The organism is Mycobacterium sp. JS623, assembly GCF_000328565.1.
Taxonomy (GTDB): Bacteria; Actinomycetota; Actinomycetes; order Mycobacteriales; family Mycobacteriaceae; genus Mycobacterium.
In genome coordinates this window covers 852663-968005 of the sequence record NC_019966.1, presented here as the reverse complement: position 1 = coordinate 968005, position 115343 = coordinate 852663, and the positions used below count along the sequence as shown (strand labels likewise).

The 115343-nt window shown below is 64.5% G+C and carries 109 protein-coding genes, 3 tRNA genes and 2 pseudogenes (1 of these 114 only partly in view); 63 read left to right on the top strand and 51 right to left on the bottom strand.

All coding sequences use genetic code 11. The annotated features are described in order from the left end of the window. Together MYCSM_RS04575 and MYCSM_RS04570 are read right to left on the bottom strand one after the other, a co-directional pair. Positions 1 to 1053, bottom strand: partial view of an NEW3 domain-containing protein gene (locus MYCSM_RS04575; RefSeq protein WP_015304966.1) — the 5' end (the start) only. Its footprint begins 3144 nt before the window's first position; the window shows 1053 of its 4197 coding nt (coding positions 1–1053); the start codon lies at positions 1051 to 1053; its stop codon lies beyond the left edge, outside the window. A gap of 69 nt (positions 1054 to 1122) precedes the next feature. Further along, positions 1123 to 1890, bottom strand: coding sequence for an endonuclease/exonuclease/phosphatase family protein (locus tag MYCSM_RS04570; protein ID WP_015304965.1), 768 nt, complete (start codon positions 1888 to 1890; stop codon positions 1123 to 1125). Between MYCSM_RS04570 and MYCSM_RS04565 the strand changes: the two genes are divergently transcribed. After that, entirely contained in the window at positions 1889 to 2473 is a 585-nt protein-coding gene (locus MYCSM_RS04565) for a nucleotidyltransferase family protein (RefSeq protein ID WP_232425721.1), read from the top strand. The genes MYCSM_RS04570 and MYCSM_RS04565 overlap by 2 nt on opposite strands. Here the strand turns inward: MYCSM_RS04565 and MYCSM_RS04560 are convergent. After that, complete coding sequence (locus MYCSM_RS04560) at positions 2470 to 3423, bottom strand: helix-turn-helix transcriptional regulator (RefSeq protein ID WP_015304963.1); 954 nt, start codon at positions 3421 to 3423, stop codon at positions 2470 to 2472. The two genes, MYCSM_RS04565 and MYCSM_RS04560, sit on opposite strands and share 4 nt — an antisense overlap. A 61-nt stretch (positions 3424 to 3484) precedes the next feature. Between MYCSM_RS04560 and MYCSM_RS04555 the strand changes: the two genes are divergently transcribed. From MYCSM_RS04555 to MYCSM_RS04520, 8 genes are all read left to right on the top strand, one after another. Further along, a complete protein-coding gene (locus tag MYCSM_RS04555) occupies positions 3485 to 4015 on the top strand; it encodes a DinB family protein (protein ID WP_015304962.1) in 531 nt (176 codons plus the stop codon). Between the two features lie 2 nt (positions 4016 to 4017). Further along, entirely contained in the window at positions 4018 to 4617 is a 600-nt protein-coding gene (locus tag MYCSM_RS04550; protein WP_015304961.1) for a DinB family protein, read from the top strand. Between the two features lie 10 nt (positions 4618 to 4627). Next, positions 4628 to 5554 (top strand): alpha/beta fold hydrolase, encoded by a 927-nt coding sequence (locus MYCSM_RS04545; RefSeq protein WP_015304960.1) that lies wholly within the window; start codon positions 4628 to 4630, stop codon positions 5552 to 5554. Between the two features lie 33 nt (positions 5555 to 5587). Then, positions 5588 to 6934 (top strand): ABC1 kinase family protein, encoded by a 1347-nt coding sequence (locus MYCSM_RS04540; RefSeq protein ID WP_015304959.1) that lies wholly within the window; start codon positions 5588 to 5590, stop codon positions 6932 to 6934. A gap of 23 nt (positions 6935 to 6957) precedes the next feature. Then, the gene (locus MYCSM_RS04535; protein ID WP_041313217.1) at positions 6958 to 7890 is read left to right on the top strand and encodes an alpha/beta fold hydrolase; all 933 of its coding nucleotides are present in this window, start codon (positions 6958 to 6960) and stop codon (positions 7888 to 7890) included. A 132-nt stretch (positions 7891 to 8022) separates the two neighbouring features. Continuing rightward, positions 8023 to 8892: a cyclopropane mycolic acid synthase family methyltransferase gene (locus MYCSM_RS04530; RefSeq protein WP_015304957.1), complete on the top strand. Its 870-nt coding sequence runs from the start codon at positions 8023 to 8025 to the stop codon at positions 8890 to 8892. Between the two features lie 29 nt (positions 8893 to 8921). Further along, complete coding sequence (locus tag MYCSM_RS04525; protein WP_015304956.1) at positions 8922 to 9782, top strand: cyclopropane mycolic acid synthase family methyltransferase; 861 nt, start codon at positions 8922 to 8924, stop codon at positions 9780 to 9782. 124 nt (positions 9783 to 9906) lie between these two features. Next, positions 9907 to 10803, top strand: a complete 897-nt coding sequence (locus MYCSM_RS04520; protein WP_015304955.1) for a cyclopropane mycolic acid synthase family methyltransferase — start codon at positions 9907 to 9909, stop codon at positions 10801 to 10803. A 63-nt stretch (positions 10804 to 10866) separates the two neighbouring features. Here MYCSM_RS04520 and MYCSM_RS04515 read toward each other — a convergent pair whose 3' ends face one another. Next, complete coding sequence (locus tag MYCSM_RS04515) at positions 10867 to 12519, bottom strand: PE-PPE domain-containing protein (RefSeq protein ID WP_015304954.1); 1653 nt, start codon at positions 12517 to 12519, stop codon at positions 10867 to 10869. 155 nt (positions 12520 to 12674) lie between these two features. Here MYCSM_RS04515 and MYCSM_RS04510 point away from each other — a divergent pair, with 155 nt between their 5' ends. The 8 genes from MYCSM_RS04510 to MYCSM_RS04475 all read left to right on the top strand — a co-directional run bounded on the left by MYCSM_RS04510 (position 12675) and on the right by MYCSM_RS04475 (position 23186). After that, positions 12675 to 13379, top strand: a complete 705-nt coding sequence (locus MYCSM_RS04510) for a YciI family protein (protein WP_015304953.1) — start codon at positions 12675 to 12677, stop codon at positions 13377 to 13379. A gap of 8 nt (positions 13380 to 13387) precedes the next feature. Then, positions 13388 to 14605, top strand: a complete 1218-nt coding sequence (locus MYCSM_RS04505) for an RNA polymerase sigma factor (RefSeq protein WP_015304952.1) — start codon at positions 13388 to 13390, stop codon at positions 14603 to 14605. Positions 14606 to 14795: 190 nt separating this feature from the next. Beyond that, entirely contained in the window at positions 14796 to 15119 is a 324-nt protein-coding gene (locus MYCSM_RS04500; RefSeq protein WP_015304951.1) for a hypothetical protein, read from the top strand. Between the two features lie 120 nt (positions 15120 to 15239). Next, positions 15240 to 17975: a helix-turn-helix transcriptional regulator gene (locus MYCSM_RS04495; protein WP_015304950.1), complete on the top strand. Its 2736-nt coding sequence runs from the start codon at positions 15240 to 15242 to the stop codon at positions 17973 to 17975. A gap of 334 nt (positions 17976 to 18309) precedes the next feature. Further along, a complete protein-coding gene (locus MYCSM_RS04490; RefSeq protein ID WP_041311331.1) occupies positions 18310 to 18663 on the top strand; it encodes a hypothetical protein in 354 nt (117 codons plus the stop codon). Between the two features lie 19 nt (positions 18664 to 18682). Then, positions 18683 to 20503: a DUF4012 domain-containing protein gene (locus MYCSM_RS04485; RefSeq protein ID WP_157681275.1), complete on the top strand. Its 1821-nt coding sequence runs from the start codon at positions 18683 to 18685 to the stop codon at positions 20501 to 20503. Positions 20504 to 20829: 326 nt separating this feature from the next. Continuing rightward, positions 20830 to 22272, top strand: coding sequence for a polysaccharide biosynthesis tyrosine autokinase (locus tag MYCSM_RS04480; RefSeq protein ID WP_015304947.1), 1443 nt, complete (start codon positions 20830 to 20832; stop codon positions 22270 to 22272). Positions 22273 to 22283: 11 nt separating this feature from the next. Then, positions 22284 to 23186 (top strand): glycosyltransferase family 2 protein, encoded by a 903-nt coding sequence (locus tag MYCSM_RS04475; protein ID WP_015304946.1) that lies wholly within the window; start codon positions 22284 to 22286, stop codon positions 23184 to 23186. A 31-nt stretch (positions 23187 to 23217) separates the two neighbouring features. Here MYCSM_RS04475 and MYCSM_RS04470 read toward each other — a convergent pair whose 3' ends face one another. Both MYCSM_RS04470 and MYCSM_RS04465 read right to left on the bottom strand, forming a co-directional pair. Beyond that, positions 23218 to 24339, bottom strand: a complete 1122-nt coding sequence (locus MYCSM_RS04470; protein ID WP_041311329.1) for an NAD-dependent epimerase/dehydratase family protein — start codon at positions 24337 to 24339, stop codon at positions 23218 to 23220. After that, positions 24336 to 25331, bottom strand: a complete 996-nt coding sequence (locus MYCSM_RS04465; protein ID WP_015304944.1) for a Gfo/Idh/MocA family protein — start codon at positions 25329 to 25331, stop codon at positions 24336 to 24338. The genes MYCSM_RS04470 and MYCSM_RS04465 overlap by 4 nt, the downstream gene beginning before the upstream one ends. Before the next feature lie 221 nt (positions 25332 to 25552). Between MYCSM_RS04465 and MYCSM_RS04460 the strand changes: the two genes are divergently transcribed. Both MYCSM_RS04460 and MYCSM_RS04455 read left to right on the top strand, forming a co-directional pair. Beyond that, complete coding sequence (locus tag MYCSM_RS04460; protein ID WP_015304943.1) at positions 25553 to 27082, top strand: hypothetical protein; 1530 nt, start codon at positions 25553 to 25555, stop codon at positions 27080 to 27082. A gap of 71 nt (positions 27083 to 27153) precedes the next feature. Then, positions 27154 to 28401: a lipopolysaccharide biosynthesis protein gene (locus tag MYCSM_RS04455; RefSeq protein WP_015304942.1), complete on the top strand. Its 1248-nt coding sequence runs from the start codon at positions 27154 to 27156 to the stop codon at positions 28399 to 28401. 40 nt (positions 28402 to 28441) lie between these two features. On the opposite strand, the gene MYCSM_RS04450 is transcribed toward MYCSM_RS04455, so the two are convergent. Further along, entirely contained in the window at positions 28442 to 29809 is a 1368-nt protein-coding gene (locus tag MYCSM_RS04450; RefSeq protein WP_015304941.1) for an O-antigen ligase family protein, read from the bottom strand. 300 nt (positions 29810 to 30109) lie between these two features. Between MYCSM_RS04450 and MYCSM_RS04440 the strand changes: the two genes are divergently transcribed. From MYCSM_RS04440 to MYCSM_RS04420, 5 genes are all read left to right on the top strand, one after another. Next, on the top strand, positions 30110 to 30622 hold the full coding sequence (locus MYCSM_RS04440; RefSeq protein ID WP_015304940.1) for an arsenate reductase/protein-tyrosine-phosphatase family protein: 513 nt from the start codon (positions 30110 to 30112) through the stop codon (positions 30620 to 30622). A 327-nt stretch (positions 30623 to 30949) separates the two neighbouring features. Then, positions 30950 to 31726 carry a class I SAM-dependent methyltransferase gene (locus MYCSM_RS04435; RefSeq protein WP_157681273.1) on the top strand — a complete coding sequence of 259 codons (777 nt, stop codon included), beginning with the start codon at positions 30950 to 30952 and terminating at the stop codon, positions 31724 to 31726. Positions 31727 to 32427: 701 nt separating this feature from the next. Beyond that, on the top strand, positions 32428 to 33093 hold the full coding sequence (locus tag MYCSM_RS38040) for a glycosyltransferase (RefSeq protein ID WP_232425720.1): 666 nt from the start codon (positions 32428 to 32430) through the stop codon (positions 33091 to 33093). A 19-nt stretch (positions 33094 to 33112) separates the two neighbouring features. Then, positions 33113 to 34219, top strand: a complete 1107-nt coding sequence (locus MYCSM_RS35175) for a glycosyltransferase family 4 protein (RefSeq protein ID WP_015304937.1) — start codon at positions 33113 to 33115, stop codon at positions 34217 to 34219. A gap of 8 nt (positions 34220 to 34227) precedes the next feature. Then, positions 34228 to 35340, top strand: coding sequence for a glycosyltransferase (locus MYCSM_RS04420; RefSeq protein ID WP_015304936.1), 1113 nt, complete (start codon positions 34228 to 34230; stop codon positions 35338 to 35340). Here the strand turns inward: MYCSM_RS04420 and MYCSM_RS04415 are convergent. The 14 genes from MYCSM_RS04415 to MYCSM_RS04350 form a co-directional block, all read right to left on the bottom strand. Then, a complete protein-coding gene (locus MYCSM_RS04415) occupies positions 35337 to 36230 on the bottom strand; it encodes an FkbM family methyltransferase (protein WP_015304935.1) in 894 nt (297 codons plus the stop codon). The genes MYCSM_RS04420 and MYCSM_RS04415 overlap by 4 nt on opposite strands. A 36-nt stretch (positions 36231 to 36266) precedes the next feature. Beyond that, complete coding sequence (locus MYCSM_RS04410; protein WP_041313201.1) at positions 36267 to 37571, bottom strand: sugar transferase; 1305 nt, start codon at positions 37569 to 37571, stop codon at positions 36267 to 36269. A 251-nt stretch (positions 37572 to 37822) separates the two neighbouring features. Further along, positions 37823 to 38215 carry a hypothetical protein gene (locus MYCSM_RS37000; protein WP_015304933.1) on the bottom strand — a complete coding sequence of 131 codons (393 nt, stop codon included), beginning with the start codon at positions 38213 to 38215 and terminating at the stop codon, positions 37823 to 37825. Positions 38216 to 39173: 958 nt separating this feature from the next. Further along, a complete protein-coding gene (gene rplA, locus MYCSM_RS04400; protein WP_015304931.1) occupies positions 39174 to 39881 on the bottom strand; it encodes a 50S ribosomal protein L1 in 708 nt (235 codons plus the stop codon). 62 nt (positions 39882 to 39943) lie between these two features. Continuing rightward, positions 39944 to 40372, bottom strand: a complete 429-nt coding sequence (gene rplK / locus MYCSM_RS04395) for a 50S ribosomal protein L11 (RefSeq protein WP_015304930.1) — start codon at positions 40370 to 40372, stop codon at positions 39944 to 39946. A gap of 82 nt (positions 40373 to 40454) precedes the next feature. Further along, complete coding sequence (nusG, locus tag MYCSM_RS04390; RefSeq protein WP_442928522.1) at positions 40455 to 41174, bottom strand: transcription termination/antitermination protein NusG; 720 nt, start codon at positions 41172 to 41174, stop codon at positions 40455 to 40457. Positions 41175 to 41325: 151 nt separating this feature from the next. Further along, the gene (secE, locus tag MYCSM_RS04385) at positions 41326 to 41769 is read right to left on the bottom strand and encodes a preprotein translocase subunit SecE (protein WP_015304928.1); all 444 of its coding nucleotides are present in this window, start codon (positions 41767 to 41769) and stop codon (positions 41326 to 41328) included. A 67-nt stretch (positions 41770 to 41836) separates the two neighbouring features. Next, a tRNA-Trp gene (locus MYCSM_RS04380) sits at positions 41837 to 41909 on the bottom strand. 144 nt (positions 41910 to 42053) lie between these two features. Beyond that, positions 42054 to 42581, bottom strand: coding sequence for a (3R)-hydroxyacyl-ACP dehydratase subunit HadC (gene hadC / locus MYCSM_RS04375; protein WP_015304927.1), 528 nt, complete (start codon positions 42579 to 42581; stop codon positions 42054 to 42056). Between the two features lie 3 nt (positions 42582 to 42584). Further along, positions 42585 to 43013 (bottom strand): (3R)-hydroxyacyl-ACP dehydratase subunit HadB, encoded by a 429-nt coding sequence (gene hadB / locus MYCSM_RS04370; RefSeq protein ID WP_015304926.1) that lies wholly within the window; start codon positions 43011 to 43013, stop codon positions 42585 to 42587. Next, on the bottom strand, positions 43000 to 43479 hold the full coding sequence (gene hadA, locus MYCSM_RS04365) for a (3R)-hydroxyacyl-ACP dehydratase subunit HadA (protein ID WP_015304925.1): 480 nt from the start codon (positions 43477 to 43479) through the stop codon (positions 43000 to 43002). The genes hadB and hadA overlap by 14 nt, the downstream gene beginning before the upstream one ends. Before the next feature lie 53 nt (positions 43480 to 43532). After that, positions 43533 to 43700 (bottom strand): 50S ribosomal protein L33, encoded by a 168-nt coding sequence (rpmG, locus tag MYCSM_RS04360; RefSeq protein ID WP_003929651.1) that lies wholly within the window; start codon positions 43698 to 43700, stop codon positions 43533 to 43535. A gap of 37 nt (positions 43701 to 43737) precedes the next feature. After that, positions 43738 to 43811 (bottom strand) — tRNA-Met (locus MYCSM_RS04355). 44 nt (positions 43812 to 43855) lie between these two features. Continuing rightward, positions 43856 to 43928, bottom strand: a tRNA-Thr gene (locus MYCSM_RS04350). 151 nt (positions 43929 to 44079) lie between these two features. Between MYCSM_RS04350 and MYCSM_RS04345 the strand changes: the two genes are divergently transcribed. The 9 genes from MYCSM_RS04345 (at position 44080) to MYCSM_RS04305 (ending at position 52426) form a co-directional block, all read left to right on the top strand. Beyond that, positions 44080 to 44943 carry an NYN domain-containing protein gene (locus tag MYCSM_RS04345; RefSeq protein ID WP_015304924.1) on the top strand — a complete coding sequence of 288 codons (864 nt, stop codon included), beginning with the start codon at positions 44080 to 44082 and terminating at the stop codon, positions 44941 to 44943. Positions 44944 to 44952: 9 nt separating this feature from the next. Continuing rightward, positions 44953 to 45663 carry an MBL fold metallo-hydrolase gene (locus tag MYCSM_RS04340; RefSeq protein ID WP_015304923.1) on the top strand — a complete coding sequence of 237 codons (711 nt, stop codon included), beginning with the start codon at positions 44953 to 44955 and terminating at the stop codon, positions 45661 to 45663. Between the two features lie 61 nt (positions 45664 to 45724). After that, on the top strand, positions 45725 to 46852 hold the full coding sequence (locus MYCSM_RS35170) for a DUF4352 domain-containing protein (protein ID WP_015304922.1): 1128 nt from the start codon (positions 45725 to 45727) through the stop codon (positions 46850 to 46852). Positions 46853 to 46871: 19 nt separating this feature from the next. After that, on the top strand, positions 46872 to 47522 hold the full coding sequence (locus MYCSM_RS04330; protein WP_015304921.1) for a hypothetical protein: 651 nt from the start codon (positions 46872 to 46874) through the stop codon (positions 47520 to 47522). 107 nt (positions 47523 to 47629) lie between these two features. Next, complete coding sequence (locus MYCSM_RS04325; RefSeq protein ID WP_015304920.1) at positions 47630 to 48670, top strand: phospholipase effector Tle1 domain-containing protein; 1041 nt, start codon at positions 47630 to 47632, stop codon at positions 48668 to 48670. 153 nt (positions 48671 to 48823) lie between these two features. Then, positions 48824 to 49639, top strand: a complete 816-nt coding sequence (locus tag MYCSM_RS04320) for a hypothetical protein (RefSeq protein ID WP_157681447.1) — start codon at positions 48824 to 48826, stop codon at positions 49637 to 49639. A gap of 43 nt (positions 49640 to 49682) precedes the next feature. Then, positions 49683 to 50384, top strand: coding sequence for a crotonase/enoyl-CoA hydratase family protein (locus tag MYCSM_RS04315; RefSeq protein ID WP_015304918.1), 702 nt, complete (start codon positions 49683 to 49685; stop codon positions 50382 to 50384). 7 nt (positions 50385 to 50391) lie between these two features. After that, positions 50392 to 50976: a TetR/AcrR family transcriptional regulator gene (locus MYCSM_RS04310; RefSeq protein WP_015304917.1), complete on the top strand. Its 585-nt coding sequence runs from the start codon at positions 50392 to 50394 to the stop codon at positions 50974 to 50976. 7 nt (positions 50977 to 50983) lie between these two features. Continuing rightward, on the top strand, positions 50984 to 52426 hold the full coding sequence (locus tag MYCSM_RS04305) for a serine/threonine-protein kinase (protein WP_015304916.1): 1443 nt from the start codon (positions 50984 to 50986) through the stop codon (positions 52424 to 52426). A 28-nt stretch (positions 52427 to 52454) separates the two neighbouring features. On the opposite strand, the gene MYCSM_RS38035 is transcribed toward MYCSM_RS04305, so the two are convergent. Next, on the bottom strand, positions 52455 to 52634 hold the full coding sequence (locus tag MYCSM_RS38035) for a hypothetical protein (RefSeq protein ID WP_232425719.1): 180 nt from the start codon (positions 52632 to 52634) through the stop codon (positions 52455 to 52457). Positions 52635 to 52873: 239 nt separating this feature from the next. Beyond that, complete coding sequence (locus tag MYCSM_RS35165; RefSeq protein ID WP_198344997.1) at positions 52874 to 53269, bottom strand: hypothetical protein; 396 nt, start codon at positions 53267 to 53269, stop codon at positions 52874 to 52876. Positions 53270 to 53516: 247 nt separating this feature from the next. Between MYCSM_RS35165 and MYCSM_RS04285 the strand changes: the two genes are divergently transcribed. From MYCSM_RS04285 to MYCSM_RS04270, 4 genes are read left to right on the top strand one after another with little or no spacing between them, the layout of a single operon-like run. Then, positions 53517 to 54248, top strand: a complete 732-nt coding sequence (locus tag MYCSM_RS04285) for a hypothetical protein (RefSeq protein WP_015304913.1) — start codon at positions 53517 to 53519, stop codon at positions 54246 to 54248. Beyond that, positions 54245 to 55783 (top strand): HD domain-containing phosphohydrolase, encoded by a 1539-nt coding sequence (locus MYCSM_RS04280; RefSeq protein WP_015304912.1) that lies wholly within the window; start codon positions 54245 to 54247, stop codon positions 55781 to 55783. Before MYCSM_RS04285 ends, MYCSM_RS04280 begins: the two co-directional genes overlap by 4 nt. Positions 55784 to 55832: 49 nt before the next feature. Continuing rightward, a complete protein-coding gene (gene mddA, locus MYCSM_RS04275) occupies positions 55833 to 56588 on the top strand; it encodes a methanethiol S-methyltransferase (protein ID WP_015304911.1) in 756 nt (251 codons plus the stop codon). Beyond that, positions 56585 to 57568, top strand: coding sequence for a magnesium transporter CorA family protein (locus MYCSM_RS04270; protein WP_015304910.1), 984 nt, complete (start codon positions 56585 to 56587; stop codon positions 57566 to 57568). Before mddA ends, MYCSM_RS04270 begins: the two co-directional genes overlap by 4 nt. Here MYCSM_RS04270 and MYCSM_RS04265 read toward each other — a convergent pair. After that, positions 57519 to 58676 carry an NAD(P)/FAD-dependent oxidoreductase gene (locus MYCSM_RS04265; RefSeq protein WP_041311310.1) on the bottom strand — a complete coding sequence of 386 codons (1158 nt, stop codon included), beginning with the start codon at positions 58674 to 58676 and terminating at the stop codon, positions 57519 to 57521. The two genes, MYCSM_RS04270 and MYCSM_RS04265, sit on opposite strands and share 50 nt — an antisense overlap. Before the next feature lie 96 nt (positions 58677 to 58772). Between MYCSM_RS04265 and MYCSM_RS04260 the strand changes: the two genes are divergently transcribed. The 6 genes from MYCSM_RS04260 (at position 58773) to recD (ending at position 68561) form a co-directional block, all read left to right on the top strand. Then, positions 58773 to 59456, top strand: a complete 684-nt coding sequence (locus MYCSM_RS04260) for a DUF3060 domain-containing protein (RefSeq protein ID WP_015304908.1) — start codon at positions 58773 to 58775, stop codon at positions 59454 to 59456. 105 nt (positions 59457 to 59561) lie between these two features. After that, entirely contained in the window at positions 59562 to 60236 is a 675-nt protein-coding gene (locus MYCSM_RS04255) for a hypothetical protein (protein WP_157681272.1), read from the top strand. A 62-nt stretch (positions 60237 to 60298) separates the two neighbouring features. Continuing rightward, a complete protein-coding gene (locus tag MYCSM_RS04250; RefSeq protein WP_015304906.1) occupies positions 60299 to 60559 on the top strand; it encodes an HD domain-containing protein in 261 nt (86 codons plus the stop codon). Between the two features lie 6 nt (positions 60560 to 60565). Beyond that, entirely contained in the window at positions 60566 to 63802 is a 3237-nt protein-coding gene (recC, locus tag MYCSM_RS04245; protein ID WP_015304905.1) for an exodeoxyribonuclease V subunit gamma, read from the top strand. Further along, positions 63802 to 66957 (top strand): exodeoxyribonuclease V subunit beta, encoded by a 3156-nt coding sequence (recB, locus tag MYCSM_RS04240; RefSeq protein ID WP_015304904.1) that lies wholly within the window; start codon positions 63802 to 63804, stop codon positions 66955 to 66957. The genes recC and recB overlap by 1 nt, the downstream gene beginning before the upstream one ends. Then, positions 66954 to 68561 carry an exodeoxyribonuclease V subunit alpha gene (gene recD, locus MYCSM_RS04235; protein WP_015304903.1) on the top strand — a complete coding sequence of 536 codons (1608 nt, stop codon included), beginning with the start codon at positions 66954 to 66956 and terminating at the stop codon, positions 68559 to 68561. Before recB ends, recD begins: the two co-directional genes overlap by 4 nt. Here the strand turns inward: recD and MYCSM_RS04230 are convergent. The 4 genes from MYCSM_RS04230 to MYCSM_RS04215 all read right to left on the bottom strand — a co-directional run bounded on the left by MYCSM_RS04230 (position 68550) and on the right by MYCSM_RS04215 (position 72266). Beyond that, positions 68550 to 68894: a hypothetical protein gene (locus MYCSM_RS04230; protein ID WP_041311305.1), complete on the bottom strand. Its 345-nt coding sequence runs from the start codon at positions 68892 to 68894 to the stop codon at positions 68550 to 68552. The genes recD and MYCSM_RS04230 overlap by 12 nt on opposite strands. A gap of 486 nt (positions 68895 to 69380) precedes the next feature. Beyond that, a complete protein-coding gene (locus MYCSM_RS04225; protein ID WP_015304901.1) occupies positions 69381 to 70688 on the bottom strand; it encodes a L,D-transpeptidase in 1308 nt (435 codons plus the stop codon). Between the two features lie 126 nt (positions 70689 to 70814). Then, complete coding sequence (locus MYCSM_RS04220) at positions 70815 to 71252, bottom strand: DUF1942 domain-containing protein (protein WP_015304900.1); 438 nt, start codon at positions 71250 to 71252, stop codon at positions 70815 to 70817. A gap of 420 nt (positions 71253 to 71672) precedes the next feature. After that, positions 71673 to 72266, bottom strand: coding sequence for a DUF1942 domain-containing protein (locus MYCSM_RS04215; protein ID WP_015304899.1), 594 nt, complete (start codon positions 72264 to 72266; stop codon positions 71673 to 71675). 210 nt (positions 72267 to 72476) lie between these two features. Between MYCSM_RS04215 and MYCSM_RS04210 the strand changes: the two genes are divergently transcribed. Both MYCSM_RS04210 and MYCSM_RS04205 read left to right on the top strand, forming a co-directional pair. Then, complete coding sequence (locus tag MYCSM_RS04210) at positions 72477 to 74849, top strand: AAA family ATPase (RefSeq protein ID WP_015304898.1); 2373 nt, start codon at positions 72477 to 72479, stop codon at positions 74847 to 74849. 91 nt (positions 74850 to 74940) lie between these two features. Beyond that, positions 74941 to 75954, top strand: a complete 1014-nt coding sequence (locus MYCSM_RS04205) for a TIGR03617 family F420-dependent LLM class oxidoreductase (protein WP_041311302.1) — start codon at positions 74941 to 74943, stop codon at positions 75952 to 75954. On the opposite strand, the gene MYCSM_RS04200 is transcribed toward MYCSM_RS04205, so the two are convergent. Further along, entirely contained in the window at positions 75951 to 76535 is a 585-nt protein-coding gene (locus MYCSM_RS04200) for a DUF4232 domain-containing protein (RefSeq protein WP_015304896.1), read from the bottom strand. The genes MYCSM_RS04205 and MYCSM_RS04200 overlap by 4 nt on opposite strands. Before the next feature lie 112 nt (positions 76536 to 76647). Here MYCSM_RS04200 and MYCSM_RS04195 point away from each other — a divergent pair, with 112 nt between their 5' ends. Continuing rightward, complete coding sequence (locus MYCSM_RS04195; protein WP_015304895.1) at positions 76648 to 78225, top strand: FMN-binding glutamate synthase family protein; 1578 nt, start codon at positions 76648 to 76650, stop codon at positions 78223 to 78225. Between the two features lie 3 nt (positions 78226 to 78228). On the opposite strand, the gene MYCSM_RS04190 is transcribed toward MYCSM_RS04195, so the two are convergent. Beyond that, on the bottom strand, positions 78229 to 79743 hold the full coding sequence (locus tag MYCSM_RS04190) for an MFS transporter (protein WP_015304894.1): 1515 nt from the start codon (positions 79741 to 79743) through the stop codon (positions 78229 to 78231). 309 nt (positions 79744 to 80052) lie between these two features. On the opposite strand from MYCSM_RS04190, the gene MYCSM_RS04185 reads away from it, so the two are divergent. From MYCSM_RS04185 to MYCSM_RS04170, 4 genes are all read left to right on the top strand, one after another. Next, entirely contained in the window at positions 80053 to 80499 is a 447-nt protein-coding gene (locus MYCSM_RS04185) for an MmpS family transport accessory protein (RefSeq protein WP_015304893.1), read from the top strand. Continuing rightward, positions 80496 to 83351, top strand: a complete 2856-nt coding sequence (locus MYCSM_RS04180) for an MMPL/RND family transporter (protein ID WP_015304892.1) — start codon at positions 80496 to 80498, stop codon at positions 83349 to 83351. Before MYCSM_RS04185 ends, MYCSM_RS04180 begins: the two co-directional genes overlap by 4 nt. A gap of 97 nt (positions 83352 to 83448) precedes the next feature. Beyond that, positions 83449 to 83778, top strand: a complete 330-nt coding sequence (locus MYCSM_RS04175; protein ID WP_015304891.1) for an ArsR/SmtB family transcription factor — start codon at positions 83449 to 83451, stop codon at positions 83776 to 83778. Then, the gene (locus tag MYCSM_RS04170; protein ID WP_015304890.1) at positions 83778 to 84236 is read left to right on the top strand and encodes an SRPBCC family protein; all 459 of its coding nucleotides are present in this window, start codon (positions 83778 to 83780) and stop codon (positions 84234 to 84236) included. Before MYCSM_RS04175 ends, MYCSM_RS04170 begins: the two co-directional genes overlap by 1 nt. A gap of 58 nt (positions 84237 to 84294) precedes the next feature. Here MYCSM_RS04170 and MYCSM_RS04165 read toward each other — a convergent pair whose 3' ends face one another. After that, positions 84295 to 84810: a putative immunity protein gene (locus MYCSM_RS04165; protein ID WP_015304889.1), complete on the bottom strand. Its 516-nt coding sequence runs from the start codon at positions 84808 to 84810 to the stop codon at positions 84295 to 84297. Positions 84811 to 84866: 56 nt separating this feature from the next. Here MYCSM_RS04165 and MYCSM_RS04160 point away from each other — a divergent pair, with 56 nt between their 5' ends. Continuing rightward, positions 84867 to 86492, top strand: coding sequence for a peptide chain release factor 3 (locus MYCSM_RS04160; protein ID WP_015304888.1), 1626 nt, complete (start codon positions 84867 to 84869; stop codon positions 86490 to 86492). 42 nt (positions 86493 to 86534) lie between these two features. Here MYCSM_RS04160 and MYCSM_RS04155 read toward each other — a convergent pair whose 3' ends face one another. Together MYCSM_RS04155 and MYCSM_RS04150 are read right to left on the bottom strand one after the other, a co-directional pair. Beyond that, positions 86535 to 87503: a DMT family transporter gene (locus MYCSM_RS04155; protein WP_015304887.1), complete on the bottom strand. Its 969-nt coding sequence runs from the start codon at positions 87501 to 87503 to the stop codon at positions 86535 to 86537. A gap of 105 nt (positions 87504 to 87608) precedes the next feature. Then, positions 87609 to 88772, bottom strand: coding sequence for a hypothetical protein (locus MYCSM_RS04150; protein ID WP_015304886.1), 1164 nt, complete (start codon positions 88770 to 88772; stop codon positions 87609 to 87611). A gap of 254 nt (positions 88773 to 89026) precedes the next feature. Between MYCSM_RS04150 and MYCSM_RS04145 the strand changes: the two genes are divergently transcribed. Continuing rightward, a complete protein-coding gene (locus MYCSM_RS04145) occupies positions 89027 to 89641 on the top strand; it encodes a dihydrofolate reductase family protein (RefSeq protein ID WP_015304885.1) in 615 nt (204 codons plus the stop codon). A gap of 173 nt (positions 89642 to 89814) precedes the next feature. Here MYCSM_RS04145 and MYCSM_RS38030 read toward each other — a convergent pair whose 3' ends face one another. Continuing rightward, complete coding sequence (locus MYCSM_RS38030; RefSeq protein WP_015304884.1) at positions 89815 to 90534, bottom strand: DUF2510 domain-containing protein; 720 nt, start codon at positions 90532 to 90534, stop codon at positions 89815 to 89817. A gap of 238 nt (positions 90535 to 90772) precedes the next feature. Here MYCSM_RS38030 and asnB point away from each other — a divergent pair, with 238 nt between their 5' ends. Beyond that, a complete protein-coding gene (gene asnB / locus MYCSM_RS04140; protein ID WP_198344996.1) occupies positions 90773 to 92518 on the top strand; it encodes an asparagine synthase (glutamine-hydrolyzing) in 1746 nt (581 codons plus the stop codon). On the opposite strand, the gene MYCSM_RS04135 is transcribed toward asnB, so the two are convergent. Then, entirely contained in the window at positions 92479 to 93825 is a 1347-nt protein-coding gene (locus MYCSM_RS04135) for an MFS transporter (protein WP_015304882.1), read from the bottom strand. The genes asnB and MYCSM_RS04135 overlap by 40 nt on opposite strands. A gap of 642 nt (positions 93826 to 94467) precedes the next feature. Here MYCSM_RS04135 and MYCSM_RS04130 point away from each other — a divergent pair. Together MYCSM_RS04130 and MYCSM_RS04125 are read left to right on the top strand one after the other, a co-directional pair. Next, complete coding sequence (locus MYCSM_RS04130) at positions 94468 to 96102, top strand: fatty acyl-AMP ligase (RefSeq protein WP_015304881.1); 1635 nt, start codon at positions 94468 to 94470, stop codon at positions 96100 to 96102. 37 nt (positions 96103 to 96139) lie between these two features. Further along, a complete protein-coding gene (locus MYCSM_RS04125; protein WP_015304880.1) occupies positions 96140 to 96940 on the top strand; it encodes a GAF and ANTAR domain-containing protein in 801 nt (266 codons plus the stop codon). Here MYCSM_RS04125 and MYCSM_RS04120 read toward each other — a convergent pair. From MYCSM_RS04120 to MYCSM_RS04110, 3 genes are read right to left on the bottom strand one after another with little or no spacing between them, the layout of a single operon-like run. Next, the gene (locus tag MYCSM_RS04120) at positions 96937 to 97695 is read right to left on the bottom strand and encodes a GAF and ANTAR domain-containing protein (protein ID WP_015304879.1); all 759 of its coding nucleotides are present in this window, start codon (positions 97693 to 97695) and stop codon (positions 96937 to 96939) included. The genes MYCSM_RS04125 and MYCSM_RS04120 overlap by 4 nt on opposite strands. Before the next feature lie 49 nt (positions 97696 to 97744). After that, a complete protein-coding gene (locus MYCSM_RS04115; protein WP_015304878.1) occupies positions 97745 to 98452 on the bottom strand; it encodes a GAF and ANTAR domain-containing protein in 708 nt (235 codons plus the stop codon). A gap of 55 nt (positions 98453 to 98507) precedes the next feature. Next, positions 98508 to 99662 carry a glycosyltransferase gene (locus MYCSM_RS04110; RefSeq protein WP_015304877.1) on the bottom strand — a complete coding sequence of 385 codons (1155 nt, stop codon included), beginning with the start codon at positions 99660 to 99662 and terminating at the stop codon, positions 98508 to 98510. Positions 99663 to 99926: 264 nt separating this feature from the next. On the opposite strand from MYCSM_RS04110, the gene MYCSM_RS37720 reads away from it, so the two are divergent. Continuing rightward, positions 99927 to 100067, top strand: a complete 141-nt coding sequence (locus MYCSM_RS37720) for a hypothetical protein (protein ID WP_198344995.1) — start codon at positions 99927 to 99929, stop codon at positions 100065 to 100067. A 103-nt stretch (positions 100068 to 100170) separates the two neighbouring features. Here the strand turns inward: MYCSM_RS37720 and MYCSM_RS04105 are convergent, their stop codons facing one another. The 9 genes from MYCSM_RS04105 to MYCSM_RS04070 form a co-directional block, all read right to left on the bottom strand. Continuing rightward, entirely contained in the window at positions 100171 to 101019 is an 849-nt protein-coding gene (locus MYCSM_RS04105) for a transglutaminase-like domain-containing protein (RefSeq protein WP_198344994.1), read from the bottom strand. A gap of 133 nt (positions 101020 to 101152) precedes the next feature. Next, positions 101153 to 101563: a type II toxin-antitoxin system VapC family toxin gene (locus tag MYCSM_RS04100; RefSeq protein ID WP_015304874.1), complete on the bottom strand. Its 411-nt coding sequence runs from the start codon at positions 101561 to 101563 to the stop codon at positions 101153 to 101155. Further along, the gene (locus MYCSM_RS35720; protein ID WP_015304873.1) at positions 101550 to 101780 is read right to left on the bottom strand and encodes a FitA-like ribbon-helix-helix domain-containing protein; all 231 of its coding nucleotides are present in this window, start codon (positions 101778 to 101780) and stop codon (positions 101550 to 101552) included. Before MYCSM_RS35720 ends, MYCSM_RS04100 begins: the two co-directional genes overlap by 14 nt. Before the next feature lie 318 nt (positions 101781 to 102098). Next, positions 102099 to 102917, bottom strand: a complete 819-nt coding sequence (locus MYCSM_RS04095; protein ID WP_015304872.1) for a CbtA family protein — start codon at positions 102915 to 102917, stop codon at positions 102099 to 102101. Next, positions 102908 to 103132, bottom strand: coding sequence for a CbtB domain-containing protein (locus MYCSM_RS04090; protein ID WP_015304871.1), 225 nt, complete (start codon positions 103130 to 103132; stop codon positions 102908 to 102910). Before MYCSM_RS04090 ends, MYCSM_RS04095 begins: the two co-directional genes overlap by 10 nt. Positions 103133 to 103141: 9 nt before the next feature. Then, positions 103142 to 103465 (bottom strand): nitrile hydratase accessory protein, encoded by a 324-nt coding sequence (locus MYCSM_RS04085; protein WP_015304870.1) that lies wholly within the window; start codon positions 103463 to 103465, stop codon positions 103142 to 103144. Beyond that, the gene (nthA, locus tag MYCSM_RS04080; protein ID WP_015304869.1) at positions 103462 to 104082 is read right to left on the bottom strand and encodes a nitrile hydratase subunit alpha; all 621 of its coding nucleotides are present in this window, start codon (positions 104080 to 104082) and stop codon (positions 103462 to 103464) included. Before nthA ends, MYCSM_RS04085 begins: the two co-directional genes overlap by 4 nt. Continuing rightward, entirely contained in the window at positions 104079 to 104816 is a 738-nt protein-coding gene (gene nthB, locus MYCSM_RS04075) for a nitrile hydratase subunit beta (RefSeq protein ID WP_015304868.1), read from the bottom strand. Before nthB ends, nthA begins: the two co-directional genes overlap by 4 nt. After that, entirely contained in the window at positions 104816 to 105358 is a 543-nt protein-coding gene (locus MYCSM_RS04070) for a DUF1097 domain-containing protein (protein WP_015304867.1), read from the bottom strand. The genes nthB and MYCSM_RS04070 overlap by 1 nt, the downstream gene beginning before the upstream one ends. A gap of 154 nt (positions 105359 to 105512) precedes the next feature. Between MYCSM_RS04070 and MYCSM_RS04065 the strand changes: the two genes are divergently transcribed. The 6 genes from MYCSM_RS04065 to MYCSM_RS04040 all read left to right on the top strand — a co-directional run bounded on the left by MYCSM_RS04065 (position 105513) and on the right by MYCSM_RS04040 (position 110126). Next, positions 105513 to 106583: a GlxA family transcriptional regulator gene (locus MYCSM_RS04065; RefSeq protein ID WP_015304866.1), complete on the top strand. Its 1071-nt coding sequence runs from the start codon at positions 105513 to 105515 to the stop codon at positions 106581 to 106583. A gap of 163 nt (positions 106584 to 106746) precedes the next feature. Then, positions 106747 to 107610, top strand: a complete 864-nt coding sequence (locus MYCSM_RS04060) for a DUF732 domain-containing protein (protein ID WP_015304865.1) — start codon at positions 106747 to 106749, stop codon at positions 107608 to 107610. A gap of 43 nt (positions 107611 to 107653) precedes the next feature. Continuing rightward, a complete protein-coding gene (locus MYCSM_RS04055) occupies positions 107654 to 107860 on the top strand; it encodes a hypothetical protein (protein ID WP_041311294.1) in 207 nt (68 codons plus the stop codon). A gap of 31 nt (positions 107861 to 107891) precedes the next feature. Further along, entirely contained in the window at positions 107892 to 108083 is a 192-nt protein-coding gene (locus MYCSM_RS04050) for a hypothetical protein (RefSeq protein ID WP_041311291.1), read from the top strand. 197 nt (positions 108084 to 108280) lie between these two features. Continuing rightward, positions 108281 to 109249, top strand: coding sequence for a hypothetical protein (locus MYCSM_RS04045; protein WP_015304864.1), 969 nt, complete (start codon positions 108281 to 108283; stop codon positions 109247 to 109249). Positions 109250 to 109364: 115 nt separating this feature from the next. Continuing rightward, positions 109365 to 110126 carry a hypothetical protein gene (locus MYCSM_RS04040; protein ID WP_041313170.1) on the top strand — a complete coding sequence of 254 codons (762 nt, stop codon included), beginning with the start codon at positions 109365 to 109367 and terminating at the stop codon, positions 110124 to 110126. Positions 110127 to 110128: 2 nt separating this feature from the next. Here MYCSM_RS04040 and MYCSM_RS04035 read toward each other — a convergent pair whose 3' ends face one another. Next, complete coding sequence (locus MYCSM_RS04035; protein ID WP_232425718.1) at positions 110129 to 111394, bottom strand: glycosyltransferase; 1266 nt, start codon at positions 111392 to 111394, stop codon at positions 110129 to 110131. A gap of 398 nt (positions 111395 to 111792) precedes the next feature. Next, positions 111793 to 112071 (bottom strand): annotated as a pseudogene (locus tag MYCSM_RS04030) (HNH endonuclease signature motif containing protein); the annotation flags it as partial. Positions 112072 to 112085: 14 nt separating this feature from the next. Here MYCSM_RS04030 and MYCSM_RS38025 point away from each other — a divergent pair. After that, positions 112086 to 112269, top strand: a pseudogene (locus MYCSM_RS38025) (DUF3375 domain-containing protein); the annotation flags it as partial. Here the strand turns inward: MYCSM_RS38025 and MYCSM_RS04025 are convergent. Both MYCSM_RS04025 and MYCSM_RS04020 read right to left on the bottom strand, forming a co-directional pair. Continuing rightward, positions 112269 to 114497: an MDR family MFS transporter gene (locus tag MYCSM_RS04025; protein ID WP_015304861.1), complete on the bottom strand. Its 2229-nt coding sequence runs from the start codon at positions 114495 to 114497 to the stop codon at positions 112269 to 112271. The pseudogene MYCSM_RS38025 and the gene MYCSM_RS04025 overlap by 1 nt on opposite strands. 123 nt (positions 114498 to 114620) lie before the next feature. Beyond that, the gene (locus MYCSM_RS04020; protein ID WP_015304860.1) at positions 114621 to 115289 is read right to left on the bottom strand and encodes a DsbA family protein; all 669 of its coding nucleotides are present in this window, start codon (positions 115287 to 115289) and stop codon (positions 114621 to 114623) included. Between the last annotated feature and the right edge of the window lie 54 nt (positions 115290 to 115343).

Here is a 115343-nt window from a genome sequence, read left to right as displayed (position 1 = left end):
CCAGGTGTAGCGCGCATTCCAATCGCGGTGGATATCGGTGACCCACTTGTTCGGCGGCGTGTAGTCGGTGCCGACGGGCAGCAGCACGTTGCGCGTCAGCGCAACCGTCTTCAGCGTCGCGAACAATTCGTACGTCGCTTGTTCGGCCTCGGCAAGCGTTGCCGACGAGTCCATCCACCAGCCTGCGGAGTAGTGGGCGGGCATGTAGTGCGTCAACAGCCCGCGTCCAGACGGCGCGATCCACTCGAACTCACTGGAGAACTGCATGCGACGCGGATCGCCGCCGCCTGCGACCGGACCCCATTGGTGGTGCGGGCCGCGGGCCCACGAACTCGACGTCAAGCCGGCATCGGCAGCCATCCCCGGGAATTGCGGATCATGCCCGAACACATCCAGCTGCCACGCGGTCCGCGGGTCGGCGCCCATGATGTCACGCTGAAAACCCATGCCAGCCACGAAGTTTCGGATTGTCGTCTCGGCGTTCGTCAGGTTGGTGTTCGGCTCGTTGTATGCCCCGCCCATCACTTCCACGCGACCGTCGGCGATGAACCGGCGCAGGTCGTCGCGGTCCTCGGGATAGGTGTCCCAGTAGGGCTTGAGGTAGTCGACCTCAGCCAGCACGAACTTGTACTCCGGCTCGCGACGGGCCATCTCGAGGTGCGCGCGCACCAGTTCGAGACCGTTGGTCTGGCGACAGCGGCCCGGCGGATCCTCGCTCCACACGCTCGTGTAGCCGGCCTGGGTGTTCCACCAGACCGGGTCGTAGTGGAAGTGGCTGATCATGTACATGGTCCAGCCGGGCTCGGCGACGGTGAACACAAACGACGCGTCGCCGGCGCGGGCCGTCCGCTGCTCTCCCGGCGTTGGCCGCTCGACCCGAACCGGTACCTCGACGGTTCCGTCGCCCGGCCCAGCCTTGGCCGAACCCGCGAGACCGTCGCCCTCAACCTGGATTTCGCCGACGCCGCCGGTGTAGTTGACCCGCACTAGTTGCAGCGGGTCGTCGGCGGGACCGACGAAACGTTCCGTCGACTCCGCGGAGATGACGTGCACGCCAAAACCCTACGGCGATCACAGACCGTTGCGGCGTCCGATGATCAGATCCTGCGGTTGTCGACAGCCTCACACCCGTGAAATGTCGACGACCAACGCACGATGATCCGAGACCGACAGCCGCGGCGACGAGCATTCGTCGACACGCAAGCTCCGGTCGTCGGTCAGGATGTGGTCGAGCTGGTCGCGGGGCGCATCGGCCGGGAACGTCGTCGCGTCCCCCAGCGCCGACATCCCGGTCCAGCGCCGGGGCGTCGGCGCATCCATGTTGAGATCACCCATCAATACCCGCGGGCCGGGAAAACCGCGAAGGTCGCGGATGAGTCGACGCAGTTGCACCCGGTTCCAGCCGGGCACGAACGACAGATGAGTGTTGGCGACAGTCAGCGGCCCGAGCGGTGTATCCAGTCGGGCGACCATCGCCGCCCGCGGCTCCTCATGCACGACCTGGACGCGCCGCGGTCCCGGCAGGTACATCGGGAAACGCATTGGGATGCGGGGCAAGTGCACGACCTGCCAGCTCTCGGCGAGATACCGCGACAGCAGGGCGATGCCGTAGGCCGCGGTGCCCGGCTGCTCGCGACCGGTCGCCGCCATCCACGTCGCTCCTGGAGTACCGGAGATCGCGGCGACGAACCGGTGGCTGACCGCCCCCATCGCCTCCGCCGCGACCGCGGTCAGATCCGCATTGCCCGAGCGCGGCTGTTCCAGGTCGACCTCTTGCAGCGCCAGGATGTCGGGGTCCAGTTGTTTGACGGAGTCCACGAGCCTGTCCAGTTGCACCGCCCCGTCGTGAACACTGCGTCCGTGCAGGATGTTGAAGGTTGCCATCCGCATGGGTACTCAAGTACCCACGATGACGCTTTCCGATGTACCTGCCCGAAACGACGAGTTGCGCGACGCGCTCAAGCGAGCCGCGTCGGCGCTGAAGGCGCAGGGCCCCGAGTTCGCGCTCGCGGGCAGCTACGCCCTGTGGGTTCGTGGCGGGCCTGAGCCAGTGCACGACGTCGACTTCGTTGTCGCCGAGGAGGATGCCGACACCGCCGCCAAGACACTGGAGGAGGCCGGCTTCCGCATCGACCGGCCGCCGGAAGACTGGCTGTTCAAGGCCTGCACCGGCGGCGTGGTGGTGGACGTACTGCACCGCCTCAACGGCGTGCCGGTCGACATAGCGACTATCCGCGGTGCCGACGTGGTCGAGGTGCTCGCGATCGCGATGCCGGTGCTGCCGCCCACTCAGGTGATGTCCGAGAAGCTGTCGTCATTCAGCGAACATCACTGCGACTTCGCGGCCCTGCTGCCCGGCGTGCGCGCCGTGCGCGAACAGGTGAACTGGAATCAGGTCCGCAGCGCCACCGCCGACAACGACTTCGCCGCGGCGTTCCTGTTCCTCACCGACCGCCTCGGTATCACCGCCTAACCCGCCGCGTGGCGTAACCGCTCGGCGAGTGATCCGACCGCCGCGATGACCTCGGGCGGCTCCAGCACCTCGAATTCGCAACCCGGCAGCGCCAGATAGAACACCATGCGCTGCGGATCGTCGGCACCCGCGGTGACGATGCACGCATCGGGACCCTCGGCCTCGATCGTCACAGACGCAGGAGAAAAGTGCTGCGCCACAACGTGTTCAGGGGCTTGATAGCGTACTCGGACAATGTAGCGGTACGGCGACGAGCTGATCGAGCGCCGCACGTACGCCGCCGCCTCGGGCGCTTGTCGGGGCGTAAACGTAGTGCTGAGCGCACGCACATCAGCCATCCGATCCAACCGAAGGCTGCGCCAGTCCTGTCGATCGCGGTCGTAGGCCAGCAGATACCAGCGCCTGCCGGTGGTCACCAGTTGGTAGGGCTCCAGCCGTCGCTGGGTCGCGTCGCCTGCCCGCGAGACGTAATCAAGCGTGACGTGCTCGCGGTCGCGGCACGCCCGCGCCAGCGTCATCAGCACCTCGGGTTCCACGGGTGAGTCCGAATAGTTCGACGGCAGTGTCACCGTCGCGTCGTGTACGGCGGCGACCTGTGACCGCAGCCGCGCCGGCATCACCTGGTCGAGCTTGCTCAGCGCGCGCAACGCCGATTCGCCGACGCCTGCCACGCTGCCACCCGCAGCCAGTCGCAGGCACACCGCCATGGCGACCGCCTCGTCGGGATCGAGCAGCAGCGGCGGCAGCGCGGCGCCCGCGCCCAGTTGGTAGCCCCCGCCGTGGCCCTTGCTGGCGTGCACGGGATAGCCGAGGTCACGCAGCCGCTCCACGTCGCGGCGCACGCTGCGCGTCGTCACCGCCAGCCGCTCGGCCAGCTCCTCCCCCGTCCACACCCGGCGCGCCTGCAGCAACCCGAGCAGCTGCAGCACCCGGCTCGTCGTTTCGGACACCAGACCACCATGGCACAGTCATAGGACAGAACCTGTCCTATATCCCTGTCAGGCTGTACCCATGAGCGAATTGACCACCCAACTGGCCGACCAACTCGACTATCACTGGACCAACCAACTGCGGCCTCGTCTCGAGGGGCTGACCGATGAGGAGTACTTCTGGCAGCCGGTGCCCAACTGCTGGACGGTGCATCCCGACGGCGGCATCGACTTCACGTATCCGCAGCCGGAGCCTGCGCCGTTCACGACGATCGCGTGGCGGCTCGCCCACGTCATCGTCGGCGTCTTCGCGATGCGCAATCATTCTCATTTCGGCGGCCCGCCTGCCGACTACGAATCATGGCACTACGCCACCGATGCGAAGGCAGCCGTGCAGCAGCTCGACGACGCCTACAAGAACTGGCTCGCCGGCGTCCACGGCCTGGATGACCAGGACCTGGCGCGTCCGATCGGCCCGAAAGAAGGTCCGTGGGCAGAGCACTCGATGGCAGAACTTATCCTCCATATCAACCGCGAAGCCATCCACCACGGCGCCGAAATTGCTTGTATTCGCGATCTTTACGCACACACAACCAACAAGAAGGAGAAGTAGGCATGCCAGGACAAGCTCCCGTCGTCGGCGACGAGCGTGACGCGTTGCGGGTGTTCCTCGAATACCACCACAGCTCGTATCCCGCGGTGGCCTTCGGACTGTCCGACGAACAGGCCCGGTCCAAGCCGACAGTGAGCGCGCTGTCGATTGGCGGCCTCATCAAGCACGCCACCGGCGTACAGCGGTCGTGGATGGAGCGCGTCGCGGCGGCGCCGGATTTCCCGCCGAAGGACACCCGCCCGTTCGAGGAAATCGTGGCCAGCTATCAAGACGAGCACGTGATGCGCGAGGACGAGACGCTGTCGGAGCTGCTGGCCAAGTTCAAGGCGCAGAACGCCGAAACGCTGCGGATCTTGGCTTCAGCCGATCTCGATACTGCCGTGCCGGTGCCGCATGACGTGCCGTGGTTTCCCAAGGACGTTGAGAGCTGGTCCGTGCGCTGGGTGATCCACCACTTGATCAACGAACTGGCCCGGCATGCCGGGCACGCCGACATCATCCGCGAATCCATCGACGGTGCAACGCTTTACGAATTGGTGGCCGGCATCGAAGGCTGGGAACCAACAGAATGGATCAAGCCGTGGAAACCGGCGGCGGTGTAAACAGAACGAAGTGCAAACCAGAAGCGGGACCGCGGCGTGCGGCGAGGGCATCGAGATCTTCTATGAAGACCTCGGCGATCCTGCAGCGCCGCCGGTCCTGCTGATCATGGGCGTCGGCGCGCAGCTGCCGATGTGGCCGGACGGCTTCTGCGCGCGCCTGGTCGAGCGCGGGTACCGGGTGATCCGGTTCGACCACCGCGATACCGGCCTGTCGACAAAGATGCATGGCCTGCGCGCCAAGGGTTCGGTCTACCCGCGAGTGCTGAGGTACCTCGTCGGTCGCGGCAGCCCTGTGCCGTACACGCTGGTGGATCTGGCCGAGGACGTCAAAGGCCTTCTCGATCACCTCGGCATCGCGCGTGCACATGTGGTGGGCGCCTCGATGGGCGGGATGATCGCCCAGGTGCTAGCGGGTAGCCATCCCGAACGTGTCCAATCACTTGGCCTGATCATGACGAGCTCGGGCAGTCCGATGTCGTCGATTCCGAAGTGGCGCGTGATCCGGCTGGCATTCGATGCACCGAAGAAGGACGCACCCGCAGAGGACAAGCTCGCCAACGAGGTGCGCAACATCTCGATCATCAACGGCCCGAATTTCCTTCCGCCCGTTGACCAACTGCGCCGCCGAGTCGAGGAGCTGACCGCCCGCGGCGACTACCCGCAGGGCATGCTGCGCCAGTTCGATGCCATCCTCGGCACCGGCAGCCTGATGCGCTATACCCGCCGCATTAGCGCGCCGACGGTCGTCATCCATGGATCCAAGGACCCGATGGTGCGGCCCCGCAACGGTCGCAACGTCGCCAGGGTGATCGAGAACGCACGCTACGTCGTCGTCGACGGGATGGGCCATGATTTGCCCGCGCCGGTATGGCGGCCGATCGTCGAGGCGCTGACGGACAATTTCGGAGCCACCTGTGACCCGGTGCACACGATTTAGACTCGTCAACCCGCCGTTTGAGACACTGCAACCATGAGTACGACTAAACACCGCGAGGTGGCCAAGCTGGACCGGGTGCCGCTGCCGGTCGAGGCCGCCCGCATCGGCGCGACGGGTTGGCAGATAACCCGCACCGGCGCGCGGGTCGTCACCAAGCTCGCCGGTAAGGGATCGTTGCAGCAGAAGATCATCAAGCAGATCCCGCAGACGTTCGCCGACCTTGGCCCCACCTACGTCAAATTCGGCCAGATCATCGCGTCCAGTCCGGGCGCCTTCGGTGAACAAATGAGCCGGGAGTTCCGCAGCCTGCTCGACGCGGTCCCGCCCGCCGACCCCGACGAGGTCCACAAGCTCTTCAAGGAAGAGCTCGGCGACGAACCCTCGAACCTGTTCAAGACGTTCGACGAGACGCCGTTTGCATCGGCCTCGATCGCGCAGGTGCACTACGCGACCCTGCACAGCGGCGAAGAAGTCGTCGTCAAGATCCAGCGACCGGGCATCCGCCGCCGCGTCGCGGCAGACCTGCAGATCCTCAAGCGCGGCGCGCAGATCGTCGAGCTGGCCAAGCTCGGCCGGCGGCTGTCCGCCCAGGACGTCGTCGCCGACTTCGCGGACAACCTGGCCGAGGAGCTCGACTTCCGGCTCGAAGCGCAGTCGATGGATGCCTGGGTGTCGCATATGCACGCCTCGCCGCTCGGCAAGAACATCCGCGTGCCGCAGGTCTACTGGGACCTGACCTGCGCGCGGGTGCTGACGATGGAACGCGTCCAGGGCATCCGCATCGACGACGCCGCGGCCATCCGTAAGGCCGGCTTCGACGGCACTGAGCTGGTGAAGGCGTTGCTGTTCAGCGTCTTCGAGGGCGGGCTGCGGCACGGCCTGTTCCACGGCGACCTGCACGCAGGCAACCTATACGTCGACTCCGACGGCAAGATCGTGTTCTTCGACTTCGGCATCATGGGCCGCATCGACCCCCGGACACGTTGGCTGCTAAGGGAATTGGTGTACGCGCTGCTGGTCAAGAAGGACCATGCCACCGCGGGCAAGATCGTCGTGATGATGGGTGCGGTGGGCAACATCAAACCAGAGGCGCAGGCCGCGAAGGACCTGGAGAAGTTCGCCACGCCACTGACCATGTCGACGCTGGGCGACATGTCCTACGCCGACATCGGCCGCCAGCTGTCGAAGCTGGCCGATGCTTACGACGTCAAGCTGCCGCGTGAGCTGGTGCTGATCGGCAAGCAGTTCCTTTACGTCGAGCGCTACATGAAGCTGCTCGCGCCGAAGTGGCAGATGATGTCCGACCCGCAGTTGACCGGATACTTCGCTAACTTCATGGTCGAAGTCAGCCGCGAGCACTCGGAAGAAGTCGAGGCGTGACCGACGAGCCTCCAGGAGCAGACATCGACATCCGTACCGGCACAGCACGGAGCCACGTGCGTGGCGACATTGGGCCTGAATCGGGCGATCTGGATATCTACTACGAGGACATGGGTGACCCCAACAATCCCGCCGTCCTGCTGATCATGGGTCTTGGCGCGCAGTTGTTGTTGTGGCGCACCGACTTCTGCGAGAAGCTCGTTGACCAGGGCCTGCGCGTCATCCGCTACGACAACCGCGACGTCGGCCTGTCCACCAAGGTGACGGGCGGCCACTCCGGCATGTCGCTGCCCAAGCGGATGGTCCGCTCGTTCCTCGGCCTGAAGAGCCCCGCGGTGTACACGCTGGACGACATGGCCGACGACGCTGCCGCGCTGTTGGACCACCTCGAGATCGACACTGCGCACATCGTCGGCGCCTCGATGGGCGGCATGATCGCGCAGGTGTTCGCGGCCCGCCACCGCCCACGCACCAAGACTCTTGCGATCATCTTCTCGAGCAACAACCAGCCGCTGCTTCCGCCGCCGGGGGCGAAGCAACTGCTCGCGATCCTGCAGAAACCCAAGGACGCGACGCGCGAGGCGCTCGTCGAAAACGCCATCCGGGTCACCAGAATCACCGGCAGCCCGGCGTATCCGGCGCCCGTGGACCGCATCCGCGAGGAGGCGATCGAGGGGCTCGAGCGGTCCTACTACCCGGCGGGCGTCGGCCGCCACTTCGCCGCGATCCTCGGCAGCGGCAGCCTGCTCGACTACGACCGACAGATCAACGTTCCGACCGTCGTGATCCACGGCAAGGCCGACAGGCTGATGCGCCCTTTCGGTGGCCGGGCCATCGCGCGCGCCATCAGGGGCGCCCGGCTGGTGTTGTTCGACGGTATGGGGCATGACCTGCCCCGCGAGCTGTGGGACGACATTGTCGGCGAGCTGAAGACCACCTTTGCTGAGGCATGGTGACCCTCGGCACACCTCTCGATTCGTTAACCGAGTCCCAAGGCGCGTAGCCTCTGGATGGAGTGCGTCAGCACATGACAGTGGTTATCGTCGACACGGGCAAGCTGCTGATCAGCCAGAAAGGCACCTAAACCCATGGCCCAAGCCAACAAGTTGAAGCCGCATTTCGCAGACGTCCAGGCTCACTACGACCTGTCCGACGACTTCTTCCGACTGTGGCTGGATCCCACCCAGACCTACAGCTGCGCGTATTTCGAACGCGATGACATGTCACTGAAAGAGGCGCAGCTCGCGAAGATCGATCTGGCGCTGGGCAAACTCGAATTGCAGCCGGGGATGACCTTGCTCGATGTTGGTTGCGGCTGGGGTTCGACGATGCTGCGGGCGATCGAGCGCTACGACGTCAACGTCGTCGGGCTGACGCTGAGCGAGAACCAAAAAGCCCATGTGGAAAGGGTTCTCGCGCAATCTGACAGTCGACGCAGCAAGCGAGTGCTGCTTCGTGGGTGGGAGCAATTCGACGAACCGGTGGACCGGATCGTGTCGATCGGCGCGTTCGAGCACTTCGGTTTCGACCGCTATGACGACTTCTTCGACTTGGCCTACTCGTTGTTGCCCGACGACGGCGTGATGCTGTTGCACACGATCACCGCGCTGACGCTGCCGCAGATGGCCGACCGGAAGATCCCGCTGACCTTCGAGGTCGCGCGGTTCGTGAAGTTCATCCTCACCGAGATCTTCCCCGGCGGCAGGCTGCCGTCGATCGAAAAGGTCGGAGAACATTCGGCCAAGGCCGGTTTCGAGCTGACCCGCCGCCAGTCGCTTCAACTGCACTACGCGCGCACCCTCGACTGCTGGGCCGAGGCGCTGCAGGCTCACAAGGACGAAGCCATCTCCGTTCAGTCCGAAGAGGTTTACGACCGCTACATGCACTACCTGACCGGCTGCGCCAGAGGTTTTCGCATGGGCTACATCGACGTCAACCAGTTCACGCTGAAAAAGTAGCCAGTTCTGGCCGCGTAGCATTGCCGCTCATGGCCGACTTGAAGCCTCATTTCGAGGACGTGCAGTCGCACTACGACCTGTCCGACGACTTCTACCGGCTGTTTTTGGATCCGACGCTGATGTACAGCTGCGCGTTCTTCGAACGCGACGACATGACGCTCGAACAAGCTCAGCTCGCCAAGATCGACCTGTCGCTCGGCAAGCTCGGTTTGCGGCCGGGGATGACGCTGCTGGACATCGGGTGTGGCTGGGGCGCCACCATTCGTCGGGCCGTCGAAAGCTATGACGTCAACGTGGTCGGGTTGACGCTGTCGCAGAACCAACACGACCACGCCGAGAAGGCCCTCGCCACCGTCGACAGTCCACGCTCCAAGCGCGTGCTGCTCGAAGGGTGGGAGCAGTTCAACGAGCCGGTCGACCGGATCGTGTCGATCGGCGCGTTCGAACACTTCGGGCACGACCGGTGGAAGCAGTTCTTCTCCACGACCTATGACGCGCTGCCCGACGACGGCGTCATGCTGCTGCACACCATCACCCGACTGACGCTGGATGAGGTCAAGGAGCGTGGCATCGCGTTGTCGATGGACGCCGCACGGTTTGCGATGTTCATCGCGAAGGAGATTTTCCCCGGCGGCCAGCTGCCGACGATCGCGGCGGTCGAAGAGCACGCCGCAGCGGCCGGCTTCACGGTGACCCACATCCAGTCGCTGCAGCCCCACTACGCACGCACCCTGGAAACGTGGGCCCAGGCGCTGGGCGCGCGGCGCGACGACGCCGTCGCCGTCCAATCCGAAGAGGTTTACGACCGGTACATGAAGTACCTGGCCGGTTGCGCGGACATGTTCCGCAAGGGCTATATCGACGTCAACCAGTTCACGCTGCGCAAGTAGCGCCGGATTGGAGTCCGCGCCCTGCCAAACGCTAGGGTGTACGCCTTGAGACGCGTGTTCGCACGTCGAAGTACCGTACCGGGGGTACGGTCGCAGCAACACTCACACCTGAAGCAAGGGAAATATGTCTGACAATTCATCCGGCACGAAGGACATGACGCCGCATTTCGAGGACATTCAGGCGCACTACGACCTGTCGGACGACTTCTTCGGGGTGTTCCAGGATCCGACGCGCAAGTACAGCTGTGCGTTCTTCACCGGCCCAAACGTCACGCTGTCTGAGGCGCAGATAGCCAACGTCGATCAGCACCTCGACAAGCTCGATCTCAAGCCGGGGATGACGCTGCTGGAGGTCGGCTGCGGTTGGGGCCTGACGCTGCAGCGGGCGATGGAGAAGTACGACGTCAATGTCATCGGCCTGACGCTGTCCAAGAACCAGAAGGCCTACTGCGACCAGCTGCTGGGCAAGATCGACTCCAAGCGGACGTTCGACGTGCGGCTGGAGGGCTGGGAGCAGTTCCATAGCCCGGTCGACCGCATCGTGTCCATCGAGGCGTTCGAGCACTTCGGCTTCGAGCGCTACGACGACTTCTTCAAGACCTGTTTTGACATCCTGCCCGACGACGGCCGTATGACGATCCAGAGCAGCGTCGGCTACCACCCATACGACCTGGCCGATCGTGGCAAGAAGCTGACCTTCGAGCTGGCCCGGTTCATCAAGTTCATGATCACGGAGATCTTCCCCGGCGGCCGGCTCCCGACCACCCAGATGATGATCGACCATGGCGAGAAGGCCGGCTTCGTGGTGCCGGAGGCAAAGTCGCTCCGCAACCACTACATCAAGACGCTCGGCATCTGGGCCGACCGGCTCGAGAAGAACAAGGATGCGGCAATCGCGGCCACCGACGAGGAGAACTACCACCGCTACATGCGGTACCTGACGGGTTGCCAGTATTACTTCATCGACGAGAGCATCGACGTCAGCCTCGTTACCTACCTGAAGCCGGGCGCAGCCGCGTAAGCAGCGCGCGAAAGGAAAATCCCCCGCCACTGCCTGATGTGACGGGGGATTTTGCTTATCGGGTCAGGCCGCTGCCTTGGCCGTATCCGCATCCTTCTTGTCGGAGTCCGACTTCTTGTCGTTATCAGACTTGGCGTTATCTGACTTGGTGTTGTCTGACTTGGTGTTGTCGGCCTTCTTCTCGTCGACATTCTTCTCGTCGACCTTCTTCTCGTCGACCTTGGTCTCGTCGACCTTCTTCTCGTCGACCTTCTTCTCGTCGACCTTCTTCTCGTCGACCTTGGTCTCGTCGACCTTCGTCTCGTCGACCTTGGTCTCGTCCGCCGTTGACTCCGGCGTGGTGTTGGGGGTGTGGTTCTCGACGGCCGCCTTCTGTGCCGGTGGGTCAGATTCCTCAACGAGCTTTAGCGCCGGAGCCGCGGTCTTGGCATCAGACTCCGAGCCCTGGTCGACGGCGAGCATCGCGGTGTCCTCGGCCGGCGCAGAGCGTGCGGCGAAGGTTGACACCGGGGTCGGGCTCAGCGGGGCGGGAGCCGTTGGCGCGATCATCGTGGTAAGCCCACCGAGGTCACCCAGGAAGGCCTGAACGCCCTGGACCGCTGCGCCGAGCAGATTCACGCCCACCGCAGGCCAGTTCTGAATCGGATTGAACGGCAGCGGAGACAGCGGCCTCACCACACTCGGATCTCCGCTCCAGTCGTAGCCGAGATCGATGAGCACCTTGAGCACCGGCGACACCAGGTCAGCGACCGGCTTGACCACCGGCTGCAGCTGGCTGGGCAACAGACCGGTGACCAAGTCCACGATGGGCAGGCTTCGGGCAGGAATCATCACATAGGTGTTGCCGTACTGGTCTGTACGGCAATTCGCCGGATGCGCCGTGCAGTTCAACTGCTCAGCGAGTGTCGTCGGCGTGTAGCCGTACGCGATGGGGTCGGTGGGACCGTTGCCGTTGGGGGTGAGGTAGTTGCCGTGCACGGTCTGGAACGCGGCCAGCGCATTGAGCATCGTGAACGGGTTGCCCCAGTACAGCGGCGCATAGACCACCGGGTCGTATTCGAACCCCACCGTGTAGAACTTGCCTTGCAGCGCGCCGATGTCGACGGGCATGGCCGGGTGCGGCGTGATGTTCAGAATCGGGACGTACGGAATGAAGCTGAGCCTCGTCCACAGCCCGCCGTCGGGATTCTCGATGCCTCCGATCGTGACAACCTTGTCGATCTTCGCCAGCAACTCGGGGTTGTTGCGGATGTTGCTGAGCTCGGTGGCGACGACGGCTCCGCCCTGCGAATAGCCGAAAACGACGACAGGCCCGCTGGCGGCCGTCAACGCGGTGTTGAGGTTGTTGACCCCTGTGCCCACAGACACGTCCCACGTGTCGCACGTGTATCCGGGACACCAGTTCCCGATGAATCCCAGCGGCCAGAACGATGCGGGGTAGTTGACTCCGAGCAGGCCCGGGTTCGCGGGGTTGCCCGTCACGTTGAGGGGACAATTCGCGTTGTTGGTGCACATCGTGCCCTGCATGTAGTAGTCGCGGGCGTGGATCAGGTAGTTCTCGACGGTGTTCGCATTCGGCGTCCCCGTACCCGGCACGACCAACGCCGTAGCAGCTCCGAGTGCAAAGGCGGCGGTGAATGCCGACATGACGCCGAGGATGGCGGCCGAAAATAGTGAAACGACGACAAGACCGAGGGCGTGTGCCGACTTACGCATGGGTAAACGATCACATAGCGGCGACTTTGCTGTTGGCGGAAAAGAAAAGTTGTCTCCGCAAAGTTCGCTGAGCGTGTCGGATTCGCGCGGCGCCGTTCGTCGGACAGGTAGAGAGTGGAGCAGAAGGTTCCACTCGCGACCGGAAGGTTCCTCCGATGCAATACCTCGCGCTGCTGCGTACCGCCGAATCCAACCGAGCACCCGACCCCGAGACCCTGAACGCAGAAATGGCCGCATACCAGGCCTTCCACGCCAAGGCCGGCGCAGCCATTCGGGCCGGCGACGCGCTGGCCCCGACGGAGGCCGGTGTGCGGATCACCGGCGGCCCCGACGCCCCGACCGTGACCGACGGGCCCTTCGCAGAGAGCGCAGAGGTGGCCTGCGGCTACTACGTGTTCGACGCCGAGAACCTGGACGACGCACTGGCATTGGCTCGCGATGTTCCCGCGGCCAAGCACGGAGCTATTGAGGTTCGGCCGACCTATCACAGTTTCGATCCCGACTGGTCAGGCGCGGGCGCTCAGTGGTTGGCACTGCTGCTCGAGCCACCCGCATCCGCCTATACCCCGGGTACGCCGGAGTGGGAGGCTGAAGCGGCCCGGCACAGCGAGTTCGCCGCCTCGGCAGGCGACCACATTGTGAGCGGCGCGGCGCTGCACGAGCCGGCGTCGGCTACGACGGTGCGCGTTCGCGACAATCAGGTGCTGCTGACCGACGGGCCGTACCCGGAAAGCGCGGAGGTCGCCACCGGCTTCTATCTGCTGACGGCCGCTGACCGGGACGAGGCGATCAAACTGGCGTCGATGATCCCCGCGACCACCGTCGAGCTGCGGCAGCTGATGGGCGTCTCTGGACTCTAGCCGCTTCAATGACCAACCTGGACGGCGTCTTTCGGCGCGAATGGGGACCTGCGGTTGCTGCGCTTGCGCGCTGGTCAGGCGACCTCACCGTCGCCGAGGACGCCGTCCAGGAGGCCTTCGCCGAGGCATTGCGTGCGTGGCCGCTCAACGGCGTGCCCGACAACCCCGGCGGATGGGTCGTGACGGTCGCCCGCAACCGCGCACTGGATCGGTTGCGACGCGAATCCGCGCGCCCTGGAAAGGAACTCGCAGCCGTGGTGGACAACATCCGGGCCCGCACCGACAGCGTCGACGTGCATCCCGTCCGTGACGACGAACTGCGGATGATGTTCACCTGCGCCCATCCCGCGCTCGACCCGACGTCACAGTTGGCGCTCACCCTACGGCTGATCTCGGGGCTCACCGTCGCCGAGATATCACGGGCGCTTCTGCAGTCTCAGTCGGCGGTCGGGCAGCGGATCACCCGCGCCAAGAACAAAATCCGGCACGCCAACATCCCGTTGCGAGTGCCCCCCGCCGAGTTGCTGCCGGAACGCACACCGCACGTGCTGGCGTGCATCTACTCGGTGTTTACCGAGGGCTACTGGTCAACGGCGGGCCCATCGGCGATTCGCGATGAGCTGTGCGACGAAGGTGTGCGACTGGCCGGTGAACTGTGCACGTTGATGCCAGACGATCGCGATGCGCAAGGCTTGGCAGCCCTTGTCCTACTGCATGATTCGCGACGACAGACCCGGGTCGACGCCGACGGCGCGCTGCTACCGCTCGAGGAACAGGACCGCAGCCGTTGGGATCGCGGTCGCATCGCCAGGGGCCTCGATCGGTTGGCGCACGCTGCGGGCGCCTTGGGCCCCTATCTGCCGCAAGCGGTGATCGCGGCACTGCACGCGACGGCGCCGAGTTGGCAGGAGACTGATTGGACCACGATCTGCGCGGCCTATGACCGGTTGATCGAGATCACCGACTCCCCGGTCGCGCGTGCGAATCGGGCGATGGCCATCGGCTTTCGCGACGGGTTCCCGGCCGGCCTTGCCGCCCTCGATGCTGTTTCCGACGATCCCCGGCTAGCAGGATCGAACACCGTCATCACGATCCGCGCAGACCTGCTGCGGCGCGCGGGCCGGCGCGACGAAGCACTCAGGTGGTATCGCGTGGCGCTGGACGGCAACGGTTCAGGCCCGGCGCGAGAGTTCCTGCAGCGCCGCCTCGCGGAGTGCGCGGGCTAGCGGTCGCTAGCCTCGTCCCGTGACCGCTGCTGTCGCAATCTTTAAATCCGGATGTCACGGCCGTCCGGTGGACATTGCACACGTGACCTGCTCGTATCTGATTGATGCGTGCCGTCATGCCCAGGTGACTGACAACCCGTAGGGAAACACCCGATTCCAGGACCGCGGTAACGCACTACCGTTCCGCCTCATGGATGCCACGGTTGATCCGGCGTATTACCTCGCCGAGTGGTATCTGCCGGAGATGACCGCGACGTCGGTCGATGAGGTGGTGGCAAAGCTTGACGCCGCCGCCACCGTTGTCAGCACAGAGGGCACCCCGATAAGACTGGTGGTCACGCTTTCCGTGCCGAGCGATGAAGTGCTGTACGGAGTCTTCGGTGCGCTGTCACCGGACGTGGTGTCGCAGACATGCCTGCGCGCCGGCGTGCCCTTTCAGCGGATTTCCGGCGACGTAGGAGCGCGAATACAGCTCAGCCCGACCTCTGAGGTTGCCGATATCGCACCCGTCTGACCGTTAATCGTTCCCGTGAAAGGGTGCTCTAGCTGCCAACCGCGGTGGTGCAATGCATCGCGGCGGCACCGTCGTTCGATGTACCCTCTGTTTGCTGCAGGCAAATGGGGGTGATCGTGAATGCCTGGCGTGGTCAGCCGTCCGCTGGAGATCCGGGCCATTTCGGAATTCCTGCAGTCAGCAGCACGCCAGCCGTCTGCACTGATCATTGAGGGCGAACCCGGGATCGGCAAGACAACGCTGTGGCTTTCGGCCGTCGAACGGGCACGCGACAACGGATGCCAGGTCTTCCGCGCACAGGCGGGCCGGGCGGAGTCGATGCTCGCTTATGCGGCGGTGACGGATCTGCTCCGCGACGTGGAGGAAACCGTCCTCGCCGACTTGCCGGATGTGCAGCGCCTCGCCGTCGACCGGGTGCTGCTGCGAGCCAGCAGCGAGGATCACACCACAGATCAACGCACTGTTGCCGCGGCCTTCGTTGCGGTTTTCGAACGCCTCACCGCTGAGTCACAAGTGTTGATCGCAATCGACGATGCGCAGTGGCTCGATCGGTCCAGCCAGGACGTGATCTCCTTCGCTGCCAGGCGGTTGAAGGGACCGGTCGGGTTATTGCTCACCGAACGGTCGGATGCAGGCCGCGAGGGCGCGGCGTCGTGGCTACAACTGATCCGACCCGACGGTGTCGAGAGGTTGCGTGTCGGACCATTGAGCCTCGGCGGGTTGCATGTGTTGATCTCCGGTCGCCTCGGCCGCTCGTTCCCACGACCGACGATGGTGCGTATCGCCGAAATCTCAGGGGGGAACCCGTTCTTCGCGCTCGAGCTGGCGCGCGCCGTCGAACTCGGCGCATCGAGTTCCCACAGCAGACTGCCCGCCTCACTGTCGGAGTTGATGCGGCTACGGATAGGGCGACTGGATCGGGATACGCGAAAGCTGTTGTTGGCGGCCGCTTCTGTCGCGGACCCAACGGTGGAATTACTCGCGGAGGTCTCCGGTTCCCCCGTCGACTCGCTCGATGAAGCGGAAGCCAAGGGCATCGTCGGGATCGACGGCAACGTGGTGCGTTTCACCCACCCGTTGCTGGCCCAGAGCGTCTACGCCGATGCAAGCGCGGCCGAACGGCGTGCCATGCACCGGTCCTTGGCGAAAACCGTGACGCTGCCCGAGCTGAGGGCCAGGCATATGGCGCTCGCGGCGTCCAGCGCGGACCCCGAGACATTGGAGGCCTTGGACATCGCAGCCGACGAAGCCGCCGCCCGTGGCGCGCCCGCAGCAGCGGCGGAGTTCGTGGAGCTCGCCATTGGTCTCGGCGGCGACAATGCACAACGCCGAATCAACGGTGCAGTAAACCATTTCAAGGCCGGGGACCCCGAACGGGCGCGGGCCTTGCTCGAACCGACACTGGATGGACTGGCTTCCGGGGCGCGGCGCGGGGCTGCACTCAACCTGCTCGCCGGAATACATTTGTATGACGACAACTGGAGCGAGGCCGTCGCTATTCTCGAGCGCGCATTGTCCGACGTCGAGGACGATCGCGCGCTGCTCGTGCAGACGCTGATCCTGCTGGCGTTCGGCCAACGAATGATCTCGAAGTACGAGGAGTCGTTGGCTACCGCGCGGAGGGCTGTCACCGAGGCTGAGCGAGTTGGCGATGCGGCGTTGGTCAGTAGCGCCCTGGCGATGTCAGTCCAGTTGAATTTCATGTTCGGCAACGGCGTCGACGAATTCACCCTGAGAAAGGCGGTGGAACTGGAGGATCCGGATGCCGACATGCTTATACCGTTCAGCGCCAGCATGATTGAAGGCTTGATACTTGCCTGGACGGGAGACTTGGACGCGGCATATTCCAGAATGGAGGCGCTACAACGCCGATGCACAGAGCGTGGCGCCGAGAACGACCTAACCGCCGTCGTCAGCTCTGAGGCGATGATCGAGAATTGGCGGGGAAACCTCCTAGAGGCCGATCGCCTTGCCGAAGAGGCCGTCCTGCGCGCCGAGCAGGGCAGCGGGTCGTTGGCGATCGCGCTATCCATCCAGGCCATGGTCATGGCTTACGTTGGGCGCGTGCAGGTTTCGCGTGATGCGGCCCGCCACGCATTGAAGATTGCGAGCCGAACTGATTCGCCACGCCTCGCGGAGTGGCCGATGATGACGCTCGGATTTCTGGAAGTATCGCTTGGCCACTATGCCGAAGCCCTGGATGAGCTTGCGGCGATGCAACGCACGTTTGAGGCGACCCCCGGCACGGAGATGATGACGGCGTCGTTCATCCCGGACGCTGTCGAGGCCATGATCTCGCTTGGCCGCAGCGGTGACGCCGAGGGGTTGATCGAGGCGCTCGAAAACAATGGTCGCCGGCTGGACCGGCCATGGATGCTGGCCGTCGGTGCCCGCTGCCGTGCCATGTGGTTGGCAGCCCAGGGGGATGTCGGCGCCGCCGATGCCAAAGCACAAGAAGCCATGGCTGCGCACGATCGACTACCGATGCCGTTCGAGCGGGCCCGTACTCAGTTGCTGCTCGGACAATTGCAGCGGCGTCAACGACAGAAGGAGCGCGCCCGGGCAACGCTGCGAGAGGCGCTGGAATCGTTTGAAGCGACCGGCGCGCCGCTGTGGGCCGGCCGCGTCCGGGCCGAGCTCGCGCGGGCCAAGGTCGTCCCGACAAACGACCTCTCGCTCACGCCGTCTGAGCGGCGCGTCGCCGAATTGGCGGCGTCGGGCATGACGAACAAGGACGTTGCGACGGCGTTGTTCATCAGCCGGAAAACAGTCGAGGCAAACCTCGCGCGCGTCTATCGCAAGCTCGGTATCAAGACGCGTGCCGAACTGGGCCGCGTCATTGGCCACGGACACTAGCGGGGAAACTCACGGCCGAGATCCAGCCGACCCCTCTGAGCAGCGCGCGCCCGTGCGCAGTCGTTGCGTTGCCAAGGAACCTTCCTGTTTGTTGACGCGAGCGACTATTTGTTCGCTACTTCGACCGCCCGTCGAAGCCGTCGAGTATCGATCTCACTTTGCTGAATTGATCTGCAGCTTGTTAAAACTAAAGGTTGACAGGCTGAACAGGAGTCTGCGATGCTAGCAGGAGCTCACTCGGGAGAAGGGCTGGGGGATAATGTCAAACATTGCTACGAAACTTCGATTCGGAGCTGCCGCATGTGCGGTCGCGAGCACTGTCACTTTCGCGCCGATGCCGGTCGCTCAAGCTGCACCTGTTGTGCCGGCGCCAGCGGCCCTTGGCTCGTCGCTCGCGTCGACCGCCTGCGTGCTTGGGGTTTTTAACGCCGCCAACTGCGCAGCCGGGACTGCCACCATTGGCAATTTCTTCTACCTCGGCGATGTCAATCCGAATCCGCCCCCTCGCACCGACATTCTCAGGTTCAATCCGACCCCGCTGTTTCTTCTGATTCCGATCATCGGTGTGCCGTTGGCCAGCTGGTGGAATTCGTTGAATGTCGAGGTTTGCATCGGGGGCCTCGGCGCGAGAATCGGTGGGCCCTACAGCGCCGGGACGCTCTCGGTGTCGGTCGGGTCTGGCTGCTAGCCCGACGCACGTGTTCTGAGTGCAAATTTTCTCGCGAGATCCGTTTGGCCGGGAGCCGGACGGCGACGATGCCGACGGTTCTGCGAGACCTCGGTTTCGGCGGATCGCTGTGGCCGCTGGTCTACTCCTGTTCTTAGCAATAGCGTTTGGATGCTGGCTGGGGTTTGAAGCCGTTCACGCGAGAGCCAACCTCGAAGACGCACGAATCAGCGGTCGGCAGGTCAAGGAAGCGCTGCTGAAAGGCAACTCCGCGGACGCGTCGCAATGGGCAGGCAAAGCACGTACGCAAGCGCAGACGGCTCGCGACTCCACTCATTCGTTGCCTTGGAACGTCGCGTCGTTCGTGCCGTGGCTGGGAGGGCCGTTCAAGACGGGCCAACAGATATCCGATGTCGTACTAGGCCTGACAGCCGATGTATTGCAGCCCTCGGCTCAAGTTGCCGCGGCGATCTCACCGGATCGGTTGCTCAAAGGCGGGAGCGTCGATGTGCGAGCGCTTCGCGACTCTGCCCCCAAATTGGACCAGATATCAGCCGCCGCGAATCATCTTGATGCTGACGCCGAAGCAATCTCACGCCCGACGTATCTTTCTTCTGTCCGCGACGCTCGCACGCAACTACAAGCGCAAACTGCTGAGCTATCGAAGTTGCTGAAAGACACGGCCCTCGCCGGACATTTAGTGCCCTCAATGATGGGCGCAGACGGTCCCCGCACCTACTTCATGGGTTTCCAGACCAACGCTGAAGCCCGGGGAACGGGTGGACTACTGGGCGGATACGGGATTCTTCGGTTCGATCACGGCACGCCGAAGGTGGAAAACCTGGGAGCGAACAGCGAACTCGATAAGCGATTTACTCCTTTCGACCTCGGCCCGGATTACAACACGCTGTACGCGACGGGCAACCCCACCACAGATTCTCGAAACAGCAATTTGAGCTCACACTTCCCGTATGCGGCACAAATCTGGAAATCGATGTGGATGCAGCAATCGGGCATGAACGTGGACGGAGTCATCGCGATCGATCCGGTCGCTCTGAGCTACATCCTCGGTGCTATCGGTTCCATTACGATGCCGGATGGTGTGTCGGTCACAAAGGACAACGTGGTCGAGTTAACGGAATCGGATGTCTACTTCCGCTTCCCGACGGACCAGATCGCGCGCAAGCAATATCTTCAGGATGTCGCTGGCGAAGTCGTAAAGAAAATGACGGGACCAATCGAGTCACCGCGCCAGCTGCTCGACGCACTCGGTAAGGCAGTAAGTGAAGGTCGTATCGCGGTTTGGAGCTCATCGCCTGCTGAGCAGCAGCTACTCGAAAAGACCCCGTTGGCACACATAATTCCAGACGATCCTGCGCCATATGTGGGGCTGGTCGTCAATAACTTTGGCGGAAACAAGCTCGATTATTATCTGAGGAGAAAAATCGAATACTCGGCCGATTCTTGTGATGGCGAAACCAGGAAAACGACCGTAACTGTTCGGTTGACGAATACCGCTCCGGAAGGTCCATTGCCCGACTACGTCGCCGGTCTGGGCCTACCTCCAGATCTTCCTATCCACGTGCCGAGTGGCACCAGCATCTCTTCAGTTGTGCTCATCGCGACCAAGAACGCGAAACTGGACAGTGCGATCGTCGATGGCAGGCGGAGGCCGGTCTTCACGGGCACGGAACGCGGTCACCCGGTCTTCGAAGTACAGGTGTCCATACCTCGCGGAGTCACAGCGGAGTTCAGGTTTCTGCTCACCGAGCCGACGGCTCCTGGCGCGCCGCGCATTCCGATTCAACCCCTTGTGGACAACGTGGTGCCGGTAGTGTCGGCGCCCGAATGCTCGGGATGAGTTGACAATCACTCCGCTCAGGTATACGGCACGCGTCGCCCAACTGGCAGCGCGCAAGCAAACCCTCCGCGGATTTAACGCAAGGTCGGTATCAAGACAAGCGCTGAACCCGCACCATCATGGACGACCTCTAACTCCCGTCTTGCAGCGCAAGTTGCGGCAATGCGCGAGTCAACGCCGCAACTATGCTTCGCGTCGGGTCGCTGCGTTCGCTGCCGCTAGCCGTTTCGAGGCCCTACTGAAAGCAAGAACTGTATACTCCAGCAAACCGCAGCTTCGGGTGACGCAGCGGCAGGGGCGGGCAAGTCAGCGACGAGGGGGCCGCATTGAATATTCACGAATTCCTGCGACTGTTGCGTTCGCGTTGGCTCATCATCTGCGCCACTACGGCCGTCGCCGTCGGGGGAGCCGTCGCGCTCAATGCGCTAACGACCCCGCTCTACGAAGGCTCGACCAGGCTCTTTGTGTCGACCACGTCCGGCGCGTCCGCAAGCGAGGCGTATCAGGGCACTCTTTTTTCCCAACAGCGCGTACTCTCCTACACCAAGCTACTTATGGGCGAGACGCTGGCTCAGCGAACTGTCGACAAGCTGCAGCTCGATATGAGCGCGGACAGCCTACGGGCAAAAGTCAAGGCCACCTCGGCGCCCGATACCGTCCTGATTGACGTGTCGGTCCTTGACCCATCACGTGTCCGGGCACGCGACATCGCGAACGCACTGTCGGACGAGTTTGTCGTAATGGTGAGCGAGTTGGAGACTCCGGCTGGAAGTGAGAAGCCCGATGCACGTGTTGTCGTCGAGCAACACGCGTCGCTTCCCGCCAGCCCGGTAGTCCCAAAAACGACTCGCAACATTTTAATCGCCCTCGCACTGGGTGTGCTGTTGGGAATTGGTCTTGCCGTTCTCCGTGATCGATTTGACAACACCCTCAAGGACAGACAAAGTCTCGAAGAGACTACGGGTGTCGGACTCGTCGCCAGCATTCCACTCGACAGAGACCGCAAGAAGGATCCCGCGATATCGTTCAATAGCGATCGCTCGGCAATAGCTGAAGCATTTCGCGAGCTCCGGACCAACTTGCAGTTTCTCGAGGTCGATGACCCGCCGCGCATCCTCTTAATCACCGGTTCGCTGCCAAGCGAAGGTAAGAGCACTACTGCGATAAACATCGCGCTGGCGTTGGCCGAAGGTGATAACAGTGTGGTGCTAGTCGATGGTGATATGCGACGCCCTACATTGGCCGAGTACCTCGGTCTGATCGGGAATGTCGGCTTCAGCACGGTGCTGGCTGGCCGAGCGACGATTCATGAGGTAGTGCAGAAGACGACATTCCCTGGACTGAGCGTACTGACCTCGGGGGAAATCCCGCCCAACCCCAGCGAACTACTCGGGTCACTGGCAGCCAAGAAGGTACTCAGCGAACTGCGCGCGGACTTCGACTATGTCATCGTGGATTCGTCTCCGCTGCTGGCGGTCACGGATGCGGCGGTTTTGGCGGCCGCTGCCGACGGCGTGCTTCTGATCTGTCGATTCGGTAAGACCAAGCGCGAGCAGCTCGCACACGCTGTTGGAAACCTCAGAAACGTCGGAGCGCGAATCCTCGGCGCGGTATTTACGATGACCCCCGCACGCGGAAATTCGTCGTACAACTACAGTTACTACGGCGGTGTCGACAATTCGCCGGCTATTCTCTCGCGCCCGAAGAACGGGAAACGGCATCGCCGCGAGGTTGGGCCCTCAAACCGCATTTCGGGCGCGACTAGCTAGGTATTGGTGCAATGCCGCGCGTCTCTGTCGTGCTGATCTTCCTGAATGAAGAGCGCTTTCTCGAAGAAGCGGTACAGAGCGTTCGCGACCAGCGGCTGGGGGACTTTGAGCTGATCCTCGTCGACGACGGCTCAACAGATCGGAGCACACTGATAGCTCGCGAGCTAGCGGCGAGCGACGACAAGATCCGCTATGTCGACCATCCTGGCCACGAAAACTGCGGGATGAGCGCGTCGCGCAACCTCGGCGTCGCTCACGCCACCGCGCCCTGCATTGCCTTTCTCGACGCGGATGACGTCTGGATGCCGGATAAGCTGTCCGAACAAGTCGACCTGCTGGACAACATGCCGGACGTGGCAATGGTCGTAGGCGCTATACAGTACTGGTACAGCTGGGCGCCGGGATCAACCAAAGCGGACCGCGACGTGCTGACAGGTGGGATGGCCGACCGGCGCCTCGAACCCCCGGAGGCGTTATTGGCCCTGCACCCGCTGGGTCCTGCCAGCGGGGCAGGGGTGACTGGGGTGGTCAGGCGTAGCGCTTTCGACGCGGTCGGCGGGTTCGAAGTGCCCTTCCGCGGACTGTTCGAGGACCAGGCTTTCCTCGCGAAGATCTTCTTGCGCTATCCCATCTACATCTCTTCGCGATGCTCGTACCGCTACCGACAGCACGACACCTCGTGCGTTGGGCGAACCAGCCGGACCGACCACCTACGTCTGCGCGGCGCCTACCTCGCCTGGTTGGAGAAATTTGTCGGGCCGCACGGGGACGAACGTGTTGTCGCAGCTGTTCGACGCGCACGCCGCGAACTCCCGTACAGGCGGCTCACGGCGCCGGCATACGAAATGTACGACCGCTTTCCCGAGGAACTCAAGGGGCGGTTGCGTGCCCTCACCGGGCGGAGCGTGGAATAGCGCAAACCAAAGCTGGGCTGGCCAGAGGTGGTTATCTGATCGCGAATCCCGCCTCGGACACCCACCGTTCCATCCGGGCGAGCGCCTCGCCATCCGCGACCGGCCGCGACCAATCCGACACCACATGACTGCGGAACTCGTGCTCACTCGACAGAATGGCGAGCAGGTCGCGGTCCTCGGGCACCTCAAACGGATCTACCGAGACGTCCGCGCCGAGCGCTGTCTTGGTTGCGAATATAGCCGCGTCGATCGCCTCGTCTACCTCAACTCGCGCCAGCGATCGCCGTACTAGGCGCCCGATCGGCCCGCCGTAGAGCATCTTGAGGGTTCCGGCGATTGCGGGACGGGCAGTCGCGCGCGTAGGCGCAGCCGTCGGGGCCGCCAGTACCGGCATGACCCCGATCGCCTCGGCAAAGCGTGCGATGAGTGTCGACCAGCGCAGCGCGCTCAGGTCCGCGAAGTGATGGTATCGGCCGATTTCCTGTCCTGAGGACACCGGCGCGGCCACCAAGTGGCCCAGGTAGGACGCGATGTTCTGCGCGAACGCGGCGTTTGAGTACCCGTCTCGCCCCGCTACGCCGACTGGTCGTCCGTCGAGGAGTCGCTGCGCGAGATTGGCCGTCCACCCGGGCGCCCCTTCACCGACGATGTTCCCAAGCCGGACGATGTCGAGCCGATATCGCGCGCGAGACTGCAGCTCCTCGAGCAGCAGCTCCGCATCGACCTTGGACTCGACGTAGGCGTCGCCGGCGCGCCGAACTGCACGCACAGGCCGCGGTCGCTCGCTGAACTCGTAGCCGAAGACCGCCTGCGTGCTTACGTGAACCAGACGGGCGGCGCCAAGCTGCGCCGCAGCGTCGTGGATGCGTTGCATGAGCAGCGCGTTTTGCCGGAAGAGCCGATGGGGCTTCTCTACCTTGATGTAGGCCAGGTTCAAGACAGCCTCCGCCTGACCGGCGGCAGCCAGCTGATCCGGCGCAATGACCGTGATCCGGTCCTTCCACGGGTGAAGCAGGATCTCGCTCACAGCTGGATTGCGCGTCACGGCCAGAACTCGGTAGCTACGCGCGAGCAGATCGTCGAGCACATATTGTCCGAGGTAGCTTGTCGCCCCGAAGAGCACGACCGTTGGCGGTGACATGAGCGGTGTCACGCGCAGGCCAGGGTATCGAGCAGCTGAGTGAGTGTGACAAACCGCGATCCCTCGAGCAGGGCGACGACATCTTGGTGACCAGAGGGATTCGCCAGCGCTTCGTGCTCCAAGCGAAAGCAACCGGCCGCGTCGGCGGGGCGTGGCACGGCGAGCGGCAGGTCGACGCGCATGGCGCGCTTGCCAGCGACGGTCGTTGGCTGCTGCGCAAACCCGCCGCCGACAACGAGCGATGCGTGCTCGCCGTGCAGCATCACGCTCCGAGGCAGCGCCTCTGTGCGACTCACGCGGAAGTCGACGGGAAGCTCACTTCCCTCTCGGCACAGTCGGAAGCGCGCGCGGAAATTGTGCGACGGCTCGGTGTCCCGATCGCGCACGACCGATTCGACGGCTGTGCCAGGCGCCGCTCCAGGATCGTCGAGGTCGAGCAGAAACAGCAGCGTGTCCAGCACGTGCGCGCCCGTGTCGTATAGCACGCCACCTAATGGGCTCCTGACCACGTACGAAGACGCAGCGGGCCACTCCCACCGAGCGCCCTCGCGCGCCTCTGCGGCGCGAATGTTGCCGAGAACGCCCGAGCGCACAATCTCACGAGCCACCTGGATCGCCGGGTAGAGGCGCCTCACGTGCCCAACGAGCACACGAGCGTTGCCCGCGCGCGCGGCGTCGAGCAGCTTCTCGGCGTCTGCGAGTGTCGGGGCGAACGGCTTCTCAATGAGAACGCTTCGCCCGGCCGACAGGTAGGGCAGGGCGAGCTCCGCGTGGAACTCGGGCGGGGTGGCGATTAACGCCACGTCAGCGCCCGAGACCCCGGCTTGGCTGATACTGGCGGCAGCAGTCGCGCGGAGGCGCTTCGCCACCCGCGCGGCTCTGTCGGGCGCGGTGTCGATGCACGCGCGGATGGTGACGAGCCCTTCGATCCGAAGGCGGTTGAGAACCGGGGCATGCTGCTGCGCCACCACCTCTCCACAGCCGACGATGTCATAACGCAGCACGCCAACACCGTACGCCAGCGGCCAGCAACGGACCCGGAGAAACTGTGAACGCGCTGGTCAAAGGTAGACAATCTACGCCGGGCACGGATTTTGGCAACGCCCCCGTCGAAATAATGCGCCTGGTCACGGGACACGGATAGGCATGGTGAGCTACTCTTTTCGTAGCACGATGGGGGGCATACCGCTATTTCGCGTATGCCATAGCGGACAGGGTGGATGATGTGGCTAGCAAGCACAAGATGATCTTGTTCGAAGTAAATGAAATACCGTTCAGAATCCTTGACGATTACGTTGCAGAGCGTCCACGAAGTCACCTCGCAGAATTACTGGCTACGTCAAAGCAGCTGTCCACGGTCTGTGAGGATCAGGTGGAATTGGACCCGTGGATCAGCTGGCCGACGCTACACCGCGGGGTAATCGACGAGGAACATCAGATCTTGCATCTCGGGCAATCGCTCGACGTCGCCGAGCAGCACTACCCACCGATCTGGCGCTTGCTGTCTTCACAGGGAGTCAAGGTCGGCGTAATGGGCTCACTCCACAGCTCCAGCGTTCCCGACGATGTGGACGATTATGCGTTTTACGTCCCAGACTTCTTTGCCCACGAATCATTCGCGCACCCACCGGACCTGGTCGCATTCCAGCAATTCAATCTGCTCATGACCAGAAAATCAGCTCGAAATGTCGACACAGCGTTGCCGCTGAGATCTGCCGGCAAATTTCTCAGGTACTACACGACTCATGGCCTGTCACGAACCTCCGTACAAGCGACGCTCAAAGAGCTCTTGGCGGAATCGTTTCATCGACACCTTCGCTGTCGCAGACGATCCATTCAGCCCCTGATATCGCTCGATGTCTTCCTACACCTAATGCACCGCACCCGACCAGATTTTGCGACTCTCTATACAAATCACGTTGCGGCGGCCATGCACCGATACTGGGCGGCAGCATACCCGGACGATCCGGGCGGAACGGTAATGCCCGACGATTGGCGTCGACTGTATAAGCACGAGATCACGTATGCGATGGATTGCCTCGACCTAATGCTTGGACGCCTCGTGAAGTTCGCGAAAAGGAACGACTACATGCTGCTGGTGTGTGGAAGCATGGGGCAAGCCGCACACAAATCTGAAGCGACGAGCGGTTTCGTGACTATCGTTGATCTCGAGCAGTTCATGACCAGAATGGGGCTGTCGCGATCGCACTGGACTGAGCGTTACACGATGGCTCCTTGTGTGAGTGTGACCGTTGACCCACGCATGGCGGACGCATTTGAAGAGCGGCTCCGTAGCATCTCGTGTGACGGCAAAAACATGGTGTCAGCGAACCGCGAGGTTCCACCGCTGAGCTACGACCGTTCAAGCGAGACTTTCCACTTATTTGTGTATTTTGAACGATACGTTGGACAACGTGCAGCCGAGTTCGCCGGCGCGCCCGTGCCATTTGAATGGCTCGGCTGGGGCTTCCACGAACACCAGGATAATATCGACTGCTCTGCGCGGCACACTCCGCATGGGTTATTGCTGGTCTACAACCCCGGCGTGCGAAAGGCAGAAGGAAATCACCGCGCCCCGATTTCGACGCTCGACATTGCGCCGACCCTACTGGATTATTTTGGTCTCCCCGTTCCGAGCTATATGCACCCTCCAGATCCGAAAATACTCGATCCGGCGGCTATCGGAACCGACGTAGCGGTCACTGCATTAGGAGGCGGCGTCGAAGAACCGGTCAAGCGAGAAGTGCGCAGGTAGCGGAGTGCCCGACGCCCCGGCTCGTATGAGCCAGGTCGCATCTTGGGACGAGCCGGAGGGACCTTGCCGCAATGCCCAGCCATAGGCGTTCTGGCCCCGCTCCCTCCCGGCCAAGGGACGTAAGGGCGGCCATTGAACTCGGATTGGCCACCATGCTCGGGCCGGTTGGCGGCTTTGTCGCAAACATCGTATTTGCGCGGACGCTGGGTGCCAGCGGGCGGGGTGATCTCGCCGCGATCGTTGCTGCGCTGGCGGTATGCGAGGCGATATTGGCTGTCGCGCTATCGGACATCTTGGCCCGCCATATTGCAAAAGGTGACATACCTGTCGGCGCCCAGCGCACCCTGGTCACAGGCGCCGTGGTGGTGTCGCTCATTCCAGGCGTGCTTGTGGCGATTTATTGCCACATCTGGCACTTCTCTTGGCCCGTCGCGGTCGCTGCCGGATTGGTCGTTCCCCTGACAACCGGCACCGTGATCGGGAGGGGCGTCCTGTTGGGCCGTCACGCTTACCGAAAGCTGACTCTGTCCCAAATCGTCGGCGGCGTCATCCGTCTTTTGGCCCCGCTGACGCTGCTTCTGGTCGAACATCCGACCGAGAACCTCGGATTGGTCGTCGTACTCAGTTGGAGTGTGGCAACGGCAATTCCCATTTTGGCGAGTCGACCGTTTGCCGAAAACGCTGCCGCCATTCGTGACGTATGGCCAATCTTGCGGGCGTCGCTGATTATTTGGCCTGTGCACATGGCTTGGTTACTTCATGTGTATTTGGATCAGCTCGTTCTTGCAGCCTTCGTATCGCCCGCAGACCTGGGCTTATACGCTGTCTGCGTAGGTATCGCGCAAGCCCCGGCTGCGCTCGCGAGTGGCCCGCGCCAGGTTCTTCTGGCACGAGCTGCAAAGTCACAAAACTTGGACGAAATTCCGAAGGTCGCGCAGGCCGTCCTCGCGATTGCTGTGGTCAGCGGGGCCATTTCCGCATATTTCGCAGGACCATTACTGGCAGCTGTCTTCGGGCCGGAGTTCGGAGGGACTTCGCTGGTGCTCGGCTTACTACTGGCCGCCACCGGCTTTGACATCGCCCTGGGGCTGTTCAACACAGGTCTCGTCGCGGTTGGCCGCCTGCGGTCTGCGGCGATTAACCAGTCCGTCGGGCTGTTGGTGACTGTCGTGGTCCTTCCTATCGCCGTAGCTTCCGGCGGTGGCATTTTGTCAGCCGCGATCATCAGGTTGGTCTCATCTGCCGCCGCGTGCTTCTCCGCACGTATCGACGTTCTGCGCTTCTGCCGATCTCAACCAATCAAGTCGGAGCAATTGTGATCCGCTCTCGTGCGTGGTCTGGGTTCGTGGCTTGGCCTCTTCAACTCGGTCGGGGAGTGCGCTGTTGCCTCCAGGCCACCATGTGAAACCCTGCCATCTTGAGCGGAACCTGCAGGTCCGCACCATTGTGGGCGTCTGCAACTTGTTTCGCCGCCGGCAAACCGCCTCGTCGGGGGTGAGAAGGTGGCGACTCTGATCCTGGTCGTAGACGAGTGCCGAGCCGACCCGCCAATATGCCGTCCGCCAACCCCATTGGGAGAACCAAAAAAACCATGCCGGGGTAGCTGAGAGTTAGACCGCCCAAGACGATCACCGCGCCCATTATCGCGTATGGCTCCGATCTGCGGCGGAAAAAGCACGCGAGACACGCCAGGATGGTTAGGGCAATAGCCAGCCCAACGATACCGCCCTGACCGAATAATGTCGCGAAGGTATTGTGTGCCGCCTTTGCAACCTCAGTTTGTTCGAATGTTCCAACGCCAACTGGAAAATGCTTCATACCGAGGTTGATCCAAGACTCGAGCAATTGACGACGTTCTCTTGCAACAAAAGCATCGACCGCATGTCCGGTCCGCACACTATTTTGGATGCCAGCTCCGATGAGAAATGCTTGGACTGCCCGATCGCGTTGGCCGCCAACGTTGAATGCAAACAGCGCGACCAAGCAGACCGCTACCAAGATTACGGTCTTGCGTCCTCTGGTCATGGGGCCCGCACTTCTCGTCGACGGACGCATCATTACCGAAACTGCCAGGGCCACAACCGCAAGAAGAATCCCTGCACGCGAATTGGTGGCATAGAGGCCCAACGCAAGAACCACGAGAGCTGGCCCACGTAGCCGCGCGAATCGCCAACTCACAATCAACGGAACAACGCTTGCCAGCAGAATAGCCAAGAAATTGGGGTCGGCCAGAAAACCAGCACCGCGGAGGTCGCCCGAGGCCGTCGTGGAATAGCCCCACCGGTCGCGCCCCACAGGTCCCAGGATGCCAAACCGTTGGAGGGCCGCGACTGCCGAACTTGCAAGCGCGAATATCACCAGCATGTCAGTCAATTTGAGGCGCTGTTCATCGCTGGCGAGGGCACGGGCAAGCAACACCATTCCAGCGAGGGATACCAGCTCGAGGGCCAATCGCTTCCACGGCTCAAATGTGTCGATATTTGGCAAGAAGAATATTGGAAATAGGATGTAGAGGGGAAGAAGCAAATACATTGCGGCACAAAAAGGGGTCCGAACGCCGCCGCGCCCTAAAAGCAGTAAGGGGATGATCAACACCGCGACCAATCGACTCGAATTACCGATTAGTGGCAGAGGAACATCCACGAACAACAACAGGCAGACCGCGACTATGGCGAGGGTTGCATGTTCGACTCTGCGATCCTCTCGCAGTGAGCCGGACTCATCCATCTCGCCCCCTTTGCCCAACTTCCGGATGCAGTTGTCTCACTTTACCGGCCGAGGCCCGCTCAGCGGGCCGAACGGGGACGACCGGACGATTCGCCATGGTTTGCCACGCCGCGAGATGATTCAGGCTCTCGATCTGTGGGTCTCGGTGTGCACCGACTTCTGCGTTCGCCCCGATGGGGACCAGTGCGACTGGCACACGGATACTGAGTGCAAGTCCGATGAAGGATCCCCACGCCGTCTCGCGGACGCCACCGGGAATCCGGACTCGTAAACGTCCAAATTTCATGCGAGGAGTTTGCTCTGCACATCCTGTTCGTCTGCACTGGAAACGTCTGCCGATCCCCTACGGCGGAACGTCTAGCTGTCGCGCACTGCACTCGATCCCAAGAATTCCGAGCGTCGAGTGCGGGTACCCGCGCGGTAACAGGGCAACCGATTCAGCCCTGGGCAGCGCGTGTCCTCGAGCAGTTGGGTGGTGACGCATCGGACTTCGCCGCGCGACAGCTCACGGCGAAGATCGCCGCCGAGGCGGATCTTGTCATCACGATGACGAGGGCACACCGCAACGCTGTTCTCAAGTTTGCCCCGCAACAACTCCACCGCACCTTCACATTGAGCGAGGCTGCCCATCTCGCATCGGAGTGCAACGCGCGAAATATCGAGGATCTCGCCACGCTCCGCCCGCGGCTCCCCGCGGGCGGGTCGCCGGATATTCCGGACCCGATCGGTCAGGATGAGGCATTCTTCGCGATGGTCGGGGCACAGATCGCCGACCTCCTGCCGCCCATACTCGAGCTTTGCCGGCGCGATTGACACTGCTCGATCACCTAGGCTGTTCCGCACCTGTGGTGCGAGGAGGGGCGCTATGCTCGTCATGTTTGCTACGCCATCGAGACTTAGAGCAGCGACCATTCGACCCGTAGGGGAAGCCATGCCGCAATCCCTGACGGACGCTAAGGTCCGTCCGCGACCCAGCGGGGCTCGGCACCGGTGACCGAGGCAGAGCAGGGTCCTGACTCTGCGGTTCCCGCGCACCACGGACGTAGACCCTCCCGTGCGGGCTTCGCACAGGCCCTCAATCATTGGGTGCGCCGATGGGTGCCCTCGACTGCGTTGCTGTCGCGAGGCTGGGTGTTCCGCGTGACCTCGTGGTTGCCCGACCTCTTCGCCCGAGCGATCCTCGGCCTCCTCACCCGCCAGCCGCTGCCGCCGCTGCGCCTCATCGTGCGAACCGGCGTCGGAAACTCGATCTTGTTTCCGCACTACTACTACCTGACGGCATCGGCTCCCATCTGGATGTACTTCTTCGCGAATCGTTACGCGGGCCTCGATTCCACGATCGTGGACATCGGGTCCGGCGTCGGGAAGAGTGCGGTCGGCCTGCGCGACGGCGACTACATGGGCGAACGCTTTCGCGGACGCTACCTTGGCTTCGACGTCGATCCCGAGATGGTCGCCTGGTGCCGGGCCCACTTCCCGGCCGATCGCTTCTCGTTCACGCGGGTAGACGTGGCGAGCACTGTGTACAACCCGGGCGGCTCGGCCTCGCGACCGCCCTTGGATTGTCCCGACGGCACCGCGGACCTGGTGTTCTCGCAATCCCTGTTCTCGCATCTGCTCGAGGAGGATCTGCGCCACTACCTCGCGGAAAGCCACCGCATGTTGAAGCCTGGCGGCTGGATGCTCATGACGTTCTTCTGCCTCGACGACCTCGAACGCCTCGGCCTGATGGAGGGCCGCTGGACGTTCAGTCATTCCGTCGGCCCCGCGCGGGTGGAGAACCCGCGCTATCCCGAAAGCGCGGTCGCGTACACGCGGGCGTGGATGATCGAGGCGGCGCGGTCTGCCGGATTCGCCGAGGCGAATGTAATTCTGCCGAACTACCAGAGCACCATCGCCTGCCGGAAGGGTGCTTAGCGCTGCCGCGGGTGTCACTATGTGCCTCCAGAACTGGTCTTTGCTGCACGACGTGTGGAACTCGTGGGCGGGTCGGGACAGAAGTGAAGGGCGGGAGTCGCTTGTTGACGCCCCGCGGCCTAGGAGTTATCGACAGAACGGCGTCAGTTCAGGCCATCCATAAAGCACGGCTAGCGTTGAACCACATCCTCCGACCGCGCCATGAGAGGGCGCGGATTCCCCGACCATACGCACTACCAAGCACGTATCCTGTTTGCCAGGACCGCGCAGGAGCTGGCAAGAGCACTCACAGTGGGCTGGAAGTAGGGGGACGGACCGCAATGGGTTCTAGAAGGGCTTCGCCGGTGTATGTGGACACCCGCGAGGCCGGTGCCCACATACGCTATGGCGTTAACCACGGTATAGCACGCTACGCGCGAGAGGTCATCCCTCGTCTAACCATTCAATGGGTAGCGTTCGACCGACCCTTTAGGCCGTCCACGCCCATGGATGCGCTCAATCCGAACCGCGCCCGGCTTCCCAGTTCCGCGTTGCTGTACAGCCCCGGGTACAGCGCGGGACTCGCCAGGTGTACTCAGCTGCTGACGATTCATGACCTGACTCACCTGCGGACGCAAGATTCCCGGTTGTCGCACGTAACCCGTGTGTACTACGAGGGAGTGGTGAAACCCGCTGTCAGGCGGGCACGTCATGTTTTGACGGTGTCCGAAACATCTGCCGACGAGATTCGGAACTGGCTCGATGATGACAGCGTGACTGTCCACAACGCTGGAATTGGGTGTTCAAGTGCGTACACGCGCGAGGGGCCCGCGAGCACATTTGACCGCCCCTATTTTCTGTATGTAGGAAATTTCAAGCCTCACAAGAACCCGCGTCCGCTATTCGAAGCGATGACTTCTTTTCAAGATCACCTTCTCGTCGTCGTATCGGCGGACGCGGACGTCGCCGCCGTGAGGGCATTGGCGGGACAGTACGGGCTCAATGACCGCCTGAGGATCCGAACAGCGGTCAGCGACGAAGCGCTTGCGGCGCTGTATCGGGGCTCCGATGCGCTGGTGTTCCCATCCGTATGGGAAGGGTTCGGACTACCTGTACTCGAAGCACTGATGACGGGCACGAAGGTGGTTTACTTCAGCGGAGCGGCCTCCGTGTCCGAGATTTGTCAGCATGGCCAGTTCGCAGTTGAAAACTCCTCCGATGCAAGGGAATTCAGTAGCCAGATGGCATTGGCGATCGATTCCTCATTTACCTGCCCAACCGATCTCACACAGTTCCGCTGGGAAACCGTTGCAGCCAAAGTCGAATCGCTAATCCGTCACTTCCAGCACCGGTCAGGCGTGCCGAAACAAGAGTCTCGCCACCCATGAGCCCAGGATCGACGGCTCCATGATGGAGACCAAAGGGCATCGCCCGGTGCTGGTGACCACGCACTATCCGCCGCTAGTCGGTGGAGCGGCAACATACTTCTCGCTGCTCGCTCAAACGCTGGCGGCACGTGGCGCAGACGTGACGGTGCTAACCACGCGGCAATCGAACCTTCCGGCCGTGGAGCACGGCGCCGTCGACGTCTGGCGCGTGATTCCGAGTCTCAATAGCGCGCCGACAGCGATTCGCCAGTGGGTGCAGGCCGCGGCGACCTTCATCACGCTGGCCCTGCTCAGGCTTTGCGGCCGCGGCCGAATCGCGCACGTCCACGGCAGCAAGTCAGTGACGGTCGGGACGGCGGCGTTCAGCGTGGTGGCTCGCGTGCCCGTGGTGTATGACGTACAGGACTTCTTTTCTCGGCCGACGGTCATTCGCCGCGGCGTCAGGCCGCAGTACACCGCCGCCGGGAATCCAATCGCCGATCGACTCGCGGCGCTCGGGATCGCGCGCGATCGCGTGCTCGTCCTGCCGTCAATCCCCGACGACCAGGCGCGGGCGCCGGTCGCCCCACGCTCGAGCGGCGGTCCGTGCCGATGCCTCTTCGTTGGCGAGCTAAACCACGCGGTCAAGGGGACGGATCTACTCATAAGCGCGTTTGCCCGGGTGCACGAAGTCGAACCGGCAGCACGACTCGATGTCGTGGGCGACGGTCCGGACCGTGCGGTCGACGAGGCGTTCGTCCGCGACCACGGGCTCGACGCGGTCGTGCGGTTTCGTGGCACGATGCCGGCCCAAGGAGTGCTCGACGCGATCGACGCCGCCGACGTGGTCGTGATGGCTTCCCGGTCTGAAGGCATGCCGCGGACCATTCTCGAGGCGTTCGCACGCGGTGTACCAGTGATCGCGCCCAGGGTCGGCGGCATCCCCGAAGCGGTCCGCGATGGCGAGACCGGCCTGCTCGTCACCCCTGACGATCCGGCGGCGCTCGCCGACGCACTCCTGCGATTGATCGGCGATCCGGCTCTGCGCCAGGCGCTCGGCGCGCGCGGACGCGCGTGGGTCGACCACCTCCCGACCTGGGACGGGTTGGGCGCGCTTGTCGAGTCGGTCTACGACCGCGTCCGCTAGGCCAGAGCATGAGAACTCTTGTCGCGCATGAATGGATCGCTGAGATCGGCGGTTCGGAGAATGTGTTCGAGCAGATTCGCCTCGCCGTGCCGCACTCCCGTGCGGTGTGCCTATGGAACGGCGACCCGGTTCGATTCAGTGGTCTCGAGGAGACGTGGTTGGCCCGCTCGCCACTGCGCGGCCGGAAGACCGCGGCCATGCCATTCATGGGGAGCGCATGGAAGAGGGTAGACCTCACCGACGTCGAGAGGGTTGTCGTCAGCTCTCACGCGTTTTCACACCACCTCGCCAGTCGGGCAACAGATTCCGGCATTCCCGCATTCGCCTACGTACATAGCCCAGCGCGGTATGTCTGGGCTCCCGATCTCGACGATCGGGGTAACTCACTGGTTGGGCGTCTGGGACGGTCCTATTTCCGGAGCTGGGATCGGCGTCACACTTCAAACGCTGTCAACTACGCGGCGAACAGCGAGTTTGTCGCGAAGCGGATCGCCGATGCCTGGGGTGTCAACGCCTGCGTGATCTATCCGCCGGTCCATGTCGAGCGCATTCGCAGCTTCGGTGGTGAGCTTTCTGACCTTGACCGCGCGACCCTCCGCGCGCTGCCGCCCCAGTTCGTGTTAGGTGCGTCGCGCTTCATTCCGTACAAGAATCTTGACGCTGCGGTCAGCGCGGGCGAGATTCTGCGCCTACCAGTCGTGCTCGCCGGGGAGGGGCCAGACGAGCCGCGGCTCAGAACTTTGGCAGAGCAAGCGCGAACGCCGGTGATTTTCACCGGCAGGGTAAGCGACAATCTGCTGATCGAGATGTATCGGCGTGCGGCATTGTTCGTTTATATGGCCGTCGAGGACTTCGGGATCATGCCGGTGGAGGCTATGGCCTGCGGAACTCCGGTGCTCGTCAACGCCATTGGCGGCGCCAGAGAGAGTGTTCTAGCAGTGTCCGGCGGACTCACATCAGGGTGGCGGAAATCGCGCTTCGACGACCCGGCTTCGGTCGAAAAGGCCCTGGCGGTCGATATGCAAGCTGCTAAGTCTGCCGTGTCAGAGTTTTCAGTCTCATCTTTTAGGAAGAATCTGCTTGGATGGATGGGAGAAGGATATCCGGGAGGGAATTCCTAGGAGGCGCGCGAAGCCACCCAGTACTTGTCATCGAGCATACGGACTTCGTCTAGTCCCGCAGCTGCAAGATGCTCGAGCAATTCGCCGATTTCGTAAGGTGAGCCGGGCTCGTAGTCGATGTGTACTTCAATTACTGGCGCGAGTACGGCAGCAGTTGCCGCCATAAGGATGGGTCCCGCGGCACCTTCGACATTTGCTTTAATTACAACCGGTTGGCCGGGCCTTTTCTCGAACGCCCGCTCCAGCACCGTCGCCAAGGTAACCATCTCAACCCTCTCGACGGAATGTTGAACGCGCCCGGATTGCTCAAGGTAATTCCTCCACGGTGTCGACCGGGTTTGGCGAGTGGTATCAACCATCTCCTCGTAGATCGAATGCGCCCATGATTCGGTTGAGACGAAAAGCGATACCTCGCCTGATTTAGCACCCACAGCGATGCGCATCACTTCCCAGTCCTCCGAACGGGCATTTTCCGAGCGAGTCCGTTCCAGCATCCGGAAGTTGTTACTCTCTGGTTCACAGCTGATCACGAAAGACGCCCCGTGCCTGAGGGCCCATGCTCCGAAGTAGCCCTTGTGAGCTCCGAGGTCGAGAACCACGCGATCCTGACAAGACGCTTCCCAGACATGGCCATTCCAAAGGTAATCCAAGACCAAAGCATCTATGTAGAAGGAATCGCGGCTAAGGAATACTGGGCCCCCCGGCAGCATTAGCCGGAAATCCGCGGAGCGCGCCGAGGGCATTAGCAGTGTTGGTGCGTGCAACAGCAGCTGAGCGCGCGCGCGAAACGGAAGTTCGCCCGTCAGTGAGGCGATTTTGAGAACTTTTACTGCAGCATGAGCGCGCGGCGGCAGCGCCTCGCTGATCTTCGACCTGATCGCATTACTCATTTGCACCACCTGCGTCTGGCGTGTTCGTAAGAGCGCTCAACATCCGCGGCGAAGCAAAACCTCGCGAAATGTTCTCAGGATGATTTTGATATCCAACCAAAGCGACCAATTTTCGATGTAAAAATTGTCGTATCGGGCGCGGTCGGCAATCGAAGTGTCCCCCCTCAGCCCACTGACCTGGGCGAATCCAGTAAGTCCAACCTGCACGCGGTGCCGGTGGGCATATCTGTCGAACTGCATGGAGAACTGCTCGACAAAGAACGGCCGTTCTGGTCTCGGGCCCACTAGAGTCATATCGCCGCGAATTATGTTCCACAGTTGAGGTAGCTCGTCGATCGAGGTGCAGCGCAGGAGCCGCCCGAGCGGACCGACCCGAGCGTCTGTCGCCACACACCACATGGTCTCCGACTCGAACTCATCGGCCGGCCGCATCGTGCGGAACTTCAGTACTTGGAATTGCTTGCCGTCGCGCCCCACCCTAACCTGCCGGAAGATGACGCCGGGTCCACCCTCGAAACGAACCGCAATCGCGACGAGAACCAACATGGGCAGCAACACGATCAATGCCGTCACCGCAACGGCGATGTCGAACAGTCGCTTGATCAGCCGCGCCGGCCCACGCAGATTGGGATTGCGGATTCGCATGATCGGAATGGATCCGATGTGATCAGCCAGGCCCGTCTGAGTATGGAAGTGATGCAGCCGAGGAACGACGAGCAGGTCTGCTTTCTGGCACACCTCGGTACGCACAGCGTCGATCAAAGCGCGTTCCTCGAAGTTGCCATCGGCGACGAGCAGAGTAGCCGCACCAGTCGCCGCGACCACACTGTCTAGATCAGCGAGATCGCCTAAGCGCGACAGATGGTTCTCCACCGGAAAGAGATCGCCATCATCGACGAACCCGACCACTTTGAGTCCATATGCCGGATGCTCGTCGAGAGTTTTCGCCAACTCAGCTGCCAGTAGCCCACCGCCAATCAGGACGGTGCGGTACGTCGCAATCCCTCGTCGGCGCGCAAACGCAATCAGACGTGTGGTGATCACGCGGCCAACCACAACGAGCGCCATAGCCTGGCAGGCGGTCTCGAGGAAGGTGATTACCGCCTCGCGTTCGTGCAGATAGACGATGATCGAAGCAACCACCGCGGCCGCCGTCAGTAATCGGGAAAGGATTGTGGGCAGCTCGTCCAAGACGCTGAGGTGTAGACGAGCGCGATACCCCACGCCACCCGCCATCAGAATTGTCGATAGAGCGGCCATCGCGAGGACCGCGTGGATCTGGGGCGGCCGCCACGCAAGGGGGCCCACGATCACCGCGAAGTCGACCACCGGGACAAGCATCCAAGCGCGAATGCGGCTCAGGAAGCCCACGCCGATGGCAGCACTTTTCGCGGATGCCGACCTGACCTCCTCGTCGACTTCGAGGACTTCCAGCCGCGCGGTGTGTTCGTTCGCTGACTCCGGCGCAATGTCTACCCGACGGGCGTCGAGCAGTCGAACGTTATCCGGGAGAGCGCTCGCATCAAACGGACGGTCCGTTAGAGCCTCCCAGGGCGCTGTCCGCGGAGGCGAGTCGACGACCTCAGGCCGCGTCATGACAGACCACCAGTTTTGTCGTCGGCCACAGGTTCCGAGGAACTTACCGCGTCGGTGCCGACTATCCAGACGGGATCCGCTCCAGCGATCGAGTAGATGATCCAACGGGCGTTGATCAGACCAAACGTTCCGTTCTTCGCCGGAATGAATTGGGCCAGAACCTCGTCGTCAACCGTGATGCGATTCGCGGTGATCGTCGCTGTCCACCCGGCCGCATTGAGTGCGTTGCGCGCCTCACCGATGACCGACATGCCAGCGACGACTTTTGCGACTCTCTCCACCGTCGACATGGCATCTGGCGATGTCCCGGTAAGAGACGCCGCCGCTAAATCGACTTCGGCAGGCTCCCAGAGTGCATATGGCGCAGTCGGATCGACGGTTTGCGTCATGGCTTCTCGCCCGCTACGAAGCCGACGGAATTTGCGTTCGCGTCGAATAGCAAATGTTGTCGATCATGCTTCATCGTCACTGCAGCTGCATGCAGGCCGCAGTGCGTCCGCTGGGCGCTCGCGCCGGTCGTCGCCAAACAATCGACGTCAACGTCCACTGCGGCCCCACCAATCGACCCCCCCGGCCGACTAGTGCCGTACTCGCGCATCTGCGTGATCCCCCGAAACCACATCTTCCACCCCCCGGTTGCCGCTTGGTGACGGCGTTGCCGCTGAGAAGTAAGGAAGCCGACGCCCCGTCCCCATCCGGTTTGCAAGTGCCACTGCCGAGCCCCCGAGCACGATTCCGAACTTCTCTGCAAACCGTAGCGTATTAACTGGCTAAGCGCCTAGGAATCGGGCGTTTCCCTATGATTTAGGGTTTTTGACCAGAAACTAAGAGGTGAACGGCCGGATCCCACTAACGACCGACGACCTCTCAGATATCTTTCAGAAGTTTGCTGAAATTGACGCGTCCGTCGAAGAAATGCCCGGCCCCGCAGCGAGCTCGAGTCAGGAACGGACGGCCTGTGTTCTCTATTCGCGAAGTTGACCGATAACGTTCGCGCGAGCGGTTTCATCCGCGAGTTACAGGTGCGTCCTAAGTTGGCGCGTTGCCTCTCTCGGGCAGCCGCGGTTGCCGCTCGGCTCGGCCGCCCGCGACACTCCACCCAAGGGTGCTCGCGGCTACGGATCTTGGTGACGGACGAGTAGCCTTCGGAGGCCGGTCACCGCGCCTCGTCAGTCGCCGCTGACACTGATCAGCACGAGGGCTGTTACGACGTGGGATCACGCGTCCAGCAACTAGCTACCTATTAACCTGAATGTCGATTGTTCCGCGGGATCATGTTGATGAAGGTGCTCAAGAGAAGAGCCCCCACACGCTCGGTGTGGAGGACTCTTCGTACTCTATGGAGACTTACGCATCGGCGAAGTTGCGGGTCACCTGCGGGTCGACCGGAATGCCCGGGCCGGTGGTCGTCGAGACCGTGACCTTCTTCAGGTAGCGACCCTTCGACGACGACGGCTTGGCACGCAGGACCTCGTCGAGCGCCGCGCCGTAGTTCTCAGCGAGGGCCTTCTCGTCGAACGACGCCTTGCCGATCACGAAGTGCAGGTTGGCCTGCTTGTCGACGCGGAAGTTGATCTTGCCGCCCTTGATGTCGTTGACCGCCTTGGTGATATCGGGCGTCACGGTGCCGGTCTTCGGGTTCGGCATCAGACCGCGTGGCCCGAGGATGCGGGCGATACGGCCCACCTTGGCCATCTGGTCGGGCGTCGCGATCGCGGCGTCGAAATCCAGGAAGCCGCCCTGAATCTTCTCGATCAGGTCGTCGCTGCCGACGATGTCGGCGCCGGCCGCAGTGGCCTCCTCGGCCTTGTCGCCGACGGCGAACACGGCGACGCGGGCGGTCTTGCCGGTGCCGTGCGGCAGGTTGACCGTGCCGCGCACCATCTGGTCGGCCTTACGCGGGTCGACGCCCAGCCGGATCGCGACCTCGACGGTGGCGTCCTGCTTCTTCGACGACGTCTCCTTGGCCAGCTTCGCGGCCTCGAGCGGGGTGTACAGCCGCTCGCGGTCGATCTTCTCGGCCGCTTCGCGATATGCCTTGCTGGTCTTGCTCATTGGTATCTCCTAATCAGAGTTGTGGTTGACGCGGGCCGATGCCAGCCCTCCCACGGGTCGAACTATTCGACCGTGATTCCCATCGACCGGGCGGTGCCGGCGATGATCTTGGCCGCCTGATCAATGTCGTTGGCGTTCAAGTCTTCCTTCTTGGTCTCGGCGATCTCGCGCACCTGATCCCAAGTCACCTTGGCCACCTTGGTCTTGTGCGGCTCGCCCGAGCCCTTCTGCACACCAGCGGCCTTCAGCAGCAGCTTGGCCGCAGGCGGCGTCTTCAGGTTGAAGGTGAAGCTGCGGTCCTCGTAGACGGTGATCTCCACGGGGATGACGTTGCCGCGCTGGTTCTCCGTCGCGGCGTTGTACGCCTTGCAGAACTCCATGATGTTGACGCCGTGCTGGCCGAGCGCCGGACCGACGGGCGGGGCGGGGTTGGCCTGCCCGGCCTGGATCTGCAGCTTGATCAGCCCGACGACTTTCTTCTTCGGGGCCATGGGTGTTGGTGTTCCTCTCTCGTTCCTCGGTGATTTCGGCGTAGTTCGTCACGGACACCGTGACTAAAGTGCGCCCAAATCGCTAGATCTTGGCGACCTGGTTGAAGGTCAGTTCGACAGGTGTTTCGCGGCCGAAGATGGACACCAGCACCTTGAGCTTCTGTTGTTCGGCGTTGACCTCGCTGATCGAGGCGGGCAACGTCGCAAACGGCCCGTCCATGACGGTGACCGACTCGCCGACCTCGAAGTCGACCAGGATCTCCGGACGCTCGATCGACGCCTCGGAGCTCGCGGCCGCACCGGCCGTGCTCTTGGCCGGCTTCTTGGCGGCGGCGGGCGGCAGCAGGAACTTCACCACGTCATCGAGCGACAGCGGCGAGGGCCGCGACGTCGCACCGACGAAGCCGGTGACGCCCGGCGTGTTGCGCACCGCACCCCACGACTCGTCGTTGAGCTCCATGCGCACCAGGATGTAGCCCGGCAGCACCTTGCGGTTGACCTGCTTGCGCTGGCCGTTCTTGATCTCGGTGACCTCTTCGGTCGGAACCTCGACCTGGAAGATGTAGTCGCCGACGTCAAGGTTCTGCACGCGGGTCTCGAGGTTGGCCTTGACCTTGTTCTCGTAGCCGGCGTAGGAGTGGATGACGTACCAGTCGCCCGGCTTGAGGCGCAGCTCCTTCTTCAGCGCGACGGCGGGATCTTCTTCCTCGTCGGCTTCCTCGACCGGCGCCTCGTCAGCCGCAGCGTCCTCAGCCTCAGCCTCGTCAGCCGCAGCGTCCTCGACCGGCGCAGCGTCTTCCACAGCCTCCGCGGCCGTGCTGTCCTCCAGACGCTCGGCGGCCTCGTCCACGATCACGGTCGCCGGGTCCGCTGCCTCGGCTAGCGCATCCGACACGGCCGAAGGCGTTTCGCCCTCGAAGGAAGTCACTTGTCAGTCCTCTCTAGTTCGCTCGTCAGCCGAATACCAGCATCACGAGCTTGGCCAGGCCCAGGTCGACCAGGCCGATCAACGCCACCATGAACGCCAGGAAGACCAGCACCACGGCGGTGTAGTTGACCATCTGCTTGCGGTTCGGCCAGATCACCTTGCGCAATTCGGCGACGACCTGCAGCAGGTAGTTCCAGACGAACGTGATCGGGTTGCGCGACGGCCGATCGCCGGCCTTCTTGGCCGTCTTCGTCGCGGTGCCCGCGCCATTCTTGGTCGGGGCGGCCTTGGTGCCCGTCCCGAGGTCGACGGCCTCGCTCTCGGCGTCGACCGCGCCGCGCCGCGACCGTTTACCGGTCGGACGCGCCGGACGCGTCACCACCGCAGTCTGCCCGGTGCTGTCAGTGACGCTGTCGGTTACGGTGCCGTCGCCTATCGAGTCACGGCGTGCCGGCTCGGAATCACTCACCGCATGCCTTTCGTCTGGGTTGTGTGGTCACCTTCCAGTGTCCACACTTGTCGAGTATTCAGTTGAGCAGGGGCGACAGGACTTGAACCTGCAACCTGCGGTTTTGGAGACCGCTGCTCTGCCAGTTGAGCTACGCCCCTTCAGGATGGCACTGCGGGCAGGTCCACCCACCGGGGCTCACACAATTTGCGCGCTCCCCGTTCGGCCGTTTGGTAACCGATGGACAGCGCGCTGGACTGGGAAAACCCCGAGGTCCGAGTGTAGCGCGCCACCCGTGCTAGTTACTAATCCGATGACTGGCCATTCGGGGCGACGGCAGTGCGCACAACCTGGCCGGTCTCTGGATCCCACTTCGCCGAAATCGAGTTGTCGCCCTCGTGGCCCATCAGCGTCGTGAAGGCCTCCATCACAACCTCGCCGTCAGCATCGGTGCAGACGTTGCGGGTGGTGACGATGTCGGCGCCGAACCGCTCGTCGACCGATTCGATGTGCATGGTTCCCGTCAACGCGTCACCAACCTTGATCGGCCGGTGGAACTTGAACTTCTGATCCACCTGGACGATCTGCATGGTCTCCAGGCCGACGTCGACGTGCTGAAAGAAATGGTTCTGGATCATCACCGCGAAGATCGAGGCGAAGGTGAGCGGCGCTATGAGTGCGTCGTGACCCAGCGCGGCCGCAGCGTCGTCGTCATGCGTGGCCGGATCGAGCGCCTTGACGGCGCGCGCATACTGACGAACCTGTTCACGTCCAACAACAAAAGTGTCCGGATACTTCCAGACCATCCCCCGAATATCGGTCTTGAGTGCCATCGGTTACGCCAGCTTCGCGGTCGCGACTGCGCGGCCGAAAATCTTTTTTCCCCCGGTGGTGGCCGACAATGCGATAGTTACTGACTTCGTCTCGGGTTCAACAGATTTCACGCGTCCATTGAACACGATCTCGGCGCCGACGCCGTCATTTGGGACGGGCACCACGGCGGTGAAGCGGACGTTGTACTCGATCACCGCCGCGGGATCGCCGACCCACGACGTCACGTAACCGCCGCCAAGGCCCATGGTCAGCATGCCGTGGGCAATCGCGGTGTCCAGGCCGACCTGCTTGGCGATTTCGTCGTCCCAGTGAATGGGGTTCAGGTCGCCGGATACGCCGGCGTAGTTGACCAGATCCTGCCGGGTCAGCGGGATCACCTTCTCGGGAAGCGTGTCACCTACGTTCACCGAATCGAACTCACGCAATGGCATCGGAAAAGCCCTCTTCTCCCTCTTCACCCGAACGACCCGCCAGGGTCGTGTACGTCTCTTGCACGATGTCACCCTCGTCGTTGGTGACGATGTTCTTGGTGACGATGATGTCGGTCCCGTGGGCCTGCTTGACGGAGTCCACGTAGACGTCGCAGTACAGCTTGTCGCCGGCGTGGATGGGCTTGCGGAACTTCAACACTTGATCCACCTGGACGATCTTCGCGTCCTTGATACCGATGTTGGCGTGGTCGAAAAAGGCCGACTGCGCCTGATAGCCGAACACCGAGATGAACGTCAACGGGGCCGGCAGCGCCTCATGCCCGAGTTCGGCTGCGGCCTTCTCGTCGAAGAAAGCCGCGTCGTCATTCTTGACGGCGACGGCGTACTCGCGAAGCTTCTCCCGGCCGACGACGTAATGGTCCGGGTGTCGGTAGTGCATCCCGACGATGCTTTTTGACAAGCCCACGTTCGATGAACCTCTCGGTCAACCCTGGGCAAGGGCCCCCGGGTTGGCGCGCGTTAGCGCGATTCCTTGTGAGCTTGGTGCTTGCCGCAGTTCGGGCAGAACTTCTTGATCTCGAGCCGGTCGGGATCGTTGCGGCGGTTCTTCTTGGTGATGTAATTACGGTGCTTGCACACCTCGCACGCCAAAGTGATCTTCGGCCGTACGTCTGTACTGGACGCCACGTCAAGTGCCTCTTTCTCAAATATCTGCGTTGTCTTGTAGCGGTGGGGGGACTCGATCCCCCGACCTCACGATTATGAGTCGTGCGCTCTAACCAGCTGAGCTACACCGCCATCCGGGTGCCACTTCGCCTTGGTGAAAAGCTCGGCGACTACCGAGCCCCCTAACGGAATCGAACCGTTGACCTTTTCCTTACCATGGAAACGCTCTACCGACTGAGCTAAGGGGGCCTGGCCCGCGCAGTCGTGGCGTGGGCCTTAAAGAGGGTACATTCTCGCGGTTTAACGCGCCAAACTGCTGGTCCTCGCCGCGCTACAGATCGACGGGAATATGCGTCCATGCGTTGCACGCCGCTGCCGACGAGGTGATAGACCTTGAGGCGTGACTGAACCCGGCGCGCCCCGCGTGGCGGTCTACCTCGACTTCGACAACATCGTCATCTCTCGCTACGACCAGGTGCACGGCCGCAACTCATTCCAGAAGGACAGGACGGCGGGCTTTCACAAGCAACCGGGGCGGCTGACGCAAGCGACCGTCGACGTCGGCGCCATCATCGACTTCGCGTCGTCGTTCGGCACGCTGGTGCTGACGAAGGCCTACGCCGACTGGTCGGCCGACGTCAACGCCGACTACCGCGGCCAATTGGTTGGCAGGGCGGTCGACCTCGTCCAGCTGTTTCCCGCCGCCGCATACGCCAAGAACGGGGCGGACATCCGGCTGGCGGTCGATGCGGTCGAGGACATGTTCCGGTTGCCCGACCTGACCCACGTCGTCATCGTCGCCGGCGATTCGGACTACATCGCGCTGGCGCAGCGCTGTAAGCGGCTTGGCCGCTATGTCGTCGGCATCGGCATCACCGGCTCGATCAGCCGGTCGCTGACGGCCGCGTGCGACGAGTTCGTCAGCTACGACGCGCTGCCCGGCGTGCCGACCGTGGTGCCAAAGAGGCCGGCCAAGCGCGCCAAGGCAAAGGAAGCCGACGACGACGCCGAGCAGGCCGATCCGCAGGCCGCCGCGACAGGCCTGCTGGAGCGGGCGCTGCGGATCGGCCACGAGAAGGACGACGCCGACTGGCTGCACAACTCGGCGGTCAAGGCACAGATGAAGCGGATGGATCCGTCGTTCTCCGAAAAGTCGTTGGGCTTCAAGTCGTTCAGCGATTTCCTGCGCTCGCGCACCGACCTGGTCGACCTCGACGAGAGCAGCACCACCCGCTTGGTGCGGCTCAAGACCACCGCCACCTAGTCTGAGCACATGACCGACCGCCTGTACTTTCGGCAGCTGCTCTCGGGGCGCGACTTCGCGGCCGGCGACATGATCGCCGCCCAGATGCGCAACTTCGCCTACCTGATCGGAGACCGCGAGACCGGCGATGCCGTCGTCGTCGACCCGGCCTACGCCGCCGGCGATCTGGTCGACGCGATCGAGGCCGACGGGATGCGGCTCTCCGGTGTGCTGGTCACCCACCACCACCCCGACCACGTCGGCGGGTCGATGATGGGCTTCGAGCTAAAGGGCCTATCCGAGCTGCTGGAGCGAACCAGCGTGCCTGTCCACGTCAATTCGCTTGAGGCGGACTGGGTTTCACGTGTCACCGGCATCGCGCGGTCCGAGTTGACCGCACACGAGCACGGCGATGTGGTCAACGTCGGCGACATCGCCATCGAGTTGCTGCACACCCCCGGCCACACGCCCGGCAGCCAGTGCTTCTTGGTCGACGGACGACTGGTCGCGGGCGACACGCTGTTTCTGGAGGGCTGCGGGCGCACCGACTTCCCCGGGGGCGACGTCGACGCGATCTATCACAGCCTGCAGGCGCTCGCGCAGTTGCCGGGCGATCCCACGGTGTTTCCTGGCCATTGGTATTCGGCGGAGCCCAGCGCGTCGCTGTCGGAGGTCAAGCGGACCAACTACGTGTATCGGGCAAGCAATCTGGATCAGTGGCGCATGCTGATGGGCGCCTGAGGGAATCGTTTGCCTGAGCAAAAGGCGCGCCGCCTTCTGTGAATCGGGTTATCCTCCCGCGGTGACCACACCGCCCACCCCCGCAGGTTGGTATCCGGATCCCGACGGCTCAGGCGGCCAACGGTATTGGGACGGGTCCGCGTGGACGGAGCACCGCGCACCCGCCACCCCCGAACCGGTAGCGCCCGCCGCACCCGCCACCCCCGAACCGGTAGCGCCCGCCGAACCGGTGGTCCCTGGCAGTGAGCAGCCCACCGCAGTCGTCCCGCAGCGCCCGGCCGATGAGCACGTCGGCTCGCACCGAGCGCCCGAGGCGGAAGCTGCGCCAGAGCCGACGCCCGAAGCTGCGCCAGAGCCGACGCCCGAAGCTGAGCCGGGACCGACGGCGGTGATCAACCTGGACGCGGTGCCCAGTGCGCCAAGCGCGCCTAGCGAGCAGGCCACGTCGGTGATCCAGAGGCCGCACGGGGCCTTTGAACCGACGTCGACAGCGTCAGAACCGACGTTGGCCACCGAGCCGCAGTCGCCACCCCCGCCGTCACCGCCTCCGTCGTTCGGTGCCGTCGACGAGCCACCGGCATCGGACCCCCGCCGCGCTCTCGTCATCAAGTTCGCCGCCGCGTGCGCCGCGCTGCTGGCGGTGTTGGTGGCCGTCGTCATCTACGGCCTGTTCTTCAACAAGTCCCACGACACGCAGGCGTCGGCAGGCCCAACCAGCACATCGAAGTCCGCGGCACCGACCACGTCGTCGGGCAACGGCTGGGGCAACGGCACCAAAACTGCCACCGAATCACCCAGTGCCCCTTCGGGTTCCGGGCCTCAGGCGTCCGACGGCGGGCTGACGTTCGCAATCACCGGCGTGGAGAACGCACCGACAGTGAAGTACCAGGACGCACCGGTGGAGAAGAAGGCGCAGGGCGAATTCCTGATCGTCCACATGAACGTGCTGAACTCCGGTAGCTCGAAGGGCACGTTCCTCGCGACGCTGCAGAAGCTCAAGGCCGGCGGCACCACGTACAACATCGACGACGAGGCCACGGCGTATCTCAACGGCACCTGGGCGGACCTGCGCCCAAGCGATAGTGCAGATATAGCAATCGCTTTCGATGTGCCACCGGGGACCACCGGCGAGTCGCTCGAGGTGCACGGCGAGCCGATGAGCGCTGGCGTCGACGTGCCTTTGTCGTAGTTTCACGCAGACTGGAAGCGTGGCTGACACGCTCTACGCCGATGTGTCCGAGTGGCAGGTCGGCGTCAACGACAGTTATCCGTATCCGATGCTGTGCATCCGGTCCAACGACGGCACACATCGAGATCGCCGCTGGGTCAACAACTATGGCTGGTGTCTGCGCAACGCCGATAGCGACCGGCTGGTCCTGTTCATCGTTTACTTTGTCTGGCGGCCCAATTGGGAGCAAACCGTCGACACATTCAAGAACATGGTCGGCACGCCACATCCGAAGATGGCGGTGATGCTCGACATCGAATCGTGGGGCGGACAGATCCGCGGCAACCAGTCGGCGGGCATCAACGCCGCGTATGACGCCGTCGGCGCGTTCGTCGGCTCGACGGCCAAGGTGATCGGGTACGGCAATGTGGGCGACCTGAACAATCTGTGGCCGAACAAGCCGGCGGGCATTCGGCTGGTTGTCGCGGCGTACGGACACAACCCGCCGTACCCGGGGAAGGTCGCCCACCAATACACCGACGGTTCCGGCTATGGCGGCGGTCTACCTGAGGGTGCACCCCCCTTCGGCCGCTGCGACATGAACTCCGCCGATGGGCTGACGGCAGAGGAATTCGCCCGCGGATGCGGCATCACGATCGCGGATTCCGTGCCCAGCGACGTTTCGCTGTAGCGAATCCGCAGTGATTCGCAATTCGAGTAGTGCGATACGCAGGACACGGGCAACTTTGCGGAGCAAACTAATCCCTAACAGCGTAAATACTTCCGTCGGGGGTCGCCGTGAAGAACATCGTGCTGTGCTTTGACCGGGCACCTGACCATCCCGGTCCTCGCGATGCCACTAACGTCGAAACGTTGCTGCGTCTGCTCGATGAGAGCGACCGACAGGTCACGTGGTACCACCCAGGGTCGCGGGTGCCGGCGGCCGACCGCAGCACGATGGCGAAGTTGCGTTGGCGCCAGGCCGCCGCTGACGACGCGCGGGCGACGATCGCCGAGGCATACGAATTTCTGGTCGACAACTGGGACCACGGCGATCGCATCTATCTGTTCGGCGTCGGGCGCGGCGCATGCTGCGGCCACGCCCTGGCCCGACTGCTCGGCACCGTCGGCGTGCTGCCCGACCTGATGGACTATGTGCTCGCCGCCTATGCGGTGCCAAGGACGCGGCGCAGCCCCCAGGATTGGTGCCGGCTTCGGGTGCTCGCCGCGCGGCTGGCCGGCCATCGCGAAATCGGTACTCCCGTAGAGTTTTTGGGGCTCTGGGACATGAGGAGCGTGCCCGGGGTGCACTTGGCGGGCGACCCGCTCAATAGCGTCGTCGCAGGGCGGCACGCGGTCGCCATCGACGGCCGCTACGGGACGCACCACCTGGTGTCGTCGCCGGACTGCGTCGACGAGGTCTGGTTCCGCGGGGCGCACTGCGACGTGGCTGGCGGGCCGGGAGCATGCTGGCCACTGGCGGACATCGCGCTGGACTGGATGCTCGACGGCGCAGTGCAGGCCGGCTTGATGGTGCGCGACGCCGGCCACTGCGAAGCGCCTGCGCCCACCGAATTCGACGCGCTGGCCGAAAGCGCACGCGCGATTTCGCTGCGACGGCTGCCTGCCACCGCGCAGGTGCACGCCAGCGTCGATATGTATCTGCGCGCCAACCCCGACTACTGGCGACGGCTGCCGGGCCTTGTGGTGTGGGCCGACACCGACTGGCTGGCCCGCAGCGAACGGCTGGTGCAAGCGGAGTCGCGGCCCGAGTCCGCCGCCGTCGCGGTTATTGACGTCGACGCCGAGCGAGAAGTATTTGCCAACGTCGCGAGTTAACCCCTGATCCCGTCAGGCACTTCTGTCTCTTTTTACCCACTGTGCTGCGGGTTTTCCGCAACGAGCCGGCCGCCACGCTCGCGAATGCTGTAGTTAGCGGCGGGCCGTGGTTTACTGCGGTGCGTGGATTGGTTCTCAGACCACGTGGTCGGCATGTCGGCCGGCGGCTGGACGGCGCTCGCGGCATGGCTCGCGGTCGTGGTCGGCATTGGCGCGTTGGTGTACGCCTGGCGTCAATACCAGCAGGCCAAGGCACAGACCGCGGAGCTGATGCAGCCCAACGTGGCGATGTACATGGAGCCCGCGGCCAACGACTGGCATCTCGTCGAGCTCGTCGTGAAGAACTTCGGAAAAACTCCGGCGTACGGCGTTAGATTCGAGTTCGCGAATCCGCCGACCGTCGGCAAGTACGAAACTGCCTACGAGGACCGCTACGTCGACATCACCGAATTGAACCTGCCCTCCGAGATCCCATATCTGGCGCCGTCGCAGGAATGGCGCATCGTGTGGGATTCGGCGCTGGACCGACGTGAGCTGGGCGAGGCCATCGCGTCACGCTTCCACGGCGCAGTGACTTACTACGACCAACCCAAGTCCACTACGCGTACCAAGCAGAAACGGGCACAGTTCCGGTCCTCTGCGGTGTTGGACTGGGCGACGCTGCATCCGGTCGAGCGCCTCGAGCTGCTCACCACACACGATCTGGCCCGCCAGGAGAAGCAGAAGCTCGAGCTGCTGCGCCATCTGTTGACCTACTACCACTACGCGGCCAGTGAGAGCCGCGAGGACGTGCTGCGCGTGGAGATCAACCGTGTCCGCGCGGCCGCCGACGACCTGCGCGAGCGCTACCGCGACCAGTACAACCACGACACCAACAACATGGCCGTGGCCAACAATCACAACAACGTCGACACGGCCTTCGAAGAAGCGCACACCACCATCATCAACGGCAGGCATCGCGCGATCTAGCAGCTATTGGCTTTCGTAACGCCGTTACGTAACATCGTTAGCCATGACCGGCACCGTGAATTACGAGCTCAACGAAACCGTCGCGACCATCACCCTGGACGACGGCAAGGTCAACGTGCTTGGGCCGGCAATGCAGTCGGCGATCAACGAAGCGCTCGACAAGGCGGAGAAAGACTCGGCCAAGGCCGTCGTGATCGCGGGCAACCAACGGGTGTTTTCTGGTGGCTTCGACCTGGCGGTGTTTCAGTCCGGCGACCCAAAGGCCGCACTGGGCATGCTCGCGGGCGGCTTCGAACTCTCGGTGCGCTGCCTGACGTTCCCCACGCCGGTGATCATGGCGGCGACGGGCCCGGCGATCGCAATGGGGTCGTTCCTGCTGCTGTCGGGTGATCACCGCGTCGGCCAGCCGAAGTCGCGGTGCCAGGCCATCGAGGTGGCGATCGGCATGACGATCCCGATCTCGGCGATCGAGATCATGCGGGCGCGGCTGACGCCTGCGGCGTTCGAGCGCGGCGCGTCGATGGCGGCTACGTTCGCCGGTGACGAAGCGGTGGCGGGCGGCTGGCTCGACGAGCTCGTCGAGGCCGACCAGGTGCTGGCGCGGGCGCAGGAGGTGGCGCGCGAGGCGGCTTCGACGTTGCACGCGGGTGCGCACCTGGCGACCAAGCTGAAGGCCCGCGACTCCGCGCTGAAGGCGATCAAGGCCGGAATCGACGGGCTCGCAACGGAATTCACGCTCGGTTAGGCGATCGATGCCAAGGGCCAAGCAGCGCACGCCCGAACTTCGGGACCGGCTGCTGGACGTCGCGATCACCACGCTTTCCGAGGAAGGCATCGCGCGGTTCACCACGCGGCGGGTGGCCGAACGGGCGGGCACGTCGGTGCCCGCGGTCTACGAGCTGTTCGACGACAAGGCCGGCCTGGTGCGGGCGATGTTCTTCGAGGGCTTCCGGCTGCTGGGTGCCGAACTGGCGAAGGTGCCCGTCACCGACGATCCGTTGGCCGATGTCGAGCGGCTGGTTCCGGTGTTCCGGTTGTTCTGCCGGGCGTATCCGCGGCTGGCGCAGGTGATGTTCTCGCGGCCGTTCGCCGATTTCGAGCCAGGACCCGAGGAGCTGGCAGCAGGCGCTTCGGTGCGGGAGGTGTTCGTCGGGCGGATCCAACGTTGCCTCGAGACGGGCCTGCTGAGCGGTGACCCGAACGACATTGCGCACGTATTGCTCGCTCTGGCACAGGGTTTGGCGGTACAGGAGGCGGGCCGGTGGCTGGGCGCCGGGACGGTGATCGAGCGACGCTGGACGTTGGGGGTGACGTCGCTGCTGGCCGGGCTGCGATAATTCGTCGATGGCCAGTCGCGTCGGCTCGATGTTCGGGCCGTACGAGCTGCAGGCGCTGCTTGGCGTCGGCGGCATGGGCGAGGTGTATCGCGCATACGACACCGCGAAGGACCGCACAGTGGCGCTCAAGCTGCTGCGTGCCGAGATGGCCGCAGACGCCCGCTTCCAGGAGCGGTTCCGCCGGGAGTCGCGGATCGCGGCCAGACTGCAGGAACCCCACGTCATCCCGGTGCATGACTTCGGCGAGATCAACGGCCTTCTCTACATCGATATGCGACTGGTCGAGGGTGACAACGTGCACAACGTGCTGCAGCAGACCGGCCCGATGGATCCCGCACGGGCTGTGGCGATCGTCGGACAGGTAGCGGCGGCGTTGGATGCCGCGCACGCTAGCGGGCTGGTGCACCGCGACGTCAAACCGGAGAACGTATTGCTCACGTCCAACGACTTCGCATATCTCGTCGACTTCGGCATCGCGCACCTCGGCGGCGACAGCGGACTGACGAGTGCGGGTGCGGCGATCGGGTCGTGCGCGTACATGGCGCCGGAACGGTTCACCGGCGGGCAGGTAGGCCCGGCGACCGACATCTACTCGCTGGCGTGCCTGCTCTACGAATGCCTGACCGGGTCGACGCCATTCCCGACGCGGGAGCTGAGCCAGTTGATGGGCGCGCACATCATGTCGCCGCCGCCGCGACCGAGTGTGACTCGGCCGATCGTCGGGCCGGCTTTCGATGCCGTCGTGACACGCGGAATGGCCAAGCAGCCCGAGCAGCGGTTCGCCTCGGCCGGTGACCTGGCGCGCGCGGCGTCAGTTGCAGCGAGCGCCGCGCAGGTTCGGACGATGGTCAACCCTGCGCCGGTGCAGCCGCCACCCACCTATCGATTCGCGCCGCCCTCTCCGCCCCCTCAAAGTCCGCCCGTGCGAAAAGGTTTCGGGCCTGGCCAGTGGTTGCTCGCGGGTGCCACATTCGGGGTCTTCGCGGGGGTACTGGCGCTGGTGTTGTGGCTTGTGTTCGGGCAGAACAAGTCCGAACCAGCTGCGGCGCCGCCGCCCCCAACGAGCAGCGCCACGCCGACAAGCCAGCCTGTGTCGACGACGACGGCGTCGGCGGCTCCCCTGGCGATGCCCGGCACGGATGCGCAGGGCTTCGTCGACTATCCGGGGGCGCGGTGCGACGTAGGCAATAGTCCTGCGGCGCTGGCGCGGACGCCGAATTCGGTCTTGGTGGTATGCCGCTCCGGGCCGGGCGACTTCTACTACCGCGGTGTGCGGTTGAGCGATGGCGCAGGCATCGAACTGGCCAACGCGGTGCGCTCGTCAGGCGGATTCGACGTCACCAACCCAACCGACGGCACGCGGTACCAGATCCGGCCCGACGGCCTGACGATCATCCCGCCGGGCGGCCAAGCGATCACCGAGCCGATGGTCGCGTACGCCGTGGGTTGAGAGTCAGACGCCCCGGGAAATCAGAACGTCACGCCCTGGGGCAGAAAATTCCGAGAATCTGCGCGCAGTTGTCGCGATTGATCAGCGCCGGCGGTGGCGGCGGGGGCGGTGGCGGCGGGGTATCGCCCTCAAAGATGTTCTGCGCGACGTTGCCTTGACCGAAGTACACGTACCAGTAGGTGTGGCAGACACTTTCGTCCCAAACCACTGGGTTGGTGATGTGATTGCCGGTCTGAACCGGAGGGTCCCCGGGACACCAGCGACACGGCCCCTCCGGGTGGTCGTTCGGACAACCTGGCCACGCATCCAGCGGCAAAGGACCGTGTCGTGGTTGCGCATCGGCGTAAGCCGCGGTCAGGCCCAGGCCAGCCACACTGAGACCAGCAGAGACCAACATCGTCATTGCGAATCGCGAAACTTGTTTCATGCTAATCCCTTTCGCCAGACCTACAGCCCGCCGCACCGCGAGGGCGCGAGGAACGGCGACCACGGTGGGCAATCCGCGGGCAACGGCTGCGGGGGCGGCGGCGTGTACGGCGGCAGCTGCGGTGGTGGCGGTCCCGCGTCGTGCGGAACGCCGTGCCACGGGTAGATGATGTTCGAGTTGACGTCGACGACGCCCTCCGAGTTCCAGTACCAGTCGTGGCAGATGTTCCAGTCCCACGTGATGACCTGGCTGCCCGGGATCAACGGATCCCCCGGACACCAGCGAGTGCACGTCATGCTGCCGGGACAATTCCCGCCGTTGTAGCTCGGACCCCAGGCGGGGTCGGCGTGAGCGGTGGCCGTTCCGGCCAGGCTGACTCCGCCACACACCACAGCAGCGATTGCGAACCGCGACATTCGGCCCATGGTTGGTTCCCTTTCGTAAGGCGCCACCCCGCTGGCGTTGCGGTAACTACGCCCGAACCTGCGACGGGTGCCTTGGAGGATCCTTGGAACCCTGCATATTGAGCGCGGCCCGCCACCACCGCCTCTTGAGGTGACGGACCGGCATCGCGCCAAGTACAGCCAGGGCGACCCGCTACCGATCCCAACTTGAGGCATTTGCCCCATCCCCTGGGCGGCTCAGCCGCCACACCATTGGCCCATGACAAGCACCCCACAAGCTGCCGCAGCCGCTACCAAGGATCTCGAGTTGCCGTCCGGAGACGACGAGCGCGTCGTCGGATTCGGCGTCATGGGCCTGCCGTTCGCCAACGGTCACTACCTGGCGTTCCGCGACTTTCCCGCGACCTCGTTCGCACCCGGCTACCTGTCTGTGTGGCATCGCACTCCGGACGGCGTCTGGACTTTCTACGCCACCACGCCGGGCCCACAGAGCTGCTCGCGCTACTTCAGCTCAGCGACCCTGGTCGAGCCCGCGGTGTGCGATATCCGATCCACCTGGCTGACGCCGTGGTCGCTGCTGATCTCGATCGAGGATGTGCTGCAGTGGCGGGTCGACGTCAAACAGACGTGGGCGACCCGCCTGATGAGTGTCGTCGGCAGCCACCTGCCCACCGCGGCCTGGACCAGCCGCAGCACACTGAAAGCCATGGGCGTTATCGTCGGCCCTCTGCTTGGGGTCGGACGGATGCGGCTGACGGGGAACCTGCCCAACGGCCAGGAATTCCGGATCGCGCCCAAACAAGTGTGGGCCGTGGCTGATTCGACGGCCGTCGTCAAGGGCGAGAACCTCGGCCGCGTCGGCCCGCACGCCGTGCAGGGCAATCTCGCCGACTTCCACCTCCCCCAACGCGGCGTCTGCGCCGTCGCACAGGGCCGCTTCGAGCCGTTCGACATCGCGCGACATCTCGACGGGGACAGAATCGGCATATGACTACCCGAGCTGAGGTGCTGGCCGCGTTGTCGGTGGCCGTCGACCTCGGCCTCGGCCAACCCGCGGAGCACATGCTGCGGTCGGCGCTGATCGCGACGCGGCTCGCCGAACGCATGGGACTGCCGCAGGCGCAACGCGATCACATTTACTACACGACGCTGATCATGTGGATCGGCTGTCACGCCGATTCCCACGAATACGCGCGCTGGTTCGGCGACGACATCTCGGTCCGTCGCAGCTCGTACCTGGTCGACTGGTCTGGACTGCCCTATCAACGCTTCCTACTCACCAACATCCGGCACGGCGAATCGCTTCTGCAGCGGCTGAAGACCATCTCGACGCTGTATCTCAATGCCCGCGGTCACATCTCGGATCTGATCCATTCGCACTGCACGTCGGCAGCACTGCTGGCTGAGCGAATCGCTCTGAGCACCGACGTGCAGACCGCGCTGCGGTACACCTTCGAGCGGTTCGACGGCGGCGGGCTGCCGAACGGCACTACCGGCGAAGCGATCCCGATCGAGATGCGCGTCGCGCAGGTGGCCGACATGGTCGAAGTACATCAACGCGAATACGGCACGGTGGGCGCGGTTGCGATGGCGCGCAACCGCCGTGGCGGGCAGTTCGATCCCGCGGTCGTCGACGCGTTCAACGCGGACGCCGAATCGCTGCTCGCCATCCCGTCGACCGGTGATGTCTGGACGATGGCGCTGCAGCAGGCGCCCGATCGGCACATCGAGCTCGACGAGCAGGCTCTCGACCACCTCATTGTCGCCATCGGTGACTTCGTCGACCTGAAATGTCCCTTCACACTGGGACATTCACGGGCGACCGCGCAGTTGGCCGCCGATGCCGCGGCGGCCGCGGACCTCGACTCCGACGCCGTCACGTCGACCCGCAGGGCCGCACACATTCATGACATCGGCCGCATCGGCGTATCCAACCAAATCTGGTCCAAGCCAGGCGAATTGACGATGGCCGAATTCGAGCGGATGCGGCTGCACCCGTATCTGACGGAGCGCATCTTGCATCGGGTGCCCGGACTGAAAGACGTGGCCGAGATCGCCGCGAATCATCATGAGTGCCTCGACGGCTCGGGATATCCGCGGGGGTTGTCGGCACGGCAGCTGACGATGCCGGATCGACTTGTGGCTGCCGCGGTCAGCTATCAGTCCGCACTCGAGCCACGACCGTACCGCGAGGCGATGTCGCCGGAGAGCGCGGCGCGACGGCTGCGAAACCGGGTGCGCGACGGCGAGCTCGACGAGATTGCCGTCGACGCGGTGCTGCACGCGGCGGGTCAGGCATTCAAATCCAAGCCACGGCCCGACGGGCTGACGGCGCGCGAAGTCGATGTGCTTCGCCTCGTGGCGCAGGGCGCGACCAATAAGGAGATCGCCGCGAAGCTCGTGATCAGCGAGAAGACCGCCCGCAACCACGTCGAACGCACCTACGCCAAGATCGGGGTTTCGAACCGGATCGGCGCCAGCATGTACGCGCTCGAGCGGGGACTGGTCGGCCGCGTCGAGAGTTGAGGCAAATGCCCCATGCGCACGGCGTCCGCCCGGCGCGACGCTGAGAGCCATGAACCGTTACTTCGCAATCACCTACGGCGCGATCAGTTATGCGCTGTTTCTCGTTGTGTTCGTCTATGCGATCGGCTTTGTCGGCGGGCTGACCCCGCGCAGCATCGACAACGCGATCACCGCTCCCGTCGGCCAGGCGATAACAATCGACATCGCGCTCCTCACCCTGTTCGCGGTGCAGCACAGCGTGATGGCGCGCCCGGCGTTCAAGCGATGGTGGACACGCTACGTCCCCCAGCCGGTCGAGCGCAGCACCTACGTGCTGCTCGCGAGTCTTGTTCTTGCCCTGCTGCTTTGGCAGTGGCGGCAGCTGAGCGCCGTCGTGTGGGACTTGAACTCGCAGCCGGCGCGGCTGGTGATATGGACGCTGTTCTGCCTCGGCTGGGCGATCGTGCTGGCGTCGACGTTCATGATCAACCACTTCGAGCTGTTCGGGCTGCGGCAGGTGTTCGCGGTCTGGCGGGCGCGGCCGCAGGCGCAGACAGGCTTCCGCACGACGCTGTTCTATCGCGTGGTGCGCCATCCGCTGAACCTGGGCTTCATCGTCGCGTTCTGGGCGGCGCCGACGATGACCGCGGGACATCTGCTGTTCGCCGGCGTGACGACGGCGTGGATCCTAGTGGCGATGCAGCTGGAGGAACGCGACCTGACCGCCGCGCTGGGTGCGCGCTACGACGCATACCGCCAGACCGTGCCGATGCTGGTGCCGCGGCCACGCACGCGGATGCGCCGCACTGACATGATGAAGGGGTGACGCACGTTCGAGGCCGGGTCTGGCGGGCCGGCAAGCCGCAGGACGATTTCGACTTCCCGTCGATCTCGGACTACCTGGCCGAAGAGGACACGCTGGTGTGGTGCGACATCTACGACCCCGACCACGCGATCCTCAAGGACCTGGCCGAAGAGCTGAGCCTGAACAGTTGGGCGGTCGAGGATGCGATCGCCGAGTCCGAGCGCACCAAGGCGGTCGTCTACCGCAGCCACACCTTCTTCACGGTGTACGGCGTCACCACCCGCGAGCCTGCCCAGGAGACGGAGTCGATGCTCGACGTGCACCGGATCTCTGGGTTCGTGTTGCCGCGGGGGCTGATCACGGTGCGGCTGTCACCACATTTCGACATCGCGGCGGTGTCGCAGCGGTTCGACGAGCTCGGCGGCCAGGAGTACGGCGTCGGCTCGCTGGTACACGGCCTGCTCGACGTGGTGGTCGACGGGCACTTCGACGCGGTGCAGAAGCTCGACGACGGCATTGAGTCCGTCGAAGACGATCTGTTCGAGAACAACCCGCGGAAAGGTTTCCAGCGCAAGACATTTCGAATGCGCAAGGACCTCGTCGAGTTGCGGCGTGTTGTGCTGCCGATGCGGGAGGTCGTCAGCTCCATTCAGCACCGGCGACTGGACGCGAAGACCGCGCCGGAACTCGATCCGCTGTATTCGGATCTCTACGATCACGTGCTGCGCGTCTCGGAGTGGACAGAGTCGTTGCGCGACATGGTGACAACGGTGTTCGAGACCAACTTGTCGCTGCAGGACGCCCGGCTGAACACGGTGATGAAGAAGCTGACCGGTTGGGCGGCGATCATCGCGGTGCCGACCGCGATCACCGGGTTCTACGGGCAGAACGTCGAGTATCCGGGCATCAACACGTTCGGGGGCTTTTTGGTCAGCACATCGGTGATCGTGCTTATTGTGATCGCACTGTACTGGATGTTCCGGCGACGAGATTGGTTGTAGCGCGGCGGTAGTCGTCGTCGGCGTTGAGTGTGAGAACCCCGACGAGATCGTCGCCCGACTCGTAGTAAACCGTGAACCCGTCGCGGTGATCGACGAGCCTGGCGTGGTCGTAGTCGATGCCCCAGCCGCAGTACTTCAGTGTGGATTCACCAATGGTGCAGGCGAATTCGGGCACCTTGCGCCACGCGGCAGGATGGCGGGCCGCGGACAGGCCGGCGATGCGGCCCTGCTGCGCGGCGTCGCGCCAATGCTCGGCACGGATGCGCCGGCCCGCGGTGACGTTGTAGGCCAATGCGACATCGCCCGCGGCATAGACATTCAGCGCTGAGGTGTGCATGTGTTCGTTGACCACGATGCGGCCATCGGAGGTCTCCAGGCCGGCGTTGGCGGCCAGGTGCGGATCGGGGCGCACGCCCGTGGCGGAAACGACGACGTCACCGTCGACGCTGGCACCGGTGTCGAGGTGGACGCGGGTGTCGTCGATTGCGGTCACGGTGGTCGACCCAATGAAGCGAACCCCGTTGTCGGACAGGATCTTTGCGACGCGTTCGCCGACCTGGTCGCCGAACCGACGCTGCAGCGGCACGGGTTCGGCAGCCACCATCGTGGTGGGCACGCCGCGGGCGGCAAGCGTGGCGGCGGCTTCGCAGCCGATCAGCCCGCCGCCGATCACGACCGCGGAGTCGGCGGTACGGGCCGCCATCCGCAGGATGAGCGCGTCGGCGAACGACCGCAGCGGTAGCGCAGCTTCGGCGCCGGGAATGGCGAGCGGGACGGCGTTGGCGCCGCAGCCCAACACCAGATGCCAGTAGGGATAGCGGCGGCCGCCCTCGGTGACGACTTCCTGGTGGGCCAGGTCGATGTGGTCGACAGTGATGCCGCGGATCAGCTCGACGTCGTGGCGGGCGAACCAGCCTGCGCTGTGCAGGTCGAGTTTGGCTTCGCGGCCGCAAAGAAAGGCCTTGCTCAGCGGCGGCTTGGCGTACGGCAGGGCGGGGTCGGTGCTCAGAATTCGCACGGGAATATGGGGGTGCTTGCTGCGGAACGTCTCCGCCGCGCTTAACCCTGCCGGACCACTGCCGATGGCGATGAAACCCGCTGCCACCACACTTCTTGAGTACCACTTCGGAGGGCGTTGCGAACGCCTCGTCAGCAAATTGTCACATTCGTTGAGGTCGCCCACCGCGTGTGGGAACATCTGCGCATGAATCCGCAGGACGACCCCGAGGCCCGAATCAGGGCGCTCGAGCAACCGCTCGCCGATACGGCGCGGGCGACCGAACTGGGGACGGGGACAACGCCGTACACCGCACCAGATCAGGCGTACGCGCCGCCGCCATTGCCGCCGATGCCCCCGCAGGCACAGGGCCCGTACACACCGCCGGGATACGGCGCTCCCTGGGCGCCACCGCCGCAGGCGAAGTCGTCGGCGGGCATTCCGTGGGGGGTGTTCGCAGGCATTGCCATCGTGTTCCTGATCGTGGCCGGGGGCGTGGGCTTCGTTGTCATGAACAAGGCGACGCGCGAGATCCCGAGCTTCCCCGGCATCTCCATCCCAAGCATTCCGAGCATGCCGTCGATGCCCTCGATGCCGAATGCGCCCTCGCAGCCCACTGCGGCGCCGCCCGGTAGCCAGCTCAGCGTCGCTGGCATGGGCGCGAACAAGACGCTCGAATGCAACGACAACCCGGTGAGCATCAGTGGTGTCTCGAACACGGTGACGATCACCGGGCACTGCACGATGGTTTCGGTGTCGGGCATGCAGAACAAGGTCACGCTCGACACATCGGACCGGATAAGCGCGTCAGGCGTCGAGAACACAGTGACGTACCACTCCGGCTCCCCGGACATCAATAACTCCGGAAACAACGTGGTGCAACAGGGCTGAGCGCCTCGCAGTCGGTGCGCTCGTCGGCCGCGCGGTGGTGCATCAGCCGTGCGTATCGATCAGGCCATTCCCGGTTATCAAGTTGCGGAATGAGCCATCCTGGAGGTGGAGGCTCTCGTGCTGCGGCGGCGTGCTCTCGGTTGGCTACGAGCGTCGGTTGGGGTGACGCTCGTCGGGGTTCTCGCGCTGCCCATACCGGGTCACGCGGCGCCGGGCGCGACGGTCACGATCACGGTCGCGGCCGTCGGTGCAAACGGCGAGCCGGTCAATGGGTATCAGGTGGTGAATCGGCAGGGCTCGCCGAACCTGTCAGGCTGCCCGGGACCGTCGCCGGCGGCAGTGGCCTCCAACGTCTATGCGTGCGAGCCGGCGCAGGCCGCGGCGCAAGTGTGTTGGCCGGCACCCGCCTTCGTGTTGTGTCTGGCGGATCCGTGGACCAAGGGGCTGCGTCGATTCGCAAAGCCGGGCGCGCTACCGGCGGTGGATCCGCCCGCGACGCCGATGCCGTTCGCGCTGCAGCTCGACGACGGCACACGGTGCATCCTGCCCGACGGAATCGATTGGGGCGCAAGGGCCGACGACATGGTGCCGGCGTACGGATGCAATCCGGGCAAGACGTCTATGGGTGTGCTCATCGCGGCGGGCGACGATCCGGTGTCGGCGATCGACCGGTCCGGGCCGGCATGGGTGGTACGAGTCGGCGAGCTGGGTCCGCGTGACACGCCGTTCGAGTCGCCGCGACGGCACGCGGTGACGACGGCGTGGTTCGCGGGAAACTGAGCGGCAGATATCCATGTCACCCCCTGCGGCTATGGTCGGACTGAAAGGGGGCAAATCGAACCGTGAGTGAGCAGACCTCGACACCCAAATTGACCGACCTGTTTTCCCACGCGCTCGTCTACGCCGAGCGCAAGCACCACAGCCAGGCGCGTAAGGGTGGCGACATCCCATACGTCGGCCATCTCCTGAGCGTGGCCGCTCTGGTTATCAACGACGGCGGCTCCGAAGCACAGGCCATCGCGGCCCTGTTGCACGACGCCGTCGAGGATCAGGGCGGTCCACCGACGCTGGACGAGATCCGGACCAAGTTCGTCCTAGTCTGACCCTCGATGGGCCTGCACCTCCACCGCGCTGAGCGCACCGATCTCCTCGCCGACTCCCTCGGCCATCTGCTGTCCACTCCCCTACCCGACCCCTTCGCCGACGAGCTGATCATCGTCCCCGCCAAAGGCGTCGAACGGTGGCTGAGCCAGCGGCTGTCCCACATCCTCGGGCGCGGTGCCGGGCACGACGGCATCTGCGCAGGCATCTCGTTCCGCAATCCGCACTCCCTGATCGCCGAGATCACCGGCACCATCGACGACGACCCCTGGTCGCCCGACGCGATGGTCTGGCCGCTGCTCGAGGTCATCGACGCCAGCTGCACCGCGGACTGGTGCAAGACGTTGGCCACGCATCTCGGCCACTTCGAAGCCGGCGAGGAAAAGGAGCTGCGCCAGGGCCGGCGCTACGCCGTCGCCCGTCGACTCGCCGGCCTGTTCGCCTCCTACGCTCGGCAGCGCCCGCAACTGCTGATCGACTGGGAACGTGATGCCGACGGTTACATCGCATCGGATCTCGACTGGCAGCCGCCGCTGTGGCGCGCGCTGCTCGACAAGGTCGACGCCGACCCCCCGCATGTTCGCCACGCGAAAACCCTTGCGCGACTGCAGGAATCACCGCTGGACCTGCCGGAGCGGCTGTCGCTGTTCGGGCACACCCGGCTGCCGTCCACCGAGGTCGAGCTGCTCACCGCCCTGGCCACCCACCACCATCTCCATCTCTGGCTGCCCCACCCGAGCGACGACCTCTGGCAGAAGCTCGACACCGACCGTGGCCCCATCCCCCGCCGCGACGACACCAGCCACCGCAACGTCGCGCACCCGCTGCTGGCCACCCTCGGCCGTGATTTGCGCGAGCTTCAGCGCGGTCTGCCCGTAGACCCGGACACCGACGAATGTCTCGGTGGCTCAACGCATCCCGACACTCTGCTCGGCTGGCTGCAGTCGGACATCGCCGCCAATGCGGTCAGACCCGCCGGCCGCACGCACACGCCAACAGATCGCTCCATCCAAGTGCACAGCTGCCACGGCCCGGCCCGCCAGATCGACGTGCTGCGCGAGGTCCTGCTCGGCCTGCTCTCCGACGACCCCACCCTGGAGCCACGCGACATCCTCGTCATGTGCCCGGACATCGAGACCTACGCGCCGCTGATCGTCGCCGGTTTCGGCCTCGGCGACATGATCCACGGCGTGCACCCCGCGCACCGACTGCGGGTCAGGCTGGCCGACCGGTCGCTGGTCCAAACCAACCCGCTGCTCGGCGTCGCGAGCCAACTACTCAGCCTCGCGGGCAGCCGGGCCACGTCCAGCGAGGTGCTCAACCTCGCGGCCGCGGCGCCGGTGCGGGCGCGCTTCGAGTTCAGTGACGACGACCTCGAGGACATCACCCGCTGGGTACGCGAAGCCAACATCCGCTGGGGTTTCGACAAGGAGGACAGGCAGCCGTTCGGCGTCGACTTCATCCAGAACACTTGGCGATTCGGCATCGACCGTGTCCTCGCGGGCGTCGCGATGTCCGACGATTCGCACGCCTGGCTCGACACCACGCTGCCGCTCGACGACGTCAGTAGTAACCGCGTCGAACTGGCTGGCCGCCTCGCGGAGTACATCGACCGGTTGCACCGCGTCGTCGAATCACTCACCGGCACACGGCCATTGCGCGAGTGGCTGACCGCGCTGGAGCACGGCATCGATCTGCTGGCCAGGGTCAACGATGACGACGCGTGGCAGACCAGTCAGCTGCAACGCGAATTCAACGAGGTGCTGCGCCAAGCCGGCCCGCGCGCCGAGACAGTCATGCGGCTGCCCGACATCAAGGCGCTCCTGGAGCGCCATCTCGCCGGTCGGCCTACCCGCGCCAACTTCCGGACCGGCACGTTGACGGTCTGCACGATGGTGCCGATGCGGTCGGTGCCGCACCGGGTGGTCTGTTTGGTCGGTCTCGATGACGGGGTGTTCCCCCGGCTCGGTGTGGTCGACGGCGACGACGTGCTGGCGCGCAATCCGATGACCGGCGAGCGCGATATCCGTTCTGAGGACCGGCAATTGCTGCTCGACGCTATCCAGGCCACCACCGAGCACCTCGTGATCACGTATACCGGCGCCAACGAATACTCCGGGCACGAACGCCCGCCCGCGGTGCCGCTGGCCGAGCTGCTCGACGCGCTGGACCTGACCACGGCTGAGCCAGTGCGCGACGCGGTTGTCGTCCGACACCCGTTGCAGCCCTTCGATACTCGCAATGTCGTTCCCGGTGACCTGATCCCTGATAAACCATTCACCTTTGACCCGACGGTGCTGAGGGCCGCACGCGTGCGCTCCGCCGGCCGCGCCGAGAAGCCACCCTTCATCTCCGGCCCGTTGCCAGCGCCGCCGACCGAGGACGTGGTGCTCGCTGACCTTGCCGCGTTCTTCCGGGATCCGGTAAAGGGGTTCTTCCGCGCACTGGACTACACGCTGCCGTGGGAGATCGACGGGGTCGAGGACGCCATGCCAGTTGACATCAACGCGCTCGAGGAGTGGACGGTCGGCGACCGCATGCTGCGCGACATGCTCGACGGCATGCAGTCCGATCAAGCTCGGGAGGCCGAATGGCGGCGCGGCACACTGCCGCCCGGTCGGCTGGGCTGGCGCAAGGCCACCGAGATCCGCGACCAGGCGGCGCTGTTGGCGGAAGTCGGGCGGCACTACCGCGGCGTCGCATCGCGGGCCATCGACGTCGACATCGACCTCGACGGTCGACGGTTGACCGGCACTGTGTCACCGGTGTTCAGCGAACGACTCGTAGCGGTGACGTACTCCAAGCTCGATGGTCGCCATCTGCTGCAGTCATGGATTCCGTTGCTGGCGTTGCTCGCTCACGCGCCGCGCACCGACTGGTCGGCGATCGTCATCGGCCGGCCCAAACGCGGCACGACGCCGCGCGAGGAGGTGCTGGGCCGTTCGGCGGACTCGGCCGTCGAACTGCTCGCCGACCTTGTCGCCATCTACGACGCAGGACGGCGTGAGCCGCTGCCGCTTCCGATCAAGACGTCCTACGCGTGGGCGGAGGCCAAACACACGCACGGCGATCCCGAGCGAGCCGCGATGTATCGGTGGCGCTCCGATCGCTACCCCGGCGAAGACGCCGAGAAGGCGCACGAGCGGGCATTCGGCAAGGGCGCCTGGCTGTCTGAGCTCATCAATCGCGGACTCGACGAGTACGCCAGCCGGCTGTGGTTACCGATGTTGAACGCGCTCGGGTGATGGACAGCTTCGATCTGTCGGGTCCGCTTCCCCAGCCGCGGTCGACCACGGTGTTGGAGGCAAGCGCGGGCACCGGCAAGACGTTCGCGCTGGCCAGTTTGGTCACGCGGTATGTCGCCGAAGGTGTCGCGACACTGGACCAGATGCTGCTCATCACGTTCAGCAGGGCGGCGACGCAAGAGTTGCGCGATCGCGTGCGCCGCCAGCTCGTCGATGCCGCAGCCGCGGAGGAGCTACCGGACCGCCGTCGACGGCTGCGAGATGCCTTGGCCGCGTTCGATGCCGCGACGATCGCTACCACGCATCAGTTCTGTCAGCTGGTGCTGCGTTCGTTGGGTGTCGCGGGCGATACCGACGCCGGGGTGACATTGGTGGAGAGCCTCGACGAGCTGGTCACCGAGATCGTCGACGACTTGTACTTGCGGCACTTCGGCCGCGAGCGCGAGGACCCGCTGTTGGCATACCCCGACGCGCTGCGGCTGGCCCGCGAGGTTGTCAACAAGCCGGCGACGGAATTGCGCCCTCAGGGCGCCGACCCCGACTCACGCGCGGCGGTCTGCGTCAGCTTCGCCAAAGATGTTGTGGTTGAGCTGGATAAGCGGAAGCGGCAGCGCGGCATTCTTGGCTACGACGACCTGCTCAGCCGGTTGGCCGATGCACTGGATGCCGACGACTCACCGGCCCAGGTGCGGATGCATCAGCGATGGCCGATCGTATTGGTCGACGAGTTCCAGGACACCGACCCGGTGCAATGGAAGGTGATCGACCGCGCGTTCACGGGCCGCTCAACGCTGATCCTGATCGGTGACCCCAAGCAGGCGATCTATTCGTTTCGCGGCGGCGACATCGTCACGTATCTCGACGCGGCCGCAACGGCGGGTGTGCAGAAGACCCTCAGCACGAACTGGCGCAGCGACGGCGATCTCGTCGGCCGCTTGCAGGTCATGCTGAAAGGCGCCGAACTCGGTGATCCACGCATCATCGTCCACGACGTCGACGCTCACCACGTCGGATCGCGGCTGAAAGGCGCAGGCGAGCCGTTCCGACTTCGCGTCGTGCATCGGGAGACACTGGGCCGCAGTGGGACTCGGGCGCTACTCATCGGCGACCTGCGCTCGCATATTCCCCGCGATATGGCTGCCGACATCGGCAGCCTGCTGACGAGTGGGGCGACATTCGACGGTAATCCGATCTGTGCGGGCGACATCGCGGTGATCGTCGAGAAGCACGTCGACGCCCGCGCCTGCTACCAGGCGTTGTGCGAAGCGGGCATTCCTGCGGTTTACACCGGCGACTCCGACATCTTCGGATCGGATGCCGCCGAGGATTGGCTGTGTCTGCTGGAGGCATTCGACCAGCCGCACCGCCCCGGCATGGTGCGCGCCGCTGCGGCAACGATGTTTTTCGGCGAGACGGCGGAATCGCTGATGTCCGGTGGCGATGCGCTGACCGACCGCGTGGCGGAAACGTTGCGGGAGTGGGCCGGTCACGCCCGCGAGCGTGGTGTCGCCGCGATCTTCGAGGCCGCGCAGCTCAGCGGGATGGGCGACCGGGTGCTGTCGTGGCAGGGCGGCGAACGGTTGATGACGGATCTGTCGCACGTGACCCAATTGCTGCAGGAGGCGGCCCATCGCGAGCACTTCAGCCTGCCCGCGCTGCGCGACTGGCTGCGTGCGCAGCGCGACGAGCGAAGTGGCGCAATGGAACACGCCCGCCGGTTGGACAACGATGCCGCGGCTGTGCAGGTGATGACGGTGTTCGCCGCGAAGGGCCTGGAGTTCCCGGTCGTGTATCTGCCGTTTGCGTTCAACCGCCATGTCAGGGATCCCGAGCTGGTGTTGTACCACGAGGGTGCAACACGGTGCCTGCATATCGGCGGGCCCGACAGCCCTGACTACAACGCTGTCGTGAAGCTGGGCCGGTCCGAGGACGCCAGTGACGACAGCCGGCTGACGTACGTGGCGCTCACCCGCGCGCAGTCTCAGGTGGTCGCGTGGTGGGCGCCGTCCAGTGACGAGCCGAATGGCGGGTTATCGCGATTGTTGCGGGGCCGTAGGCCGGGTGAGGCGGAGGTGCCGAATTCGGCTCAGCCAGCGAAGGTTTCGGATGGCGACGCGATGGCGCGGCTGCGGGAATGGGAAGCCGCGGGCGGTCCGGTGATCGAAGACTCGCTGATTGCGCCGATGCCCGCATTGCCGGGTGAGGTGGCGCCAACGGACCTTGACGTCCGCCACTTCCACCGCGGCATCGACACGACGTGGCGGCGGACGTCCTACTCCGGTCTGATTCGCGACGCCGAGGCGACGCCGGTGAGCAGCGAGCCGGAAGTGGTCGAGCTGGACGACGAGGTCGCCGAGATACCGCTGGTGTCCTCGGCGGCCGGCGATGACGTGCCGTCGCCGATGGCGGACCTGCCGTCGGGCGCGAAGTTCGGCACGCTGGTACACGGGGTGTTGGAGACGGCGGACCCGTTCGCGCCCGATCTCGCGGCGGAGCTCGAGGCGCAGATTCGGGAGCACTCGGTGTGGTGGCCGGTCGACGTCGAGGCTTCGGTGTTGGCTGCGGCGATGGTGCCGATGCATGACACCCCGTTGGGGCCGCTGGCCGACGGGCTGACGTTGCGGCAGATCGGCCTGCAGGATCGGATGCGCGAGATGGACTTCGAATTCCCCTTGGCCGGTGGACATTTGCGCGACGTCGGCAAGCTGGTCCGGGAACGTCTGCCGAAGGACGATCCGTTGGCGTCGTATGCCGATCGGTTGACGGGCGTGGCGCTGGGTGGGCAGCCGCTGAAGGGCTACCTATCGGGCTCGGTGGACGCGGTGCTGCGGATTGGCGACCGGTATGTGGTGGTCGACTACAAGACGAACTGGCTGGGTGATCCGGCGCGCCCGTTGACGGCCGCAGACTACGCGCAGCCGCGTCTGGTCGAGGCGATGCTGCATTCGGATTATCCGCTGCAGGCGCTGCTGTACAGCGTTGTGCTGCATAGATTTCTGCGGTGGCGGCTGCCCGGTTACGATCCCGAGACGCATCTGGGCGGCGTGATGTATCTGTTCCTGCGCGGCATGTGCGGGCCGGATGCGCCGGCAGGCGTGTTCAGTTGGCAGCCGCCGGCGTCGTTGATCACGGCGGTGTCGGAGCTGGTCGCATGACGATCGAACTGGTGGTCGACGATACGGGCTTCTTCGCGCCGGCGGATGTGCATGTTGCGCAACGACTTACCGCGCTTGCCAAGGAGACCGACGAGCGGGTCGCGTTAGCCGTCGCACTGGTGGTGCGGGCGTTGCGAGGCGGCTCGGTATGCGTCGACCTGACGTCGCCGGAGATGGCGGATCTGGCGGCGGCGGTGAAGGCCAGCCCGCTGTTGACCGGCCCGCCGGCGCTGCGGGTCGACGGCGACTTGCTGTACCTCGACAGGTACTGGCTCGAAGAGCAGCAGGTGTGCGATGACATTCGGGCGATGGTCTCGGCGCGACCCGCCGAGGTGTCTTCCAACATCGACCGGTTGTTCCCGGCCGGGTTCGAGGAGCAGCGAGCGGCCGCGGAAATTGCACTGTCGCAAGGCTTGACGGTGCTGACGGGTGGGCCCGGGACGGGCAAGACGACGACGGTGGCTCGGTTGTTGGCGATGCTGGCAAGCGGTAATCGGCTGCGGATCGCGTTGGCCGCCCCGACGGGTAAGGCGGCGGCGCGCCTACAGGAAGCGGTGCAGTTGGAGGTCGGCAAGTTGTCGCCGGCGGATGGCGAGGCGCTGGCAGGCTTGCACGCGACGACGTTGCACCGGCTGCTGGGCAGCAGGCCGGATACGTCGGCGCGGTTCCGGCACAATCGCGGAAATCGGCTGCCACACGACGTGATCGTGGTGGACGAGACGTCGATGGTCTCGCTGACGATGATGGCCCGGCTGCTGGAGGCGGTGCGGCCGGACGCAAGGCTGATACTTGTCGGCGACCCGGATCAGTTGGCGTCGGTGGAGGCGGGCGCGGTGCTTGCGGATCTGGTCGATGGGCTGGGTGAGGCAAGGACCGCGGCGCTGAAGACGTCGCATCGGTTCGGCAAGTCGATCGGGGCGTTGGCTTCGGCCATTCGGGTCGGCGATGCGGATCGGGCGATCGAAGTGCTGCGGGCTGGCGATGAGCACATCGAGTGGATCGACGCCGAGGATCCGCGGCAGAAGTTGCGCAATGTGCTTGTCCGACAGGCAATTGCGCTGCGGACGGCGGCGATCCTTGGCGACGAGCAGGCGGCGTTGAAGGTGCTGGACGAGCATCGGTTGTTGTGCGCGCATCGCCGGGGGCCGTTCGGGGTGACGCAGTGGAACCGGCAGGTCGAGCGGTGGCTGACAGAGGAGACGGGCGACCCGATCTGGTCGTCGTGGTACGCGGGTAGGCCGGTGTTGGTGACGGCGAACGACTATGGGCTGGGCCTGTACAACGGCGATACGGGTGTGACGGTGGTGCGCGACGAGGCGCTGAGGGCGGTCATCGGGGATGCGACGTTCGCGACGAGTCGGCTGGCGGATGTGGAAACGATGCATGCGATGACCATCCACAAGAGTCAGGGCAGCCAGGCCGATGAGGTGACGGTGTTACTGCCGCAAGAGGATTCACGGCTGTTGACGCGGGAGCTGTTCTACACCGCGGTGACGCGCGCGAAGGAGCGGGTTCGGGTGGTGGGGTCGGAGGCGGCGCTCCGCGTGGCGATTGAGCGGCGGGCGGTGCGGGCGTCTGGCCTGGCGCAGCGGTTACGCGAGTAGCGCGTCCCAGAACGCGGCGTCGTTGTCGGCGTGGCTGGCGATGATCGCTGCTTCTTCGCGAAGGTCGAGCACGCGCTGGTGTATCCGATACTCGGTGGAGCGGGGCATCTCGCCGGGGCCGTAGCGGCCGCGTTTGAGGCGGATGACTCGGCCGTGCGCGATCTCGGCGCGCAGTGCGTCGGACACCACCTTCGAGGCTCGGCCGGGAATCTCGAAGCATTGGTAGTCCAGCGCGTCGATGAGCTCTTCGACTGTCTTGGGGCCGTGTTGGAACAAAAACATGGTGAGCGCGTACCGAAGCTCGACACCACGCAGTTGTCGTCTGTGTGTCATGGGTCGACCGTGCCAGGGGCGACTGACAAGTCGGCACTAAGGCGGTGCGCCTGCGGCATGCACGGTGGGTAAATTGCCCGGCTCTTGGCGACAAAGTCGGCACTAGCGACAGTGCGCCCGCCGCCCACACGGGTATGTGAATTGCCCGGCTCCTGGCGACAAAGTCGGCACTAGCGACAAAGTCGCCCAGAGCTGGGCACTTTGGATAGTGGGTCCCCGGAGCCCCGAAAAGGCGTACGCCAGCGGGGCCCCTGACTTCCCCGAACTGCCCCAACGGTTTGAGGGCACTATCTAAATTGCCCGGCTCCTAGCGACACAGTCGGTACTAGCGACAAAGTCGCCCAGAGCTGGGCACTTTGGATAGTGGGTCCCCGGAGTCTCCGAAGCCGTGATCCCCGGACTCGCCGAAGCCGTGATCCCCGGACTCGCCGAAGCCGTGATCCCCGGAGTCGCCGAAGCCGTGGATCCCCGGAGCCGCCGAAGCAGCTACGCCAGCGCGCTGCCCTTGCGCCACTCACTCCACGGCACGGTCCAGTCGCCGTTGTCCCACAGCTTCAACGGCGGCCCGCCGGTGTTGCGCACCTCGACGACGTCGCCGGGCACCGAAAAGTCGTAGAACCAGGCCGCGTTGTCGCCATTGAGGTTCAGGCAGCCGTGACTGGTGTCGGTGTTGCCCTGCGCCCACACCGTCGCATTCAACTGGTGCATGTAGATGCCGTCCTTGCTGATGCGCGTCGCGTACGGAATCGTCTCGCGATAGCCGAGCCGCGAATTGATCGGCAGCCCGAACGTCGACGAATCCATGATCACCGGGTTCGCCTTGTCCATCACCGTGTACACCCCCGGAGGCGTCCAGAAGCTCAGCGTCGTACCACCAATGGTTTCGGTGCCGCCCATCCCCATCGACGTCGGCATGGTGCGAACCAGCTTGCCGTTGTCGTAGACGCTCACCTGCTTGGTGTTGTCGTCGGCGATGGACACGTGCGAGTCACCGATCTTGAAAGACAGGTGCTCGTCTTCTTGGCCATACAGTCCGTCGCCGACCGGTGTGCCATACAGATTCGCCGCGACGGTTACGGTAGTGCCTGGGGCGTAATACTTTTCGGGTCGCCAGTGTGCGGTCTGATCGTCGATCCAATTCCAGGAGCCGACGACCGGCGGGTTGGTCGTGACGACAAGATGACGTTCGGCGTTGGCCTTGTTCTCGATCGGCTCGTCGAATTTCGCGACGACAACCATGCCAACCCCATACGTCGCGCCGTCCTGCAACAGAGAACCCGCGGTGTTTTCGAGGTACACCTCGGTCTGATTGCTTGGCGAAAGCGTGCTGAAGCTCGACGTCTGGCGCGACGGCATGCCGTTCGGCCCGCGCGCGGCAATCGTCAGCGTGTACCTGCGGCCGTAGCCGAGTTGAGCCGTCGGCTTCCACACCGTTCCATCCGGGGTGAGCACCCCAGGGATCACCTTGCCCGAGTCACTGCGCATCTCGACGCCGGTGATCGTCCCCGACGTGGCAGTGACTAGTACCGGCCCCGAGGGACTGACGTGTTCTGCGCCCGAGGCCGGCGCGGTCCACACCGCGGCGGGCTGCGGAGCTGTGGGCTTCGATGCCGCCTGCGGGACCGGAGCAGCCGTCACGGTCGAGCAATGATCGCCACATTCCGGAGTCGTGGAAACGACAACACCACCCAGCACCGCGACGATCGCAAGGACGACCGCCAAACAGGCACGCTGGGCAGGGCGAGTAGACGTCAACTGTTCTCCGTTGGGTTCGGCGAGGGCCGGGACGCACATATCCTAAACGCAGCAGCAGGGCGTCGTCGCAGGACCACCGACCTGCGCACATTCGTAATCGTCTTGTTGCGCGGGCGATTTCCGCCCTTCACAGTCAGGCCAGATTTTCGCCGCGCCCCAGTCCCGCTACGGGCGGGTGCCGCCCTCGGGAGGACCGGGAATCCACGTGAGGAGGTCCTGGACTCCGTCGTTGTAGACGACACTGTTCGGGGCGTCGCCCACCGCGTCGAAGTAGAGCTTCCCGGGAACCGTCCCGCCGATCACGCGGTAGTTAGCACCGCTCTGCGCGCGGGCGTTGAACATCGGAACCATGGGCATGGCTCCGCGTGCCTCGACATTCACCGTCGCTTCATACAACTGGCCGTTGTGGGGCACGGCGTCCGAGCTCGGAGTCAGCCCCAAAACCGTGTACGTGATCGTCGGAAATCCGGTGGCTGGGTCAAGCAGTGTCTCCGGTTCGCCGAACGGCTTGATGTTGCTGGCCGCCGAGGCGGGCGCGATGGTGGCGACCCCCATGCCGAGCGTGATCGCTGCCGCGGCGACGGCTCCCGTTAACTTCTTCATTTCCACCCCTATCTCCCTGGCTAGTGCCCAATAGGCACTGGTACTGCCAGCGTTACCCGGGCAGCAGCGGTCGAAACCCCTAGCGCACGCGCATTGTTAAGGTCCAGCCGCGTTCGGTTCAGCAAACGGGCGTCGGACACCCGTACCGTCGAGGAGGTTCATGTCACCAAGGTTGAAAACGCGATTCCGCCACAGGATTTGAGCGGCATCGTACGTTGTTCGAGCATGTCGGCGCCGACGACGAATTCAGTGATCGACACGGCGCCCGACCAACTCCGGGTCCTACGAATTCACTGCCCCGGTCAAGCGCTGTAGTGCCGCTCCGGAGGCTCGAGGAGGCCGACGACCTCCTCGAGCGCCGGAACAGCTTCCGTCGAACGGCTCACTTGGGTTACGTGATCGTCCGTCGGTGACGAAAGATCAGCGATGTTCGCCGTTGAACCCTGGCTCAGCCACCTCCGCCGGGGTGAGCTCGAAGGGGGCCGGCGCCTCAACCGGAGGAGCGACGTCGTTACCGCTCACTTCGCCGCCAGCAGGGGCCGGTGCACCGCCGATGTCCTCAGTCGACTCCCCTGTTACGTCCGGGGCACCACTGGAGATCGGCTTCGGTGAAACCCACACGAGCAGATCCTGGACACCGTCGTTATAGACGACGCTGTTCGGAGTGTCGCCGACGACGTCGAAATAGAGCTTTCCGGGGATGCCGCCACCGATGACCCGGTAGTTGGCTCCGCTCTGAGCGCGAGCGTTGAACAGCGCGGCGATAGGAATGCCGCCGTCGTTGGTCACCATCGCTTCATACAGCCGGCCGTTGTGGGGCACGGCGTCCGAACTGGGCCTCAGCCCCTGAACCGTGTACGTAATCATCGGGTTGCCATAGACATCGTTCAGCGACTCTGGCACCCCGTATTCCTTGATGTTGTTGGCCGCTTCAGCAGGCGCGGCTGCGACAGCACCAAAGCTCAATGCGATTGCTGTGGCGGCAACAGCTCCCGCCCATTTCGAGACCTTCACGCTGGCTCCCCTCGTGGATCGACGCTTTAACCTGCGCGAACGTTACCCTTCGGCGTCAGAATCGAAACGCAAATTTCTGATCTTGTTCCGTGCGTGTCGCGACACCGACGCCACGATTACACCTTCAGTAACATTGACCTCATTAATCCCAAGCGCCGCGGAGGGCACGTGCCACATTAAGCGGGCTCTGAGCGCGGTTACGTTTGTTGCGTGGGTCCTGCGCCGGGCGAGCTCGTCCTCACCGACGAGTTCAAACACGCGCTGGCAACGCTGGCCGAGGGCCAGCACCTCTTCCTGACGGGCAAGGCGGGCACTGGTAAGTCGACGCTGATCCGTCGGTTCATCGCCGAGACCGAGCGCAACGTCGTGGTGGTCGCACCCACCGGCATCGCCGCTCTCAACGTCGACGGGTACACGATTCATCGGCTGTTCGGGTTCCGCACCACGACAACGCTGCACGACGTCCGCGATGGCGGCTACCGGCCGGGGCGGTTCACCAAGACGCTGGCGTCGCTGGACACGTTGATCATCGACGAGGCGTCGATGGTGCGGGCCGACGTGTTCGACATGCTGGCCGCGGCGCTGGAGCGGTTCGGACCGGCGCAGGGCAAGCCGTTCGGTGGTGTGCAGATCGTGCTCGTCGGCGATCTGTACCAACTTCCGCCGGTGGTCACCGAGGGTGAGGCTGACTTCTTCTCGACCACCTACGAAACGCCGTACTTCTTCTCCGCCAACAGTTTCCGACGTGACGACTTTCCGACCGTGGCGTTGACGACGGTGTTCCGGCAGCTCGGCGACGATCGAATGACCGCCATTCTCAACGAAATTCGCGAAGGCGTGCTGTTGGGTCACGCCCAACAGCAGCTGAACGCACGCACGTATCCCGACTTCGTCCCGCCCGAGGGCGAGTTCTGGCTGACGCTGGCGCCGACCAATCGCCTGGTTACGGCGCGCAACCGTCAGCAGCTAGAACGGTTGCCCGGCGACGAGTTGGTCCACCACGCCCGCATATCGGGCGACCTGTCGTTGTTCGACCCGCCCGTCGAGGAGACGCTGCGGTTCAAGGTCGGCGCACAGGTGATGATGCTCAACAACGATCAGGGCGACCGCTGGGTCAACGGCACCATCGGCCGAGTCGTCGGTGTCGATTACGACCGCTTTGGAGCCATTGTCGAGGTCGAGTTTCCCGACGGCTCCTGCGCGGACGTGACGCCGTACACCTGGGAGGCAACCCGGCCGGTGGTGGCGGGCGGTTCGCTGGCCCGTGAAGTGATCGGCTCGTATACCCAGCTGCCGTTCAAGCTGGCCTGGGCGATCACGATCCACAAGAGCCAGGGCCAGACGTTGGACCGGTTGATGGTGGACCTGACGGGCGGGATGTTCTCGACCGGTCAGCTGTACGTGGCGCTGAGCCGGTGCACGTCGATGAATGGGCTGGTGCTGAAACGCCCTGTGCTGCCGAAGGATTTGAAGGTTGACCGCCGCATCGCACGGTTCCTGCGCAGCGCAGTGCGCGACGATCGGGTGCGGCGGTATTGCGGGATCGGCCTCCTGACGGTCGGCGACGAGGGACGGATGTCGCGGCCGCGGCCAGTGGAGTTGGCGGTGGCCTTCGACGACGGGACGGCGGTGTCGACGGTGGTCAATCCGCAACGCGACTTGGCCGACGCCCGTCAGCCATACGGGATCACGGTGTCCGATGTGCTGTTGGCGCCGAGGCTGCGGGAGGCGTGGGCGGTGATCGCACCGATGCTGGCGGGCTACACGCCGGTCGGGTTCGGCATCGACGAGACGCTCGGGCTGATCGACTTCGAGTTGAAGCGGCTGGGCCACGTGACGCCAATGCCGTTGGGCCTGAATCTGGCTGGAACCGCGAGGGCATCGACGGCGCTGGGACGGGCGCGGACGGCGCTGAACGCGCATACCAGCGCGGACGTTGATGACGGTGGCGCGTCGGCGTTCGAGGAACCGGAATCCGCCGAATCAGTGTCGGGCCTGTTGGTCAGCCGCGACGACGATGCGCCGACGCCGGCGGCCAGCCATCTGCCCGCTTTGTCGGCGCTGCTACGGGTCAGCCGTGATCTCAGCGCGATCCTGCTGCGAGGGTCGTCGGCCGCAGAGGTGCAGGGCGATGACGAGACGCCGTGGATCGCGGCGGCGCGGCAATCGGTGGCCGACCAGCTTTGTGCGGCAGCGTCCCGCGTAGCCCTGACCGATGCGGTGGCCGAACGGCTGCGGGAGGCAGAGGCGTTCCTTGGCGCCGAGATCGTTTCTGGCGCTTGCCTATCGGAGCGTCATGACATCGACTCGGTTCTGGTACCCGGTGCGCGGATCTGCTTCACGGGGACGGCGCAGGACTCGCGCGGGCGGATCGTTGAGCGCGATGAAATGGAGCGGCTGGCGTCGGGGGTCGGCCTGGCGCCGGTGAAGTCCGTGACGAAGACGTGGTGCGAGGTGCTGGTGACCGCGGAAGCCGGCACCCAGTCGGGCAAGGCCCGCAAGGCGCAGGAGTACGGCAAGCCGGTGTTTTCGGCCGACGAGTTCTTCGCGTGGCTCACCGGCAAGCGCGTCAGCATTCAATGACACGCCACAAAAAAGCACAATTGTGCGTCGTCGCCGCTCCTGGGCGGAAAAAGCAGCAAACGGCGCTCACTCGCAGGCATACTGTTCGACCGTGCGCGTCGATGTGATGACGGTCCCGCAACCGTTGGGCAAGATCGGCGATTTGGCGCGGCGGACGCAGGCCGCTGGGTTCGACGGGCTGTTGTTCACCGAAACGGGTCGCACCGCGTATCTGGATGCGGCCGTCGCATCCCAGGCGGCGCCCGGACTGCAGCTGTCCACCGGCGTCGCAGTGGCGTTTCCGCGCAGTCCGTTCGTCTCGGCGGCGACGGCGTGGGAACTGCAAGAAGCGACGAGCGGAAATTTCCGGCTCGGCCTTGGCACACAGGTGCGCACCCATGTCGTGCGGCGCTACGGCGTGGACTTCGAAAAGCCCGGCCCCCGGCTTCGGGATTACGTGCAAGCGGTGAAGGCGTGCTTCGCAGCGTTTCGCACAGGCAAGCTGGATTACCACGGCGAGTTCTACAACCTCGACTTCATCACGCCGCAGTGGAGCGCCGGCCCTATCGACGCGCCAGACCCGAAAGTGGATGTCGCAGCGGTGAATCCGTGGATGCTGCGGATGGCTGGTGAAGTGGCCGACGGCGTGCATGTGCATCCGCTCGGCGAGCCGGGATACCTGGCGCGGCACGTGGTGCCCAATGTGGCTGCGGGAGCAGCCAAGTCGGGACGCTCGACGGAAGACATCGCGGTGATCGTTCCGGTCATGACGATCGTCGGCGACACCGACGAGGAACGCCACAACGAGCGCGAGCTGGTGCGCGCAAGCATGAGCTTCTACGGAAGCACCCCGAACTACGCCTTCATCTGGGACGAGGCCGGGTTCGAGGGAACGACCGCGCGTATACGGGAGAAGCAGAAGGCCGGCGACTACAAGGGCATGGCAGAGCAGATCACCGACGACCACATCGCTACGTTCGCGACCGAATCGACGTGGGACGGCTTAGCTAATGCCCTGACCGACAAGTACGACGGCGTCGCCACCCGCATCGTCTTGTACAACGCGCTCGGCGATCAAGACCGCTTCGAGCGGTATGGCGCTGTCGCGCAACGGATATCGAACTAGCCCACCGAGCTGATGCTCGCGGTGCAGATCGGCATGTCGACGCTCATCGGATGCGAGACGAAGCCGTTAGGCGGAGTGACCACCAGGTTGCCCCAGCGAGGGCACGCGTTTCCGGTCGCGGTGTCGATCGCATACGCCGTGACGTCTGCGGTGGCGACCTCGCCGGGGTCCAGCGTCAGGTGTGGTGCGGCATTGGCCGGACGCCGAGGCACGTTGATCAGCACACCGCCGGCCGGCGTGACCAGGTCTGCGCCGGGATAGCCGACAAGCGTGCAGGAATGCGACGACGTGTTCTTGAACGACAGGATCACGTGCTTCTGGGTGTTGGCTGACTCCAGCGTCCCGTTGGTGACCTCGAGGTCGTCGTCGGTGCACGGCCCGGCCACCTCAGATGCCGGTGCTGGAGGCGTGGTCGTCATGGTGACGGTCACTGGCGCGGCGGGCGTCGGTGCAGCCACAAAAGCCGAGGGGGCCGCGGCCGTTACCGTCACGGTCGAAGCCGGAGCCGCAGGGGTCGTTCGCTCCGCAGAACAGCCTGCGAGCAGAGCAACCGCCAGTATGGGCACCGCGATCAGCTTCATGTCCACTCCTGTATTGAGGCCCCGGGTGGGCCTGACACCGAAATGCTCTGCTGGCGCGCTTGGCGATTTCTTGGAGCGTTTCGGGGCCCGCCCTCACGGAAACCCTGACCCCATGAGCCGGGTCTTTCGCGCTGTCGCGGCCGCGGCTGCTTCGACGTTGGGAGCTGTCGTCGCCCGTGACCTGTTCCAGCGCAACCACGCGCTGCTGCGCAACTTTCCGCTCGTCGGTCACGCTCGATACCTGATCGAAGCCATCGGCCCCGAGCTTCGGCAGTACATCATCGCGGCCAATGACGAGGAGCGACCGTTCACCCGCGACCAGCGTCGCTGGGTGTACGCCTCGGCCAAGAAGGAGAACAACTACTTCGGCTTCGGCACCGACAACGACCTCGAGTTCACGGCCGGCTACCCGGTGATCAAGCACCGCACCTTCGGTCGCGCCGTGCCGCGGTCGGCGCCCACGGCCGGGCACGAGGTGGAGCTGCCGTGCGCCAAGGTGATCGGCGCCGCCCGCAATCGGCCCAAGGCGTTCCGGCCGAAATCCGTCGTCAACGTCTCTGCGATGAGCTTCGGGTCGCTGTCCGGCAACGCCGTCGAGGCGCTCAACCGCGGCGCCGCGCTGGCCGACTGCCTGCACAACACCGGCGAAGGCGGCATCTCCCGCTATCACCGCCACGGCGGCGAGCTCGTCTTCCAGATCGGCACCGCCTACTTCGGCTGCCGCGACGCCGAGGGCCGCTTCAACATCGACAAGCTCAAGGACGTGGTGGCCGGCGCGCCGGTGCGAGCGTTGGAGATCAAGCTGAGCCAGGGCGCCAAGCCCAGCCTCGGCGGGCTGCTGCCCGCACCGAAGGTGTCGGCCGAGATCGCGGAAGCGCGCGGTGTGCCCGAGGGCCGCGACTGCATCAGCCCGTCGCGGCACGCGGAATTCACCGACACCGACAGCCTGCTGGACTGGGTGGAAATGCTCGCCGCCGAGACCGGTCTGCCAGTCGGCATCAAGTCTGCGGTCGGCGATCTCGAATTCTGGTATGAGCTAACCGATCTCATGCGCGAGACAGGCCGCGGGGTCGACTTCGTCACCATCGACGGCGGCGAGGGCGGCACGGGCGCGGCACCGCTGATTTTCACCGACACCGTTTCGCTGCCGTTCCAACTCGGCTTCGCGCAGGTGTATCGGATCTTCGCCGAGCGAAATCTGCATGAGGACATAACATTCATCGGCGGCGGCAAGCTCGGCTTGCCCGACAACGCGGTGGTCGCCTTCGCGCTCGGCTGCGACATGGTCAACGTCGCCCGCGAGGCGATGCTCGCGATCGGCTGTATTCAGGCGCAGAAGTGCCACACCGACACGTGCCCCACGGGCGTCGCCACCCAGAACGCGTGGCTGGCGCGCGGACTCGTGCCGGAGGTCAAGGCCGTGCGAATGGCCAACTACATCAAGACTTTACGACGCGACCTGGTCAAGGTGGCCGAGGCGTGCGGAGTGGAGCACCCCGGTCTGATCACCACCGATTCGGTGGACATCCTTGACGGCCGGACCGCCGCGACGCCCCTGCATGAGGTTTACGGCTATGAGCCCGGCATGGGTCTTCCGTCGTCGGCCGATCGCGAGGAGATCGTCCGATTGATGACAGCCACTGAGCCGCAAGGTGGTTCGGCACCGCCGTCGGCGTCGGCCGTCGGATAGCACTCAGGGCGAGTACGGCTTAGCGGCACCCTCCGCGCGGACGGAACCCCTGCGCCGCTCGACACCGGCGGCGGCCAGCGGGGTGGCGATCTCTTCCAACGACCGACCCTCGGCATCGACCGCGAGGAACCATGCGACCAAGCCGCCGACGATCATCACGCCCGCACCCAGCAGATAGCCAAGGAACAGCAAGAAGGGTTGGGAGCCATCGCCGATGAGCGCGCCGTAGACGACCGGCCCGAGGGCGCCGAAGCACTGAGCGATGGAGAAGAACACCGCGATGGCCTTGGCCCGCACCTCGAGCGGGAAGATCTCACTCACAGTCAGATAGGCGGCGCTGGCGCCGGCCGACGCGAAGTAGAAGATGACACACCAGGCAATGGTCTGGGTGATCGCGTTGAGCACCCCGGCGTTGAACAAGACCGCGCTGACGGCAAGCAGAACACCGGACAACAGATACGTACCGGCGATCATCTTCTTGCGGCCGATGGTGTCGAAGAAGTGCCCAATGGTCAACGGGCCGGTGAGGTTTCCGACGGCGAACGCGATCAGGTACAGCGGCGTCATTTCGGACGCCACGCCATAGAACTTGCCGAGCACCAACGTGTAGGTGAAGAAGATGGCGTTGTACAGGAAGGATTGGCTGATCATCAGAGTCGCGCCGAGGATGGACCGGGACGGGTAATCACGGAACAGGACTCGCGTCAGCGCCAGATAGCCGATCTTCTCAGTCGGTTTGAGCTCGATGGCCTTGCTCTCGTCGACAGGAGGCAACGTAGCGCCGGTGGCCTCGACTTCGCGCTCGATGTAGGAGATCGACTCTTCGGCGGCATCCACACGGCCGTTCATCACCTGCCAGCGCGGGCTCTCCGGCAAGTTGCGCCGCACGAACAAGATCACGAGGCCGAGCACCGGGCCGATGAGGAAGGCCAGCCGCCAACCGAGGCTGAGGTCGATGACTTTGAGGAATACGAACGTGCCGATGGTGCCGAGAATCGCACCACCCCAATAGGTTCCGTTGATGGCGATGTCGACGCGGCCGCGGAAGCGGGCAGGGATCAGCTCGTCGATCGCGGAGTTGATGGCGGCGTACTCGCCGCCGATGCCCATGCCGGCGATGAACCGGGTGATGTAGAGGAACACGATCCACCCTGCGCCGTTGCCGAGAGTCAACGCGGTCAGGCCGCTACCGAGGAGGTAGACGCCCAAGGTGATCATGAAGAGGTTGCGTCGGCCGAGTTTGTCCGACAGTTGCCCGAAGAACAGCGCGCCGACGACCTCGCCGGCCAGGTACACGCTGGCGATGAAGCCAACCGCGGCCGACGACAACCCCAGGGTCTCGGGCTGTGTCAGCGTGTCGGCCACGGCGCTGGCCACGGTGATCTCTAGACCATCGAGGATCCAGGCCACGCCCAGCGCGACGACCATCCTGGTGTGGAACGGCGACCACGGCAATCGGTCGATTCGTGCGGGAATGATGCTGCGGATTACACCTTGCGTCTCGGCCGGCGCTGCCATGGTCGCCTCCTTGCGAACAGGACAAACAATGGGTTTCGCTTTCCCGCCGCTCGGTGTTTGCAAACCTTGGGTTGCCGACGCCTAGCGCTCGAGCACTCGTTCTGGAGTGGCGCGACGGGCCCGCACACCGCTGCACTCCGACAATCCGTCTTGCCCGCCCCGCTCCTGTCCGATCCAGCGGCGATGCTCGTCGGATTGTTGCCCCGCTTGTGCGGTCCGATCTCGTACCGTAATGTCAACCAAGTTGATATCCCACGCCCGGGATGTCGGCCGCCCATCAACGTGTCACCGCTCGTCGAAAGGCCACGGATGCAGCGGGTTTCGCTCGGAAGCCGACTGTTGCGACGCTGGATGCTTCTGGTCGCGATCCTCGTCATCGCGGTCGCGGGATTCGCTGTGTACCGGCTGAACGGCATCTTCGGCTCCAAAGACGTCACCTCCACCCCCAGCGCAGCCGCCAACGAGATCCACCCGTTCAACCCCAAGCACGTCGTCATGGAGGTCTACGGCCCACCGGGCACCACCGCGACCATCACCTACCTCGACGTCAACGCCCAACCCCAGCGTGTCGACGCCGCGACCCTGCCCTGGTCCTATGACACCACCACCACCCAACCGGCCGTCTTCGTCAACGTCTCCGCCCAAGGCGACAGCGACTCCCTCGGCTGCCGAATCAAGATCGACGACGTCGTCAAAGACGAAAGAACGGTCAACACCCTGAACGCCTTCACCTACTGCCTGGACAAATCCGGATGAGCCAACATCTCACCGAACGCCCCACGACGACAGACCGGGTCGCCAAATGGATTCGTCGGCTCTGCGTGCCGATCGTGTTGATCTGGGTGGCCATCGCCGCCCTGACGAACGTACTGGTGCCGCAGCTCGAAAAGGTCGGCGAAGAGCACAACGTGGCGTTGAGCTCCCCGGACTCACCTTCCCTGCAAGCGTTTCAACGAATCGGCAAGGTGTTCGGCGAGTTCAACTCCGACAGCGCGGCGATGGTGGTGCTCGAGGGTGACCAGCCGCTCGGCGCCGACGCGCACCGCTACTACGACGAGCTGGTCAAGCGGTTCAACGAGGACACCAAGCACGTCCAGCATGTGCAGGACTTCTGGGGTGATCCGCTGACAGCCGCGGGCTCGCAGAGCTCGGACGGCAAAGCCGCCTATGTTCAGGTGTTCCTGGCCGGCAATCAGGGTGAGGCGTTGTCGCTGGAGTCGGTCGACGCCCTGCGCCAGATCATCGCCAAAACGCCTGCACCGCCTGGCGTACACGCCTACGTCGCCGGCTCGGCAGCGCAGATCGCCGATCAGTTCGAGGTGGGCAACGAGAGCACCGTGATGGTGACCCTGTTGACCGTCGTGGTGATCGCGCTGATGTTGCTCATCGTCTACCGGTCGCCAGTCACGATGCTGCTGGCGCTCATCACGGTGCTCGTCGAAATGTCCGCAGCGCGCGGGATCGTCTCGTTGCTCGCGAACGTCGGACTCATTGGGCTGTCGACGTATTCGACCAACATCCTCACGCTGTTGGTCATCGCCGCGGGTACCGACTACGTCATCTTCCTGCTCGGCCGCTATCAGGAGAGACGCAACGACGGTTTCGATCGCGAGGCGTCCTTCTACGACATGTATCGCGGCACATCGCACGTGATCTTGGGGTCCGGCTTGACGATCGCCGGCGCGGTGTTCTGCCTGTACTTCACCCGCCTGCCGTATTTCCAGAGCCTCGGAATCCCTGCTGCCATCGGTGTTTTCGTCGCACTGATCGCGTCGTTGACGCTGGCGCCCGCCGTGCTGGTGATCGGTAGCCGCTTCGGTCTGCTGGAACCCAAACGCAAGACGGCCAAGCGGGGTTGGCGGCGAATCGGGACGGCGATCGTCCGGTGGCCCGGGCCGATCCTGATCGCGACGATGGCGCTGGCCTTCGTCGGACTGGCAGCGCTATCCGGCTACAAGGTGAGCTACGACGTCAGCCGGTACATGCCGTCCACTGCCAAGTCCAATGTGGGATACGCGGCCGCGGAGCGGCACTTCTCGAAGGCGCGGCTCAATCCCGAACTGCTGATGATCGAGACCGACCACGATCTCCGCAATCCCACCGACATGATTCTGCTGGAGCGGGTGGCCAAGGCGGTCTTTCACACCGACGGCGTCGCGCAGGTGCAGTCGATCACGCGGCCGTTGGGCACCCCCTTGGATCACACGTCGATCCCGTTCCAGATCAGTGCGAACAGCGCGGCGCAGATCAACAACCTGCCGTTCCAGCAGGACCGCGCCAACGACCTGCAGAAGCAGGTGGGCGTCATCAACGACTCGATCAACATTCTGCGGCAGCAGTATGCGTTGCAGCAGCAGTCCAGCGCGGTGACGCACGAACAGACGGTGGCGTTTCAGCAGACGGTGGTGGTGGCGCAGGAGCTGCGCGACAAGATCGCGAACTTCGACGACTTCTTCCGGCCGATCCGCAACTACTTCTATTGGGAGCCACACTGTTACGACATCCCGATCTGCTGGGCCCTGCGGTCGCTGTTCGACGCGCTCGACGGCATCAACGATTTGACCGATCAGTTGGCCAACGTCTCGGGGAGCATCGCGAAACTGGATGAGCTGCAGCCCAAGCTGCTCGCGCTGATTCCGCCGCAGATCCAAAATCAGCAGACCAACCGCGATCTGACGATGACGAACTACGCGACCACGTCAGGCATCTACGGCCAAAGCGGAGCGGCGCTGCAGAATTCGACCGCGCTGGGCCAGGCGTATGACGCATCGAAGACCGATGACTCGTTCTATCTACCGCCGGAGGCGTTCAGCAACCCGGAGTTCCTGCGCGGGCTGAAGTTGTTCCTATCGCCGAACGGTAAGGCTGCGCGGATGATCATCACGCATGACGTGGATCCGGCTACGCCCGAAGGCATTTCGCATATCGATGGGATCAGACATGCGGCGCAGGAGGCGGTCAAGGGGACGCCGTTGGCGGGGTCGAAGGTGTATATCGGCGGTACGGCGTCCACGTACAAAGACATCGCGGACATGGCGCACTACGACTTGATCATCGCGGGCATCGCGTCGCTCTGCCTCATCTTTCTGATCATGTTGTTCATCACGCGGAGCCTGGTCGCGGCGTTTGTCATCGTGGGCACGGTGGCGTTGTCGTTGGGTGCGTCGTTCGGCCTGTCGGTGTTGGTATGGCAGCACCTGTTTGGCGTCGACTTGTATTGGGTGATATTGCCATTGGCGGTCATCCTGCTGCTGGCGGTGGGGTCGGACTACAACCTTCTCCTGGTGTCGCGGTTCAAGGAAGAGATCCATGCCGGGATCAACACCGGCATCATCCGGTCGATGGCGGGCAGCGGCTCGGTGGTGACGGCGGCAGGGCTGGTGTTCGCGTTCACGATGGCGTCGTTCATCTTCAGCGACCTGCGCGTGCTCGGCCAGATCGGAACGACGATCGCGCTGGGGCTTTTATTCGACACGTTGATCGTCCGGTCGTTCATGACGCCGTCGATCGCGGCGCTGCTGGGTCGATGGTTCTGGTGGCCAGTGCAGGTGCGCCAGCGGCCCGTGCCCGTCAAATTCGGCGAGGATCGGCAGCTGTCGCTGTTCTAGCTCTTCGCCGCAGCTCACGGTCGTTGGGCGGACCTCGGTCCAACAATAGTTAAGTAACTGCTTGACTTTTTCATGGCAGCCGGTGATAGTTAGGTAGATGCCTAACTATTCCGGGTTTGACGAGGTGGGCCGCGTTTTCCACGCGCTCGCCGACCCGACCCGGCGGGCGATCGTCGAGCGGCTCGTCCGAAGTCCTGCGCCGGTCAAGGCGTTGGCCGAGCCACTCGCGATGTCGCTGCCCGCGGTGATGCAGCACCTGAAGGTGCTGGAAGAGGCGGGAGTCATCGTCACCGAGAAGTTGGGCCGGGTCCGCAGCTGCCGGATCGAACCACAGGCGCTGCGCGACGCAGAGCGCTGGCTCAGCGGCCAGCGCACGCAATGGGAACGACAGCTCGACGAGCTCGACGACTACCTGAAAGGAAAGTGATGACGGACGTAACGCACTCGACGTTCACACTCGAGCGCCACTACCCCGCGGCGGTGGAGAGGGTGTTCCAGGCATGGGCGGATCCGGCGGCGCGCAAGCGATGGATGGCCCAAGGAGCTGAGCACACTCAGGACTTTGTGGTCGGCGGCCTCGAGACGGTCAAAGGCTTCGATGGACAGGGCCGGCCGTTGACCTACGAGGCTCGCTACGCCGAAATCGTGGCCAATGAACGCATTCTGACGATGTCGACACTGCACACCGGGGATCAGCTGTCGACCGTCTCGGTCACCAGCGTCGAGTTCCAGTCAGCCGACAACGGCACCCTGCTGGTGTTGACCGAGCACGGCATGTACCTGTCGGGCCAGGAGCAGCCGGCGTGGCGTGAACACGGAACAGCTGCCCAACTCGACACCCTGGCTGCGGAGTTCGCCGCGGCCATCGACACAAAGGAGAAGTAGATGACGCAGGTTGATCATGCGCTGGGTACTCGGTGTGAGCCGCGGCCTCGATCGGGCCTCAGCAGTCAAACACTGACCAGCAGAGGTCATTTCGCAACCGCTGATCGTCGAGAACGAGTTCGCGAATCGGATCAGGAAGCTGGTCGCGCTGCCATCGGCATTCAAGACCCCCCGCGGCCTCGGCTGCATCGTGAGGCGCGGCAGCACGCGCTGCCTTGATTGCGTAGGCGGCCGCGCCGAGCTCGTGCGCGGCGACGTGGGCGACGACGGCGGCCTGGCCGGCAGCGTATGCGGCATACCGTGGTGCCCCACGCAGGTCTCGGGCCGCACCCATGGCATGGCCGCCCGCCGTGCGAGCCTTCATCATCTTCACCTCGCCACTCACCCAAGCAAGGGCGTGCTCGATCGCCTGCCGTGGCCGCTGGTCTCGAGGCCTGGCGGACTCGAAGTAGGGAAGGACGTGCTCAGCGCACTCTGCGGCCCACAGCGCGAGCAGGTGATGGTCTGAATCTGTGAGGGTCCCGCCGCGGCGGATCGTCACCAAGCGAGGATCACGGATTGTCGAAAGGATCATCGCGCACCATTGTCGATTACTGGTTTGCCTCGCGGGCCAATACCATCGCTGACGTTATGACCGACAATGCCCTGGCCGCTCCGCTGACCTCCGACACCTCGCCACCTGGCCGTATCGCCGCTGAGACGAGCCGCCGCAGAACCTTCGCCGTGATCAGCCATCCCGACGCCGGCAAATCCACGTTGACCGAGGCATTGGCGCTGCACGCGCGGGCCATCACCGAGGCCGGCGCGGTCCACGGCAAGGCGGGCCGGCGCTCGACGGTGTCTGACTGGATGGAGATGGAAAAGGCCAGGGGCATCTCGATCACGTCGACAGCGTTGCAGTTCCCGTATCGAACCTGCGTCATCAACCTGCTCGACACCCCCGGCCACGCCGACTTCTCCGAAGACACCTACCGAGTGCTGACGGCCGTCGACTCCGCGGTGATGCTCATCGACGCCGCGAAAGGCCTTGAGCCGCAGACACTGAAGCTGTTCCAGGTGTGCAAGCACCGGGGGATCCCGATCATCACGGTGGTCAACAAGTGGGACCGCCCCGGCCGCCACGCCCTGGAACTGATGGACGAGATCCAGGCTCGAATCGGGCTGCGCCCAACGCCTTTGACGTGGCCGGTCGGCATCGCCGGCGACTTCAAAGGGGTGCTCGACCGCCGGACCGGAAACTTCATCAGGTTCACCCGCACCGCGGGCGGCGCCACCGCTGCCCCCGAAGAGCACATCGCCGCGGCCGACGCTCACGCGGCCGCGGGCGTCGACTGGGAGACCGCTGTCGAGGAGTCCGAACTGCTGTCGGCGGATGGCTCGGACTACGACCGTGAGCAGTTCCTCAGCGGCGCGGCGACACCGACGTTGTTCACGTCGGCAGCGTTGAACTTCGGGGTGAATCAGCTGCTCGATGTGCTGGTCGACGTCGCACCGGCGCCGAGCGGATCGCTCGACGTCGATGGGGGTCGGCGCGCGACCGAATCACCCTTCAGCGCATTCGTTTTCAAGGTGCAGGCGGGGATGGACTCATCCCACCGCGATCGCATCGCCTACGCGCGGGTGGTCTCGGGCACATTCGAGCGCGGAGAGGTTCTCACCCACGCCGCGACCGGCAAGCCGTTCGTCACCAAGTACGCGCAGTCGGTGTTCGGCCAGCAGCGCGCCACGCTGGATACCGCGTGGCCGGGTGATGTGATCGGGCTAGCCAACGCCGCGGCGCTGCGCCCGGGTGACACGTTGTATCGCGATGTGCCCGTGCAGTATCCGCCGATACCCAGCTTCTCCCCCGAGCATTTCGCGGTGGCCCGCGGCACGGATCCCAGTAAGCACAAGCAGTTTCGCCGCGGGATCGAGCAGCTGGAACAGGAGGGCGTTGCTCAGGTGTTGCGATCAGACCGTCGTGGCGAGCAAGCGCCGGTGCTCGCCGCGGTCGGCCCGATGCAGTTCGAGGTGGCCGTGCACCGGATGGCCGCCGAGATCGGCGCCCCGATCTCGCTGGAGTCACTGCCCTACCAGGTGGCGCGGATCGTGGACCCTGCCGACGCCGAGTTCATGAGCAAACAGGTGTCATCGGAAGTCCTGACCCGCACCGACGGAGTCATGCTCGTGCTGTTCTCCACCCGCTGGCGACTGGAGGGCTTCCAACGGGACAACCCCGACGTGAAGCTGGGATCGTTGGTCGCCGCGGAGGGATAGGGCGGAGACGCGGCGGGTCGACGACCTGCCGTTCGGCGTGCGTCACCGAACGCTGCTGGTTGCAGAGCGGCGGTCAAGCGAGGCCGCGGCCGCACCAGCCGCGGGCGGGGCGCTCCGGCTGGAGTTTTTACTCAGCTGGTCTGACCGCCCACGGCTGCCGCAGGCCAACGCGATCGTCGCGGCCGTCATGGCGCCTATCGCGGCGACCAAAGCCGGCGCCGCTAGACCATCCACGGTCAGGCCCTCGCCGAGCACCACCACGCCGATCAACGCGGCGACCACGGGCTCGCCGACCAGCATGATCGGAACCGAGGCCTGCAAGGCCCCCGCGTTGAATGCCGACTGCTGCAGCACGGTGACCGACACCGCCAGCACCACGAACACGTACGGCGCCGGCACCGTCAGCAGACCATCCCATCCGCTCACAGAGACCCTGTGAGCGCAGACCTTGGTCAGGACGGCTGTCAAGCCGAGAAGCACAGCCACAGGAATCGCCAGCAGCGAAGCCCGCAGCCGACCGGTCGTGCGGCGAGCACCGAGCGTGCACGGGATCACCATCGACAGTGCCACCACGAACAACAGCACCCACGCGCGGCTCGAAGCAGCCGGGTGACCATCACCATCGCTCGGCCGCCCGACGAGGATGAACACAGTCAACGCGCCAGTCAGCATCAGCGCCCACCCCCAGTCCGCGGCGCGGACGCGTTGGCGGGAGAAGCGCGCACCCAGGGGCAGCACGAACAGTAGGGCAGACACCAGTAAGGGCTGGACCAATAAAAGTGATCCGTATACCAGCGCGACTGCCTGGAATGCGAATCCCGCCACGGCGACACCAATGCCGATCCACCAAGTGGGGTCGCGAACCCACGATGTCACGATCGTGTCCGGCGGTGGCAGTCGAGACGCTTCGTCTTGAATAGCCCTCTGCCGCACCGTAATTCCAATAGCAGTGCACAACGCTGCCAGCAGCGCGAATCCGACTGCCAACCAGTGCGAAAGTGACGAGTTCATCAGATCAGCGGCAGACGCCCGAGCCGGCCAGGAGAGTCACGGTGGCACGTATTGCCACCGCCGGTAGTCACTAAACGCCAGGTGATGTAGCCGCTGCAGCTCGTATCAACGAGTGGCCCTAAACGTGCCGATGATCACGCTCGAATTTCTTGATGCGTGCCTGAGAACCTCCCGCTTGTAGCTCAACCGCAGTGCATCGACCATAGCGAGCGTTCGCGATGTCAGCTCGTCCCGAATCCCGCTGCGCGCGTGAGCATATGGAATGAATGCACGTAGCAAATCCGGAGCGTCAAGTGCGACTTCCAACGGAATGAAGTCCTCGCCGTAGTAAGCGCCACGAATTGCCCGTTCGACGCGCGCCGCGCTCCATCGAAACGGATCTCCAGAACCAGTCTCGAAGAGCTCAAGCAGCAACTGCCGATGGCCGGGGTCGCCGAACGGCGTCGCGGACGTGGTGGCGAAGAATCTGTCGCACAACTCCCTATTCGACTTCCACCCCTCGACCGGTGACCGATGTTCGCCGCCTTCAGGCAGCCGACTTACCAGCCACTGAACCAGTGCCCTATAAAGCGGCCACGTCTCTGTCTCCGGTGTGAATGTGGGCTCGTCGAGCGCATCCTCGATCCACACCCGGGCATCGGCCAGGTTCATCTCGGAAACGGTTGTGTCGCTGCTCATTTCGGCCAGCTGCGTCAGGACGTCGTCGATCGACTCTGGTACCGCACCCGCATAACCCACGCTCGACCACAGGTTGTGGTCGATTCCGACGGCAATGGTCAGCTCGTGACCGCCGTCGAGTCGCATACCAATTACGAGTTCGTCAACGTCACCGAACACATTGGTTCTGCGCACCGCCCGGTAGACGTCGACCTCCGGCAAAGCGGAGATCCACCGCGGCAGATGCTCGCCTCGCTCGGCCAGCTCGAGTCGACATCGGAGCTGTGTAGCTGGCTCCTCGACCAGAAGTTCGGTGACGACCGCCAAAAGCGCCGTCGTCTCCCGATTCCGCACACCGATCAAACCGGTTAGCACCCGCTCCAGAAGGTCTGGGTCGGGCCGGGCGGAATTAGGCGATAGTAGCGATTCGGGTTTCGCCACGTTGATAATCATGCTGGCCACGCTCAGCAGGCTGAGTGGATGTCCCACCAAAGCACGACGTATCGCGTCGCTGAATGTCGTTTCGACAGAAGCTCCGGCCTTGCGCTTCTTCGCGCGGCGCTCGTCACGTCGGGCCTGTTTGGCCTTGCGTGCGCGTTGTTTGTCCCCCATGTGGCGGACGCTACGCGCGGGCGGTGACAACACCGCGCTGGAACCTTCGGTGAATGGGCCTAGGGCGTGAAGTGGCCGAAGTCCAGACTGCAATCGCGGCTGACTGACCCGGTTCACCACTCGAAGTTGCCCCGTTCGCGGTCGAGGTAGGCGTCAGACTTGGGGCATGAGCGCCGGATGCCGATGAGTTTCTGGCGGCGGGGCGGTCATATTGGGCAGAGGCAACCCAACGACACGACGGAACGGAACTTCACATGGCGCGCACCAACCTCTCGATGTCGATCTCGGCCGACGGCTACGTCGCCGGACCCGATCAGAGTGAAGAGAATCCCCTCGGGGTAGGCGGCCTTGCCGTTCACGATTGGCATATCGGCCCGAACAGGGATCACCCGGTCAACCAGCAGGTGATGTCCGACATGCTGGATGGTATGGGCGCAACCATCATGGGCCGCAACATGTTCGGCCCTATTCGGGGCGATTGGGGCGACTCCGATTGGAGAGGATGGTGGGGCGACACCCCGCCATACCACTGCCCCGTCTTCGTGCTCACCCACTACGCCCACGATCCGATCGAGATGGACGGTGGGACGACGTTCCATTTCGTCACTGACGGCATCGAATCCGCCTATGCACAGGCGCAGGCGGCTGCCGGCGGAAAGGACATCTCGATCGCTGGTGGCGCATCGTGCGGCCGGCAGGCGATCCAGGCGGGCCTGGTCGATGAGATCGATCTGCAGGTGTCGTCAGTGATCCTCGGCTCAGGTGAGCGCTTGTTCGACGGGTTCCAGCCCGGCGTGCCGAAGATGGAGCTGGTTCGCGTGCTGGAAGCTCCCGGCGTGGCTCACCTCCGCTACCGCGTCACGCGGTGAGCGGATCGGGTAAGCCGACTCGCCCGCTTCATATTCATCCGCGACCGCGCACGATGGTCGCCGGCGGCGCCCATACACACCTCGACAGGCACCGGCGTCAGGCGGCATCCTCGTAGCGCAGCCGATACCAAATCGGAGCAGTGATCGATTCCAGGAGTGGCTGCGGCAGACCCTCAAACCACACTTCTACCAGAGGTCTGGGCAGCTGTGTGAGGCGCCGTCCACTGTCGACCATCCCAGTAGCGCTGTCCCGCCACACCAGACGGATCCGGATACCAACCGGCCTGCGGATTGGCCGATGTACTGACCAGTGATGAAAGACGTTGTGCTGCAGTAACTCCGGGCTTAGCGTTTCGATTCTCGACCGAGACTGCCAGTGCCCTAACACCCAAGGCCGCCAACCCGTAGATGATGACGTTATTAGCGCCAAGAGCCACTGCTTCGCCAAAAGTAAAGTCCGGCAACGAGACTTCGAAGAAGGACACCAGCACGCCAGAGAGCATGAAAACCAGCAGCGCGTAGTAAAGAGCCCTCAGAACTTTTGCGGTTCGACGGCGAAGCGGGTACGCCAATAGCAGTCTTCGCGCCACTGAAGGCTCGGTTTTACGCCCCTCCGGCGCCCGCCCAGTCTCCGACATCAGAGAAGTCGCCTGTTCTAGCCACGACTCTGCGGTGGCACGTGCATCTTGATCGTCGGGGGTGCAACCGAGGGCTTGCTTAGCTTTCCACCAGTCTGCTGCGAAATTCACCTGGCGGGTCGCGATTTCCATCGCATATTTCTGACGGCCGATCTCCGAACGTCGGTCGTACAGGTCGCGTGTCACGATTCCAACGGCGCCTGCTGCCGCGCCGACAACCGGGACTAGCAGCTCGAGATAATCCGGTCCAGCCACGATGGTCGTCCTTCCATCATTTGGGCCGCCGCCCGCGGCCCCCTCCGGCCAGCCCAGAATGCTCCCGAGCGGGTATTCGGTATCGAGTAGTCGACTACTCGTTCTTCTCGCGTTCGTGCTAAAACGCCTCGCTGCTTGGTCGGCGTCATGGTGGATTGAGCTGTCGTGCCGACGCTCCGAGGTCGGCGCGCGAGTCTGGGGGATGTCGGAGGACACAAAGTGCGGGATTTTCGCCGCAATGACACGTCGCGGCCTATCGGCTGAACAGTGCAATGCGGCGCTCAAGTTTCTGGAGCATCGCGGACCGGACGGCGCGGGCATCTCGATGTCGAGTGACGGGGAGTGGACGCTCGGACACACGCGCCTCTCGATCATCGGTTTGAACAACGGTAGCCAGCCCATGAGCAGCCCCGATGGCGCGGTGCACATGGTGGTCAACGGCGAGTTTCACGGCTACCGCGAGATTCGCGAGCGGCTGCGCGAGGACGGCTATCGCTTCTCCACCGAGAGTGACAGCGAGATTGCGCTGCACCTCTATCACCAGCGAGGCATGCAGGCGGCAGCTCTGCTACGAGGTGAGTTCGCGGCGGTCATTGCCGACGAACGCCAACGTGCGATGTACGCGATTCGCGATCGCTTCGGGGTCAAGCCGCTGTGTTACACGGTGGTGGACAGCGACGTGTTTACGTCGGAGATAAAGGCCTTGTTGGCGCTGGGTGTGCCGGCCGCATGGGATATCGAGGGCGCTATCGGATGTACTGGCAGATCTCACGAGAAAACCGAGTTCGCCGGGATCAGTACAGTGCCGCCGGGCTGCTATGCGATCGCCAGGGACGGCGACGTCCGCATCTATCCCTATTGGGACTGGGAGATGCCGACCGCGGAGCAGATGCGGGCGGACACGCGAAGCGACGTCGAGATCGTCGACGAATTCCGCGAGACGTTGCGCGATGCAGTGCGGCAACGACTTGTCGCCGACGTCGAGGTCGCGTCATATCTAAGTGGTGGCATCGACTCATGCGCCGTGCTCGGACTCGCGCAGCATGAGATGGACCGACCGATCTGGGCATTCACGCTCACGTTTGAGAACCCGCTCTACGACGAGGCCAGCATCGCTGAGGCTCAGGCTAAGCATGTCGGCGCGACGTACCATCGAGTTCCCATCACCGGTCGGGAGATCGCCGAATCATTCGCGGACGCGATTTGGCATGCCGAGACACAGATGTTCAACGGCCACGGCGTGGCCAAGTTTCTGCTCAGCCGTGCAGTGAGGGCCGCGGGTATCAAGGTGGTGTTCACCGGCGAAGGCTCCGACGAAATGCTGGGCGGCTACGCGTATTACCGCGTAGACGCGCTGAATGACAACGCGGCATTGAGTGCCGCCGAGAAATCGGCGCTGCTCGATGTGATGCTCGGCGCAAACGAGACAACTCGCGTTGCTGATACCGGGGCAAGTCAGCAGCACGGAGATGCAAGCAGTGGAGCGCAGATTCGGCTGGCTGCCAGCTACGCTGAATTCGTTGCCGCACAGTCCAACAGCATGACGCCGTTCTTGCGGGACGACCTGCCTGCGTGCGTGCGCGAGTATCAGCCGCTGATCGCCGCGCTGGATCGCTTGCCGCTTACGCAACGTGTCGAGGGCCGCGACCGCCTGAATCAAATGCTCTACGTGAACGCCAAAACGGTGTTGCCGAACTTCATTTACCGGGACACGTTCGCGTCGCAAGCCGCGAAGGACCAGCCGATCTACGACATGAAGAAGGCCGCCCACGGCGCTCGATCAGTTGCTGGACTGCCCGGACGATCAACGCATCGCGGTGGAAGGTGGTCTGCAGCGCGTTGCGAGTGTGATCGTGATGCAAGAGCTGTTTTCCATGGCGTGAGCCACACACACCGACGAGACTGCTGGATCGGCGCGCAGCCTGACCGCAACCGTGCGTCATATCACCGCTGGAAGGCTGAGCCTCGTTCGCGGTCGAGGTAGGTGTCGGACTTGTTCTTCAGGAAAAACACGTAGACGACCAGAGACACTGCAATACAGATGGTCACATACGTTATGAACAGTGGCACTTGGTCGTTGGCCTTCAGCGCCTGATAGATCAGTGGCGCCGTGCCGCCGAAAATCGAGTTCGCCAAGGCGTAGCCGATGCCGACGCCCAGTGCGCGCACGTGTGCGGGGAACAGTTCGGATTTCACCAGCGCGTTGATCGACGTGTATCCCGTGAGGATCACGTAGCTGCCCGCCACGAGGAAGAACGATGTGAGCGGCGAGCGCAGATCGGGCAGGTAGGTGATCAGGAAGTAGGTGTAGAAGAGGCCGCCGACGCCAAAGAAAACGAGCAGCGGCTTGCGGCCGATCTTGTCGCTGAGCAGACCGCCGACCGGTTGCAGACACATCAGGAAGATGAGGCCGATCAGGTTGATCCACGTCGCGGTCATGGAGTGGCCCTTGTAGGCGGTCTTGACCATGGCCGGGGCGTTGACGCTGTAGGTGTAAAACGCGACGGTGCCGCCGAGGGTGATGAGGAAGCACAGCAGCAGCGGCTTCCAGTAGCGGGCGAACAGTTCGCGCAGCGATCCGGCTTGCGGCTCCTCACCGGCCTTCACGCCGGCGATGACTTCCTCGCTTAGCGACTCGTCCATCGTGCGGCGCAGCCAGAACACGACGACGGCGGCGACGCCACCGACGGCAAAGGCTATGCGCCAACCGAATTCACGCACTTGCTCGGTGGTCAGCACGGATTCGATGATCAGCAGCGTGAATTGAGCCAGCACGTGGCCGCCGATCAGCGTGACGTACTGGAACGACGAGAAGAAGCCACGGCGTTCACGGGTAGCGGCCTCAGACATGTAGGTGGCCGAGGTCCCGTACTCGCCGCCGGTGGCGAAGCCCTGGACAAGCCGGGCGATGATCAAGATGACAGCGGCGGCGGCACCGATGCTGTGCCGCGACGGCACAAGCGCGATGAGCATGGAGCAGGCGGCCATCAGCGAGACGCTGACGGTCAGCGCGGCGCGGCGGCCGCTACGGTCGGCGAAGCGGCCGAAGAACCACGAGCCGACTGGTCGCATGACGAAGGTGATCGCGAAGATCGCGTAGACGTAGACAGTCGAGTTCTTCTCCGACTCGTCGAAGAACTGGCCTTCGAAGTACGGCGCGAAAACCGTGTAGACGTAAACGTCGTACCACTCGACCAGATTGCCGAGCGATCCTCGCACGGTGTTCCAAATGGCTCGGCGCGTCGCCGCGGGGCCCGACTGGGGATATGCGGCTTCAGTCGACGTGGTCATCTTCGGTGACGTTAACGGATGTGGCACGGCCGCGGTTCGTCTTCCCGCTGGGAGAGCGCCTTCCATAAGAACTATCAGCGGATACGGGCCAGCGGCTGAGATGGGCAGGCCTACGACGCGACATACAGGTTGTTTGTCACAAATAGAAGCATCAAATCGGTCAGCCGGAAATGTCGACCCGCGGACGGTCTAGGCGGTACGGTCCAAGCGGGTTGATTCTCCAGCCTCGCGGAAACGTCACGGCGGCGATCTGACGTCCCCGCCGAACAGGGTGCCTGTCCCCTGACGTCAGCCGATTTTCGCGGTTGCGCACGTCGCAAGGGGGGTCCCGTGCCTGCTTATTCGGTGTTTATACCGACTTGGGCCGACCTCGGCGCGCGCCGACGATCAGCAGCGGCCGGGTCTGTACAGTCGGTGTGTCTGAAACGCACGGCACCACGCTTCATCCGGGGCGAGGTGACCATCTGGGGTGTACACAGAGGAGACCCGCACCTCCGCACTCATCGTCGGCCCCAGGCAGGGCTGCACGACGGTCGAACCCCAGCGGCTCGCGCATCATCGCCACGCGCAGCGTCCCCAGCGCGCTCGATGACTCGAACTACCTCCACACGGCGTCAAAACGCCTATGTCTAAAGGATTTTCGTGAGCCAATTTACCGAGACGATGTTCACCAACGCGAAATGGAGTATGCGGAGCTTCATCACCGGAGAGCCACATGCACCGATTCGCCAGAGCTGGACCGAAGTTCACCAGCGCGCAGCGCGAGTCGCGGGCGGATTGGCCGCAGCCGGTGTCGGCCACGGCGACGCCATCGCCGTCCTGGCCGGTGCGCCCGTCGAGATCGCGCCTACCGCCCAAGGGATTTGGATGCGCGGTGCCAGTGTGACGATGCTGCATCAGCCGACGCCCCGCACCGACCTGGCGCGCTGGGCCGAGGAGACCACCGCCGTCATCAACATGATTTCGGCGAAGGCCGTTGTCGTCTCCGATCCGTTCATGGCCGCGGCGCCGGTGCTGGCCGAACTCGGCATGGCGGTGCTCACCATCGATGAACTGCTCGCGAGCACGCCTGTCCGACCGGTCAACAGCCACGACGACGACACCGCGCTGATGCAGCTGACATCCGGCTCGACGGGTTCGCCCAAGGCCGTTCAGATCACCCACGCCAACATCGTCGCCAACGCCGAGGCGATGATGGAAGGCTGCGCCTTCGATCTCGACAACGATGTGATCGTGAGCTGGCTGCCGTGCTTCCATGACATGGGCATGACGGGCTACCTCACGGTGCCGATGTACATCGGCGCCGAACTGGTCAAGATCACCCCCATGGACTTTCTGCGGGATACATTGTTGTGGGCCAAGCTGATTGACAAATACCGCGGCACGATGACGGCGGCCCCGAACTTCGCCTACAACCTGTTCGCGAACCGGTTGCGCAAGCAGGCCAAGCCCGGGGAGTACGACCTGTCGTCGTTGCGTTGGGCGTTGTCGGGAGCCGAGCAGGTGGACCCGCTCGACGTGGAGGACCTCTGCGAGGCGGGCGCCCCGTTCGGGCTGCGACCCGAGGCGATCATCCCCGCATACGGCATGGCCGAGACGACGGTGGCCGTGTCGTTCTCCGAATGTGGCGGCGGCATGAAAGTCGACGAGGTGGACGCCGATCTGCTTGCCGTCTTGCGCCGCGCGATCCCGGCGACTCGCGGAAACACCCGGCGGCTGGTCACCCTGGGCCAGCCGCTGAAGGGCATGGAGCTGCGCATCATCGATGACGACGGCGCGGTGCTGGGGCCGCGCGCCGTCGGTGTCATCGAGGTGCGCGGCGAGCCGGTGACCCGGGGATATACCACGGTGGCCGGATTCATCGCGGCGCAGGACGCGAGGGGCTGGTACGACACCGGCGACCTCGGCTACCTGACCGAGACCGGCGATGTCGTCGTGTGCGGGCGCCTCAAGGACGTCATCATCATGGCCGGGCGCAACATCTACCCGACCGACATCGAACGTGCGGCGGGCCGCGTGACCGGGGTGCGCCCGGGGTGTGCGGTCGCGGTGCGGCTGGATGCCGGACTGTCGAGGGAGACCTTCGCAGTCGCGGTGGAGTGCAAGGAATTCGATGATCATGAACAGGTGCGCCGGGTCGAACGCCAGGTAGCCCACGAGGTTTTCGCCGAAGTCGACGTGCGGCCGCGAAACGTCGTCGTGCTGGCGCCCGGCATGATCCCGAAGACGCCATCGGGCAAGCTGCGACGCGCGCACGCGTTGGCGCTCGTCAACTGACATCGCCCTTGCCCGGGCGGGTAAGTTCCTACGCAGGATGGCTGATTACGACGCGCAGCCAGGTCGGGTAACGGCACCACAGCCCGATCTGTCTGCCGCCCAACTCGAAGCCGAGCAGGTCGATCTGCAGGCCGCGCTCGCCGGTGTGGCCGGGATCGTCGCGGGCGCCCGCAGCCTGATCGCGGTCCTCGGCGAAGTGGCCGAGTTCGCGCAGCAGGCCATTCCGGGGGTCGACGGCGCCGGCGTCACGCTGGTCGATGGCGACGACGAATCGATCGAAACATGGGCTGTCACCGCGGAGTTCGTCGAAGACATCGACAAGGCGCAATATCTCGACGTCCAGGAGGGTCCGTGTCTGACATGCATATCGTCGCGGCGGCCCACCGTCAGCGGGTCGCTGGGAAGTGACAGCCGCTGGCCGCACCTCGGTGGCCGAGTGGCCAGGATGGGCGTGCATTCCGCGCTGGCGCTGCCCCTCATCGTGGACGACAAGGTGATCGGCGCCATCAACACCTACGCCTATCGGCGCGACGCGTTCGGTGAGCACGCCGTGCAGCTGGGCACGCAGTTCGCCGGACCAGCGGCGGTATCGGTGTACAACGGGCAGCTGCTCGACAGGGCCCGGGAGCGCACCAATCAGTTGCAGCGGGCCCTTGGCAACCGAGCCGTGATCGATCAGGCGGTCGGGATCATCCGCAGCCGCTCGGGGGCCGACGCGGAGGAGGCGTTCAGTCGGTTGATGCGGCTGAGCCAGGCGCAGAACATCAAGCTGCACATCGTGGCCCAGCGGCTGGTTGACGAGGCGGTGCGGCGCGCGCAGGCCCGCCGACGCACCTAAGACGTTGGGGGCGTTGCGAATTCGGCGATTGCCGCGACGAGCGCGGGTCGCGCGCGGCGGTCGGTCATCAACCGGCGGGCGACAACCGTGAGGTGTTCCCCGTTGGCCCGCGCGTAGGCCCGCAGCACAGTGAAGGCGTCCTCCACCGGCAGATTGAGGGCTTCGCGCAGGAATCCCTTGGCCTGCTCGACGAGCACCCGGCTGGCCAGCGCGGCGCGCAACTGCGGGACGACGGTCGCCCGGGTTGGCGCGTGCTCCCGCAGCAGCGCGACGCTCGCTACGTGGGCGAGGGTCTGCGCAACGAGGCGGTCGGCGGCGGTGAGTTCGCCGGGGCCGGTGCCGAACAGACCGAGCGCGCCGAGGACGAGGCCGGCCGCGCGCATCGGCACGGCGTGCACAGAGGCGAACCCTGCCTGCAGTGCGGCGGGGACGAACCGGGGCCAGCACGCCACTTCCGCCGTCAGGTCGGCGACCCAGACCGGCTGCCCGGTGGCATAGCAGTCGACACACGGGCCCTCGTCGGCCTGCAACTGGAACAGTTCCAATTCATGGGCCTGCTCGGTGGTGGCGGCCAGCAGACGCAGCTGGCCGAGCGGATCGGCGAGCAGGAATCCGGCGGCGGCGACGTCGAGCAGCTGCGCGCAACGCTCAGTGAGTTCCGTGAGTAGGTCCACGGTGTCGAAGTCCTCGAGCAACGTGTCGACGAGGGAGACCACCGCGTCGAGTACGCCGGTTTGGCGAGGGGGTTCAGTCATGATGCCCTCCAATGTGGTCGTGCAGCGGTGGCGATTTGCGGGCCTGTAATCAATGTTCCTCGAGCCTTAGCCCACGGTCGAGGATGTCGCGTGCCACGTCGGTGGCGCTGCGGCCGGTCGCATATGCGTGGGCGCGCAGCCTGACCAGGGCCTCGGCGGGTTCGACCCCGAGTTGCGCCACCAGCATGCCTGTGGCCTGGCTGACCTCGGCGCGCGACAGGGCGTGCAGTTCGGCCCAGGCGTTGCTGTCGGGGTCGCCGAAGGCGCCCTGCATGTCGGGGTCGAGAAGATCGAGCAGCGGGATGCTGGCCAGTTCGGCGGCGGCGATGGCTCCGGCGAAGTGGTCGTCCTCGAGACGCTTGGGCTGGGCACAGAACAGGTCGAGCGCACCGATGTATTCGCCTGCGACCAGGACGGGCATGGCATAGACGCCGCGCACCTTGAGGTCCAGCATGGCGGGGCCGTAGACGGGCCAGCGCGCTTCGTCGGGGTCGGCGAGGTCGACGACGACGACGGGCGCGCGGCGACTGACAGAGTCCAGGCAGGGTCCCTCGCCGAGCATGAACTGGAGTTCGTCGTACTTGCGCGCCGGTTCGCCGCTGGAGCCCAGCGTGCCGGTGTTGGCGCCGTCGAACACCAGTGAGATCGCCGCGGCGTCGACGTCGAAGAGCGTCACGCATGCCTCACAGAGTCGGTCGGCTGCGTCTACCCCACGCTTGCCGTCAACAGCGGCGAGTAGCTGGTCGAAGATCGCCACGTCTACCCGAATCGGAGCCCGGCGCCAATGCGAGGCGGGTGTGGTGGCTGCGCGGTCATGCTCGCGACCGGCGTTCGGCGAGGAGGTGCTGGGCAAGCCGGATATAGGCAGCGGAGACCAAGGGCCATGCCAGCTCCGCTGCCCGGCTGCGCGCCTCGGCGGCCATGGTCCCGGCAACGCGAGGCTGCCGGATGACGGTGCGCAGCGCCGACGCCAGTGAGTCGGTGTCGTCGGGGTCCACGATGATGCCGGCGCCGCTGTCGAGAAGCTCGACGGCGTGCGGAAATCCGGACGCGACGACGGGTCTGCCGTTCGCGATCGCATCGACCAGCACGCCGCAGCTCGCGTGCTCTTCGTCGAAGGGCAGCACGACGACAGCAGCCTGCTGAATCAACGTGGTGAGCATCGGTCCCGAGTAATAGCCGGAATCGAATTTCACCGAATCGGCCACGTCCAGGCGCCGGGCTTGTTCGATACGTGCACTCCTATACGCCTCGCCCTCGGCGGCCAGGACGCGCGGATGAGTGGGACCGGCGACGAGGTACCGGGGCCGCCCAGGCAAATCCTTGAGCAGGGGCATCGCGTCGATGACCTTTTCGATACCTTTGCCAGGACCCAACAGCCCACACGTCAAGATGGTCGGCCTGCTGGGGACCTTCATGCGAGGGGCGTCGGGGACGGCGGCGCCCAGCGGGATCATCGTGACTCTCTGGCGGTCGACCGTGTAGGTCAGGCATAGACGTTGACGCGCCGCCTCGGAGGTGACGACCATGTGGCTGGCGCTGGCCGCGATCGCCTCGAGAATCGAACGTTGTTGTGCCGTAGGTTCTTTCGGAACCGTGTGCGCGATGACGATCGACGGGACACGCAGTCCTTGGAGAATATCGATCAGGTCGTCGCCGTCGATGCAGTCGACGGCGTTCCCGTATTGGATGACCGCGACGTCGGCCTGGTCGAGCAGGTTTCGGCAGGAATCGACCGATGGCGCGGAGCCGTTGAGCGAGACCCCCATTACTCGAGACAGTGACGACAGTTCTCCGTCGGGCACCCAGATGACGTCTGTGTCCGATCCATGCGTGCGCAGCGCGTCGGACAGGCCCATGCTGAACTTCGCCGCCCCGCAGGGCGGTGTTGTTTGAGCGCTGAGAATCCCGAATCGAGCGGTGCGGGAAAGCCATTGCAGCGCAGCAGGAGTCAGCGACTCGACCATGGTTGGAGCGTTCAAGGTGATCCCGACATTAGGTCGGTACCTGCGTATCCGGCGTGAGCGGTTGCTCGGCGCGATCAGCGGTCAAGACGGCTGACACAGCCCGGAGTGGCTGGGTTCCCAACAGCTTTTACGGTACACCCCGGGACCGCCGCGATGAGGCAGGAGTCGCATGTTTGCCCGCGCGTGCATCCACGCACGCGGGGTCGGTGACGTATGGTCGGGGAATCGGGACCAGCCAGGCCCCCACGAAACAAGGGGCCAGCAGTGTCTGACAAGTCTCCGCGGCAAGCCATGACCAAGAAGTCCGGAAAATCTTTGAAAGAGAAACGGGCCGACAAGCACGCCAAGTCCGCAGCCAAACTCGCGGCCTCGGAGTCGATCACTGATCTCAACAAGCGGCGCTGAGTTTCGCTGGCGCCGTTGGCAATACGGGTCAAGACCGCTGTTTAACGTCGGTTCAGCCGGTAAGCGGCCTCTCAGCCGCGGCGATCACGCGGCCGGGAGGCTCCTAGCCGATCGACACCAGTTGGTCGATCGAGTCGTTCGGAAGATCCCCGTCGACGACCGCCATCACCTCCATTTTGGTGAGTTCGATTGCGCCCTTGTGGTTGTCGAGGAACGCGATGTCGGCGGCGTCACGTCCAGTGGCGATGCGCACCAACGACTGGCGCGGCGCCAGCAAGGTCCCGTCGACCACCCGCCACTGCCCGTCGACGAACGCCTCGGCCACCGCATGGAAGTCCATCGGGGACAGCCCCGGCGCGTACACCGAGACGACTCGGGCCGGTATCTTCACGGCCCGCAACAAGGCGACGACCAGATGGGCGTAGTCGCGGCATACACCGGCGCCGGCAAGCAGAGTGTCGACCGCACCGTCGATCGGGTCGCTAGACCCGGGTACGTAGTTGAGCCGAGTGCCGACCCAGGAGGACACCTTTTCCAGCAATGTCGTCGAGTCGGCGTAGTTGCCGAATTCCGTTGCGGCGAAACCGAAGAACTTGTCCGCCTCGGCGTAGCGGCTGGGGCGCAGGTACATCGACAGGTCGTACTCGGTGACGGGCGCGGGGTCGGCTCGCCCGACGATCGCCGCGGCGTATTGCACATGCAGATTGCCGACTGGCACTTCGAGTTTGTGAATGCGGTTGCCGTGCACACCGCTTACCTCCAACGGCTCGACGGTCGAGCCGTTCAAGTCGAACGACAGGGTCTCCGAAACCGAGGCGCCGGGATGCGGTGCGACGGCAATCTGGAACTCCAATGTCGTCGGCGACGTGATTTCGACCTCGAGCTCGGCGGCGACCTCTCGTCTCACTTCAGTCCCTCTCGTCCATCGCACCGTGACTCGGCACCAAGTCATTGACGTACCGTCGATGGACGCGGCGCACATTGCGTCGAGATCAGTCGGTTCAGCGCCCTGATCGCTGTTCACCCGTCGGTGTGCAATCCATCGTATCCGCCGCCGGGGTGAATGGGGCGACTCCACGAAGCCGTCACCGCGCCCGAACACGCCCGGTGATCACCTCGACCTCACATCTGATGCCGGGGGCGTGCGCGAGCCGTGCGTCAGCCGTCACCAATGCGACGTCGAGGGCTTCGGCAAGCGCGACGTAAGCGGCGTCGTATGGAGTCACGCCTCGCCGCAGCTGCCAGATGCGGTCGAGCAGCGGCCGATGAGGCGATCGCTGGAGCGGCAGATTCCGGAGGTCTGAAACGGCGAGGGCGGCTCGGCGAGCGGTCATCAACTTCGCCGCGACATGACGACGCCAGACCGACGTCGCCTCGAGATCGACGATTTCCGGGGCTGCCAACGCTTCGTCCAACAGGCGGACCCGGGCCTGCTCACCGTCGGCCCCGTCATCGCCGAGCGCGACGGCCACCACGCTCGCGTCAACGACGATCACGTTCTGCCCGAAGGTGACTCACCGCATCGGTAAACGGCACCTTGCCACCGCTTCTCGTCGCGACCCGATCGAAAACCTCCTCCAAAGTCGGCTGATTCGCATCGGCGATCAGGCGACTCCGAAGGTATTCCTGCAGGGATTGGTGCGCGCGGGCCGCTCGCTCGCGCAATACGCGATGGGTGTCCTCTGGGACGTCCTTGATCTGCACACTGGGCATGGCGCCATTTTGGCGCCACTAGCGCCACTTTGCAAGTACGCGCGGATGGTACGGTGGCGACATGGCCGCGGCGGATCTATTGCTAGCCCGCATCACTCGAAAAGCGTATCGGTAATCCAGATAGGGCCTCGACACAAATTTGCGATAGAGACCCTCGATCTGCAAACCCCGTAACCTGTAAATTCGCTTCAAACTAGCTGTGCGGAAATGTCATTCGGGCCCACGAACCATCTGGACCCGCCTTCGCCCAGGCGTTTTCGGGGCCGTCGGCGCATTGCGTGCCGCTACAAATAGCCGTTTTGGCCCCGCCAACAGCCCTTAGAGTTGACGCGTCCCAACCGCGAGAGCGTCCTTAGCCGACCTCCGCGGCACAGCGGCGAGGCAAGCCCACGTCACGCCGATCACCATCCACATCAACGCCTGATTCACCAACGAATACAGCCGGAACTCGGCCAGCACCTCGGCCGGAAAGCCGCCCAGCACAAGGCCGTCGGGTCCGCTCAGCGGGCCTGGCACTTCGTGAAAGCTGGGCAGCAGCGCCATCGTGCACAGCATCACCGCGACGTAACCGCCGCACGCAAGAGCTGTCGCGCGCCAGGGACTCCACCGACGCGACCAGGCCAGCCCGGCACTTACCGCGACATACGCACTCACGACGGAGATCACCGTGATCGCCAGGAACGACGAACTTCGCGCTCCGATAGTGTCTTCCAGCCCGACAGTCGGCGGGTTCGCGGGATACTTGAGGCTCGGCACCAACACGATGGCGACAAACATGCCCGCGGCTAACATCAACGCCAGACCGGTCGGATCCGGTGTGATGCCCCGCCGTTCCAACACGGTTCGAATCATGGTGTAGGCGACCGCGAACAGCACACCCATGACGATGCCGAAGACCACGACGCCGACCGCAGCGCCCACGTTCTCTTGCACCGCGCGAGTGAACACCTCATGACCGTGGTCATGATCGCTCCCGGCAAGTTGCGATTCGGCGTGCTCGCGCGCACCCTCGTAGTCCACCGCGGCGCCAATCAGCGGTTCGATCATCACGCGGCTGAAGGCGTATGACACGATGCCTGCCACAGCGCCGGGAACCAGCAAGCGGATAGCAGACGGCATTTCGAGCGTCAGTGACATGGGAATCCGAGAAGGTGCCGGGCGTCGTGCAGGAACTCGTGGATGTGGGTGTCCGAACCGAACACCGACACTGCGCCTTGGTCGTATCCGACGAAGTAGTAGGCGATCAGGGCGAGCATAGTGATGACGGTCAATCGAGCCGGGGTGGCGAGCACTGCGGCCGCCGCTCGCAGGTTGACCCGGGGGACGTCAAAAGCGGGGTTTGCGTTGTTCATCGGAAATCCTCAGCGGTCGTGGTCGTGGTCGTGTGCGCCGGGCAGCGCGTGGTCGCTGGCGTCGGTCAGCACCGGCGCGGTCAGCAGTTCGTGGCGGTCGACGAGCTTCTCGAGCGTCGCGACCCAGTGGTCGTAGTATTCCCATTGCCCGCGTTCGGATTCTGGGGTGCTCTCCCACTCACCGATCGTCGCGATTAGGGTCTCCTGGAATTCGCTCCACGGGTAGTGGCGGAACTCGGACAGCGCGAGCGCCAATCCGAAAGCCCTGCGCTGCCATTCGTGGTCGAAAACCGGGGCCGCCTGATCCGTGGTGCAGGTCTCGTGCAGCTTCATGACTGCTGCCCTGCCAGCGCCACACCGATCATCGACTCTGTCGTCACCAGATTCATCAACATCTCATCAGTGAAATCGTCGGTGCCCGACGGTCTTTCGGGAATGACGAACCACCGCGAGTGGCCGCTGGAGTCCCACACCTTGATCTCGGTGTCGGCGGGTAGGTCAACGCCGACTTCGGCGAGCACCTTGCGCGGCTCGCGGGCCGCGCGTGACCGGAATGTCGGGTCCTTGTACCAGTACGGCGGCAGCCCGAGCACCGGCCACGGGAAACACGAGCACAGCGTGCAGATCACCAGGTTGTGCACGCCGGCGGTGTTGGCCACCGCCTGCAGGTGCTCGCCTTCGGCGCCGGCCATGCCGTCGGGGAAATCCATTTCGGCGATCGCGGCAGGCGTGTCGACCACGATCTTCTCCGCGAATTCCGGATCGGTCCAAGCCTTTACGACGATCTTCTTGCCGTTCAGCGGTGTCATCTCCGTCTCGAAATACGCGAGCACCTTATCGACGGTCTGCGGCGTGATCACACCCTTCTCGATCAGCAGGGACTCCAGTGCGGCCGCTTTCGCCGCGCTGGCCTCCTCGCGATCCGGCGGGTAGGCGAACTGCCCGGTCATGACTCCTCCTCGATCGGTTCCAAATAGGCCTCGAAAAGCTCGGCGTAGAGCATCAGTGGGCCGTCCTCGGCACGCGGACCCCAGATTTCTGAAGGCTCGAACTCGACGATGTAGATCGGCATCGGGTCGCCGATGCCGTCGCCGGTGTGGCAGAAGTAGGCGTAATCGCCCTCGAAGACGCGTTCCACGGTGCCGGTGCGTCCGCGCAGATAGCCCGGCAACCGGCTGTGCGCGTCGGCAGGCACATTGGTTATCCGGACGGTGGACCCGACCGCGAACTTCGGGTGCGCGACGTCGCGACGGGGGCTGTCGCCTTCACGCAGATAGGCGATCACCTGATCGTCGACCGCAGCCTCACCCGAAACGTCTGGCGCCGAAGGGAGTTCGGCGGCGCGTGCGGTGAGTTCCTCTTCGGTCACGTAGCCCTTGTCGATGAAGAACTGCGTGATGCCGCCCAGCCACTTCTCGTAGTAGCGGAATTTGAAGTAGTCGAAGGGGTTCATCGCCTCGGCGCCGGTGCGCAGATCGGCCCACGTCCATTCGTCTTTGAAGGCCGTCGGCACCTCGTCGATCGGATAGGCCGGCAGGGCCGAGCCGAGATGATTCGATAACCCCATCATCGCGACGTGGATGCCGAAGATGCGTTTCTCCCACTCCGCGACGAAGACACGCTTTTCCATCGTCAGCGGTTCGGGTAGGCCTTCCAGGCCGCCGAGATAGTGCTGCAGTTTCATCAGGCAGGGCTTCCTTCCGTCGGCGCGGTCTCGGTTTGGCTAACGCGCTCACCGGCCGTTTTCTTCGTCATGACGGTGGCCAAGTATTCCGAGAGCAGTCCGAAGGACGCCCCGAGCACACAGGCGACGGCGGCGACGAGGCCGGGGTGCGAAATGGTCGTGACGGTGATGTCGTTGCCGGTGCCCGCCACCGTCGACACGGTGGAAGCGAATCCGACGACGACAGCCGGGGTGGTGGACAGCAGCGGCACCCATGACGCCTGCACCATCACCGCGCTGCCCACGCCCACCGCGATGGCGGTGACCAGCAGGCTGCCGCCCATCAGGTAGGCGGCGTACAGGCTGGCCGAGGCGATCACCACGCCGACGAGGTTCGACGACACCGATCGAATCCAGCCCGCGGTCCCGCCGCCGACGAAAAAGAACGACGCCCAAGCCAAGAACACCACCCAGATGGGCACCGTGATGACTTCTGCGGTCAGTGCGACCGCCAGTCCGCCGAGGACGCCGATGCTCAGCGTCGAGGCTGTCCGAGAATCCATGAAAGGAGCTTCAGCTCAGCAGGTTTCGCCGATGTTACGGTTGGAATTCTCGGGCCGTCAGGACCGGACACGATTCGGGCAAATCCGGACGTGCCATCGGCAACGTCGTCGTAACACATGGCCGTTAGCTTGTTTGCACCTTTTAGATGGGGGTGTGACGGTGCCCGACGAGAACAGGCCGCAGCGGCCGGGACAGGCACACAAGACTGTCGTCTTCGCGCTGTATGACAAGGTGACGCTGCAGGACGTGGCCGCGCCACTGGAAATCTTCGCCCGTGCCAACGACTTTGGCGCGCGATACGACGTGATTCTGGCCTCGCTGACCGGTGAAGCCGTCCAGACGACGTCATACGTCACGCTCAATGTCGACACGTGTCTGGCAGAGGTGCCCGACCGGATCGACACGCTGATCGTGCCGGGCGGTGTGCCAGCCGACTTCAATTTCACGCCGGGTGAGCACGACATTCCAGAGGAGCAGACGCCGGACGTGGTCGAGTCGGCGCTGGAGATGGTGCGCGAACTGGCGCCGCGGGCACGCAGGGTGGCGTCGGTGTGCACGGGCGCGTTTGTGCTTGCCGCACTCGGGTTGCTCGACGGGCGCCGCGCGACCACGCATTGGGCGCATTGTCAGGAGTTGGCTCGCGCGTATCCGCACGTGTCGGTGGATCCCGATTCACTGTTCGTTCAGGACGGGCCGTTCATCACGGGCGCGGGCATCAGCGCCGGCATCGACCTCGGCCTGGCGCTGGTGGAAAGCGACTACGGCCCCGACGTGGCAAGACGCGTCGCGCGGTGGATGGTGGTGTTCCTGCAGCGGCCGGGCGGTCAGGCGCAGTTCAGTGTCTGGACCGAGGCGGCTCTGCCGGTATCCAGAGGACTGCGCGAAATCCTGGACTCGGTGGTCTCCGATCCCGGCGCGGACCACTCCATCGCGACCATGGCCGATCGCGCAGCGGTCAGCGAGCGGCATCTGGTGCGCATGTTCCGGGTCCAGGTGGGGATGACGCCGGCACGGTTTGTCGAGCGGGCGCGACTGGAGGCGGCGAAGGTGCTGTTGGCCACCGGAGACAACAGCCAGGAAGCGGTCGCGCGACGGGCTGGCTTCGGCTCTGCGGACACGATGCGACGCACCTTCCGCCGCGCGCTCGGCGTCTCGCCCAGCATGTACCGGAGTCGGTTCCGGACGACGGGTGTGCGGTCGACCGCGCCCGTCGGCGCACGTTGAGACTCGAGTTCTAGTCGCGAACGGGCGCCAAAAAGCAGGGCGAACGGGCGACAATGGCGGTGATGCTCCGCCGCGACGCAAAGGCAGATTCGCTCCAGTCGCCCGACTACCGGTCAGAGGCTGGGGTACTGCCGTGACGGCATGTCCATTTTGCGGTTCAGCTGTGGACAGCAGCGGAGTCTGCGAAAAATGCGGCGCCCCAGGCAAAGACGTCGCCCTGACCGGATGGCGTCCCGACCCGACTGCACGGCACGAAGGCCGGTACTACGTCGCCGGACGTCCCACCAGGCGGGTCCGCAACGGCAGAGCCCAGGCCGACGATCCCGACGGTGGCGCCATGCTGCCCGACTACGTCGATGTGCCCGCGCGAGGCAGGACCAGTATCCGGTCAACCTGGCTGGGCACCGGCGCGGCGGCCGTGGTCATCGTGATGGCGGCCCTGGTGTTTTGGGCGCTGCACGTTCCCCAACGCCGTCATTCACCGCCGCCGGAGGACGTCTACCTGTCCACGCTGCACGATGCCGGACTGGCCGGCCAGTTCAACTCCGACGCCAACGCGGTTGCGCACGGCAAGCAGGTCTGCCGACAACTCGACGACGGTGGCCCGCAACAGGGTCAGGCCGCCGACAAGATCGCCGTCGACATTTTCTGCCCGCGCTTCGCCACCGGCTTCCATGTCCTCGAAAGTGCCACTGTGACAGGTACATTCGTGCTGACCGGTGGCGGCCCAGATGCGGTTGTCAGTTCGATCGCATCAGACAACGGGGCATGTCACGGAGTCAACGGCTACGCCGATATCACCCCCGCCACGCAAGTCGTCGTCCGCAACGGCAAAGGCGAAATTCTGACCGCCACGTCACTTGGGGAGGGCAAGGGCGACGAGACGACATGCACGTTCCTGTTCACCTTCCCCATAACAGAGGGTCAGGACCGATACGTCGTTTCCGTGAGCCACCGCGGGGACTTCATCTACACGTTCGACCAACTCGCCAGTCACGGGATCCATGTCCGCCTCGGCAACCCGTAGCCGCCGCCCACGCCATGTGTGCCGCAAACATAGCCGTGAGGTGATGGACGATGTCATCGGCGGCGACGACGAAGACATCCCTTTTCTCGAGCGCGAGGGACCGCAGACCGTCCGGCAAAGCACCGACCAACGAGAGCAGTTGCGGCGCTTCGCCGTTGGTGTCACCGCGCAGTTGCGCCGCGTCGGCCCCGACAATGCGCTGCTGCGGGACGCGGCCGCGGTCGAACCCCGAAATCGCTTCGCTACGTGACGATCTGAACTTGCGGCAGCGGCGGCAGGCCATGACGACCGTCGCGGAATGGGTGGCCGCCAACGGTCCGTTGCTTGACTCGATGACCGTCGAGGACGCGGCGGCCATCCTGTGGGCGCTCACGAGCAGCGAGGTGTACGCCATGTTCACCGGGCAGTGGCAGTGGAGCAGCGACCAGTACCAGGACTGGCTTCGGCATACCCTCCAGGCGACGCTGCTGTAGCGCTAGGGGGTATCGGCGACTAACGGGATGAAGATCGGCATGGCGTGTCGTTGAAGAAGCCCTGCCAAACGCATTACGGGCGTGACTCATGTCACAGCAGCTGCGGCGTAATTCTGATGCGGGTAGTGGGTAGCCGCATGGGTGAGTGCGGAAAGCACAGTCGTCACACACAACACACTTGAGAGGGCTCATCCACCATGTCTGCACCAGACACCGAAACCAGGCTGCTCGCGCAGCTGCGCACCATGCTCGATCTCACCCATACAGAAATCCAGGTCGCGGAGACGCGCGTCGCGCAGGCCCGCACCGAGGCGGTGCGCAAGGAGCTGTCGCAGAACGCCAACAACGGCCGCATCCGCGCCGAGGCCATTCAGAAGGCGATCAGGAACCTCGGCGGTTTTCCCGACACGATCGGGCCCTTCCTCGGGCGCGCCGCGGCTGCGGTCAAGGCGCTGACCGAGCAGGCGCAGCCGTTCGACGAGGCGCTGCTCGGCGACCTCGCGCTGGAGGACCAGCTGCTCGACCGTGCCCGCTACATCAAGGCGCTCGCCGTCGCGGGCAAGCACACCGACGTGCAGGACCTCGCCGACCGGCTGATCACCGCGCATTCGGCCACGGTCAATTGGCTGACGACTGTGCTGGCCGAAGACGCGCTCGGTGGCCCGGCCGCCCTGCGGCGCACGCCGCTGCAGGCCACCGCGGGCACCGCGATCAAGCTGTTCAATCTGCCGATGTCGTGGTCGGCGCAGTCGGTCGACCGGGCTGTCGAAGCGCTGCGCTCGACCGGCCCGGCGGTCGAGGAGCTGCGGCGTCGCGCCCAGCGGGCCAGTGAAGTGACGCTCAAGGCACTGGGCGCTTCGCGCGATGCGGCGCTACAGCGTGCGGAAGAGGTCGTCCGCGACGAAGGCGCAGGCAAGGCCGCCGACGCGCTGCACTCCGCCCGTGCCGCCGGCGGGGTGCTCGACGCCTCCGAGTTGCCGATCCCGGACTACGACGAACTGACGGTCGCCGACGCGGTCGCGGAGGTCAAGGAGCTCACCGATCCGAGCGACGTCCGCGCGATCGTGGCCTACGAGGAGGCGCACAAGAATCGTGCGCGCGTCGTGTCGGCCGCCCAGACGCGGCTTGCTGATATCGCTCAAGAAGTGGTCGGTATCAGCACCTAGCCGCCCGGATGCCCGCCTGTGAGCGAATGTCGCTGACAGGCGGGCATTTTCATGTCCCATCCAAAGGCGTCGCTGCTCCGAATCCCTGTAGACCGTGGGTCCGAAGGGAGACGAGTTGGCCAACACAACGAGCATCGAGCCAAGAGCAGTGGTGAGGTGGCGATGGATCGCTGCGGTGCTGGCGCTGAGCCAGTTGCCCGCGCCGTTCGTCGCCGAAGCGCTCGCCGGTAATTTCCTCGAGACGGGCGCCACGAACGAGGCTCTGATCACGCCGGCCGGGTACGCGTTCGGCCTGTGGGGTTTGATCACTGCGCTGAGTGCGGCGACGGCGGTGGCGGTCCTGCGCTACGGGCTCGGCGCGTGGTGGGAGACGAGCCTGCTCATCGACGCCAGCGTGGTGTTCGTCGGGTTCAGCGTGTGGCTGGTGGTGGCCGCGCAGGATTGGCTGTGGGTCAGCGTGGTGGTCTTCGCGGTGATGGTGTCGGCGTTGATCCACATCATGCGGCTGCTGGTCCGACGGTCACACGATATGACGTGTCCGCGGTGGCTGGCCGTGTTGGCGACGGTGACGTTCGGCGTCTACCTGGGGTGGAGCAGCATTGCGGTGTTCGCGAATGTTGCTGCGGCGCTGATCAATTCTGGCCTGTCTGCGTCGGCGCCGTGGTGGCAGTTCGCAGTGTTGGTGATCGCCTCGGTGTTCGCGTTGGGGATGACGGCGATGTTGCGCGGCTCTCCCAGTTACGTGGCTGGCACGTTATGGGCGCTGGTGGCGATCGCAATCGGCGCCGCGGACCGGGGCAGCGTGACGTTGTCGGCAACGGCGGCCGTGGCGGCAGTGGTCGTGGTGGGTGCGGCGATCGCGGTTCGCCGCCGATGAATTCATTGCTCTAGTCGCAGCGGAACTGGCCGGTGTTCTGGCGTGAAGCCCGTGAGCGTGTCGGCGATCGTGTCGAAGGCATTCGTTTCGGCGATGTCGGCGGCCAGCACGCGAGCGGCGGCGCGATAGCGCGCATTCGAGAGGATGTCGTCGACGGCTATGGAGATGCGCGACGGTGAAAGTCGTTTGGCGTCAAGGGTGATGCCTGCTCCGGTGGCGCGCACGCGCGCAGCCACCTCGGGCTTGTCGGCGCTGCCCCCCGCGATGATCAACGGGATGCCATGAGAGAGCGCCTCATGCACCCCGCCGTAACCGCCGTTGGTGATCATCACGTCGACGTAGGGCAGCAGCTCGCTGTAGGGCAGATAGTCGGTGATGTAGGTGTTCGACGGGACCCGGCCGGGCACCGTCGTCTGCCCTGGCCGGCCGGTAGTCACGACGAGCAGCAGGTCGCTGCGCTGCCCGAGTGCGTCGAGCGTCGGCCGGATCAGGTCAGCCGGGTCGTCGTTGTTCCAGGTGCCCTGTGTCACGTGTACCACCGTCGAGGCGGGGCGGTCGGTGAGCCAACCGGGCGTCGGGGACTCGGTCGACTCTGCACGAGGGAGGACCGGGCCGGTGAAAACCACGGAGGGCGGCAAGTCGCGGCGCGGGAATTCGAGCGCGGGAATGGTCAGCTGCAGCAGCCGATCGGCGAGCACCGGCCAGTCGGTGAGAAACACCGGCGACGGTGGGGACCCGAGATCGCTTACACAGCGGTTGAACTCGGCTTGAATGTCGGCGAACAGGACATGGTGCACGAACCGGTTCATCATCCGGTAGTCGGTGTTCGGGCGTGGCTGCCAGGCCATTCCGAACGGCGGCGTGTCGGCACTGGACAAGGTCAGCGGGCCCACGCCGCACACGACAATCGGCGGACGGCGCAGCTTGCTCAAGATCAACGGCACTGCGCCGGTGAACGCGACGTCGCACAACACCGCATCGACGTCTGCAGAGTGCAGTGCGCCAAGAAGCGCCTCGTATTGCGCTGTCATGGGATCGATGAACACCGAGCGCATTTCGCTGCGGCCGGCCAACAACCGGTTCATCAGCGTGGGAAGCCACGTGCTGACAACGCTTCTACCGCATTGCGCAGAAGGCTGCCCCGCTAGAGGCAGGTCAATGGTGTGAATACCGCAGCGGCTAATCCGATCGCGGTATTGCGCACCGGTGAGCATGGTGACGTGGTGGCCGCGCCCCTGCAGATCCGCGGCGATGCGCAGCATAGGCATGACATGACCGGCAAGCGGGCTTGCGGCTAAGAGATATCGGGCCATGGCACCTTTCGTTGCGTTGCCATCAGTTGCATCGACGCCATCGTAACCATTCGATGCGCAATCGATGCATGCGGCCTTTCCGAGATACCCCCTTGAGTTCCTCTCATTACGGGACAGCTTCCGTGCTGCGGGCACGCGATAACGGGAGGGGTCCGCCTCTCAACGTGTTCTGCTCATGGCTGCTCGAAACAGACCACATACGAGATCGACTGCTTCGCATCAGGAGGCGTGAGCGATCTGTAGGACACCGGCCTTCAAAACACCGACGAACGAGAACAGTTGCGCCGCACGTCACCAGTGCGCGCAACGCGAACGAAGCCAGTTACGCGCCAACACGTTTGGTGTACCACGCGTCAGTTGTCTGTTGGTGGTGGTTGTGGTTGGAAGGGTTCATACCACCACCAGTCGGCGCGCTCGCCCAGGGGCCCGTTCCAGGGTGGGACATCGGGTGGGGGTTGGGTCGGTGGACGCGCGAGCGATGCTGCGCTGAGTGGTTGGCCGTCGCTGTCGGTGACGATCAGATGGTCGGCGGGTCCGGTGATGGTGATGACGCCGCGGTGATGTAGCCGATGGTGATACGGGCACAGCAGTACCAGGTTGAACAGTTCGGTGGGGCCGCCATCTTCCCAGTACGGCACCATGATCAGCCACCACCGCCCCCGACGAACCCATCGACCAGCACCGAATACCGCGACCGCCAACGCCAGATGCAGGCCGCCTGGGACTCCCAAGGCCGCGACTCCCACCGCGCCTTCCTGCGCATGATCAACGACCCCGACCAACGCGCCGAATTCGAATCCGACGTCTCCGCGGCGCCGCCTGAAACTCCCTACCGCTGCGGCGGCCGCGGCCCCCTGGGCGGCGGCGCGCCGGGCGGCCGCAACCTCGTCGTCGGCGGCTCAGTCGGTCGCGGTACAGCCGCCCGCGGATCAGGCACAGCGGGTCGCGGCGGCACGGGCGCCGCGGGCAACGGCGCTGGCCTCCGCGGCCGCGGCGCCCGGCGCGGCGGACGCATCTGCATCGCCTGCGTCTCGTCGTCAGTCCAATCCCGTTGCACCAGAACGTCTTGCGTGATCCGATCCAACGCCTGCCTGACCTGTACGCGATCCGGTCGCACCTGAAGGCCCGACGACTGGCTCAGCCGTTGCGTAAGCCAATCCATCGTCTCCGCGCGAACGAGCTCGACCTGATGCGCGCCGGCCGACGTCAGCCAGAACACATCGCCACTTCTCTCCGCATAGCCGGTGGCGACGAGCCGGTCGAACGCCGGCTCCAGGATCTCGCGCGGCACCCGCACGTGCTCGGCGACATCGCCCAACCGCGCCTGTCCCGCGGCCTGCCCGAACCGGAAGACCTGCAACAGCGCCCACAGCCGACCGATGTCGAGCTTGCTTCCCGGACGCTCCGCGATGGCCCGCAATTGCATACCGGAGCCATGCCGGATCAACCGGCCAACCGCGTTCTCCAACAACTGATCTGGCGAGTCGTTCGTAGGCATCGCGAACCCCTCGCCCATATCCGCGGCGCTGCTGACGGCGTAGTTGCGCAGCGGAACCTGCTTGAGCGTCAACGCCAATATGAACCCGACCACCGCGACCGGCGCCGCATACAGGAACACCAGATCGAGTGCATCAGCATAAGCTGCCGCAATCGGCGCCGCCATTTCCGGCGACAACTTGTGCAACGCATCCGGCGACTGCGCCGCCTCAGGCGGTGCGCCGCTGCTCGCGATGGCGGCCGCGAGTCGGGGATGCAGGAAGTTGTTGAACAACGAGCCGAACACCGCCGCGCCGAACGAGCTGCCGATCGTGCGGAAGAACGTCACACCGGAGGTCGCCACGCCGAGGTCGGAGAAGTCGACGGTGTTCTGCACGATCAACACCAGCACCTGCATGCACATGCCGATCCCGGCGCCCAGCACCACCAGGTACAGCGACTGCAACACCGTCGATGTGTCTGGCCCCATTCGCGACAGCAGCACGAAACCTATTGCCATGACCGCGGTTCCGACGACTGGGAAGATCTTGTAGCGCCCGGTGCGGCCCACGATCACACCGCTACTCATCGACATCGTCAGCAGCCCGACCACCATCGGCAGCGTGTGCAGACCCGACGTGGTGGCCGACACCCCGTCGACGAACTGCATGAAGGTCGGCAAGAACGTCAACGCCCCGAGCATCGCGAAGCCGACGACGAACGACAGCGCGCAGCACACGGCGAAGACCGGTTCCCGGAACAGCCGCATCGGCAGAATCGGTTCCTGCGCCCGCAATTCGACGGCGACGAACGCGCCCAGCGCCACCAGCGATCCGACGAACAGCCCGATGATCATCGGCGAACCCCACGGGTATTCGCTGCCGCCCCAGCTGGTGGCAAGAGTAAGCCCCGTGGCGCCAAGGCCCACCAGAACGATGCCCGCGTAGTCGATGACCGGTCGCGCCATCCGGCCGAGGTTGGGGATCGCGATGACGGCGACCACGAGCACGACGACGGCCACCGGCACGTTGATCCAGAACGCCCAGCGCCAACTCAGGTTGTCGGTGAAGAACCCGCCGAGCAGCGGGCCGATCACCGTCGTGACGCCGAAGACCGCGCCGAGGGCGCCCTGATACTTGCCGCGTTCGCGCAGCGGGATCACCTCGCCGATCACCGCCGTCGCGGTGACCATGATGGCTCCGCCGCCGATGCCCTGCAGGGCTCGCGCCGCCACCAGCATCGGAAGCGAGCCGGCCAGCCCGCACAGCACAGAACCGACCATGAAGAACAGCACCGCGGCAATGAAGACGGTCTTGCGGCCGAGCAGATCACCGAGCTTGCCGACGATCGCCGTCACGACCGTCGAGGCCAGCAGGTAGCTGGTCACCACCCAGGCCTGGTGGCCTGCACCACCCAGGTCGGCAACGACCGTGGGCAACGCGGTCGCCACAATCGTCTGATCCAGCGCGGCCAGCAGCATCCCCAGCAGCACGGCGATGAAGATCAGGTTGCGTTTCGGCGCCGCGACCTCGGCCGCACCCGGCTCCGGCGGCCGCGGCGGGCCGGTCAACGTTGCCGTCATGCCTTAGTCCTTCGTTTGATGTCCTGTGCGCTCGATGCCGTATAGCCACTGTGCCGAATCGATACGCGTCTCGATCTGAAGATCGTTAGCTGACCTAATCGTGTTACAACCGCAGTGCGTCTCTCAGCCGGGCAGTTGGGCCAGCCAGTCCGATGCTCCGTCGACGGGCTGATGATTGATCACGACGAGCGGAACGCCAGGCTTTGGAAACTGGTGCAGCAGTGCGAAGTTGTTGGCTGTGATGGCATGGGCGTCGTAACCGATCGGCAGGCCAATTCTGATGAGATCTTGCGCAGGTTGCGGTGCGCCGGCGCGGTCGGCCAACTCGGCGAGCTGGTTGTTGTCGAGGTCCGTCGGCCCTTTTTCTTTCGGTTGTTGATCGGCCGAATAGATCTGCTGGACGAAGCGCCATGTGATGTCGCTCGATCGCGACTGGTCGGCGACAACGTAGGCCGCGTAGATCGCTCGACTGTCGTAGGTCGCGCTGGCCGAGTACTTGTCGAGGAAGTCCACGAATCGAAGGTTGACGCGAAGCGTGCCGGCCTCGATGCGTCGACCGATTTCGTCGCCCTTAGCGCGGACCATTTTCCCGCTGTACGGGCACAGTGGATCCACGTACAGATCGATCTGCCCGAGGGCGTCCGGGTCGCCGATCGAGAGGGCATCCCCCGCGGGCGCCGCGGCGGCCGCATGGGCAACCGCTGTGGTCGGTCCGCCCATCAGCAATGCCACGACCACGCCCAGGGCCACCCCGAGGGCAAGCATGGTCCGGTTCACCCGTGCGCTATTCATCACTCCCCATCATGGCGTGCCGTCCTGTGGGAGTGATCAGGCCGCCGCCGGACC

What these genes read in the sequence shown, in the direction of transcription:
- MYCSM_RS04510 (WP_015304953.1), top strand. Translation starts at nt 12,675, where the DNA reads ATGCAATACCTCGCGCTGCTGCGTACCGCCGAATCCAACCGAGCACCC.
- MYCSM_RS04055 (WP_041311294.1), top strand. Translation starts at nt 107,654, where the DNA reads ATGGACGATGTCATCGGCGGCGACGACGAAGACATCCCTTTTCTCGAG.
- hadB (WP_015304926.1), bottom strand. Translation starts at nt 43,013, where the DNA reads ATGCCATTGCGTGAGTTCGATTCGGTGAACGTAGGTGACACGCTTCCC.
- MYCSM_RS04280 (WP_015304912.1), top strand. Translation starts at nt 54,245, where the DNA reads ATGACTACCCGAGCTGAGGTGCTGGCCGCGTTGTCGGTGGCCGTCGAC.
- MYCSM_RS37000 (WP_015304933.1), bottom strand. Translation starts at nt 38,215, where the DNA reads ATGACGCAAACCGTCGATCCGACTGCGCCATATGCACTCTGGGAGCCT.
- MYCSM_RS04540 (WP_015304959.1), top strand. Translation starts at nt 5,588, where the DNA reads ATGAGTACGACTAAACACCGCGAGGTGGCCAAGCTGGACCGGGTGCCG.
- MYCSM_RS04170 (WP_015304890.1), top strand. Translation starts at nt 83,778, where the DNA reads ATGACGGACGTAACGCACTCGACGTTCACACTCGAGCGCCACTACCCC.
- MYCSM_RS04110 (WP_015304877.1), bottom strand. Translation starts at nt 99,662, where the DNA reads ATGGTCGAGTCGCTGACTCCTGCTGCGCTGCAATGGCTTTCCCGCACC.
- MYCSM_RS04505 (WP_015304952.1), top strand. Translation starts at nt 13,388, where the DNA reads ATGACCAACCTGGACGGCGTCTTTCGGCGCGAATGGGGACCTGCGGTT.
- MYCSM_RS04340 (WP_015304923.1), top strand. Translation starts at nt 44,953, where the DNA reads ATGACCGACCGCCTGTACTTTCGGCAGCTGCTCTCGGGGCGCGACTTC.
- MYCSM_RS04045 (WP_015304864.1), top strand. Translation starts at nt 108,281, where the DNA reads ATGTCTGCACCAGACACCGAAACCAGGCTGCTCGCGCAGCTGCGCACC.
- MYCSM_RS04025 (WP_015304861.1), bottom strand. Translation starts at nt 114,497, where the DNA reads ATGACGGCAACGTTGACCGGCCCGCCGCGGCCGCCGGAGCCGGGTGCG.
- MYCSM_RS04200 (WP_015304896.1), bottom strand. Translation starts at nt 76,535, where the DNA reads ATGAAGCTGATCGCGGTGCCCATACTGGCGGTTGCTCTGCTCGCAGGC.
- MYCSM_RS04450 (WP_015304941.1), bottom strand. Translation starts at nt 29,809, where the DNA reads ATGGATGAGTCCGGCTCACTGCGAGAGGATCGCAGAGTCGAACATGCA.
- MYCSM_RS04145 (WP_015304885.1), top strand. Translation starts at nt 89,027, where the DNA reads ATGGCGCGCACCAACCTCTCGATGTCGATCTCGGCCGACGGCTACGTC.
- MYCSM_RS04455 (WP_015304942.1), top strand. Translation starts at nt 27,154, where the DNA reads ATGCCCAGCCATAGGCGTTCTGGCCCCGCTCCCTCCCGGCCAAGGGAC.
- MYCSM_RS04020 (WP_015304860.1), bottom strand. Translation starts at nt 115,289, where the DNA reads ATGAATAGCGCACGGGTGAACCGGACCATGCTTGCCCTCGGGGTGGCC.
- MYCSM_RS04225 (WP_015304901.1), bottom strand. Translation starts at nt 70,688, where the DNA reads ATGTGCGTCCCGGCCCTCGCCGAACCCAACGGAGAACAGTTGACGTCT.
- MYCSM_RS04305 (WP_015304916.1), top strand. Translation starts at nt 50,984, where the DNA reads ATGGCCAGTCGCGTCGGCTCGATGTTCGGGCCGTACGAGCTGCAGGCG.
- MYCSM_RS04420 (WP_015304936.1), top strand. Translation starts at nt 34,228, where the DNA reads ATGAGAACTCTTGTCGCGCATGAATGGATCGCTGAGATCGGCGGTTCG.
- MYCSM_RS35720 (WP_015304873.1), bottom strand. Translation starts at nt 101,780, where the DNA reads ATGCCCAGTGTGCAGATCAAGGACGTCCCAGAGGACACCCATCGCGTA.
- MYCSM_RS04415 (WP_015304935.1), bottom strand. Translation starts at nt 36,230, where the DNA reads ATGAGTAATGCGATCAGGTCGAAGATCAGCGAGGCGCTGCCGCCGCGC.
- MYCSM_RS04160 (WP_015304888.1), top strand. Translation starts at nt 84,867, where the DNA reads ATGACCGACAATGCCCTGGCCGCTCCGCTGACCTCCGACACCTCGCCA.
- MYCSM_RS04175 (WP_015304891.1), top strand. Translation starts at nt 83,449, where the DNA reads ATGCCTAACTATTCCGGGTTTGACGAGGTGGGCCGCGTTTTCCACGCG.
- asnB (WP_198344996.1), top strand. Translation starts at nt 90,773, where the DNA reads ATGACACGTCGCGGCCTATCGGCTGAACAGTGCAATGCGGCGCTCAAG.
- MYCSM_RS04220 (WP_015304900.1), bottom strand. Translation starts at nt 71,252, where the DNA reads ATGAAGAAGTTAACGGGAGCCGTCGCCGCGGCAGCGATCACGCTCGGC.
- MYCSM_RS04285 (WP_015304913.1), top strand. Translation starts at nt 53,517, where the DNA reads ATGACAAGCACCCCACAAGCTGCCGCAGCCGCTACCAAGGATCTCGAG.
- MYCSM_RS04095 (WP_015304872.1), bottom strand. Translation starts at nt 102,917, where the DNA reads ATGTCACTGACGCTCGAAATGCCGTCTGCTATCCGCTTGCTGGTTCCC.
- MYCSM_RS04310 (WP_015304917.1), top strand. Translation starts at nt 50,392, where the DNA reads ATGCCAAGGGCCAAGCAGCGCACGCCCGAACTTCGGGACCGGCTGCTG.
- MYCSM_RS04315 (WP_015304918.1), top strand. Translation starts at nt 49,683, where the DNA reads ATGACCGGCACCGTGAATTACGAGCTCAACGAAACCGTCGCGACCATC.
- MYCSM_RS04190 (WP_015304894.1), bottom strand. Translation starts at nt 79,743, where the DNA reads ATGGCAGCGCCGGCCGAGACGCAAGGTGTAATCCGCAGCATCATTCCC.
- rplK (WP_015304930.1), bottom strand. Translation starts at nt 40,372, where the DNA reads ATGGCCCCGAAGAAGAAAGTCGTCGGGCTGATCAAGCTGCAGATCCAG.
- MYCSM_RS04515 (WP_015304954.1), bottom strand. Translation starts at nt 12,519, where the DNA reads ATGCGTAAGTCGGCACACGCCCTCGGTCTTGTCGTCGTTTCACTATTT.
- MYCSM_RS04165 (WP_015304889.1), bottom strand. Translation starts at nt 84,810, where the DNA reads ATGATCCTTTCGACAATCCGTGATCCTCGCTTGGTGACGATCCGCCGC.
- MYCSM_RS04135 (WP_015304882.1), bottom strand. Translation starts at nt 93,825, where the DNA reads ATGACCACGTCGACTGAAGCCGCATATCCCCAGTCGGGCCCCGCGGCG.
- recB (WP_015304904.1), top strand. Translation starts at nt 63,802, where the DNA reads ATGGACAGCTTCGATCTGTCGGGTCCGCTTCCCCAGCCGCGGTCGACC.
- MYCSM_RS35165 (WP_198344997.1), bottom strand. Translation starts at nt 53,269, where the DNA reads ATGTCGCGGTTCGCAATCGCTGCTGTGGTGTGTGGCGGAGTCAGCCTG.
- MYCSM_RS04490 (WP_041311331.1), top strand. Translation starts at nt 18,310, where the DNA reads ATGCCGGTCGCTCAAGCTGCACCTGTTGTGCCGGCGCCAGCGGCCCTT.
- MYCSM_RS04500 (WP_015304951.1), top strand. Translation starts at nt 14,796, where the DNA reads ATGGATGCCACGGTTGATCCGGCGTATTACCTCGCCGAGTGGTATCTG.
- MYCSM_RS04155 (WP_015304887.1), bottom strand. Translation starts at nt 87,503, where the DNA reads ATGAACTCGTCACTTTCGCACTGGTTGGCAGTCGGATTCGCGCTGCTG.
- MYCSM_RS04085 (WP_015304870.1), bottom strand. Translation starts at nt 103,465, where the DNA reads ATGAAGCTGCACGAGACCTGCACCACGGATCAGGCGGCCCCGGTTTTC.
- hadC (WP_015304927.1), bottom strand. Translation starts at nt 42,581, where the DNA reads ATGGCACTCAAGACCGATATTCGGGGGATGGTCTGGAAGTATCCGGAC.
- MYCSM_RS04475 (WP_015304946.1), top strand. Translation starts at nt 22,284, where the DNA reads ATGCCGCGCGTCTCTGTCGTGCTGATCTTCCTGAATGAAGAGCGCTTT.
- MYCSM_RS04035 (WP_232425718.1), bottom strand. Translation starts at nt 111,394, where the DNA reads ATGCCTATGCTGCGCATCGCCGCGGATCTGCAGGGGCGCGGCCACCAC.
- recD (WP_015304903.1), top strand. Translation starts at nt 66,954, where the DNA reads ATGACGATCGAACTGGTGGTCGACGATACGGGCTTCTTCGCGCCGGCG.
- MYCSM_RS04565 (WP_232425721.1), top strand. Translation starts at nt 1,889, where the DNA reads ATGGGTACTCAAGTACCCACGATGACGCTTTCCGATGTACCTGCCCGA.
- MYCSM_RS35175 (WP_015304937.1), top strand. Translation starts at nt 33,113, where the DNA reads ATGATGGAGACCAAAGGGCATCGCCCGGTGCTGGTGACCACGCACTAT.
- MYCSM_RS04050 (WP_041311291.1), top strand. Translation starts at nt 107,892, where the DNA reads ATGACGACCGTCGCGGAATGGGTGGCCGCCAACGGTCCGTTGCTTGAC.
- MYCSM_RS04070 (WP_015304867.1), bottom strand. Translation starts at nt 105,358, where the DNA reads ATGGATTCTCGGACAGCCTCGACGCTGAGCATCGGCGTCCTCGGCGGA.
- MYCSM_RS04180 (WP_015304892.1), top strand. Translation starts at nt 80,496, where the DNA reads ATGAGCCAACATCTCACCGAACGCCCCACGACGACAGACCGGGTCGCC.
- MYCSM_RS04570 (WP_015304965.1), bottom strand. Translation starts at nt 1,890, where the DNA reads ATGCGGATGGCAACCTTCAACATCCTGCACGGACGCAGTGTTCACGAC.
- MYCSM_RS04185 (WP_015304893.1), top strand. Translation starts at nt 80,053, where the DNA reads ATGCAGCGGGTTTCGCTCGGAAGCCGACTGTTGCGACGCTGGATGCTT.
- MYCSM_RS04230 (WP_041311305.1), bottom strand. Translation starts at nt 68,894, where the DNA reads ATGACACACAGACGACAACTGCGTGGTGTCGAGCTTCGGTACGCGCTC.
- MYCSM_RS04120 (WP_015304879.1), bottom strand. Translation starts at nt 97,695, where the DNA reads ATGACTGAACCCCCTCGCCAAACCGGCGTACTCGACGCGGTGGTCTCC.
- MYCSM_RS04090 (WP_015304871.1), bottom strand. Translation starts at nt 103,132, where the DNA reads ATGAACAACGCAAACCCCGCTTTTGACGTCCCCCGGGTCAACCTGCGA.
- MYCSM_RS04150 (WP_015304886.1), bottom strand. Translation starts at nt 88,772, where the DNA reads ATGGGGGACAAACAACGCGCACGCAAGGCCAAACAGGCCCGACGTGAC.
- MYCSM_RS04555 (WP_015304962.1), top strand. Translation starts at nt 3,485, where the DNA reads ATGAGCGAATTGACCACCCAACTGGCCGACCAACTCGACTATCACTGG.
- rplA (WP_015304931.1), bottom strand. Translation starts at nt 39,881, where the DNA reads ATGAGCAAGACCAGCAAGGCATATCGCGAAGCGGCCGAGAAGATCGAC.
- nthB (WP_015304868.1), bottom strand. Translation starts at nt 104,816, where the DNA reads ATGAAACTGCAGCACTATCTCGGCGGCCTGGAAGGCCTACCCGAACCG.
- MYCSM_RS04530 (WP_015304957.1), top strand. Translation starts at nt 8,023, where the DNA reads ATGGCCCAAGCCAACAAGTTGAAGCCGCATTTCGCAGACGTCCAGGCT.
- MYCSM_RS04495 (WP_015304950.1), top strand. Translation starts at nt 15,240, where the DNA reads ATGCCTGGCGTGGTCAGCCGTCCGCTGGAGATCCGGGCCATTTCGGAA.
- MYCSM_RS04125 (WP_015304880.1), top strand. Translation starts at nt 96,140, where the DNA reads ATGGCTGATTACGACGCGCAGCCAGGTCGGGTAACGGCACCACAGCCC.
- nthA (WP_015304869.1), bottom strand. Translation starts at nt 104,082, where the DNA reads ATGACCGGGCAGTTCGCCTACCCGCCGGATCGCGAGGAGGCCAGCGCG.
- MYCSM_RS04520 (WP_015304955.1), top strand. Translation starts at nt 9,907, where the DNA reads ATGTCTGACAATTCATCCGGCACGAAGGACATGACGCCGCATTTCGAG.
- MYCSM_RS04525 (WP_015304956.1), top strand. Translation starts at nt 8,922, where the DNA reads ATGGCCGACTTGAAGCCTCATTTCGAGGACGTGCAGTCGCACTACGAC.
- MYCSM_RS04195 (WP_015304895.1), top strand. Translation starts at nt 76,648, where the DNA reads ATGAGCCGGGTCTTTCGCGCTGTCGCGGCCGCGGCTGCTTCGACGTTG.
- MYCSM_RS04550 (WP_015304961.1), top strand. Translation starts at nt 4,018, where the DNA reads ATGCCAGGACAAGCTCCCGTCGTCGGCGACGAGCGTGACGCGTTGCGG.
- MYCSM_RS04105 (WP_198344994.1), bottom strand. Translation starts at nt 101,019, where the DNA reads ATGACTTGGTGCCGAGTCACGGTGCGATGGACGAGAGGGACTGAAGTG.
- recC (WP_015304905.1), top strand. Translation starts at nt 60,566, where the DNA reads ATGGGCCTGCACCTCCACCGCGCTGAGCGCACCGATCTCCTCGCCGAC.
- MYCSM_RS04260 (WP_015304908.1), top strand. Translation starts at nt 58,773, where the DNA reads ATGAATCCGCAGGACGACCCCGAGGCCCGAATCAGGGCGCTCGAGCAA.
- mddA (WP_015304911.1), top strand. Translation starts at nt 55,833, where the DNA reads ATGAACCGTTACTTCGCAATCACCTACGGCGCGATCAGTTATGCGCTG.
- MYCSM_RS04320 (WP_157681447.1), top strand. Translation starts at nt 48,824, where the DNA reads ATGTCGGCCGGCGGCTGGACGGCGCTCGCGGCATGGCTCGCGGTCGTG.
- MYCSM_RS04410 (WP_041313201.1), bottom strand. Translation starts at nt 37,571, where the DNA reads ATGCTTGTCCCGGTGGTCGACTTCGCGGTGATCGTGGGCCCCCTTGCG.